We start from the raw sequence: 115,343 nt of genomic DNA, 5'->3' as shown, positions 1-115,343 counted from the left end.
CATCCGCCAGTTGATGGTTTCGCCGGCGTTCAGCGGCACCACTTCCTGTTCGCCGAACGGCAGCGACTGCGGCAGCGTCCATTCTTCGCGGTTCAGCGTGATCGTGCCCTCGTTCGGCGGCAGGCCATAGAAGGCCGGGCCGTTCAGGCTGGCGAAGGCTTCCAGCTTGTCCAGCGCGCCGGCGCGTTCGAAGGCCTCGGTGTACAGCTCCATCGCGTGCAGCGCGGTATAGCAGCCGGCGCAGCCGCAGGCCGCTTCCTTGGCGCCCTGCGCGTGCGGTGCCGAGTCGGTGCCGAGGAAGAAGCGTTCGTCGCCGCTGGTGGCGGCCGTGACGAGCGCCAGGCGGTGCTCTTCGCGCTTGAGCACGGGCAGGCAATAGTAATGGGGCCGGATGCCGCCCTTGAAGATCTCGTTGCGGTTGTACAGCAGGTGGTGCGCGGTGATCGTGGCGGCGATCGGACCTTCGGCCTCGGCCACGTATTGCGCGGCATCCTTGGTGGTGATGTGCTCGAACACCACGTTCAGCGCCGGGAAGCTCTTGCGCAGCGGGCGCATGACGCGCTCGATGAACACGGCTTCGCGGTCGAACAGGTCGATGTCGCCATCCGTCACTTCGCCATGCACGAGGAATGGCAGGCCGGTTTCCTGCATCACTTCCAGCACCTTGTAGCAGTTGGCCAGGTCCGTGACGCCGGCATCGGAATTGGTGGTGGCACCGGCCGGGTACAGTTTCACCGCATGCACGAAATCGGACTCCGCGGCGCGGCGGATCTCATCCGGCGACGTGTTGTTGGTGAGGTACAGCGTCATCAGCGGCTCGAACGACAGCTCGGCCGGCAGCGCCGCCAGGATGCGGTCGCGGTAGGCGGCTGCCTGGGCAACGGTGGTGACGGGCGGCTTCAGGTTCGGCATCACGATGGCGCGGCCGAACTGGCGCGCGCTGTGCGGCAGCACGCTGGCCATGGTGGCGCCGTCGCGCAGGTGAAGGTGCCAGTCGTCCGGGCGGATGATGGTCAGGGAAGATGGGGGGGCGAAGGTGGTGGACATGACTAGCCTGGAAGTGCGGTCTCGAAATGCGGTCCGGGGAAGCGATCGCAAAAAATGGAACAGGAATGCGCCATTTTACCTTCTTGCACGCTGCAAGCGCCGCACCAGGGCCGACAAGGCACAGCACATCACGAAGTAGACCACCGCGACGAAGCTGTACATTTCCACCAGCCGCCCGTCGCGCTGGGCGACGCGGGCCGCGGCGCCGACGAAATCGGGCACCGACAGCACGTACACCAGCGACACGTCCTGGAACAGCACGATGGTCTGCGTCAGCAGCACCGGCAGCATGTTGCGCAGGGCCTGCGGCAGCACCACGTAGCCCATGCACTGCCAGTAGCGCATGCCCAGCGCCTGCGCGGCATGGACCTGGCCGCGCGAGATGGCACCGATGCCGCCGCGCATGATCTCGCAGTAGTAGGCTGCCTGGAACAGGGTGAACGTGATCAGCGCGGACCAGAACGCGCCCACGCGCACGGGTTCGTCGGCACCGATCACCCAGGCGGCCAGGTACGGCACGAGAAAATAAAACCAGAAGATCACCAGCACCAGCGGCACCGCGCGGATCAGGTTGACGTAGCCGGCGGCCAGCAGCGCCAGGGGGCGAAAGCCGGACAGCCGGGCCAGCGCCAGCAGCGTGCCGAGCACCACGCCGCCGGCCATGGCCAATACCGTCAGCCGCAGGGTGAAGGTCATGCCGGTCAGCAGCACGTCCGCCCAGGACCGCCGGATCACGTCGAAGTCGAACTCCATCAGCGCGCTCCCAGCGAACCGGGCAAGGCCAGCCGGCGCTCGAGGACGTTCATGCCGGCGGTGACGGCCAGGTTCACCGCCACGTACAGCACGGTGGCCGCCGCATAGGCTTCGAACACCTGGAACGAGAATTCCTGGATCGCGCGGGCGCTGGCCGTCAGCTCCACCAGGCCGATGGTCAGCGCCACCGAACTGTTCTTGATGATGTTGAGGAATTCGCTCGCCAGCGGGGGAAGAACGATCCGGACTGCCAGCGGCAGCAGCACGTACCGGTACGCTTGCGGACGCGTGAGCCCCAGGGCCAGGGCGGCCTGGGCCTGGCCGCCCGCCAGCGCGTCGATGCCGGCGGCGACCTGCACGGCCACCCGCGCGGACGTGAAAAAACCCAGGCAGATCACGGCGGTGACGAATGGCGCCTGCGGCAGCGCCTTCAGCCAGTCGCCCGCGGCGCGCGGCAGCAGCTCGGGCACCACGAAGAACCACAGGAACATCTGCACCAGCAGCGGCACGTTGCGGAACAGTTCGATATAGGCGCCGGCCGCCATGCGCAGCGGGCGCTGCGGCAGGGTGCGGGCAATGCCGGCCAGCGCGCCCAGCGCCAGCGCCATCACCCAGCCGGCCAGCGAGGTGGCCAGCGTCCAGCCCAGGCCGGACAGCAGCATCTGCCAGTAGGTGTTCACGCCATCCGGCGACAGCTCGCCGAATATCGCCCAGTTCCAGTGATAGTCCATCGGACGCCGCGGGGTCAGCCGGTCAGCCGCTCAGCCACTGGCCGGTCAGCGATAGGCGGCGGGGTCGGACGAATCGGTGGGATTGGCCAGCACCTTCTGCAGCTGCGGCGAGATCGGCACGTTCAGGTTGATGCCTTTCGGCGGGACCGGGCTGGTGAACCATTTCGCATACAGGCGCGGAAAATCGGGCGACGCGAAGGCGGCACGCAGTGCCGCATCCACGGCTTCCTTGAACGGTGCGTCGCCGCGGCGCAGCATGATGGCGTACGGCTCGAGCGACAGCGCCTCGGTGCCGATCGCGTAGTCGGCCGGCTGCTTCGAGCCGGCCACCTGGGCCGCCAGCAGGATATCGTCGTTCGCCTCGGCATTGGCGCGATTCGTTTCCAGCATCAGGAAGGACTCGGGATGATCCTTGCCGACCACGATGCGCATGCCGAGGTTGCGCTCGCGGTTCAGCGCCGTCATCTGCTTCAGCGTGGTGGTGCCGGCGGTGGCCACCAGCGTCTTGCCCTTCATGTCCGCCAGCGTGCGGATATTGGCCGTCTTGCGCGTCAACAGCCGGTTGGCGATCACGAAGATGGTGGGCGAGAAGGCCACCTGCCGCGCGCGCTCGGCATTGTTGGTGGTGGAGCCGCATTCGAGGTCGATGGTGCCGTTCGCCATCAGCGGGATGCGGTTGCTGGCGGATACCGGCGTCATCTTCACTTCCACCGGCTTGTTCAGGCGCTTCTTCACTTCGTCGACGATCTTCATGCACAGGTCGACCGAGTAGCCGATGAAGCGGCCCTTGTCGTCCAGGTAGGAGAACGGCACCGACCCTTCGCGCACGCCCAGCGTGATGTAGCCATCGCGCGCGATCTTGGCCAGCGTGCCGTTACGCGGTGGCTCCGCCTGCTGCGCGTGCAGCAAGCCCGGTAACGCCAGGAGCAGCAGGACAAACAGCCGGATCGATGCCATGATTTCCTCCCTGGAGAAATACACGTCGCAAAAGAACCAACAGCAAGACCGAAGACAGACTGAAGACAGACCGAAAACAGATCGAAAACTTGAAACTGGCAGGCAGGGCTGACGGCTGCCGCCGCATTACCGGGCCGGGCCTCAGTGGATAATCCGGGCCAGGAAATCGCGCGCGCGCTCCGAGCGGGGCGCGCCGAAGAATTCTTCCTTGCCGCAATCCTCGACGATGCGGCCCGCATCCATGAACACCACGCGGTTGGCCACGCGGCGCGCGAAACCCATTTCATGGGTGACGACCATCATCGTCATGCCATCCTGCGCCAGGCCGACCATTACGTCCAGCACTTCATTGATCATTTCCGGATCCAGCGCGGAGGTGGGTTCATCGAACAACATCGCGATGGGGTCCATCGACAGCGCACGGGCGATCGCCACGCGCTGCTGCTGGCCGCCGGACAACTGGGCCGGGTATTTGTCCTGCTGCGACAGCAGGCCGACGCGATCGAGGTATTTCAGGCCCCGTTCATCGGCTTCGTCGCGCGTTCGCTTGAGCACCTTGACCTGGCCAAGCGCCAGGTTTTCGCGCACCGACAGGTGGGGGAACAGTTCGAAATTCTGGAACACCATGCCGATCCTGGCGCGCAATCGCGGCAGGCTGGTGTCGGGCGCCGTCACGGACGTGCCGTCGACGACGATCTCGCCCCGCTGTATGGGTTCGAGGCCGTTGACGGTCTTGATCAGGGTGGACTTTCCGGAGCCGGAAGGGCCGCAGATCACCATCACGTCGCCCCTATCCACCCGCGTAGTGCAATCGGTGAGCACCTGGAATTGCCCATACCACTTACTGATGTTCTGGATTTCTATCATCGCCATTCGTGCGCTCACAGCCTGCTTGACAGTGTCGGAAGCCCCAAGGATACTGCGCGAAACTTTTCAATTAAATGCCTGATAATTAATCATTTTACGGCAAACCCCGGCCACGGCGCGCACCCCGCGCCGCCAGGCCCAGCATGGAGAGACACAGCTCATGGAGAAAAAGAACCGCCTGACCACCTGGATCCTGGTGGCGCTGGCCCTGGGGATCGTGGCCGGCTACATCCTGAATTCAACGATGGCGACGCCGACGTCGTATTCCGAAGCGATGTCGCTGATCACGACCATGTTCCTCCGCCTGATCAAGATGATCATCGCGCCGCTGGTGTTCTCCACGCTGGTGGTGGGCATCGCGCGCATGGGCGATGCCAGTGAAGTCGGCCGCGTGGGCCTGAAGTCGCTGGCGTGGTTCTTCGGCGCCTCGGTGGTGTCGCTGGCGCTGGGCCTCGTGCTGGTCAACATCTTCCGCCCGGGCGATGCGCTGGCGGGCACGCTGGCCAGTACAGCCGCATCGACCGCCAACCTGGCTACCAGCAGCCTGACGCTGAAGGACTTCATCACCCACCTGATCCCCGTGTCGATCGTGGATGGCATGGCGAAGAACGAGATCCTGCAGATCGTGGTGTTCTCGCTGTTCTTCGGCCTGGGCGCCGCCGCCGTGGGCAAGAAGGCCGAACCGATGGTCGATGCGATCGACGGCGTGGCCCACGTGATGCTGAAGGTCACGGGCTACGTGATGCAGTTCGCGCCGCTCGCCGTGTTCGCGGCCGTCTCCGGCATCATCGCCAAGGAAGGCCTGGTGGTGCTGAAGACCTACGGCGTGTTCATGGCCGAGTTCTATTTCGGCATCGCCTTGCTGTGGGGCCTGCTGATGTTCGCCGGCTTCCTCTTCCTCGGCAAGCGCATCTTCGACCTGATGAGGGAAGTGCGCGGCCCGACGATCCTGGCATTTTCCTGCGCTTCGTCGGAAGCGGCGTTCCCGAAGACGCTGGAAGGGCTGGAACGCTTCGGCGTGCGCAACCGGATCGCCGCGTTCGTGCTGCCGATCGGCTACTCGTTCAACCTCGATGGCTCGATGATGTATTGCACGTTCGCCGCGGTGTTCATCGCCCAGGCTTACGGCATCGAACTGTCGCTGGGCACGCAGATGGCGATGATGGCCGTGCTGATGCTGACCTCGAAAGGCATGGCCGGCGTGCCGCGCGCCTCGCTGGTGGTGATCGCCGCCACGCTGTCGCAATTCAATATCCCGGAAGCGGGCCTGGTGCTGCTGCTGTCGATCGACCACTTCCTGGACATGGCCCGCTCGGCCACCAACGTGATCGGCAACAGCATCGCCACCGCCGTGGTGGCCAAGTGGGAAGGCGAATTGACCCATCCTTCGAAGGACAAGGATCCGGCGCTGGAGCCGCTGACCTGATTCGCGGCGACCTGATTCGCGGCGAGATGAACAAGGCCGGGCTCGACAGCCCGGCTTTTTTTTGCCTGGTTTTTCTTGCTTCGTGCATCACCGACGCGTGCGAAGAATACCTTTACAGCCGGGGCAAGACCCGGCGTCGTGCAGCCGGGCTTGCCTTGCCGCTCATGGCAGCCTCCGTTGCAGCAGGGATTCGCTATCGCCCAGGCGCGACCAGCGCACGGCCCAGGCACCCGGCACCATCATCAGCAGGCCACAGGCCAGCATCAGCACGGATACCGGTTCCGGCACCGGCATCGGCGCGGCGGCCATGACGGCGGGCGGCGGGGATTCGGCAGGCAGCGGCAGGTCGGTCAGTACGGCGCTCCATGCCAGGTCCGCCCAATCCTCGGCGGGGATGTAGCGGACCGGTTGCGCGGACAGGTGGTGCGGGAAATACTGAGGGAAATACGGTGTGGAGCGAGGCGGGGAATAAGCGGAGGAATAAGTGGAGAAATACGCGGAGAAATAAGCGGGAAGGTAGGCTGTGAAATACGCCGGCTGGTGCGCGGGTACCTGTCCGGGTGGCTGGCCCGGCGCCTGCGCGGTGGCCTGGAGATCGATCAGTTCCACCGCCCGCCCCGGCTGGCAAGCCAGCAGCACCGCAAGCGCAACTACAGTCAGCGCAACGACAGAATGCGCAACTACGGGTCTGGATCGCATGGCGCCTCTCCCATCGGGCCGCGCGCGGTGCGGCCCCGTCCATGCCGAGGCAAGTTATGGGCCAAGCAAATAAAGCCCCCGTAAATCAGCCACTTGCTGCGGAGTCATCGATATGTCCCGCAAGGCTGTCAATAGCGCCGACAGTTCATGCCGCGGCATCGGCCGGAGCGTCGGCGCGGGCTTGCTGGCGCGCCCACATCTGCGCATACAGCCCGCCAGCGGCCAGCAAGGCGGGATGGTTGCCGCGTTCGACGATACGGCCATGGTCCAGCACCAGGATCTGGTGCGCATCGGCCACGGTGGACAGGCGGTGGGCGATCACCATCGTCGTGCGGTTTTTCGCGATCTCCTTCAGCTGGGCCTGGATCGCCTGCTCCGCCTTGGAATCAAGCGCGGAGGTGGCTTCGTCGAAGATCAAAATCGCCGGGTTCTTCAGCAGCGTGCGGGCGATGGCCACGCGCTGCTTTTCGCCGCCGGACAGTTTCAGCCCCCGTTCGCCCACCATCGTGCGGTAGCCGTCGGGCAGACTGTCGATGAAGTCGTGGATCGATGCCGCCCGGGCCGCGGCCACGATCTCGTCATGCGTGGCGCCCGGCTTGCCGTAGGCGATGTTGTATTCGATCGTGTCGTTGAACAGCACGGTATCCTGCGGCACGATGCCGATCGCGTGGCGCAGCGAATCCTGGGTGACCGCACGGATATCCTGGCCGTCGATCGTGATCGCGCCGCCGCCGACTTCGTAGAAGCGGAACAGCAGGCGCGACAGCGTGGACTTGCCGGAACCGCTATGGCCGACGACGGCGGTGGTGGTGCCCGCCTGGATCGTGAAGTCGACGTCGAACAGGATCTGCCGCTTGGCTTCGTAGCTGAAGTCGACATGCGAGAATTTCACCTGGGCGCCGTGCGTGACCAGGGGCCGGGCATCCTTCGCATCGGCCACTTCGCGGTTCTCGTCGAGCAGCGAGAACAGGCGTTCCATGTCGGCCAGGCTCTGCTTGATCTCGCGGTAGATCACGCCCAGGAAATTGAGCGGGATGTACAGCTGGATCATGAAGGCGTTGACCAGCACCAGGTCGCCCAGGGTCATCGTGCCGTCGACGACGCCGACCGTGGCGCGCCACAGGATCAGCGTGACGGCGGTGGCGATGATCGCCGACTGGCCCGTGTTGAGGAAGGACAGCGAGGTTTGCGAGCGCACCGCCGCCGCCTCGTAGTGCTTCAATCCTTCGTCATAGCGCTTGGCTTCGTATTCCTCGTTGCCGAAATACTTGACGGTTTCATAATTGAGCAGCGAATCGATGGCCTTCGTGTTGGCCTTCGAATCCAGGTCGTTCATGGTGCGGCGGAAATGCGTGCGCCAGTTGGTGACGATCACCGTGAAGGCGATGTACAGCACCAGCGCACTGAACGTGATCACCGAAAACCATACGTCGTAGTGCGTGACGAGGTAGGCCAGCACCAGCGTGATCTCGACCAGCGTGGGCAGGATGTTGAACAGCGTGTACGAGATCAGCGAGCCGACGCCGCGCGTGCCCCGCTCGATGTCGCGCGTCATGCCGCCGGTCTGCCGGTTCAGGTGGAAGCGCAGCGACAGCGCGTGCAGGTGGCGGAACACCTGCAGTGCGATGGTGCGTACGGCACGCTGCGTGACGCGGGCGAACAGGAACTCGCGCAGCTCGGTAAACACGGTGGTGGACAGCCGCAGCGCGCCATAGGCGAGCAGCAGCCCGACCGGCAGGATCAGCAGCGCGCGGGGATCGCCGGGCTTCAGCGTCATCGCGTCGACCAGGTGTTTCAGCACGACCGGCACGCCGACATTGGCCAGCTTGGCGCCCACCAGCGCCAGCAGGGCCAGCAGCACGCGCCATTTGTAGACCAGCAGGTAAGGCAGCAGGGTTTTCAGGGTGGCAAGATCGCTGCGGCCTGGGCGGGCGGGCGGAGGTGGCTCGGAGGAGTAGGCGGAACGGCGCATGACTGGCGGACGGGCTGGTTTACAATCGGAACCCATTGTATCCCCCAACGAGTTTTCATGATGACCACGCCCGACGCCGCTCCTGCTCCTGTCCCTGCTCCTGCTCCCGCCGCCACCTCCGCGCCAAACTGCCTGCCTGTTGGCAAGATGCCGGAACTGCGGGTCATGCCCGCCCCTTCCGATGCGAATGTCTATGGCGACGTGTTCGGCGGCTGGATCATGGCCCAGGTGGACATCGCCGGTTCGCTGCCCGCCACCCGCCGCGCCAACGGCCGCGTGGCGACCATCGCCGTCAATTCCTTTGTATTCAAGAATCCCGTGTTCGTCGGCGACCTGCTGTCGTTCTACGCCGATATCGTGCGGGTCGGCACCACGTCGATCACGGTCAATGTCGAGGTCTACGCGGAACGCAACCGCCTGCAGGCGGACATCGTCAAGGTGACGGAAGCCACGCTCACCTACGTGGCCACCGGCCCGGACCGCAAGCCGCGTCCGGTACCGCCGATCGAATCGCTGATGCACAAGTAAGCGTGGAGCACAGCCGCCGGCAATTGCTGCTGACGGGTGCGCGCGTGGCCGGCCTGGCCGCGCTCGGCCCGGCGCTCGCTTGCGCGGCGGCACCGCGCAACGCGCCCTATCCGTTCACGCTGGGTGTCGCCTCGGGTGCGCCGCTGCCCGACAGCGTTGTGCTGTGGACCCGCATCCTGTTCGACCCGCTCGATGCCCGCAGCACGCCGCCGGTGGCATTCGCGGTGCGCTGGGAAATCGCCGAGGACGAAGGGTTCCGCCGCATTGCCGCCAGCGGCAGCGCCACCGCCAGCCCGGCGCTGGCGCACAGCGTGCACGTGGACGTGAAAGGCCTGCGGCCGGACCGCTGGTACTGGTACCGCTTCATGCTGGACGGAGCCGTGAGCCCCGTTGCGCGCACCCGCACGGCGCCGGCGCCCGGTACCCTGCCCCGCTCGCTGAAGGTGGCCGTGGCCTCGTGCCAGCACTGGGAATTCGGCCACTACGCGGCGCTGCGCCACCTGGCGCAAGCCGCGCCGGATCTGGTCGCCTTCCTGGGCGACTATATCTACGAATGGGGCCAATACAGGCTCGAGCATCCAGACCGGGCCGTGCGCCGCGACGAAAGCTTCACGCTGGACCAGTACCGCGCCCGCTATGCGCAGTACAAGAGCGACCGCGACCTGCAGGCCGCGCACCACGCGGCGCCATGGATCATGACGTGGGACGACCATGAAGTGGCCAACGACTACGGCGCGCTGCGCGATGAATTGCTGACGCCCGATTTCGCGGCACGCCGCGCCGCCGCCTACCAGGCCTACTGCGAACACCAGCCGCTGCGCTTCACCGCCAGCGGCTTCCGTAACGTGCGGATGTACCAGCGCTACGACTGGGGCGCGCTGGCACGCTTCCACGTGCTGGACAACCGCCAGTACCGCTCGCCGCAGGCCTGTGCGCGGCCGAACCGCGGCGGGTCCAATTCCGTCTACCGCAATGCCTGCGCGATGCTGGCCGATGGCGGGCGCACGATGCTGGGTTCCGCGCAGGAAAACTGGCTCCAGGATGGACTGAAGAGCTCCAGGGCACGCTGGAACGTGCTGGCCCAGCAAACCCTGATGGCGCAGTCGTCGCAGGTGGAGATCCGCCGCGCCAGCGACGGCCGCTTCTGGACCGATGGCTGGGATGGCTACCCGGCGGCGCGCCAGCGGCTGCTGGACTCCGTGCGCGCCAGCGGCGCCGCCAATCCGCTGGTGCTGTCCGGCGACGTGCACACCTTCTATGCGGCCGAGCTGCGGCGCGACCCGACCCGGCCCCGTTCCTCGGGCAACCCGGTGGTGGCGACGGAATTCTGCGGCACGTCGGTCACGTCGAGCTCGCGGCCGCAGGCGCGCACCGCGCAGTACGTGGCGATGAACCCGCACATCAAGTACGGGCGCAGCGACCGGCGCGGCTACATGCTGATGGAGATCACGCCGGAACGGACGTCCGTGCTGTTCGAGGGGCTCGACGATGTGCGGAACAAGGCCAGCGGAGTGCAGACGCTGGCCCGGTTCGCGGTGGAGGGTGGCAAGGCGGGGGTGGTGGCAACCTGAGACAGGTTGCAGGCTATTTACCCCGGAGGCGTAACCCCGGGGTCATCAAGCCTGCCAATGCGCGTGCCTGTACTCAGGCGGCCTTCTTCTCGTCCCGCAACTGCCGCCGCAGGATCTTGCCCACGTTAGTCTTCGGCAGGTCGTCGCGGAACTCGATGTACTTCGGCTTCTTGTACGCCGTCAGCTCGTGCTTGCAGAATTCCATCAGCGATTCGGCCGTCAGGTTCGGGTCCTTGCGCACCACGAACAGCTTGACGGCTTCGCCGGAATTCTTGTCCGGCACGCCGATGCAGGCGCATTCCAGCACGCCGGGGTGCGCGGCCACCACGCCTTCGACTTCGTTCGGATACACGTTGAAGCCCGAGACGATGATCATGTCCTTCTTGCGGTCGACGATCTTCGTGTAGCCCCGCTCGTCCATGATGCCCACGTCGCCGGTCTTGAAGAAGCCGCTGGCCGTCATCGAGCGGGCCGTTTCATCGGGGCGCTGCCAGTAGCCGGCCATCACCTGCGGGCCGCGGATGGCGATTTCGCCGGCCGTGCCGAGCGGCACTTCATTGCCGTCGTCGTCCAGGATGGCCACTTCGGTGGACGGGATCGGCAGGCCGATCGTGCCGGTGAATTCCTTGATGTCGACCCGGTTGGCGGTGGCCACCGGCGACGTTTCGGACAGGCCGTAGCCCTCGATGATCGGCGTGCCGGTCAGCTTCAGCCACTTGTCGGCCACGGCCTTCTGCACGGCCATGCCGCCGCCGTTGCACACCTTGTAGCTGGAAAAGTCGAGTTTCGCGAAATCGGGATTGTTCAGCAGCGCGTTGTACAGCGTGTTCACGGCCGGCAGCACCGTGACGCGGTACTTCGCCAGTTCCTTGACGAAGCCGGGAATGTCGCGCGGATTCGGGATCAGCACGTTCAGGCCGCCCAGGCGCATGCCCATGAAGGCGGAAATCGTCAGCGAATAGATGTGGTACAGCGGCAGCGCGCACACGAAGACCACCTGCTCCTGCTGCGGCCCCATGTGCAGCCACGCCTCGTTCTGCAGCACGTTGGCGACCACGTTACGGTGCAGCAGCACGGCGCCCTTCGAGACGCCGGTGGTGCCGCCGGTGTACTGCAGGAAGGCGATGTCCTCGTGGCCGATCCGGGCCGGATGCAGCGTCATGCGGCCGCCCTCGGCCAGCACCTGCTTGAAGGTCACGGCGCGCGGCAGCGAGAAGGCCGGCACCATCTTCTTCACGCGGCGCACCACGAAGTTGACGATGGCGCCCTTCACGGTACCCAGCAGATCGCCCATGGTCGCCACGATCACGTGCTGCACCGGGGTTTCATGCAGCACCTGCTGCACCGTGTTGGCGAAGTTCTCCAGCACGATGATCGCTTCGGCGCCGGAATCCTTCAGCTGGTGCGCCAGCTCGCGCGGCGTGTACAGCGGGTTGACGTTGACCACCGTGTAGCCGGCGCGCAGGATGCCGGCCATCGCCACCGGGTATTGCAGCACGTTGGGCAGCATGATCGCCACGCGGGCACCCTTCTGCAGCCCCTTGCCCTGCAGCCAGGCGCCGAACTTGCGGGACATCTGGTCGACCTGCGCATAGGTGAGGAACTTGTCCATGCAGACGTAGGCCTTGTCATCGGCATACTTGCGGAACGACTCCTCCAGCAGATGCGTCACCGAGGTGTACTGCGAGACGTCGATCTCGGCGGGTACGCCTTCGGGATAGGATTTCAACCAGATTTTTTCCATGCAATGCCTCTTTCGTGTTATTCGGGAACCCCTGATGGGCATTCCTCATGCAGCTTCCTTGGAGCCGGCCAGGACTTCGTCGCGCAGTACGCGCCGCAGGATCTTGCCGACATTGGACTTCGGGAGTTCGTCGCGGAACTCGATGTATTTCGGCTTCTTGTAGCCGGTCAGGTTTTCCTTGCAGTAGGCCATCAGGACGTCGGCGGTCAGCGCCGGATCCTTGCGCACCACGTACAGCTTGACCGCCTCGCCGGAGTGCGCGTCCGGCACGCCGATGCAGGCCACTTCGAGCACGCCGGGATGCGCCGCCACCACCGCTTCCAGTTCGTTCGGATAGACGTTGAAGCCGGAGACGAGGATCATGTCCTTCTTGCGGTCGACAATTTTTACATAACCGCGCTCGTCCATGATGCCCACGTCGCCGGTCTTGAAGTAGCCGTCGGCTGTCATCACCTTGGCGGTCTCCTCCGGCCGGTTCCAGTAGCCAGCCATCACCTGCGGGCCGCGGATGGCGATCTCGCCGGGCTGGCCCAGCGGCACTTCATTGCCGTCGTCATCGAGGATGGTCACCTCCGTCGACGGGATGGGCAAGCCGATCGTGCCGGAAAACGCCGTGCTGTCGGAGCGGTTGCAGGTGGCCACGGGCGCCGTCTCGGACAGGCCGTAGCCTTCGATGATCGCCACGCCGGTGGCCTTCAGCCACTTGTCGTTGACGGCCTGCTGCACCGCCATGCCGCCGCCGTTGGCGATCTTCAGGCCGGAAAAATCGAGGTGGTGGAAATCGGGGTGATTGACCAGCGCGTTGTACAGCGTGTTTACCGCCGGCAGCATGTTGAACTTGTACTTGGCCAGTTCCTTGATGAAGCCGCCGATGTCGCGCGGGTTCGGGATCAGGATGTTCAGCGCGCCCATGCGCATGCCCCACATCGCGCATGCCGTCAGCGCGAAGATGTGATACAGCGGCAGCGCGCACACGATCGACAGTTCCGCGACGCGCGGTTCCTTGGCCAGGCCCGGCTGGGACCAGGCTTCCACCTGCAGCACGTTGGCGATCACGTTCTTGTGCGTCAGCGTGGCGCCTTTCGAGACCCCGGTGGTGCCGCCGGTGTACTGCAGGAAGGCGGCATCGTCGTGCGCGATGTCGACCGGCGTCAGCTTCATGCCGGACGCGTGCGACAGCGCTTCCTTGAAGCGCACCGCGTTCGGCAGCGAATACGCCGGCACCATCTTCTTCACGCTGCGCACCACGAAGTCGACGACCAGGCCCTTGGCCATGCCCAGCATCTCGCCCATGCTGGCCACGATGATGTGCTTCACGGCCGTGCGGCCCAGCACCTGCTCGAGCGTGTGGGCGAAGTTTTCCAGGATGATGATCGCTTCCGCGCCCGAATCGGCCAGCTGGTGTTCCAGCTCGCGCGGCGTGTACAGCGGATTGACGTTGACCACCGTGTAGCCGGCGCGCAGCACGGCGGCCAGCGCGACCGGATATTGCAGCACGTTCGGCATCATCAGCGCCACCCGCGCGCCCGGCTTCATGCCGCGGCTTTGCAGCCACGCGCCGATGCGTTTCGAATACGTGTCGAGTTCACCGTAGGTGATGAACTTGTCCATGCACACGAAGGCCTTGCGGTCCGCGTATTTCTGGAACGATTCCTCCAGCAGGTGTACCAGCGAGCGGTACTGGTTCGCATCGATGTCGGCGGGAACGTCGGATGGGTACGACTTCAACCAGATCTTGTCCATGCTGTGCCTCTTGTCTCCGTTTTATTGCAGGGCGACCGTGGAACGCCCCGCTGTCATGGGCCGCCGGTTGCACAGGGCCGGCGGGCTGTCGCGGTGTCGACTTCCAGAAAAAAACGAACGCTCGTACTATCTGCGAGCTAAGATGCTATCGACAGGCTGGGCCGTATGCAAGCGCTTTTTGCGCCTCGCCGTGGCGGATAACCAGCACCGTGCAGCGAACCAGCCTGTGGCGGCGCAGCATCGCAAGGCGGTCCGCCACGCGAGGCTGGCGTCAATGACCGCCGGCCGTTTCAGCCTTTTTCTCTGCCACGACAGTCACGGCGGCTGCGGGCGCCGCGGAGCGCGCAAGCTCGGCCAGCCGTTCGCTGCGTTCGACGGACGGCAGGTTGCTCATGCGTTGCACCGCAGCATAAAAACGCGGGAACGTCTTTTCCTTGGCCAGCAACGCCTTGAAGCCAGGCAGGAGATCATTATAGGTGGCGACGGCTGCCAGGTGTGCGTTGGTGAGCTTCTCGGCGAAGAAGCGGTCATAGCCGGCATAGCCGCCCCAGCTTTCCTTCAGCACGGCATATTCCTGGTGCAGCGATGCGAAGATGCGTGCCTTGCCCTCGCGCTTTTTCTTCACGCTGGCCTTGCTGGCATACAGCTCGGCGAGCATCTGGCGATGCTTGACCAGCAGCGCCAGGAACTCCTTGCGGCGCATGCTGTAGCGGACATACGCTTCGCGCATGGCTTCGTTGCCATACAACTCCAGCCAGCGGTCGACGCCCGCTTCCTCGACGGCCGAGGCGAAGGCTTCATTGAAGCGCGAATCGCCGGGAACGTAGACCACCTGGTGGGCCAGTTCATGGAACACCATGCGGGCCAGTTCGGCGTCCGAATAATTGATGAAGGTGGACAGCAGCGGATCGCTGAACCAGCCCAGCGTGGAATAGGCAGGCACGCCGCCGACCTGCACGTCGTCGCCTTCCTTGCGCAGTTCTTCCGCATACGCCTGCGCGTCGTCCTTGCTGTAATAGCCGCGGTACGCCACGCAGCCGGCGATCGGGAAACACCACTGGATGGGACGCAGGGAAAGTTCCGGTGTCGCGACCACGTTCCACACCACGAAGGGGCGGTTCAGGGCCGCGTATTGCTTGTAGCTGGCGTTGTCGGGCAAGCCCAGTTCGCGCACGGCGAACTTGCGGATCGTGACAGCCTTTTCCAGCCGTGCACGCAGTTTCGGTTCGGTGTTGGGATCGCCCAGCCAGTCATCGATGGGGCGCGAATCGGACCAGAGCGAATACTGGCCTTGCGCCGCCTGGAAGTAATACTTGACCTGGGCGCAACCGGCCAGCAAGGCGGCGCACGAAAGCCCTGCCACGAGGTACCTGGCACGTATGTTTAAACGGGCAATCTTGCGCATGCTTCCTACTCATGAGACACGTTCGACTTGAACCAGTGTATCGTAAAAAGTCGGCGCGCGGCCCATGTCGGTCAGGCGCTGGCTGGTCACCTCATTGGCATTCTTGCCATCGCGCGCAAGCTTTTTCCACCAGATTGACAGGCCCACCACGAGCCCCTTGCGGGCCTTTTCCGTGACCCGGGCCTTGCATACGAACGAGCCACGATCGTTGAAGATGCGCACCATATCGCCGTGGTTGATGGCACGTGTTATCGCATCGTCAGGATGGATGTCGAGCTGCGGCTCGCCTTCCGTCGCACGCAGGCTTTGCACATTGACAAAGGTGGAGTTCAGGAAGTTGCGTGCCGGCGGAGATATCATCGCCAGCGGGTATTTTGCTGCAAGATCGGGGGTAGATGCCGCCGATTCATAGTTTTCGATGTAGGTCGGCAGGGGCTCCAGGCCATCCGCCTGCATCGCTGCCGAAAAGAATTCGCATTTGCCCGAAGGTGTGGGGAATTTGCCATAGGCAAATGGCGCATCCGGCATGGCCAGCTTTTGCCAGCCCTTCTTCTTCAACGCATCCCAGTCGAAATGAATGGCTCTTGCATCATCCTTGCGGAAGGCATTGGATGCCAGTTCATCATCCGTCTCCGCGAAGCACGGATTGGTAAAGCCCATGCGGGCAGCCAGCAGCCGGAAGATTTCCGTGTTCGGTTTTGCTTCGCCCAGCGGCGCGATGGCCGGATTGTTGGCCATCATGTACAGGTGGCCGTAAGCCAGGTGCGCATCGGCGTGCTCCAGCTGCGTGGTGGCCGGCAGCACGATGTCGGCGTAGTCGACGGTATCGGTCTGGAACTGTTCCAGCACCACCGTGAACAGGTCTTCGCGCGCGAATCCCGCCTGCACTTTCGACGAGTCCGGCGCCACCGCCACCGGGTTCGAGTTGTAGACGATGACGGCGTCCACGCGCGGGCCGAACGCCGGCGACGCGGGGCGCAGCAGGTCGTCCCCGATGGTCGTCATGTTGATCGTGCGGGGCAGCTTCTTCAGCAGGTCCGGGCGCTGCAGCGCGGGCTTGTTGGTGGGGAACGATCCGGACGTCGACAGCTGGATGCCGCCCGCGGCGTGCCGCCACGCGCCCACCAGGGCTGGCAGGCAGGCGATGTTCCGTACCGCCATGCCACCGCCGCGCACGCGCTGCACGCCATAGTTGACGCGGATCGCCACGGGCTCGCCGGCCTTTGCAGTCTGGCCGTACAGGCGCGCCAGCTCCAGCACCTGTTCTTCCGGAATGCCGCAGGTGGCGGCCGTGCGCGCCGGCGTCCACTCGGCGGCGCGCTCCTTCAGTTGCTCGTAGCCCAGCGTGTACTGCGTGATGTAGTCGTCGTCGACCAGGTTTTCGGCGACCAGCACGTGCATCATGCCCAGCGCCAGCGCGGCATCCGTGCCCGGCATCGGCGCGATGTGCAGGTGGCACTTCTCGGCCGTCAGCGAGCGGTAGGGATCGATCGCCACCAGCTTCGCGCCGCGCCGCTTGGCTTCCTGCGCGCGCATCCAGAAGTGCAGGTTCGAGGCGATCGGGTTGCCGCCCCAGATCAGGATCAGCCTGGCATCCTGGAAGTGTTCGAGATCGGTGCCGATCGAACCGCCGATCGTGTACTTGTAGCCGGTGGCCCCGGCCATCGCGCAGATCGTGCGGTCCAGCAGCGAGGCACCCAGCTGGTGGAAGAAGCGCGACGACATGGATTCGCCCTGCAGCAGGCCCATCGTGCCGCAGTAGCTGTACGGCAGGATGGCTTCCGGCGCGCTGTCCGCCAGCGGCTTCAGGCGCGCGGCGATCTCGTCGAGCGCGGTATCCCAGCTGATGCGCTCGAACTTGCCCTCGCCCTTTTTGCCGACACGGCGCAGCGGGTACAGCAGGCGGTCCGGCGAGTAGGTGCGCTCGGCATAGCGGGACACCTTGGTGCACAGCACGCCGGCCGTGGTCGGGTGATCGGGATCGCCCTTGATCTCGGTGGCGACGCCGTTTTCGACGGTGACGAGGATGGCGCAGGTATCGGGGCAGTCGTGCGGGCAGGCTGCGCGCACTTGGGTGGCGGTCATGGCGGCGATGAAACGGAGAGGAACAATCCGCTATCGTAAACCATCCGGGCGCTCTTGCGGGCCCGCCGCGCGGGTGGCCGCGAAGCCGTTACAAAGGCTACAATGTTCCTTCGCTCATTGGCATGTTACCGGCGTGTTTGGCGTACGCGCCCCTATCCGGGGCGGCAGAGAATAACTGGAGAGCCAGATGAAACTTGTAGAACCGATCATTGCATTTCAGTCCGAGCTGCAGGACATCCGCCGCGACCTGCATGCCCATCCCGAACTCTCCTACGAGGAAGTGCGCACCGCCGACGTGGTGGCCGCGAAACTGGGCGAATGGGGCATTCCCGTGGTGCGGGGCCTTGGCGTGACGGGCCTGGTGGGCATCATCAAGAACGGCACCTCCGACCGCGCGATCGGCCTGCGCGCCGACATGGATGCGTTGCCGATGCAGGAAGTGAACACCTTCCCGCACGCCTCGCGCCACCCCGGCAAGATGCACGCCTGCGGCCATGACGGCCACACGGCGATGCTGCTGGGCGCGGCCTACCACCTGGCGCGGCAGCGCGATTTCGACGGCACGGTGTATCTCGTGTTCCAGCCGGCCGAGGAAGGCGGCGCCGGCGCCCGCAAGATGATCGAGGATGGCCTGTTCGAACGCTTCCCGATGGAAGCCATCTACGGCATGCACAACTGGCCCGGCTATGCGGCCGGCACGATGAATGTGTGCACGGGGCCGATGATGGCGTCGTCGAACGAATTCCACGTGACGGTGCGCGGCAAGGGCGCGCACGCGGCCCAGCCGCACAAGGGCATCGACCCGGTGATGATCGCCGTGCAGATCGCCCAGGCATGGCAGACCATCATCACGCGCAACAAGAGTCCGCTGGATACGGCCGTGCTGTCGATCACGCAGATCCATGCCGGCAGCGCCACCAACGTGATTCCCGACACGGCGCAGCTGGTGGGCACCGTGCGCACCTTCACCACGCCGGTGCTGGACCTGGTCGAGCAACGCATGCGCACGCTGGCCGAGGGCATTGCCGGCGCATTCGAGGCGGAAGTGGATTTCGCGTTCAAGCGCAACTATCCGCCGCTGGTGAACCACGAGAAGGAAACCGCCTTCGCCGTCGAGGTGATGAAGGCCGTGGTGGGCGAACAGAACGTGGATGCCGATGCCGAGCCGACGATGGGTGCCGAGGACTTCGCCTTCTTCCTGCAGGAAAAGCCCGGCTGCTACATTTTCATCGGCAACGGCGACGGCGATCACCGCACCGGCGGCCACGGCCTGGGGCCATGCGTGCTGCACAACGGCAGCTACGACTTCAACGACAACCTGCTGCCAGTTGGTGCCAGCTTCTGGGTGCGGCTGGTGGAAACGGCGTTACCGCTGCGCTAGTAACCGGGCTCAGGCCGGCAACTGGTCCGGCGCGTCGCCCACGCGCTGGCCCGGATTCAGGCGCTCCAGCGCCAGCAGCGCGGCCGCATGGTCCGCTTGCGGATACTCGTCCCCGATCGATTCGTAGCGCTCCGTCACCAGGCTGGTGACCGGCAGCGCGATGCCGGCCGCCGCCGCCGCGGCCAGGATGTTGTGCTGGTCTTTCAGTTGCGTGGCGACCTGGCCGCCCGGCAGGAAATTACGGTCCAGCATGCGCTGGCCATGCACTTCCAGGATGCGGCTTTCGGCGAAGCCGCCCCGGATTGCCGCGCGCACGGCGGCGGGATCGGCGCCCGCCGCCTGGGCCAGCAATAACGCTTCCGCGACGATATTGATCGTGCCGCCCACTATCAGCTGGTTGCACAGCTTCGAGACCTGGCCCGCGCCGGCCGGGCCGACCCGGGTGACACGGCCCATCGCTTCGAAGACCGGACGGGCGTATTCGATGTCCGCCTCGGCGCCGCCGGCCATGATCGCCAGCGTTCCCGCCTGGGCTCCGCCGACGCCGCCTGATACGGGCGCATCGACGAAGCGGCAGCCGGCCGCCACCAGGCGGGCATGGAATTGCTGCGCTTCGGACTGGCGGGTGGAACTCATGTCGATCCACAGCGTGCCCTGGCGCAGTGCGGCCAATGCGTCATCGATGACGGTACCGACCACCGGGCCGGCTTCCAGCATGGAAATGACGATATCCGCGTCGCGCACGGCATCGGCCAGGTGCGGCACGGCCATGGCGCCCTCCGGTGCGAGGCGTTCTGCCTTGCTGAAGGTACGATTCCACGCGCTGACGGGTAAGCCGGCGTGCAGCAACCGGCGGACCATCGGCTCTCCCATCAAGCCGATACCAAGAAAAGTTATTTTCGTAAAGAATGCCACTTTATTATCGCTCCATGTCGTTGCGTATTTATCTAGCAAGATGGCGTCGATTCTACCCTTTAGGTGCCCTTCAGCTTAAATCCGCCGAGCCCGCTACAATATTTGGATTGCCGTATCGCTACGGATACAGCATGTCACTTGAGAGAACAGGCACATGAAAAAAACAATCGCGGCCGTGGCCGCACTGATGGCGGCCCATGCCGCCTTCGCGGCCGATGGCCAACTGATCGACGGCGTGTATGGCGAAGCCGCCACCGCTTCGAAAATCCGCATGGCACGCGTGGGCGTGACCAAGGACTGGAACCCGAACTGGAGCTGGTTCGACTCCGGCAACACGCACCTGACCGGCTACTGGGATGCCAGCGCCGGTTACTGGCAAGGCCGCCAGTACAAGAACGTCCCGGGCGACAAGCAGCACATCGTCGATATCGGCTTCACGCCGGTATTCCGCTTCGAGAACAAGAACAAGCTGGGCTTCTATGCCGAAATCGGCATCGGCGCGCACTTGATGTCCGAAACCTATAACAACAACGATGACCGCCTGTCGACGGCATTCCAGTTCGGCGACCACATCGGCATCGGCTATGTGTTCAACAAGAACTGGGAAGTTGCGGTGAAGATGCAGCACTTCTCGAACGGCAGCATCAAGAAGCCGAACAGCGGCGTCGATTACGGCGTGGTGAAGCTGGCTTACCGGTTCTGATCCGGAACCGCCCGGAAGAAGCCCGCCTCGGCGGGCTTTATTTTTGGCGCAGGCGTTGCAGGAACCCTGGCAGCAGGTTGAACAGCCTGACCTGCAGGTGCAGCTGCCACGGGAAGACGCAGCATGCCTCGCGCCGCGCGATGGCCGCCACGATGCGCCGCACGGCTTGCGCTTCGGTTTGCAGGAACGGCTTGCGGCGAGCGTCGCCGCCGTTCAGTTCGCGCAGGCGGGCGGTGTCGACATAACCGGGCACGATGACGGTGACGGCGATGCCGAACGGTTCCAGCGCCTTGCGGAAGGTATCGCAGATCGCGATCGCGGCGCGCTTGCTGGCGCTGTACAGCGAGGCACCCGGATAGTCCTGCAACAGGCCGGCGATGGAGGCAACGGCGGCCAGGTGCCCATGGCCTTGACGCCGCATGTGCCGGGCGGCGATGTCGAACGCATCGTACAGGCCGCCGACGTTGGTGGCGAGCACCGGCAGCGTGGCTTCCGGATCGGCGGCGATGCCTGCCGCGTCGGTGTACTGGCCGGCGGTAACGACCAGCAGGTCGACCGGGTTGAAAGCGCCGATGGCGCGTTCGAGCGCCGCGCGGTCGGTGATGTCCACGGCCTCGATCCGCACTTGCGGATGACCTGCAAGCGGGTGCCCGTCCAGGCGCGAGGTATCGCGTCCGCACAGGGCCAGCGTGGCGCCCTGCCCGGCATAGTGTTCGGCCAGCGCCAGGCCGATGCCGCGCGTGCCGCCGATGATCATGATCCTTTTCATGGCAGCTGCCGCCCCGTGTAGGCCGCGTGCCCTTTCCGGTAGCCGTACTGCCACTGGGCTTCGACCTGGGCGCGGTAATCGTCGTAGCTGGCGGGCGCGATCAGGCGGAAGCGGTTCTCCCGCCAGCGGACCCGCTTCTTCAAGCCGTGGCCGCGCAGCGCTTGCGCCATGTCCTGCGTATCGATCCACACGTCCGCGGCCTGCCCGTGCACCGCGCGCAGCCGCGCATCGCCATCGATGCCCAGCACCGCCCGCCATGCCGGCGCCACCAGCCAGGGATCCGGCCGGCCCTTGCGTTCCATCGCCACGCTGGCGGCCAGGCGCCGCGCCAGCTCGATCGGGAACAGGTCGATCACGCCGCCGGTGTAGTGGCTGGCCCCATGCTGGTGGCAGCGGAAGTAAAACATGTCCGACAGCGAGGTGCGGACCGCGTCCTCCAGCGGCATCGCGCTGTCCACTTGCAGGACGGGTGCGATGGCGCCGTCGCTCCAGCGCGGGTCGGCCGCGGCGGCGGGAGTGCCGCTGGCCAAGGCGGCCACGCGGGCATCGCCGAACACGGTTTCCGCGAACAGCGCGCGGCCGCCGCGCGGCTGGCCCACCTCTTCACGGTTGAACAGCAGCTTGCCGCCGACGATCGCCACCGCGGGCGCCGCCTGCCCGGATGCGGGGGGCAAGGGCAAGCCGGCAGGCAGCTCGAACAGGTAGTCGTCGAACAGGTCGGGGATGAGCGGCACGGAAGACCGGCGCATCCAGCGCCGCGCCGCGCCGGCCAGCATCGGCAACGGTGCCGCGCGCGCGGTCGATTGCAGGCTAGCGAGGAATGCGTGCACTTGCCGCGACGCCAGCCATTCCTTGCGCGCCGCCGCATCGGGCAGGCGCGCGATGGTGGCCGCCGCCACGGCGCCTCCGCACGTTGCCAGCAGCAGGTCCGGCGCATGGCCGGTGTCCTCGGCTGCCGCGTGGATGCCGAGGTAATAGCCGAAGCGGAAACCGCCACCGGCCAGGACCAGGCAACGCGCGTATTGATGCGTTTTCTCCATGCCCTGCATAATGCCCAAATGCGATTACCACGACAAGGCAAGGCGCCATCGGCGCGGGCACGCGCCGTCCACCTGCTGGGCAACTGGCTGGTGTTCGGCCTGTGCTACCCGCTCAGCCATACGATTGCCGCGCGCCTGCCGGCGCAGCACAGCGTGGCGCTGCCGCTCGATGCCGCCGTGCCGTTCTGGCCGTGGATGATCGTTCCCTATGCCAGTTCCTCGCTGTTTTTCGTGCTGGTCTTCCTGCTCGTGCGCAGCGCGGAGGAACTGCGCGTGGCGAGCCGGCGCATGCTGCTGGCAACGGTGACGGCGGCACTGGTGTTCGCTGTCTATCCGGCCCGCTTTACTTCGGCACGCCCTGCCCTCGACAACCCGTTCCTGGCCGCGGCCTACGGGTTTCTCGATATCGTGGACCAGCCCTACAACCAGCTGCCTTCGCTGCACGTGGCTTACTGCCTGCTGTTCTGGCTGGCGTTGCGGCCGCTGGCGGGGGGCTGGCGGCGCCTCGCGCTGGCGGCGTGGCTGATGCTGGTGGCCGCGAGCACGCTGTTCACCTGGCAGCACCATGCGGCCGACGTGCTGGGGGGACTGGCGCTGGGCGCGGCCGTGGCCTGGCTCGTGCGCCCCGGCGCGACCCGTCGTTCGACGGTCGCCTTTTACTACACGATCGCGGCCGGCATCACGCTGCATGCCGGCTGGTTCGTGCTGGGCAGCTGGCTCGCCCTGTATGCCGCCGCTTGCCTGCTGCTGGTGGCGCTGGCATACGCCCGGCGCGACGCGCGCTTTCTCCGCAAGGACGGTGGGCGCCATGCGCTGGCCGCTTGGCTGCTGTACTGGCCTTACCTGGCCGGGTATCTGCTCACATGGGCGCTGGTTCGCTACCGCGAGCGCGGCCGCGCCGCGTTCATCGAGCTGGCGCCAGGCCTGTTCGTCGGGCGGCGCCTGTCCGCCGCGGAAGCGCGGCGCCTGCCGGAAGGTTGCAGCGTGATCGACCTGTCGCCGGAGCTGCCGGAAGCCGCGGCCTTGCGCGGCGCGTGCTATCACCATGCGCCGCTGCTCGACCTGCATGCGCCGCGCCCGTCGCAGGTGCGCGCCGTGCTGGCATTGCTGGCCGAGCAGCACCGGCCCGGCCGCGCAGTGTTCCTTCACTGCGCAATGGGTTACAGTCGCAGCCGTTTCATCGCCCGTCTCTATGCAAGGAAAAACCACCGATGGCTTTCTCGATCTACCAGTTGAAACCGCGCTTCCAGCAATTGCTGCGGCCATTGCTGTCGTCGCTCGCCCGCATCGGCGTGACGCCGAACCAGGTAACGCTGGCGGCGATGTTCCTCTCCTGCGCCTATGGCGCGGCGCTTGCCGCCGCCCCGGATAGCGCGGCCCTGTGGTATGGCTTGCCGGCCTTCCTGCTGTTCCGGATGGCGCTGAACGCCATCGATGGCATGCTCGCCACCGCGACCGGCAACAAGACCAGCCTGGGCGCGGTGCTCAACGAGATGGGTGACCAGGTGTCCGACGCCGCCCTGTATCTGCCGTTCGCGCTGGCGGCCGGGATATCGGCCCCGCTGGTGGTCGGGGTGGTGGTGGCGGCGCTGCTTGCCGAATTTGCCGGCGTGCTGGCGCAGGGCATCGGCGTGGCGCGCCGTTTCGACGGGCCGATGGGCAAGAGCGACCGCGCCTTTGCCCTGGGCGTGATCGCGCTGCTGATCGGCTCAGGCGTGACGCCCGCCTGGAGCAATGGCCTGCTGTGCGTGGTCCTGCTGCTGTGTGTGCTGACGATCGTCAACCGGCTGCGCCAGGCGCTGCGGCTTTGCGTGCCACCGACACGGTGAAGATGCCCTCCACGCCGATCAGCGTGGCGATCTTCTCGCCACCGGCCACGCGCACCAGGGCATCCATTTCCGCCTGGGGGCGGGGTCGCATGCGCCACGCTTCGCCACGGTGGTTCGTCAGCGTGCCGGCGATCATTTCCAGCTGCGGGTGCCACGGCTGCGCGGTATAGATCAGGTGCCCTCCCGGACGCAGGCTGGCGAAGACGCCTTCCAGCGAGCGCAGCACCATGGCATTGTCGCTGAACAGTTCATACAGGCCGGATACCACGGCAATGTCGTAAGTGCCCTCTTCGCCCGCATAGCTGGCGCTGTCGAACGCATCGCGCCGGCGGCAATCCACTTTCGCCTGCAGCTGCAGGCTCGCGGCCAGCGCGCGTGCGCGGTCGACGTTGTGCTGCGCATAGTCGCACAGCGTGACTTCGATAGGGCGGTCCTGGAATCGCTTGACGGTTTCCAGCACATAGCGCGCGGAACCGGACGCGATGTCGAGGATACGCAGCGGAGGTTGGGCGGGGTTCACGGCCGGGTGGGCGGCGATGCGCTGTGCCAGCAGGTGCTGCAGCTGCACCTTGCGCACGCGGATACCGCGCCAGCCCACCGCGTCGAGATAGCCACGGTCCATCACCGCGCCGAACATCAACTTCCCGCCAGCCTGGTTGCGATACACATAGTCCAGCGACTCGCCGGAATCGAAGCCGTGCGTGAGCCCCACGCGCATGCCGTCGCTCAGTGGTCCGAGCGCCTTGAGCATTCGGCGCTGCAGGGCATACGACGCACGGGTGAGCGGATTGCCGTATTCATTGCGTTGCAGTGCCGCGTAGGCCCGGGCGCTGGCGCTCGCGCTGTCCGCCTGGAGGTAGTGCGTGGGCGGCAGCGGCTCGCGTGCGTAGCATGCGGCGATGAACTCGCGGCATGCGGCCAGGGCCGCCGACATGTCGCGCTCATAGAGCACGGCGTGATAGCAGTCGCGCAGCTGGACATAGCGTTTCAGCGGCGAGGACAGCCGCTCGAAGAATGCCTTTTGCGGCCCCTCATGGACAACGTAATCCTTATCCGCCGCCAGCATCAGGACGGGAGTGTCGATCGCGGCCGCGTCTTTCACGATGCGCTCCGCGGTATCGGCGAGCTCCAGCAGGATCTGGGCGGAGATGCTCTTGGCGATCAGGGGATCGGCCGCGTAGGCATCGGCTTCCTGCTTCGAATGGGTGAGCATCCCCGGGCGGATATAGCTGGTGACGAACAGGTCGGGCTTGAAGCGGCGCGCGAACCGGAGCGCCGGCTTGGCCAGCGGCACGTACAGCTTGATCTTGAACGCGGCGGCGGCCATGACCAGCCCGCGGATGCGCGGCGCATAGTCATGCAGCCACGTGGCCGCCACTACCGCACCGACGCTGTTCGCGACGACCAGCATGTCTTCGCGCGCGATGCCGTAGCGCTGCGCAATGTGGGCGACGAAAGCATCGAGGTCATCGACCAGCGTGGCGAATCCGGGCGCCGCACCCCGTTCTCCCGGCGAATGGCCATGGCCACGCGCGTCGTAGGCGAAAGCCCAGTCATCCCCATAACCGAACTGTTCGACCAGGGGCGCGATCCGGCCCGAATGCTCGTGGCCCCGGTGCAGGAACACGAGGGCGCGCTGCGGGCCGTCGTTGCGCGGCGCTTTCGGTTGCCACGCGCGGTAAAACAGCCGGGTGCCATCGCTGGCATCGAAGCCGGCTTCGGAAGTGGTCCACGCTGCCGGATGTTCGCTTTTCATGAGGTTGTGCCTTCCATGGTAATGACCAGAATGTACAGCAGTGGCGCGGTGACGACGAGGCTGTCGATCCGGTCGAGAATGCCGCCGTGCCCGGGGATCAGTTGTGAAAAATCCTTGATGCCGAGATAGCGCTTCGCGGCGGAGAACATCAGGTCGCCGGCGAAGCCCCCAACGGACAGGAGCAAGGCGTACGCGGCCATCCTGGCGGGTGAGCCAAGCTGGAGGTAGCTGCCCAGGACCAGGGTCAGCAATTGCGAAACGGCCACGCCGCCGGCAAGGCCCTGCCATGTCTTGTTCGGGCTGATAGTGGGCGCGATCCTGTGGCTGCCGAACAGTTTGCCGCCGATGAACTGGCCGATATCGTTGAGGGCGGTAACGATGAACAGGTAAAAGAGCCATGCCAGGCTGGCAGCGGGGCCGGCCGGGATGTCGATGAACCGCACGATCGACCACGCTGCCGCGATCGTCAGCCACAATAAAAGATAGACGAGTGACGGTTTGACTGCCCGGGCGCGAAAGAACAGGAATTGCGCAACGATGAGCGTCGGCAGGGCGACCGGCAGCACCGCGGGCACGAGCAGGTGAAGGGTGGTCGCCGCGCCGACTGCGAGCGCGGCATTGCGGCGGAAATGCGACGACGGGTCATCGGCATACGGCGCCAGTTCACGCACCGCCAGCAGGCAGATCAGTCCTGCCAGCAACCACGGGCCAAGCGGGTACAGCAGCAATGCGATCGTGACGACCGGGAAGATGCGCCACCATGCGTTGACCTGGTTGCGCAAGCTGCCGGTGGGAGCGGCCAGCCGCTGCACCAGCAGCGAAGTAATGCCGAGCAAGCCATACAGGGCGGTCATGGCGATGCCGATTTGTGAACCGGACGAAAGGAACGGGAGCATGGCGACGCTTATGGGATGACAACCCTTCATTATAGTAAGCGTACGCGTGAGACCGGTTGTCGGCAATCAGGAGCGAGGCCGGGCACTGCCCGGCGGAGGAATCAGCGGCGTACCCCGGACTTCGAAGAGCATTAAAACCGGTGACAGTGAACTGAACCCTAAAAGTTGGACACCAACTTTTGGGGTTTTTCATGGCGAAATACAGTGTGCAGTTCAAGCAAGAGGTGGTCGATCGATATCGGGCCGGCCCGTTAGGATGCGTTCGTCTGGGCAACGAGATGGGCGTGGATCCTAGCCTGGTCTATTTGTGGGTCAGGCTATACGACGCTCATGGCGTGGGGGGCCTGGAGAAGAAGCAACATAGGCACAGCGCTGAGGGCAAGCTGTCGATATTGCAGCACATGTGGAAACATGAGTTGTCATGTTTCGAGACGGCCGTGATTTTCAACGTGCGCCACACCGGCAGCATCGGCCAGTGGGAGCGCTGCTATCATAGCGGCGGTATAGATGCGCTCAGTCCCCGACCGCGCCAGAGACCGAAGAAAATGCCCACATCCCAGCCGCCCGCGCCGCAAACGCCTCTCGATGAAGAGGCCAAGACCCTTGAAGAGCTTCTCAAAGAAGTGAACTACTTGCGGATGGAGAACGCCTACCTAAAAAAGCTGGATGCCTTGGTTCAGGAAGAGAAGCAGCAGCGTGCGATAGCGCGCAAAAAGCGAAAGTAATCACTGAACTGAGGCAGCGTTTCCCTTTGGATGGCTTGCTGGAAGTAGCAGGCCTGGCGCGCAGCACTTACTACTATCAGCAGCAAGTGGCCAAGCTAGGCGATCGTGACGAGGCCTTAAAAAATCGTGTTCAGGGCGTCTTCGACGGCAACCACGGGCGCTATGGCTATCGCCGTGTGGCCGCTGAGATCCGCAAGGACGGGCATAAGGTTAACCACAAACGTGTACAGCGTTTGATGAGCGAGCTCGGCTTGAAATCGCTGGTGCGGCCGAAGAAGTATCGTTCTTACAAAGGCGAAGTGGGCGAAGCTGCAGATAACCTCTTGGACCGCGATTTTGAAGCTGCGGCCATGCACGAGAAGTGGGTAACTGATGTCACGGAGTTCAATGTCGCTGGCAAAAAACTGTATCTCTCGCCGGTGATGGATCTGTGCAACGGCGAGATCATCGCCTTCGAGACGAACACCCGGCCAGTGCTGAGCTTGGTTACCAACATGGTTAAAAAAGCCCTGCGAAAGCTCGGCAAAGACGACAAGCCAATCCTTCACTCAGACCAGGGATGGCACTATCGGAAGCCCGCTTACCGGAAGGCGCTGGAGGATAAAAATGTCGTGCAGAGCATGTCTCGCAAAGGAAATTGCCTCGATAACGCTGCCATGGAGAGCTTCTTCGCCGTACTCAAGACTGAGTACTTCCATCTGCAGAAATTTGCCAGTATCGAGGAGCTGAAGAAAGGCCTGGTGAAGTACATCCGCTACTACAATCACAAGCGCATCAAGCTTAGGTTGAACGGGCTGAGTCCTGTGCAGTACAGAACTCAGCTCCAAGTAGCATAGCTAACAAACCGTCCAACTTCCTGGGGTCACTTCACAGGCTCCGATTTTCTTCGAAAGCTTCCTGGAAACCGGTGACAGGCTCCGATTATGTTCGAAAGGTTCTCGAAATCGGAACCTGTCACCGGTTTCATTGCAGGTTTCGCGACGAAATCGGAGCCTGTCCCCGGTTTCGTTGGTACTTCCGCGGCGAAATCGGAGCCTGTCCCCGGCTTTCGGCAACGAGAAATATGTTCCGGAAAAGCAAAAAACCCCCGCCAGATCACTGGACGGGGGTTTTTCTATATAACAGCCTGACGATAACCTACTTTCACACTGGTTGCAGCACTATCATCGGCGCAAAGTCGTTTCACGGTCCTGTTCGGGATGGGAAGGGGTGGGACCGACTTGCTATGGTCATCAGGCATGACTTGTACGCAGTGCCGTCCCCTGTGGGGCAACGTCACTGCTCAATCCGGAAGAAGTAAAGCGAGGGTAACTCTCATCAAAGAGTAAATGCGAGGAATCATCATTGATTCATAACCGTCAAGGTTATAGGGACAAGCCGTACGGGCAATTAGTATCAGTTAGCTTAATGCATTACTGCACTTCCACACCTGACCTATCAACGTCCTGGTCTCGAACGACCCTTCAAGGAGCTCAAGGCTCCGGGAAATCTCATCTCAAGGCAAGTTTCCCGCTTAGATGCTTTCAGCGGTTATCTCTTCCGAACTTAGCTACCCGGCAATGCCACTGGCGTGACAACCGGTACACCAGAGGTTCGTCCACTCCGGTCCTCTCGTACTAGGAGCAGCCCCCTTCAAATTTCCAACGCCCACGGCAGATAGGGACCAAACTGTCTCACGACGTTTTAAACCCAGCTCACGTACCACTTTAAATGGCGAACAGCCATACCCTTGGGACCGGCTACAGCCCCAGGATGTGATGAGCCGACATCGAGGTGCCAAACTCCCCCGTCGATATGAACTCTTGGGAGGAATCAGCCTGTTATCCCCAGAGTACCTTTTATCCGTTGAGCGATGGCCCTTCCATACAGAACCACCGGATCACTATGTCCTACTTTCGTACCTGCTCGACTTGTCGGTCTCGCAGTTAAGCACGCTTATGCCATTGCACTATTAGCACGATGTCCGACCGTACCTAGCGTACCTTCGAACTCCTCCGTTACACTTTAGGAGGAGACCGCCCCAGTCAAACTGCCTACCATGCACTGTCCCCGATCCGGATAACGGACCAAGGTTAGAACCTCAAACAAACCAGGGTGGTATTTCAAGGTTGGCTCCACGAGAACTGGCGTCCCCGCTTCAAAGCCTCCCACCTATCCTACACAGATTGGTTCAAAGTCCAATGCAAAGCTACAGTAAAGGTTCATGGGGTCTTTCCGTCTAGCCGCGGGTAGATTGCATCATCACAAACACTTCAACTTCGCTGAGTCTCGGGAGGAGACAGTGTGGCCATCGTTACGCCATTCGTGCAGGTCGGAACTTACCCGACAAGGAATTTCGCTACCTTAGGACCGTTATAGTTACGGCCGCCGTTTACTGGGACTTCAATCAAGAGCTTGCACCCCATCATTTAATCTTCCAGCACCGGGCAGGCGTCACACCCTATACGTCCACTTTCGTGTTTGCAGAGTGCTGTGTTTTTATTAAACAGTCGCAGCCACCATTTTATTGCAACCCTGTCACCCTTCCACAGTAAAGTGGTCAAGCTACTGGGGCGTACCTTTTCCCGAAGTTACGGTACCAATTTGCCGAGTTCCTTCTCCCGAGTTCTCTCAAGCGCCTTAGAATACTCATCTCGCCCACCTGTGTCGGTTTGCGGTACGGTCTCGTATGACTGAAGCTTAGAGGCTTTTCTTGGAACCACTTCCGATTGCTTCGCGCCACATGGGCGCTCGTCCCAGTCCCTTGAATTACGTGCCCGGATTTGCCTAAGCACCTTCTATGAACCAGAAACTGACTATTCCAACAGTCAGACAACCTTCCGCGATCCGTCCCCCCATCGCATCATACGACGGTGCAGGAATATTAACCTGCTTCCCATCAGCTACGCATCTCTGCCTCGCCTTAGGGGCCGACTCACCCTGCTCCGATGAACGTTGAACAGGAAACCTTGGGCTTACGGCGTGCGGGCTTTTCACCCGCATTATCGCTACTCATGTCAGCATTCGCACTTCTGATACCTCCAGCATCCTTTACAAGACACCTTCGCAGGCTTACAGAACGCTCTCCTACCATATAGATCAAGTAATAAATTACGAGAAATATATCCGCAGCTTCGGTGACTGGCTTAGCCCCGTTACATCTTCCGCGCAGGACGACTCGATCAGTGAGCTATTACGCTTTCTTTAAATGATGGCTGCTTCTAAGCCAACATCCTGACTGTTTTAGCCTTCCCACTTCGTTTTCCACTTAGCCAATCTTTGGGACCTTAGCTGGCGGTCTGGGTTGTTTCCCTCTTGACACCGGACGTTAGCACCCGATGTCTGTCTCCCAAGCTCGCACTCATCGGTATTCGGAGTTTGCAATGGTTTGGTAAGTCGCGATGACCCCCTAGCCATAACAGTGCTCTACCCCCGATGGTGATACTTGAGGCACTACCTAAATAGTTTTCGGAGAGAACCAGCTATTTCCAAGTTTGTTTAGCCTTTCACCCCTATCCACAGCTCATCCCCTAATTTTTCAACATTAGTGGGTTCGGTCCTCCAGTGCGTGTTACCGCACCTTCAACCTGGCCATGGATAGATCACTTGGTTTCGGGTCTACACCCAGCAACTAACGCCCTGTTCGGACTCGATTTCTCTGCGGCTCCCCTATTCGGTTAACCTCGCTACTGAATGTAAGTCGCTGACCCATTATACAAAAGGTACGCCGTCACGGAACAAGTCCGCTCCGACTGTTTGTATGCACACGGTTTCAGGATCTATTTCACTCCCCTCCCGGGGTTCTTTTCGCCTTTCCCTCACGGTACTGGTTCACTATCGGTCGATTACGAGTATTTAGCCTTGGAGGATGGTCCCCCCATATTCAGACAGGATTTCTCGTGTCCCGCCCTACTTGTCGCATACTTAGTACCACCGGTCTGATTTCGCGTACGGGGCTATCACCCACTATGGCGCCTATTTCCAGAGGCTTCCACTACCAGTCCGACTATCATATGCAGGCTCTTCCCATTTCGCTCGCCACTACTTTGGGAATCTCGGTTGATTTCTTTTCCTGCAGCTACTTAGATGTTTCAGTTCGCCGCGTTCGCTTCACACACCTATGTATTCAGTGAGTGATGACCTATAAGGCCGGGTTTCCCCATTCGGAAATCTTCGGATCAATGCTCGTTTGTCAGCTCCCCGAAGCTTATCGCAGACTTCTACGTCCTTCATCGCCTGTAATCGCCAAGGCATCCACCATGTGCACTTATTCACTTGTCCCTATAACCTTGACGGCTATAGCACAAGCATTTACTACTGTGTTTGATGAGTTTTTGTATGCGTTCCTTTCGGAACACTACCCTAAGTGTATTCATTGCTGAATACGCTTAATAAAACTTTACTTCTTCCAGATTGTTAAAGAACGAAACAGCAGTAGTCTCTAAAAGACTAAACATAAAAGTGAACTCGTCACGCTTATGTTTAATATCTCGAGTAATGCGTGGTGGAGGATGACGGGATCGAACCGACGACCCCCTGCTTGCAAAGCAGGTGCTCTCCCAGCTGAGCTAATCCCCCAGGGAATTACGTGTGCTTGATACATGGTGGGTCTGGTTGGGCTCGAACCAACGACCCCCGCGTTATCAACACGGTGCTCTAACCAGCTGAGCTACAGACCCGCGTCGTTGATACCTGCGTATCTAGCGGTGCTACTGTTTCTTCTTCATTCGACAGCCGATAAGTGTGAGCGTTTGATGCACGATCTTGACGATCAGTGCCGACTCTAGAAAGGAGGTGATCCAGCCGCACCTTCCGATACGGCTACCTTGTTACGACTTCACCCCAGTCACGAATCCTACCGTGGTAAGCGCCCTCCTTGCGGTTAAGCTACCTACTTCTGGTAAAACCCGCTCCCATGGTGTGACGGGCGGTGTGTACAAGACCCGGGAACGTATTCACCGCGACATGCTGATCCGCGATTACTAGCGATTCCAACTTCATGCAGTCGAGTTGCAGACTACAATCCGGACTACGATACACTTTCTGGGATTAGCTCCCCCTCGCGGGTTGGCGGCCCTCTGTATGTACCATTGTATGACGTGTGAAGCCCTACCCATAAGGGCCATGAGGACTTGACGTCATCCCCACCTTCCTCCGGTTTGTCACCGGCAGTCTCATTAGAGTGCCCTTTCGTAGCAACTAATGACAAGGGTTGCGCTCGTTGCGGGACTTAACCCAACATCTCACGACACGAGCTGACGACAGCCATGCAGCACCTGTGTTCAGGTTCCCTTTCGGGCACTCCCAGATCTCTCCAGGATTCCTGACATGTCAAGGGTAGGTAAGGTTTTTCGCGTTGCATCGAATTAATCCACATCATCCACCGCTTGTGCGGGTCCCCGTCAATTCCTTTGAGTTTTAATCTTGCGACCGTACTCCCCAGGCGGTCTACTTCACGCGTTAGCTGCGTTACTAAGTCAATTAAGACCCAACAACTAGTAGACATCGTTTAGGGCGTGGACTACCAGGGTATCTAATCCTGTTTGCTCCCCACGCTTTCGTGCATGAGCGTCAGTCTTGACCCAGGGGGCTGCCTTCGCCATCGGTGTTCCTCCACATCTCTACGCATTTCACTGCTACACGTGGAATTCTACCCCCCTCTGCCAAACTCTAGCCTTGCAGTCTCCATCGCCATTCCCAGGTTAAGCCCGGGGATTTCACGACAGACTTACAAAACCGCCTGCGCACGCTTTACGCCCAGTAATTCCGATTAACGCTTGCACCCTACGTATTACCGCGGCTGCTGGCACGTAGTTAGCCGGTGCTTATTCTTCAGGTACCGTCATGAGGCACGGATATTAGCCGTACCCTTTTCTTCCCTGACAAAAGAGCTTTACAACCCGAAGGCCTTCTTCACTCACGCGGCATTGCTGGATCAGGGTTGCCCCCATTGTCCAAAATTCCCCACTGCTGCCTCCCGTAGGAGTCTGGACCGTGTCTCAGTTCCAGTGTGGCTGGTCGTCCTCTCAGACCAGCTACTGATCGTCGCCTTGGTGAGCCTTTACCTCACCAACTAGCTAATCAGATATCGGCCGCTCCAGGAGCACAAGGCCTTGCGGTCCCCTGCTTTCATCCTTGGATCGTATGCGGTATTAGCGTAACTTTCGCTACGTTATCCCCCACTCTTGGGCACGTTCCGATATATTACTCACCCGTTCGCCACTCGCCGCCAGGCCGAAGCCCGCGCTGCCGTTCGACTTGCATGTGTAAAGCATGCCGCCAGCGTTCAATCTGAGCCAGGATCAAACTCTTCAGTTTAATCTCTGTTTTTCCGATACTGCTATCGGAGGTCACTTACTCAAGAATACTGACGAACCATCCGAAGATGATTACGTTTATTTCTTGTGTAAGCGTTTGATGCTATATATTTTGAGCTTCAGGACCGAAGTCCTGGGCACATCACATCAAACGCCCACACTTATCGACTGTTGATTGTTAAAGAATTCTGCCCTTGAAGGCCTTGCCGCGTTGTCGACGAATCGTTGTGTTTGTCAGCAGCAGAGAGATGAGATTATGCGGTGTTTCGTGCAACTCGTCAACCCCTCAGTTTGTATCGCAATGTTGCGCTAGCGATTCAAACCATTCTGTCGCAGCGTTTCGTTTTCACGTCTGCGTTGCGGCAGGGACGGAACTATAGCAAACAGGGAATCTCTTCGCAAGCCCAGCGACGCGATTTTTATCGGCGCGGTATAGTGCTCGACAATCAATGCGAGCCCATCCATGCGACCACCTTCCCTACTGAAGCTTACCGCCGCGTTGTGCGCGGCCTATTCCGCAACCGCTACGGCGACTGAACCATTGGCCGACGTGGTCGTCATTACCGCCAGCCGGATCGAACATGCCAGCTTCGAATTGCCGGCGGCGATCGACGTCATCGATACCAGCCGTATCCGCGATGCTCAACTGCGGGTCAACGCGTCGGAATCTCTGGTAGCGGTACCTGGCCTGGTGGTGCAAAACCGCCAGAACTATGCACAGGACCTGCAAATCTCCTCGCGCGGCTTCGGTGCCCGCTCGGCCTTCGGTGTACGCGGTGTACGCCTGATTGCGGACGGCATTCCCGCCACCATGCCGGATGGCCAGGGCCAGGCCGCCACCTTCAACCTGGATCGTGCCCAACGCATCGAAGTACTGCGCGGGCCGTTTTCCGTCCTGTACGGAAACCATTCCGGCGGCGTGGTGCAACTCTTCACGGAAGATGGCAGGGAGCCGGCTTCGGCCGAGATGTCGGTCATGGCCGGCAGCGACGGCCAGCGCAAGGTCGACGTGAGCGCACAGGGGCGCGACGGCAAGATCGGCTATGTTGTCGACGCCTCCCGCTTCGAGACCGACGGCTATCGCGATCACAGCGCGGCACGGCGCGACCAGCAATTCGCCAAGCTGACCGTGACTCCCGACTCCCGCAGCAAGCTGACACTGGTGGCCAGCAGCCTTCGCCAGAAAGATACGGAAGATCCGCTGGGCGTGCAGTGGGCAACCTACCAGCGCGATCCGCGTGCCGGCGAGATCGATCCCACCGATACCGAGACGCCGAAACGCACCTACGCGGACCGCTACAACACCCGCAAGAGCATCGACCACCAGCAGGCCGGCGCCAGCTACGATATCTATTTCGGCGAGAACCGCCTGCACCTGATGGCATACGGCGGCAATCGCGAGGTGGTGCAGTACCAATCCTTCTCGCGCGGCTTCCAGGCGCCGGCAACGCATTCCGGCGGCGTGATCGATTTCGACCGCAACTTCCACGGCGCGGCCATCAACTGGACGGACGTCCGGCGCTTCGACCAGGGCGTGCTGCGCACCACCGTCGGCCTTGACTACGACCGCTCGACGGATGACCGCAAGGGCTATGAAAACTTCGCCGGCACGCAGCTCGGCGTGAAGGGCGCGTTGCGCCGCGACGAGGAAGATGAGGTCTCGAACGTCGACCCCTATCTGCAGGCTGAATGGCAGAGCGGCCCGTGGCGCCTTACCGCCGGCGTACGGCACAGCCGCGTAAAGGTGGAAGTCGACGACCGCTTCCTCGACAATGGCAATGACAGCGGCGATCTCACGTTCACCCGCACGACGCCGGTGCTGGGTGCGCTGTACAAGCTCACGTCCGACCTCAACGTCTACGTCAGCGCGGCGCGCGGCTTTGAAACGCCGACACTGAACGAGTTGTTCTACTCCGGCACCGGCGACGGGTTCAACTACCAGCTGCGCCCGGCGCGCAGCACCCACCTGGAAGCGGGTACCAAGATCCGGGTGACGGAGAACACCCGCGTGGACGCGGCGCTGTTCGAAGTCCGCACACGCGATGAAGTGGTGGTGGACGCCTCCAGCGGCGGCCGCACGAGCTACCGCAACGCCAGCAAGACGCTGCGCCAGGGCATCGAGGTATCGGTCGACTCATCCTGGACTGGTGGATTCTCTGCCCGCGCCGCGCTCACCGGCCTGCGTGCCGTCTACGACCAGGCATTCGGCAACGTGGCCGAGGGCAGCCGGCTGCCAGGTGTCGCGCGCACCACCGCTTACGGCGAACTGGCATGGAAGGAAGCCCGCGGCCGTTACGGCGCGGCGCTCGAAGCGCTTGCCAACGGCAAGGTCTATGCCGAGGACACGAACCGGGAAAAAGCCGCGCCGGGTTACGGCCTGCTGAACCTGCGCTTCACGGCCACGCAACCGGTCGGCGGCTGGCGACTGAAGGAATTCGTCCGCCTGAACAACCTGCTCGACAAGGACTACGTGGGGTCGGTCATCGTCGGGGACACGAACAAGCGCTATTACGAGGCAGCACCCGGTCGCAACTGGCAGGCCGGCTTCAGCGCGCAGTATCTGTTCTGACACCGGGCCCAGTGCCGGTAGCGGCACCGCGTCAAGCGCGCCGCTCCACCGTGCAGACGGCGTGGCGGTCGCGCTGTTCGAACCTGAACGTCACCGGCAGGAACAGGCTGATGATGTCCGCGTTGGTACGCGCATGCTGGGAAACGCGCTCGACACTGAAGCTGCCGCCGCCGGCCAGGGCCATCGGCAGCATCAGCTGATCGCCCAGGTATTCCCCCACGGCGGCGCCTGAAGCCAGGTAGCGGCGCGCTTCCTGCACCGCGCGCTTGGCCACCGCCTCGGCGCGCAGCATCTTTTCGCCGAAAGCGGTAAACACCTCGGTGACATGGTCATGTTCCACGGTCAGCAGCAATACGTTGCCCGGGCCGTGGCTGTCGGGCAGGGCCACGGGCTTCATCTGCTCTTCGGTCCAGCCCATCGCCGTACGCACGCATTCCAGCTCCCGCGTCAGCACACTCTGGTGCACGCCGGCGATCACGCTTTCCGCGTAACCGCCCTTGCGATCGCCCCGCTCCAGCAGATCGACAGGCCGCCAGGCCTCGACCGGGCTTACCCGCGCTTCCACCATACCGCCACCTGCCGGATAGAAGCCATGCCGCAGCAAGTCGATGGCGAAGTTCGCCCCCATCCTTTCCAGCAAGGGTCGATAGGCTCGCTGCAGGAATTCCACCGGCGGTGCCATCGGATTGTGCGTGCCGCCGGTAATCCTGATGCTCGACGGTTCCCTGGCGTGCAGCAGGGCTGGCAGCAGCGTCTGCAGCACGAGCGAACTGCTGCCCGCGCTGCCGATCGCGAATTCATAATCGCCGCCGCGAAGCGTGCGCGGCACGAAGCACAGCTCGTTCCCTCCGACCGCGACCGGGCCGGTTTCAGCGGCGGCCACCCTGGCGGCGGCGTTCACGGCCGCCACGTGCTGCCGCATCAGGCCGGGCCTGGGCCGCCCGGCGCGAATGTTCCTGATCCGGAACGGCTGGCCCGTCACCATCGACAACGTCAGCGCACTGCGCACGATCTGGCCGCCGCCCTCGCCCAGCGAGCCATCTATCTCGATCATCGCTTCATCCTTTCAACCATTAACTCAGCGCTCAACCCTCGGCCTCAGCTCTCGGCATTTAGCCCTTCACGCATACGACTTGCTTCAGCGTGTGCACCACTTCGACCAGTTCATCCTGGGCCCGCATCACGGCGTCGATATCCTTGTAGGCCATCGGGATCTCATCGATCACACCGCTATCCTTGCGGCATTCGACGCCCTCGGTGGCGCGCTCCTGGTCCGCCAGCGTGAAACGCCGCTTCGCTTCGTTGCGGCTCATCGTGCGGCCGGCGCCATGGCTGCAGCTGTGGAAGCTCTCCGCATTCCCCTTGCCCCGCACGATGAAGCTGCGCGCGCCCATCGAGCCCGGGATGATACCCAGTTCGCCCGCGCGTGCCGACACCGCACCCTTGCGGGTGACCAGTACCTCCTTGCCGAAGTGCGTTTCTTTCTGCACGTAGTTGTGGTGGCAGTTGACCGCTTCCACGTGCGTTTCAAACGGCTTCGCGATCACGGTGCGCACCGCGGCGATCAGGTTGCGCATCATGACCTCGCGGTTCATGCGGGCGAATTTTTGCGCCCAGCCCACCGCTTCCACGTAATCGTCGTAGTGGCTCGTGCCCTCGCGCAGATAGGCCAGGTCGCTGTCGGGCAGGTTCGCCATGTGCGTGCGCATCTCCCGCTGCGCCAGCTCGATGAAGTGCGTGCCGATGGCATTGCCTACGCCACGCGAACCGGAGTGCAGCATGAACCATACGGCACCTTCCTCGTCCAGGCATACCTCGATGAAGTGATTGCCGCCGCCCAGCGTGCCGAGGTGGCGGTGATTGTTCGTGTTCTTCAGCTTCGGCGTTTTCTCGCAGATCGCGTCGAATTCATCCTTCAGCTGCATCCAGGCGGCATCGACCGTCGATGGCGCATCGTGCCAGGATCCCACGTCGCGTCCGCGGTAGCCACGCGTCTTCGGCGACATGCCGTGCGGGATGGCCTTTTCGATCGCGCTGCGCAGCGGTGCCAGATTGTCCGGCAGGTCGCGCGCGTTCAGCGTGGTCTTCGCGGCCATCATCCCGCAACCAATGTCGACCCCGACGGCTGCCGGGATGATCGCACCCAGCGTGGGAATCACGCTCCCGATCGTCGATCCCTTGCCCAGGTGGACGTCCGGCATCACCGCGATGTGCTTGTAGATGAACGGCATCCTTGCGGTATTAGCGAGCTGCTCGCGCGCCGCCTGCTCGACCGGCACGCCCTGCGTCCACATCTTCACAGGGCTGCCGCCCTCAACGTCCATCATGTCGTACTGTCCGGTTTTCATTGCTTCTCCTTGGTCGGTGCGGGGTTCGATGCGCACAGCTCGGCAAGAACCTGCCGTGCCACGCTGGCCTGCCAGCGCGGGGCGTGCACATGGAAGCGCCATGCGCCACCGTTGGTGCCCCGGCCGACTACCGTCAGCCCGGGCGATTGCCGATCCGGCCCCATGCCGGTCACACTGATCACCCAATCCATGAAATTCCCCTGTCGTGGCCAGCCACGTCGGCCAGCCTTCCTCCATCTCTTCTGCAATTGGCGTGCCACGATCAGTGAAATTCGCAAGTGATTGATTTGCCACGTTTTAAAACTGGCAACGAAAACAGCCAACCGTTAGAATTTATCTTTTCGTATAACGATTTATAAAATGAAGAAGAAGGTCATCATCGGTTTCCTGGGCACCCAGCTGGACGGCGGCAAGGGCAGCGCACGCTGGGAAAAGTGGCGGCCCAGCGTGGCCCTGGCCCAGCATGAAGACCTGGTCGTCGACCGCTTCGAGCTGCTTTACAGCGCGCCCGCCCAGGCGCTCGCCAGGCAGTTGAAGGAAGACATCGGTGCGGTGTCGCCGGAGACTGTCGTGCAGGCGCACGAACTGCCGCTACGCGACGCCTGGGATTTCGAAGACGTCTATGGCTGCCTGTTCGACTTTGCCCGCAGCTATCCTTTCGACACCGACAAGGAGGACTACTGGATCCATATCACCACCGGCACGCACGTGGTCCAGATCTGCCTGTTCCTGATGACCGAAGCACGCTATTTTCCCGGCTGCCTGCTGCAATCCTCGCCACCGCGCCGCCATGGCCTCGGCAGCCCTGGGGACTACACGCTGATCGACCTGGACCTGTCGCGTTATGACCTGATCGCGCAACGCTTTTCCCATGCCCGCACGGAAGGGGTGGAGCTGCTGAAATCCGGCATCGCCACGCGCAATGCCCGCTTCAATCGCATGATCGACGAGATCGAGCACGTGGCGGTCCGCTCGCGCGCACCCATGCTGCTGATGGGTCCCACCGGGGCCGGCAAGTCCTTCCTGGCACGCCGGATTTTCGAGCTGAAGAAAATTCGCCACCAGCTGAACGGCCGCTTCGTGGAAATCAACTGTGCCACCCTGCATGGCGATGGCGCCGCGTCGACGCTGTTCGGCCATGTGAAGGGTGCATTCACCGGGGCCGCGACCGAGCGGCCCGGCTTGCTGCGCACGGCGCACAAGGGCCTGCTGTTCCTCGATGAAATCGGCGAGCTGGGTTTAGACGAGCAAGCCATGCTGCTCAAGGCGGTGGAGGAAAAGCGCTTCCTGCCGGTAGGCGGCGATCTCGAAGTGCAAAGCGATTTCCAGCTCATCGCCGGTACCAACCGCAACCTGGCGCACGAGGTGGCGGCTGGCCGTTTTCGCGAAGACCTGTTCGCCCGCATCAACCTGTGGACCTACTCGCTGCCCAGCCTGGCCGAGCGCCCGGAAGACATCGAACCCAACCTGGATTACCTGCTGGAGCAAGCCGGTGTCGAGATCGGCCAGGTGGCCCGTTTCAACAAGGAGTCGCGTGCCGCGTTCCTGCGCTTCGCTACCTCACCCGGCGCGCGGTGGACAGGGAATTTCCGTGACCTGTATGCATCGGTGACGCGCATGGCCACGCTGGCCGAGGGTGGCCGCATCACGACATCGGTGGCCGATGCCGAGATCGGCCGCCTGCGTCATGCCTGGCGTGAGCCGGAAGCGCCGGAACGCGGCGCCATCGACCTGGAGACACTGCTCGGCCGCGAGCGGGTCGCGGCGCTGGACCTGTTCGACAAGCTGCAGCTTGAGGCGGTGGTAGCAGTCTGCGCGGATTGCGCAAGCCTGTCCGATGCCGGCCGCAAGCTGTTTGGCGTGTCGCGCATGGACAAGGCCAAGCCGAACGATGCCGACCGGTTGAAGAAGTACCTGGCACGCCATGGGCTGGCGTGGGACGATGTGCGCGGCCTGCGTGGGCTGCGTTAGGCCGCCAATGCCATCAGGCCGCCCTTGGCGCTATCGTGCATGTGCTGTACCGCTCCCCGGCTTCGAATGTCACGTGCACCGGCAGGAATTGCGCGATCACTTCCGCATTCGTGATCGCATGCTGCGACACGTGATCCAGCGTGTAGCTGCCGCCGCCGGCCAGCGCGAGCGGCAGCATCAGCTGGTCGCCCAGGTGTTCGCCCACCGCGGCACCGGAGATCAGGTAACGCCGCGCCTCGAGCACCGCGTCGCCGGCCACGTCCTCGGCGCGCCGGCGCTTCTCGCCCACCGACGAGAACACTTCCGTCACGTGTTCGCTCTCCAGCACGATCACGATCGCATTGCCCGGCCCCTGGTCGTTGGACAGCGGATGCGCGGACAACTGGTCGTCCCGCCAGTGCAGCGCTTTGCCGATGCATTCGAGTTCGCGTTGCGCGACCGAGAGCGGGATCGCCGCCACGTAGGCTTCCGCACGTCCCTGATGCAGCGTGCCCCGCTCGGGCAGGTGCAGCTGGCGTAGTTGCGCGCATGGCCAGATGGCGGCGCAGACTTCGCCACCGCCATTGGGATAAAAGCCGAAGCGCTTCAACTCGAAGTCGACCTGGGCGCCCATGGCCTGCAACAGGCGCACGTATGCGCGTTCGATGAAGTGCGCCGGTGGCGCTTTCGGGTTGTGGGTGCCGCCGCTGACCTTCACAACCGAAGGTACATCCGCATGCAGCAGGGCGGGAATCAGTGTCTGCATGACCAGCGTGGCACTGCCGGCGGTACCGATGGCGAATTCGTAGACGCCGCCCTTGATGCAGCGCGGCGTGAATGCCAGTTCGGTGGAGCCCACCTCCGCCTGGCTGACGTCCGCGTTGCATACGGCGGCGGCAGCCCGCACCGCCATCAGGTGTTGCCGCATCAAGCCGGGTTTCGGCCGATTGGCGCGGATGTTCCTGATCCGGAACGGCTGCCCCGTGATCATCGACAGCGTCAGCGACGAACGCAGGATTTGTCCGCCGCCCTCTCCTGTTGAGCCATCCAGCTCGATCATCGCATCAGCCCTTCACACAGACGACCTGCTTCAATGTATGCACCACCTCGACGAGGTCGCGCTGGGCGTGCATCACGGCGTCGATATCCTTGTAGGCCATCGGGATCTCGTCCACCACGCCTTCGTCCTTGCGGCATTCCACACCCTCGGTCGCGCGCGCCTGGTCTTCGCGGGTGAAGCGGCGCTTGGCCTCGCTGCGGCTCATGGTGCGGCCAGCGCCGTGGCTGCAACTGGTGAAGCTGTCTTCATTCCCTTTGCCGCGCACGATGTAGCTGCGCGCGCCCATCGAACCCGGGATGATACCCAGCTCCCCGGCCTTGGCCGACACGGCACCCTTGCGCGTCACCAGCACATCCTGGCCGAAGTGGCGCTCTTTCTGCACGTAGTTGTGGTGGCAGTTGACGGCTTCCACGTGCGTTTCAAACGGTTTCCTGATGACGCTGCGGACAGCCTTGACCAGGTTCTGCATCATGACCTCGCGGTTCATGCGGGCGAATTTCTGCGCCCAGCCCACCGCTTCCACGTAATCGTCGTAATGCTGCGTGCCTTCCTTCAGGTATGCGAGATCGCGGTCCGGCAGGTTGGCCAGGTGGGTGCGCATGTCCTGCTGCGCCAGTTCGATGAAATGCGTGCCGATGGCATTGCCCACGCCGCGCGAACCGGAGTGCAGCATCAGCCAGACGGCGCCTTCCTCGTCGAGGCAGACTTCGATGAAGTGGTTGCCGGTGCCGAGCGTGCCGAGGTGCTTGTAGTTGTTGGTATGCCGCAGCTTCGGCGTCTTGGCGCAGATGAGATCGAACTCGTCCTTCAACTGCGACCATGCGATATCGACGGCGGACGGCGGATTCTGCCATGAGCCTTCGTCGCGCCCCTTGAAGCCGCGCGTCTTCGGCGACAGGCCGTGCGGAATCGCCTTTTCGATCGCGCTGCGCAGCGGCCCCAGGTTATCGGGCAGGTCGCTGGCCGTCAGTGTGGTCTTGGCGGCCATCATGCCGCAGCCGATGTCGACGCCTACCGCGGCCGGAATGACAGCGCCCAGCGTGGGAATCACGCTGCCGATCGTCGATCCCTTGCCCAGGTGGACGTCGGGCATCACGGCGATGTGCTTGTAAATGAAGGGCATCTTCGCCGTGTTCGCCAGTTGCTCCTTCGCCTCCGGCTCCACAGGCACGCCGTGCGTCCACATCTTGACGGGACGGCCGCCCTTCACCTCCATGGTGTCGTAATCTGCGCTCATGCTGGTCTCCTGCCGGCATTATGTGCGATCCGGCAGGAGCGGCGCACACGATCAGTAACTGCTGAGCGGCTTGCCGAATTTGAGGAGCCACAGCCGGCTCGGCCGTTCCAGATCGGTGCCGCGCGCCACGTGGATCGTATTCGCGGCGTTGCAGCCAGGCGCACTGGCGGTGGCGATCGTGCCGGCGGCATCGACATTGCACTTGGTGACATCGGCATCCGCCACCGCTTCGCCGGACGGGGCAAAGACCCGGGTTTTCAGGCCGAAGTCGTTGTCGTTGACGATCGCCAGCGTATTGCCGTCGACGACGGCAAGGCCTTCGGCCTTCTCGGCCAGCCAGCCGAGCGCATTCAGGTCGAGCAACTGCGTTTTTTTCAGCGGCACCACCTTCGACCAGTCGGCGCCATTGACGGCGGCGCCGGCCATCGAGCTCTTTTCGAGATCCGACGTATCGGCGTTGAACGCGGCGGCGGCGATATCGGTCGCATTGCCGATTTCAACCAGCATCAGTTTATTGAATACTTTGCCTGACGGATCAGCGCCCTGCTCGATGACGATGAACTTGCCATTGCCCAGCGCGGCCACGTCGCCCAGCTTGGCGTTGCCGGTACGGCCATCCTGGTAATCGGCGGCCGCGATCGGGTAGGCGTACATCTTCGTTGCCGCGCCGGTTTTCGGATCGAATTCCACCCACCGGGTGAAGCGCGCGAAGCGCTCGACCTGCTCGTTCTTGCCGGTCACGGCATACATGGCGCTGCCGTCGCTCAGCGGGCTTTGCAGGAAACCATGCAACTTGTCCGTGCCGCTGTCCAGCGTCAGGCCTTCCATGCCGCGGTTGGCGCGGCGCCTGGCGAAGATCTTCGGCAAGCCGGTGCCCGGGGCATATTTCGCCAGGATGATGCCGCTGCCTGCGTCGACCTTAACGATGAAGGGGCCGTATTCGTCGGAAATCCACAGCGCATTGCGGGCCTTGTCGAACACCACGGCTTCGCTGTCGATACCGTTCACGTCGAATTTCGCCTTGCCGGCGGCGTCGAACTTCATCGTGTCCATGACCGGGATTTCCGCTGAGTTGCCGAGCGAGCCTTCCGGAATCGGCAGGCCGCTGGTGTTCATCGCAGCGGAAGCCTTGAGCGGCATGGACGAGTTCAGCACCGCGCCGGACTTGCCGACGGTGACCAGACCGATCGAGGGCGTGAACGACGGCGACGGGAAGATCTTGCTGCCCATCGTTCCCGAACCGCTGAGAGACGGCACGTTAGGCCCATCGCCATTGGGGCCGCGGTCGGTCAGGCCATAGAACTCCAGGTCGCCGTTGGCGTTAGCGCCCTTGAAAGCCAGCGCGGAACCATACGAGGGCAGGAAACCCAGCGGGAAGTCCTGCTTCACCTTGCCGTTGCCGCCTTCATAGGGAATATGGAACTTGCTGTCGGCCTGGATCTGGTAGCGGGTGACGCTGACGTCGACCGTGCCTTGCGTAAATTTTTCGACGACCGGCGCGTTCAGCTTCGATGCCAGCGTATCCTCGAAGTGCTCGCGCACCAGCATGCGGCGGGCGTCGTCGATGGTGCGGGAGGCGTATTTCGTTCCGGCGGAGGCCAGCAGCGCGGCGAGTGCCTTGTCGAAGACCGCGGGCGCGGCGGTGAAGTCGAGGCTCTTGCCTGCCAGCGCGGTCCGGGCGTCGGCCGTGATCCTGATGCCATTGGCGGGATCGCCATCGTCGTCCAGCAGTTGCAGTGCGAGCAGGCGGTTGGTGACCTTGCTGTCCTTGACGTCGTTGCCGCCGGCCAGCTGCAGCGGGGTGATCGTTGCGGCGCATGATGCGCTGCCAAGTGCAACGCCCCCAAGCGTGAAGGCGACCGTGTCGCCTTCGGCGCAAGTGAACTCCCCCTTGCTGCCCGTCGTCGCCCGCGCCGCTGTCCCCGCCACGTATTCCGCTCCCTCGACCGCTCCATCGAGGAATACACCACTGATCTGGGGTTTGACCGGCGCGGCGGCAGGCGGCGAATCGTTATCGCCACCACAGGCGGCCAGGATGACAGCGAGCGATAACAGGGAAAGACGGGGGAGCTTCATGCGGGCCTCTTCGAATGAAAAGGCGCAGTCTATAAGGATGACGTGACCTGGCGATGACAGGCAGTGCTCCCCAATCGGCGGCGTGCCAGGACTTCGGGAGCATCAAAACCGGTGACAGTGAACTGAACCCTAAAAGTTGGACACCAACTTTTGGGGTTTTTCATGGCGAAATACAGTGTGCAGTTCAAGCAAGAGGTGGTCGATCGATATCGGGCCGGCCCGTTAGGATGCGTTCGTCTGGGCAACGAGATGGGCGTGGATCCTAGCCTGGTCTATTTGTGGGTCAGGCTATACGACGCTCATGGCGTGGGGGGCCTGGAGAAGAAGCAACATAGGCACAGCGCTGAGGGCAAGCTGTCGATATTGCAGCACATGTGGAAACATGAGTTGTCATGTTTCGAGACGGCCGTGATTTTCAACGTGCGCCACACCGGCAGCATCGGCCAGTGGGAGCGCTGCTATCATAGCGGCGGTATAGATGCGCTCAGTCCCCGACCGCGCCAGAGACCGAAGAAAATGCCCACATCCCAGCCGCCCGCGCCGCAAACGCCTCTCGATGAAGAGGCCAAGACCCTTGAAGAGCTTCTCAAAGAAGTGAACTACTTGCGGATGGAGAACGCCTACCTAAAAAAGCTGGATGCCTTGGTTCAGGAAGAGAAGCAGCAGCGTGCGATAGCGCGCAAAAAGCGAAAGTAATCACTGAACTGAGGCAGCGTTTCCCTTTGGATGGCTTGCTGGAAGTAGCAGGCCTGGCGCGCAGCACTTACTACTATCAGCAGCAAGTGGCCAAGCTAGGCGATCGTGACGAGGCCTTAAAAAATCGTGTTCAGGGCGTCTTCGACGGCAACCACGGGCGCTATGGCTATCGCCGTGTGGCCGCTGAGATCCGCAAGGACGGGCATAAGGTTAACCACAAACGTGTACAGCGTTTGATGAGCGAGCTCGGCTTGAAATCGCTGGTGCGGCCGAAGAAGTATCGTTCTTACAAAGGCGAAGTGGGCGAAGCTGCAGATAACCTCTTGGACCGCGATTTTGAAGCTGCGGCCATGCACGAGAAGTGGGTAACTGATGTCACGGAGTTCAATGTCGCTGGCAAAAAACTGTATCTCTCGCCGGTGATGGATCTGTGCAACGGCGAGATCATCGCCTTCGAGACGAACACCCGGCCAGTGCTGAGCTTGGTTACCAACATGGTTAAAAAAGCCCTGCGAAAGCTCGGCAAAGACGACAAGCCAATCCTTCACTCAGACCAGGGATGGCACTATCGGAAGCCCGCTTACCGGAAGGCGCTGGAGGATAAAAATGTCGTGCAGAGCATGTCTCGCAAAGGAAATTGCCTCGATAACGCTGCCATGGAGAGCTTCTTCGCCGTACTCAAGACTGAGTACTTCCATCTGCAGAAATTTGCCAGTATCGAGGAGCTGAAGAAAGGCCTGGTGAAGTACATCCGCTACTACAATCACAAGCGCATCAAGCTTAGGTTGAACGGGCTGAGTCCTGTGCAGTACAGAACTCAGCTCCAAGTAGCATAGCTAACAAACCGTCCAACTTCCTGGGGTCACTTCACAGGCTCCGATTATGTTCGAAAGCTTCCTGAAAACGAGTGACAGGCTCCGATTGTTTTCGAAAGGTTTCTGAAAACCGGGGACAGGCTCCGATTGTTTTCGAAAGGTTTCCCGAAATCGGAGCCTGTCACTGGTTTTGCTATAGGTTTCCAGACGAAATCGGAGCCTGTCCCCGGTTTTGCTACAGGTTTCGCGGCGAAATCGGAGCCTGTCCCCGGTTTTTTCGGTAACAATTGGGGTGGCCAAAAGCAAAAAACCCCGCCAGCACACGCTAGCGGGGTTTTTCTATGTAACAGCCTGACGATAACCTACTTTCACACTGGTTGCAGTAGCGACGTCGGGCAGTGCCCGGCGGAGCAATCGGCGCATTCGACAGCTTGAAGCGGAGCCCGACAGCATGCTGCAATCCATAAGCACAAATGAAAAAAGCCCACCAGATCACTGGTGGGCTTTTCTCGGTATAACAGCCTGACGATAACCTACTTTCACACTGGTTGCAGCACTATCATCGGCGCAAAGTCGTTTCACGGTCCTGTTCGGGATGGGAAGGGGTGGGACCGACTTGCTATGGTCATCAGGCATGACTTGTACGCAGTGCCGTCCCCTGTGGGGCGACGTCACTGCTCAATCCGGAAGAAGTAAAGCGAGGGTAACTCTCATCAAAGAGTAAATGCGAGGAATCATCATTGATTCATAACCGTCAAGGTTATAGGGACAAGCCGTACGGGCAATTAGTATCAGTTAGCTTAATGCATTACTGCACTTCCACACCTGACCTATCAACGTCCTGGTCTCGAACGACCCTTCAAGGAGCTCAAGGCTCCGGGAAATCTCATCTCAAGGCAAGTTTCCCGCTTAGATGCTTTCAGCGGTTATCTCTTCCGAACTTAGCTACCCGGCAATGCCACTGGCGTGACAACCGGTACACCAGAGGTTCGTCCACTCCGGTCCTCTCGTACTAGGAGCAGCCCCCTTCAAATTTCCAACGCCCACGGCAGATAGGGACCAAACTGTCTCACGACGTTTTAAACCCAGCTCACGTACCACTTTAAATGGCGAACAGCCATACCCTTGGGACCGGCTACAGCCCCAGGATGTGATGAGCCGACATCGAGGTGCCAAACTCCCCCGTCGATATGAACTCTTGGGAGGAATCAGCCTGTTATCCCCAGAGTACCTTTTATCCGTTGAGCGATGGCCCTTCCATACAGAACCACCGGATCACTATGTCCTACTTTCGTACCTGCTCGACTTGTCGGTCTCGCAGTTAAGCACGCTTATGCCATTGCACTATTAGCACGATGTCCGACCGTACCTAGCGTACCTTCGAACTCCTCCGTTACACTTTAGGAGGAGACCGCCCCAGTCAAACTGCCTACCATGCACTGTCCCCGATCCGGATAACGGACCAAGGTTAGAACCTCAAACAAACCAGGGTGGTATTTCAAGGTTGGCTCCACGAGAACTGGCGTCCCCGCTTCAAAGCCTCCCACCTATCCTACACAGATTGGTTCAAAGTCCAATGCAAAGCTACAGTAAAGGTTCATGGGGTCTTTCCGTCTAGCCGCGGGTAGATTGCATCATCACAAACACTTCAACTTCGCTGAGTCTCGGGAGGAGACAGTGTGGCCATCGTTACGCCATTCGTGCAGGTCGGAACTTACCCGACAAGGAATTTCGCTACCTTAGGACCGTTATAGTTACGGCCGCCGTTTACTGGGACTTCAATCAAGAGCTTGCACCCCATCATTTAATCTTCCAGCACCGGGCAGGCGTCACACCCTATACGTCCACTTTCGTGTTTGCAGAGTGCTGTGTTTTTATTAAACAGTCGCAGCCACCATTTTATTGCAACCCTGTCACCCTTCTGCAGTAAAGCAGTCAAGCTACTGGGGCGTACCTTTTCCCGAAGTTACGGTACCAATTTGCCGAGTTCCTTCTCCCGAGTTCTCTCAAGCGCCTTAGAATACTCATCTCGCCCACCTGTGTCGGTTTGCGGTACGGTCTCGTATGACTGAAGCTTAGAGGCTTTTCTTGGAACCACTTCCGATTGCTTCGCGCCACATGGGCGCTCGTCCCAGTCCCTTGAATTATGTGCCCGGATTTGCCTAAGCACCTTCTATGAACCAGAAACTGACTATTCCAACAGTCAGACAACCTTCCGCGATCCGTCCCCCCATCGCATCATACGACGGTGCAGGAATATTAACCTGCTTCCCATCAGCTACGCATCTCTGCCTCGCCTTAGGGGCCGACTCACCCTGCTCCGATGAACGTTGAACAGGAAACCTTGGGCTTACGGCGTGCGGGCTTTTCACCCGCATTATCGCTACTCATGTCAGCATTCGCACTTCTGATACCTCCAGCATCCTTTACAAGACACCTTCGCAGGCTTACAGAACGCTCTCCTACCATATCCTTGCGGATATCCGCAGCTTCGGTGACTGGCTTAGCCCCGTTACATCTTCCGCGCAGGACGACTCGATCAGTGAGCTATTACGCTTTCTTTAAATGATGGCTGCTTCTAAGCCAACATCCTGACTGTTTTAGCCTTCCCACTTCGTTTTCCACTTAGCCAATCTTTGGGACCTTAGCTGGCGGTCTGGGTTGTTTCCCTCTTGACACCGGACGTTAGCACCCGATGTCTGTCTCCCAAGCTCGCACTCATCGGTATTCGGAGTTTGCAATGGTTTGGTAAGTCGCGATGACCCCCTAGCCATAACAGTGCTCTACCCCCGATGGTGATACTTGAGGCACTACCTAAATAGTTTTCGGAGAGAACCAGCTATTTCCAAGTTTGTTTAGCCTTTCACCCCTATCCACAGCTCATCCCCTAATTTTTCAACATTAGTGGGTTCGGTCCTCCAGTGCGTGTTACCGCACCTTCAACCTGGCCATGGATAGATCACTTGGTTTCGGGTCTACACCCAGCAACTAGCGCCCTGTTCGGACTCGATTTCTCTGCGGCTCCCCTATTCGGTTAACCTCGCTACTGAATGTAAGTCGCTGACCCATTATACAAAAGGTACGCCGTCACGGAACAAGTCCGCTCCGACTGTTTGTATGCACACGGTTTCAGGATCTATTTCACTCCCCTCCCGGGGTTCTTTTCGCCTTTCCCTCACGGTACTGGTTCACTATCGGTCGATTACGAGTATTTAGCCTTGGAGGATGGTCCCCCCATATTCAGACAGGATTTCTCGTGTCCCGCCCTACTTGTCGCATACTTAGTACCACCGGTCTGATTTCGCGTACGGGGCTATCACCCACTATGGCGCCTATTTCCAGAGGCTTCCACTACCAGTCCGACTATCATATGCAGGCTCTTCCCATTTCGCTCGCCACTACTTTGGGAATCTCGGTTGATTTCTTTTCCTGCAGCTACTTAGATGTTTCAGTTCGCCGCGTTCGCTTCACACACCTATGTATTCAGTGAGTGATGACCTATAAGGCCGGGTTTCCCCATTCGGAAATCTTCGGATCAATGCTCGTTTGTCAGCTCCCCGAAGCTTATCGCAGACTTCTACGTCCTTCATCGCCTGTAATCGCCAAGGCATCCACCATGTGCACTTATTCACTTGTCCCTATAACCTTGACGGCTATAGCGCAAGCATTTACTACTGTGTTTGATGAGTTTTTGTATGCGTTCCTTTCGGAACACTACCCTAAGTGTATTCATTGCTGAATACGCTTAATAAAACTTTACTTCTTCCAGATTGTTAAAGAGCGAAACAGCAGTGATCTCTAAAAGATCAAATTTAAACCGCAGGGCTTAGATTTGATTTCTTAACAGAAGCGATGGTGGAGGATGACGGGATCGAACCGACGACCCCCTGCTTGCAAAGCAGGTGCTCTCCCAGCTGAGCTAATCCCCCGTGTTCGTGGTGGGTCTGGTTGGGCTCGAACCAACGACCCCCGCGTTATCAACACGGTGCTCTAACCAGCTGAGCTACAGACCCGCGCGCTTCTACTGTTTCTCTAACAACAGCCGATAAGTGTGAGCGTTTGATGCACGATCTTGCGATCAGTGCCGACTCTAGAAAGGAGGTGATCCAGCCGCACCTTCCGATACGGCTACCTTGTTACGACTTCACCCCAGTCACGAATCCTACCGTGGTAAGCGCCCTCCTTGCGGTTAAGCTACCTACTTCTGGTAAAACCCGCTCCCATGGTGTGACGGGCGGTGTGTACAAGACCCGGGAACGTATTCACCGCGACATGCTGATCCGCGATTACTAGCGATTCCAACTTCATGCAGTCGAGTTGCAGACTACAATCCGGACTACGATACACTTTCTGGGATTAGCTCCCCCTCGCGGGTTGGCGGCCCTCTGTATGTACCATTGTATGACGTGTGAAGCCCTACCCATAAGGGCCATGAGGACTTGACGTCATCCCCACCTTCCTCCGGTTTGTCACCGGCAGTCTCATTAGAGTGCCCTTTCGTAGCAACTAATGACAAGGGTTGCGCTCGTTGCGGGACTTAACCCAACATCTCACGACACGAGCTGACGACAGCCATGCAGCACCTGTGTTCAGGTTCCCTTTCGGGCACTCCCAGATCTCTCCAGGATTCCTGACATGTCAAGGGTAGGTAAGGTTTTTCGCGTTGCATCGAATTAATCCACATCATCCACCGCTTGTGCGGGTCCCCGTCAATTCCTTTGAGTTTTAATCTTGCGACCGTACTCCCCAGGCGGTCTACTTCACGCGTTAGCTGCGTTACTAAGTCAATTAAGACCCAACAACTAGTAGACATCGTTTAGGGCGTGGACTACCAGGGTATCTAATCCTGTTTGCTCCCCACGCTTTCGTGCATGAGCGTCAGTCTTGACCCAGGGGGCTGCCTTCGCCATCGGTGTTCCTCCACATCTCTACGCATTTCACTGCTACACGTGGAATTCTACCCCCCTCTGCCAAACTCTAGCCTTGCAGTCTCCATCGCCATTCCCAGGTTAAGCCCGGGGATTTCACGACAGACTTACAAAACCGCCTGCGCACGCTTTACGCCCAGTAATTCCGATTAACGCTTGCACCCTACGTATTACCGCGGCTGCTGGCACGTAGTTAGCCGGTGCTTATTCTTCAGGTACCGTCATGAGGCACGGATATTAGCCGTACCCTTTTCTTCCCTGACAAAAGAGCTTTACAACCCGAAGGCCTTCTTCACTCACGCGGCATTGCTGGATCAGGGTTGCCCCCATTGTCCAAAATTCCCCACTGCTGCCTCCCGTAGGAGTCTGGACCGTGTCTCAGTTCCAGTGTGGCTGGTCGTCCTCTCAGACCAGCTACTGATCGTCGCCTTGGTGAGCCTTTACCTCACCAACTAGCTAATCAGATATCGGCCGCTCCAGGAGCACAAGGCCTTGCGGTCCCCTGCTTTCATCCTTGGATCGTATGCGGTATTAGCGTAACTTTCGCTACGTTATCCCCCACTCTTGGGCACGTTCCGATATATTACTCACCCGTTCGCCACTCGCCGCCAGGCCGAAGCCCGCGCTGCCGTTCGACTTGCATGTGTAAAGCATGCCGCCAGCGTTCAATCTGAGCCAGGATCAAACTCTTCAGTTTAATCTCTGTTGTCCGACATTTCTGTCGGGGTCACTTACTCAAGAATACTGACGAATCATCCGAAGATGATCACGTTTATTTCTTGTGTAAGCGTTTGATGCTATATATTTTGAGCTTCAGGACCGAAGTCCTGGGCACATCACATCAAACGCCCACACTTATCGACTGTTGATTGTTAAAGAATTCTGCCCAAGTATTTCAACTTCGGGCTTGCTGCGGATCTCGTTGAACTTTCGTTCGACCCGGCGACAAATCGTTGTGTTTGTCAGCAGCAGAGAGATGAGATTATGCGGTGTTTCGTGCAGCTCGTCAACCCCCTCAGTTTGCAGCCTCAGTATCCATCACTGCGCTTTCAACACCTCGCTGCGTCGTTGTTCGCTGCGAGGGACAGAACTATAACGAAACGCCTGCCGCCGCGCAAGGGGTAAAATGCGCAATTCCGCGATCGCCCCCCCGAGAAGTTCATGTCCATCCTGCTTTCCACCCTCAATGCCCGCTATACCCACGCATCGCTGGGCCTGCGTTATCTGCTCGCCAATATGGGAGAGCTCAAGAATGAAACGCGCATCCAGGAGTTCGTCATCGGCGCGAAGACAACAGAGATGGTGGAGCGCATCCTGGCATACGCTCCCAGGATCGTGGGATTCGGCGTCTATATATGGAACGTGGAAGAAACCACCAAACTCGTGGCCATGCTGAAACGGGTGGCCCCACACATTGTCGTCGTCCTGGGTGGCCCCGAGGTCTCGCATGAGACGAACGAACAGCCCATCGCGCAACTCGCGGACTATGTCGTTACCGGGTGGGGCGACGTCACGTTCCCGAAACTGTGCGGCGAAATCCTGCACGGGCCGAAGCCGCTCATGAAAGTGCACGCCGGCGTACAGCCGCCGATGGCCGACATCGCCCTGCCCTACGCCCTGTACAGCGACGACGATATCGCCCACCGCACGCTGTACGTGGAAGCGTCGCGCGGCTGCCCGTTCAAGTGCGAGTTCTGCCTGTCCGCCCTCGATAAAACCGCCTGGCCATTCGATATCGACACCTTCCTGGCCGAGATGGAGGCGCTGCATGCGCGCGGCGCCCGCGTGTTCAAGTTCGTCGACCGCACGTTCAACCTGAATATCAAGACCAGCCTGAAGATCATGCAGTTCTTCCTCGACAAGCTGGCCGCGAACCCGGAAGACCCGGTGTACGCCCACTTCGAACTGGTGCCCGATCACCTGCCGGATGCGCTGAAGGAAGGCATCGCCAAATTCCCGCCCGGCGCGTTGCAGTTCGAGATCGGCATCCAGAGCTTCAATCCAACGGTACAGGCGAACATCTCCCGCAAGCAGGATAACGGCAAGGCCGCGGCGAACATCCGCTGGCTGTGCGAGCACTCGCATGTGCACATGCACGTCGACCTGATCGCCGGCCTGCCCGGCGAGACGGTGGAGAGCTTCGCCGAGGGGTTCGACAAGCTGTGGGCCCTCGGCCCGCATGAAATCCAGTTCGGCATATTGAAGCGCCTGCGCGGTACGCCGATCATCCGGCACACGGAAGCCTTCGGCCTCGTGTTCGATCCGCATCCGCCGTACACGATCCTGGCGAACCGGGATATCGACTTCCCCACCATGCAGCGCCTGGTGCGCTTCGCCCGCTACTGGGACCTGGTGGCGAATTCCGGCCGATTCACCCACGTCACGCCGGTGCTGCTGGGCGAACGCCCGTTCGCCAGCTTCATGGCCTTCTCCGACTGGCTGTATGCGAACACCGATGCCACCCATCGCATCGCGCTGGATCGCCTGGCGGCGCTCACCGGCAAGTACCTGCGCCAGTTGGGTATCGAAGGCGTCGACGCCCTGCTGGCGAGCGATGGCCACGGTGTGAAGCAGAAAGCCGCGGCACCGGTACCATCGCTGGCCGCCCCGCAGCGCCAGGCGCGCCACCTGGCCGCCTGAGCACCCGAGCGCACGTAAGCGCGCTCCGACACACGGTAGAGCCGGGGGCTGTAGCGAACGAAACGAATCTCACTTACACTGGCGACATGCCCATTGCACAAGAGCCAACCTTAACTTTTGACCCCGGCGGCACGGCGGGAGCGACGGTGACCGCCGATGGCACATGGCAGGTCCACGCGCTGGCTCACCGCAAGACAATGAAGGCGATTTCCACGCAACTGGGCCGTGCTGGCCCCGATGCGCAATGGGACCTCTCCGCGATCGACAGCCTGGATCACATCGGCGCGCAGCTGTTCTGGCAGGCCTGGGAGTACAAGCGGCCCGCCAGCCTGAAGCTGGCGCCCGGGCAGGAGGAATTCTTCAAGCGGCTGGAGGCCACGGGCAAGCTGGAACTGCCCCGCCAGCGCGGCCTGCACATGAACTGGATCACCACGCTGGGCAGTGGCGTGCTGCATTTCGGCGAACACCTGCAAGGCTTTGTGCGGCTGATCGGCCAGGTGGTGCAAGACCTGTGGCGCTTCGTCGCCGCGCCGCAGCGCGGACCGTGGAAGGAAATCTCCGCCAACATCTTCCACGCAGGCTTCCAGGCCCTCGGCATCACCGCGCTGGTGGGCTTCCTGATCGGGGTGGTGCTGTCCTACCTGTCCGCGCAGCAGCTGCGCAACTTCGGCGGCGACATCTACCTCGTCAACCTGCTCGGCATGAGCATCATCCGCGAACTCGGCCCGCTGCTGGCCGCGATCCTGGTCGCCGGCCGCTCCGGTTCGTCGATCACCGCGCAGCTGGGCGTGATGCGGGTTACCGAAGAACTCGATGCGATGCTGGTGATGGGCATCTCGCACGGCTTCCGCCTGGTGATGCCGAAAGTGGTGGCCCTGGCGATTTCGATGCCGCTGCTGGTGATCTGGACCGATACGATGGCCCTGATCGGCGGCATGGTATCGGCCAAGCTGGAACTGAACCTGTCGGCCCGCTACTTCATCCAGAAGCTGCCCGATGCGGTACCGCTGGCGAACTACATGATCGGGCTGGGCAAGGGCGCGGTCTTCGGCATGCTGATCGCGCTGGTGTCCTGCCATTTCGGGCTGCGCATCCAGCCGAACACCGAAAGCCTGGGCCGCGGCACCACCACTTCCGTCGTGACCGCGATCACCGTGGTGATCCTGGCCGACGCCGTGTTCGCGATCGTCTTCAACGGCGTGGGGTTCTGATGGCAACGGATGAGGACCTCGACCGCAGCTGCCCGGCAGGGCCCAGCGAACTGACGCTGGACGGCAGCGTCCCTGTCGTGGAGATCACCGGCCTGCAGACCAGGTTCGGCAAGACCATCATCCACAATGACCTGAACCTGACGATCGAGGATGGCGAGATCATGTCGATCGTCGGCGGGTCCGGCACCGGCAAGACGGTGCTGCTGCGCCAGATGCTGGGCCTGGAGCGGCCATCGCAGGGCTGCGTGCGCATCTTCGGCGAAGACATCACGCAGGCCAAGCCCGCCCAGCTGCAACTGCTGCGCAATCACTGGGGCATGCTGTTCCAGGAAGGCGCGCTGTATTCGGCCCTCACGGTATTCGAGAACATCGCGCAGCCCATGCGCGAGCTGCGCGTGCTGCCCGATGCGCTGGTGCGCGATGCGGTGCTGCTGAAGATGAACATGGTGGGCCTGGGGCCGGAGCATGCCAACAAGATGCCGTCCGACCTTTCCGGCGGCATGGTCAAGCGCGTGGCGCTCGCCCGCGCGCTGGCACTGGAGCCGAAGCTGCTGTTCCTCGACGAGCCGACGGCGGGCCTGGATCCGGACCGCTCGGAAAGCTTCGTCTCGCTGATCAAGTCGCTGCACCGCGAGCTGGGCCTGACGGTGGTGATGGTGACGCACGACCTGGATACGCTGTTCGCGCTGTCCACCCGCATCGCGGTCCTCGCCGAAAAGCACGTGATCGCGGTGGGGCCGACGCGCGACGTGATCGGCGTGGACCACCCGTTCATCAAGGAGTTCTTCCTCGGCGACCGGGGCAAGCGCGCACTCGAAGCGCTGCAGTAGCCCGCCCGAGAGCAGACAACAAGCAGACAAGGAGTACACATGGAAAACCGATCGCATGCCTTCATGACCGGCATCTTCACGCTGGCACTGCTCACGGCTGCCGTCCTGTTCGGCATCTGGTTCAACCGCGACCGCGTGGAATACGATCCGTACCTGCTGGCGACCACGCTGGCGGTGCCCGGCCTGAACCCGCAGGCGGCGGTGCGCTACCGCGGGCTGGAAGTGGGCAAGGTGGACGCCATCGACTTCGATCCGAAGATGGCCGGGCAGATCCTGATCCACCTGGCAATCGATCCGGCCACGCCGATCACGCGCACCACCTACGCCACGCTGGGCTACCAGGGCGTGACCGGCATCGCGTATATCCAGCTGGACGATGAATCGGTGGGTTCGCAGCGCCTGGCCACCAATGAGCAGAATCCCGCCCGCATCCCGCTGCGCCCCGGCCTGCTGGACCAGCTGGAAAAGCGCGGCACGGCGATCCTGTCGCAAGCGGAGCAGGTGACGGTGAAACTCAACGACCTGCTCAGCGATGAAAACCGCAAGACGATCCTGGCCGCGTTCTCCGACGTGAGCGAGACCGTCAACCGCTACAAGGCGCTGCCCGGCCAGCTGGAGCCGACCTTCGAGCGGCTGCCCGCCCTGGCCGCGAAGGCGGAGACCGCGATCGATTCCGTCAATACGCTCGCGCAGGACGTGACGGCGCTGTCGCAAAGCCTGCACGGACCGGAAGGCACGCTGACACGCATCGGCGACTCGGTCGACCGCGCCGTCAATGGCGTGGAAGCGGTAACCACCGGCGCGCAGCTGGAAACGCTGCCGAGCATCACGGCGCTGACCGATGAAACCCGCTCGTCGATGCGCTCGGTGCGCCGCACGATGAATACCCTGAACGACCGCCCGCAGAGCATCCTGTTCGGCGCGCCGGATGTGGCGCCAGGCCCCGGCGAACCGGGCTTCGCGGCGCCTGCCAAGTGACGATGGAGTGAAAACCACGCGATGAACGACCACACCATGAAACAGTTTCGCTTCCGCCACCGTCTGTGCAGGAACGCCGCCATCGTGCTGGCGGCGGCCCTGCTGGCCGGCTGCGCCTCGACCAAGGGTCCGGCCCCCACCAGCTTCGATTTCGGCCCGGTGGCTGCTCCCGTGACGCCGACGCCGGCCGCGGCCAGCTATCCCGCACTGATCGTGGCGGACGTGAGCGGCCCGGCCACGCTCGATACGGACCGCATGTTCTATCGCCTCGCATACGCCAATGCGCAGCAGGCCCTGCCCTATGCGTATAACCGCTGGGCCGCCACGCCGCTGCAGCTGCTGTCGCAGCGGCTGAAGGCACGCATCGCGCAGGGCGGCGTCAAGGTACTGTCGATCAGCGACGCCACCGGCGGCCTGCCGGTACTGCGTCTGGAGATGGACGAGTTCTCGCAGAACTTCGCCAGCGCCACGGAAAGCACCGCCCACATTTCGCTGCGCGCCTCGCTGTTCCGCGGCCACCAGCTGGTGGACCAGCGCACGTTCACCCGCTCGGCTCCGGCGCCCAGCGCGGACGCGGCCGGTGGCGCCAGCGCGCTGGCCGCCACGTCGGACGCGATCGCGGCCGATCTCCTCGCCTGGCTGGCCACGCTGCCGCCGCGCTGAGCATGACCGGGGACGAACGCGCCGGCACGGCGGCGGGCACGCCACCCGCGCCACCGCCTCCGCCAGCACCGGGACCGGGCGGGCCGCCTGCGGACGCGCGGCCGAAGCGCGGTTCGCCGGTGTCCCGCGCCAGCCTGCTCGCCTACCTCCTGCTGATCATCTACGCCAGCTGGTACCCATTCTCCGGCTGGCACAACCAGGGCCTGTCGCCGCTCATCTTCCTCGAGCACACGTCGATGCCGCGCTACTGGACGAAGTTCGATGCCACGGTCAACGTGATCGGCTACATCCCGTTCGGCATGCTGATCGCCTATGCGCTGCACCCCGCGCTGCGCGGCATCCTGGCATTTCTCGCCGCGGCCCTGCTCGGCGCGTTCGTTTCCGGGTTGATGGAAGCGGTGCAGACCTTCCTGCCCAGCCGCGTATCGTCGAACCTCGACTTCTATACCAATACGGCAGGCTGCGCGATCGGTGGCCTGATCGGCGTGCTCACGGCCCGCAAGCTGCTCGATACCAGCCACCTGTACCGCCTGCGGCAGCGCTGGTTCGCGCTGCACGCCAGCCAGGGCCTGGTGCTGGTGGCCCTGTGGCCGCTGGCGCAGATCTACCCCACCTCGTTCCTGTTCGGCCAGGGCCAGGTGCTGCCAACGCTGTCCGGCTGGCTGAGCGACCTGCTGGAAATGGATATCGACCTGCTGGCCTACGTGCGCCCCGATCCGGAGCTGACGGTGGAGCAGTACTGGCTGTCCGAAACGATGATCACCGCGTGCGGCATGGTCGGCGGCGCTCTCACCTTGCTGTGCCTGATGCGCCGCCCCGCGCCGCGCGTGCTGCTGGCGGCCGTGCTGCTGGCCATGGCCGTGCTGACGAAAACGCTGGCCTCGGCGCTGCTGTTCACGCCCGACAACGCGTTCGCCTGGGTCACGCCCGGCGCCCAGGGCGGCTTCCTGATCGGCGGCATCATGGTGGCGGGCCTGGCGTTCGCGCCGATGGTGGCGCAACGGCGGCTGGCGATCGCCACCATCCTGCTCGGCATCGTGGTCGTCAACAGCACCCCAGTGAATCCCTACTTCAGCGCCACCATGCAGGCATGGGTGCAGGGGAAATTCCTGAACTTCAACGGCGCAGCCCAGTTCCTGTCCCTGCTGTGGCCCTTCTGCGCACTGTGGTTCCTGTGGCTGCCATCCCATAAACTCAATAAATCCTGATCGCGGGTATCATTACGGCCTGGCTTCCAGCAAGGCACACAGGAAGCAAACCGAAGCACATTCGACGCAATTTCTCCTCGCATTCGCGGCACAGGCGCAGCAACAGCGCAACAACAGCGCCGCAGATGCGAGGCAATCACGAGGCAAGCATGAGCGAGACTCCCTATTTCAAGCACCACGTGTTCTTCTGCATGAACACGCGGGAAGACGGCCGCGAAAGCTGCGGCCCGCGCGGCGCGGAGCAGGCGCAGAAGCACGCGAAAAAGCGCTGCAAGCAGCTCGACATCAATGGCGCGGGCGGCGTGCGCATCAACCAGGCCGGCTGCCTGGACCGCTGCGAGCACGGTCCCGTGCTGGTCGTCTATCCCGAGGGCACGTGGTACACCTACGTGGACACTTCCGACATCGACGAAATCATCGACAGCCACCTGGTCGGTGGCCAACCGGTGGAAAGGCTGAAGATCAAGTAATGATGAACAAGAACACCAAGCATTTCACGATGCAGGGCAACGCCGGCCTGATGGAAGGCCTGCTCGACCTGCCGCTGGACGGCAAGAAGCCGCGCGGGATCGCCCTGGTGGCGCACCCGCACCCGCTGTATGGCGGCACGATGGAAAACAAGGTCGCGCAAACGCTGGCGCGCGCCTTCGTGGCGCTCGACTACGCGGTGGCACGCATCAACTTCCGCGGCGTGGGCCAGTCAGAGGGCGAGCATGACCGCGGCCATGGCGAAACGGACGACATGGAACTGCTGTACCACCACATGGTCGAGAAGTTTCCCGGCCTGCCGGTGGCATTGACCGGCTTCTCGTTCGGCACCTATGTGCAATCGCAGCTGGCGCAGCGCCTGGCCACCGCCGGTACGCCGGTCGAGGGCCTGGTGCTGGTGGGCGCGGCCGCCGGAAAGTGGCAGATGGCCGATATCGCGCCGAACACGATCCTCATCCACGGCGAAAACGACGACACGATTCCCCTGCAGGCCGTGCTCGACTGGGCACGCCCGCAGGATGTGCCGGTGCTGGTGATCCCGGGCGCGGACCACTTCTTCCACCGCAAGCTCAATCACATCAAGAGCTGGGTGATCGCCTTGTGGCTGGGCCGGGAACAGCAAAAGGACGACCCCGAAGACGCGTGAGCGCCTATAATGTCCGGGCCATTTTTTCACTGAGCAAAATGGCCCCCTGCTTCACGCTTTCTTAGGCGCTCCACATAGAGATTCCAGATCCATGAAAAAACTGCTCGCGGCACTGGCTTCCAGTGTCCTGTTACTTTCGTCCGCCGTCGCACAAACCATTCCTGCCCCGACCATCGCCGCCAAGTCCTGGCTGCTGCTCGATGCCACCAGCGGCCAGCTGATCGCCGCGCAGGACCCGAACATGCGCGTCGAGCCGGCATCGCTGACCAAGATCATGACCGCGTACCTCACCTTCGAGGCACTGCGCGACAAGAAGCTCGACATCAACCAGAAGGTCAATGTCTCCGTGCGTGCCTGGAAGGTCGATTCCTCCAGCTCGAAGATGTTCATCGACCCGGCAGTTCCCGTATCGATCGACGACCTGCTGCACGGCCTGATGGTCCAGTCGGGCAACGACGCCGCCGTGGCGCTGGCCGAAGCGGTGGCTGGCGATGAAGCCACGTTCGTCACGCTGATGAACCGCGAGGCAAAACGCCTCGGCATGACCAATACGCGTTTCGCCAACCCGCACGGCCTGCCCAGCCCGGACAACTTCACGACCGCGCGCGACCTGTCGATCCTGGCCAAGCACGTGATCCAGGAATTCCCGCAGTACTACAAGATCGACTCGGTCAAGAGCTTCACCTACAACAAGATCACGCAGCAGAACCGCAACCGCCTGCTGTGGCTCGACCCGACCGTCGACGGCATGAAGACCGGCCACACCGAATCGGCCGGCTATTGCATGGTGGCCTCGGCCAAGCGCCCGAACGGCAACATCGAGCGCCGCCTGATCTCGGTGGTGATGGGCACCAATTCGGATGCGACGCGGACGGCCGAAAGCCAGAAGCTGCTGAACTGGGGCTTCCAGAATTTCGATACCGTGAAGCTGTATGCCAAGGGCCAGGCGGTCGACACGCCGCAGATCTGGAAGGGTTCGCAGAACACCATGAAGATCGGCTTCCGCCAGGATGTGATGGTGACCGTGCCGAAGGGCGTGGCTGCCAAGATGAAGCCTGTGCTGGAACGCAAGGACCCGCTGGTGGCGCCGGTGCCGGCGGGCGCCAACGTGGGCAAGCTGAAGATGATGGTGGACGGCAAACCGCTGCTGGAACTGCCGGTGGTGGCGCTGGAAACGGTGGAACAGGCGTCGATCTTCGGCCGCGCATGGGATTCCATGCGCCTGTGGCTGAAATAAGCTGGCCATGCTCCGCAAAAAGCCCGCCGCCCGGCGGGCTTTTTGCATCTGCACGGCCCTATAATCGTTGTTCCAATCAATCTGAAAGAAGGCCGCCATGACTCCCTGCCCCGCTGTCCGCACTTCCGAAACTGGTCTCGCGCTGTCGCGCATCGTTGCCGGCATGTGGCGCATGGGGGAATGGAACATGTCGCCGCAGCAGCGGCTGGCATTGATCGAGGGCTGCGTCGAACTGGGCGTGACCAGCTTCGACCATGCCGACATCTACGGGCAATACGCAGTGGAGGAACTGTTCGGCGAGGCACTCGCCCTGCGGCCGGCACTGCGCGAGCGCATCCAGCTCGTCAGCAAGTGCGGCATCCAGCTGGTGTCGCCGGCGCGCCCGGCCCACAAGATCAAGCAGTACGACACGTCGGCGGCGCACATCATCGCCTCGGTGGACAACTCGCTGAAGGCGCTGCGCACCGATTTCCTCGACCTGCTGCTGATCCACCGCCCGGATCCGCTGATGGACTTCGACGAGATCGCCGAAACCTTCGAAGGCCTGCGCGCCGCGGGCAAGGTGAAGCACTTCGGCGTGTCCAATTTCAGCCGCCACCAGTTCGAAAGCCTGCATCGCCGCCTTCCGCTGTCCACCAACCAGGTGGAGTTCTCGCCGCTGCACACGGCGCCGATGTACGATGAAACGTTCGACGGCCTGCAGGACCTGGGCGTGGCGCCGATGATCTGGTCGCCACTGGCCGGCGGCCGCCTGTTCCGCGACGATCCGGCCACCGAAGCGCTGCGCGGCACGATCGCCCGCATCGCCGCCGACATCGAGCAGCCGTTCGGCAGCGTCGTTCTTGCATGGATCATGCAGCTGCCATCGAGGCCGATCCCCCTGACCGGAAGCGGCCGCATCGAAGCGATCGAGGAAGCGGTATGGGCCACGCGGATCAAGCTTTCGCGCAGCCAGTGGTTCGAGATCCTGCGCGCCGCGCAGGGGCACGAGGTGCCCTGAACGGTCAGTCCACCTCTTCCTTGTAGACCAGCGGCGGCGGGATGCCTTTCCAGCCGCGCTTCCAGGAGAAGTTGAGCGCCAGTGTGAAGGCAATGTAGACCACGAAGAACAGCACGAAGTAATAGAAGCGCAGCCAGACGAGCAGGCCCAGGTTCACCAGCAGCAGCACCAGTGCGGCCGCGCTTTTCTTCTGCTTGGAGCTGGGGAAGCGGATCGTGGACACCATCAGGCCGCCCACGGCGAACAGCAGTACCACCACCAGCCAGCCGTGCAGGCTGGTCTCCGGCGGGAATGGCCAGGCCACCACCACCGATGCCACGCAGGCGGCGCCCGCCGTGATCGGCATGCCCACAAAGTACTTCGGATCGGTGCGGCCCACGCTCACGTTGAAGCGGGCCAGCCGCAATGCGCCGCAGGCAACGAAGAAGAATGCCGCCAGGCCGCCGGCGCGCAGCAGAACGGGATCGGCGGGCCCGATCTGCACGAAGGCGTAGCAATACAGGAGGATCGCCGGGCCCACGCCGAAGTTCATCACGTCGGCAATCGAATCGAGCTGCACGCCGAATTCAGAGCTGGTGCCGGTGGCGCGCGCAACGAAGCCATCGAGCGCATCGAAGATGCCGGCCAGGACCAGCAGTGCGGCCGCCAGCCGGTAATCCTGCGGGAAGCCGATGTGCGCGTTGTCCACCGAAATCACGATGCTGCCGAAGCCACAGGCGATCGACAGCAGCGTGACGAAGCTGGGCAAGGCGAATTTGGCGCGTTGCATGCGCCGGGTGCGCGTGTTGTTCAATTGGGCTGGCCTGTGTTGGATGGACCTTATTGTAACGCCGGCACCGGGCAGGCCGCGCCGTATCGTTCAATGGTAACAAGCGTAACGGCGGGGCCGGCATCGGCCCCGCCAGGGCCGAATTGGCATAAAATCGCCCAATGGCCGGGCTGACCGGGATGAAACGGGGAGCTGATCATGCGCTGGACGGAGAGATGTAACAGGCGGTCGAATGCGGCATTGGCCGCCGTGGCGACGGCGGCGGCGCTGGCCGCCTGCGGTGGCAGTGGCGGTGCAGACACCACCGCGACGGTTTCAAACGTCGATACCGCCTCACCGGCTACTCCCTCCGGACAGCCTGGCGCGCCGGTCGCCACCGGCGACACCGCGGCGGATGGCTTCGCATGGTTCAACTACCGGCGCAGCCAGATCGGGCTGGCCCCCCTTGCACGCAATGCGCAGATCGACGTGGCCGCCGCGGGCCATTCGAACTACCTGCGCCTTAACAATACCGTCTCGCACGACCAGGTCAGCGGCAACCCCGGCTTCACCGGCGTCGCGGTGGGGAACCGGCTTTCCGCCGCGGGCTATGCGCTGACCAGGCCATCGGCCTATGGCGAAGTGATTTCGGCCGCCCGCGGCAGTTCCGGCTTCTTCCATGCGGAAGAACTGATCACGGCGATCTACCATCGCTTCCTGGTGTTCGAGCCGGTGTTCCGCGAAATGGGCGTGGGCGCCGCCACGGCCAGCAACTACACGTACTTCACGACCGATTTCGCCACCAGCAACGGCTATGGCGCCGGCGTGGCACGCGGCAGCGTGGCGGTTTATCCGGCCAGCGGGCAAACCATGGTGCCCGTGAACTTCATGAGCGACAGCGAATCGCCCGACCCGGTGCCGAGCCTGAACGAGGTTGGCTACCCGATCAGCGTGCATGCGAATATTTCGTCCGTGCTGAAAGTGACCAGCTTCACGGTCAGGCCGCGCGGCGGGTCGGATTTGGCCGTGCGCCTGCTCGCCAGCGACGTGGATACGCACACGCGGCAATCCGCGGCCGCCATCATTCCCCTCTCGCGGCTTACTTCCGGCACCACGTACGATGTCGCCTTCGCGGGCACCGTGGACAGCGTGGCCGTGACCCGCAGCTGGTCGTTCACTACGCAATGACGGTGCAGGCTGGAATGGCCGTGCCGGTGCTCGACATCGAGCGCGGCATCGCACGGCTGATGGGCAACAGCGGCATTTATTTCAGTGCACTGAAGCGCTTCGCCACGCATATGGAAGCCGCGCGTGCCGTCGCGGCGCAGCTGGCGCAAGGCGATCATGCGGGCGCATGCCGCGCCATCCACACGCTAAGGGGAGCGGCCGGGCTGCTGTGCGCCGGCGAAGTGCACGCGGTGGCGGGCGAACTGGAAACCGCGCTGGCGCACGGCCACGCGGCGCATGCGCTGCTGGACGAACTGGACGTGGCATTGCGGCGCGTGCAGGCATGCATCGCGGTCGCCGTGCCGAAGGATTCCGCCGCGCCGGCGCCGCCGGTGCCGCAAGCGACGATGCGCAATGTCCCCGAACTGCTCGACCGCCTGGGCGTGCTGCTCGACGAGGGCAACAGCGCGGCGCTCGATATGCTGGAAAAGTATGGAACGGTGCTGGAAAAGGTGCTGGACAGCGCCGCCTGGGAGACCATCATGGCGGCGGCGCAGGAGTATGACTTCGAACGCGCATTCGCTGCGCTGCAGGCGGCGCGCTCGGCAGGCATCGGCTGATCGCAGGTTGCGCTGGCGGCCGCGGCGGACCAGGCGCGCCAGCCACCGCAGTATCAGCCACCGCAGTATCGGCGGCTGTAGTAATTAGCCCCTGTAGTTCAGCCCGTATATTGCGTTTCTTCGTCGAACGACGAGGCGCAATCCCGGCCGCAGAAGCGTTTCACGCTATCGAGCGGCTTCTCGCAATACCAGCACGACCCCTTCGGCGGCAACGTCTGTCGGGGCCGCGGCGCTTCAGCCATGGCCGGCATCATCGCCGGCATCATGGCTGGCATTATCGATATCGCGCTGTCCGGTACGGCTTGTTCGGTCGTTTCCATGATCTTCCCCTCTCCATACACATCAACTGCTAGCAAGATAACGTCGGTGGAAGGATGCGGAAGTGACGAAAATCAACACCGTAAAACTTCTCGCCCGCCGCGTCGGACTCTGTTGCTCAAATCAATCATAGCAGCATTAAATCAGGCCAACAGGCGGGGTTACGTGCGCCAGCACACGTAACGAAGGCAATCATGGTGTGGTTGCTGCAAAGAGAAGAGTGACTGAAAATTTTTCTATGGAAACGAAGCGCGCGATAGTTCAACAGCGGTTTGCAAGGAGCACTGCTCACGCCGGCGTAGCGAAGATGGCCTGGGGCCATCGCTCCCCCAGCCGTCATTCCCGGAACCACGGCAGCACCCGCGCGCTATTTCCCGATACAGAACCGGCTGAAGATCACCCCCAGCAGGTCGTCCGACGAAAACGCCCCGGTGATGGTGGACAACTGCACCTGGGCCAGCCGCAATTCCTCGGCAAACAGGTCGAGCGACTGGTCGGTCTGCGCGGCATGCTCTTCGGCGCGGTCCAGGTGGCGGGCCGCCGATTTCAGGGCGATCAGGTGCCGCTCGCGGGCCAGGTACAGCGATTCGCCGGTCTGCTGCCAGCCGGCGATGCGCAGCAACTCCTTGCGCAACAGGTCGATACCCGTGTGATCGTGTGCCGACAGGTAGATATGGGTGGCATCGTCGCTGGCATCGATCGACGGCTTGTGGCCGGAAAGGTCGATCTTGTTCCAGATGCGCAGCACCGGCACGCCCGCCGGGAAGCCGGACAGGATCGATTCGTCGGCGCGGGTCGGACCGTGGTTCGCATCGAGCATGTGCAGGATCACGTCCGCCTTGCCTATTTCACCCCAGGTGCGTTCGATGCCGATGCGCTCGACGATGTCCACCGCCTCGTCATGGCTGCGGATGCCGGCCGTGTCGATGATATTCAGCGGAATGCCTTCGATCTGGATGGTTTCGCTGACCTTGTCGCGCGTGGTGCCGGCGATCGGGGTGACGATGGCCACGTCCGCACCCGCCAGTGCGTTGAGGAGTGAAGACTTACCAACGTTCGGCTGCCCGACCAGTACCACGTTCAGGCCTTCGCGCAGCAGCGCGCCCTGCGAGGCCTGCCGGAATACCTGGTCGAGCGCCGCCACGATGCCGCGCAACTGGCCGCGCGCGTCGGATTTTTCCAGGAAGTCGATTTCCTCTTCCGGGAAGTCCAGGGTGGCCTCGACCAGCATGCGCAGGTGTGTGACACGCTCGACCAGCGCGTGGATCGCCTGCGAAAACGCGCCGGACAGCGACTGCGAAGCCGATTTTGCCGCCGCTTCGGTGGAAGCGTCGATCAGGTCGGCCACCGCTTCGGCCTGCGCCAGGTCGAGCTTGTCGTTCATGTAGGCACGGCGCGTGAATTCGCCCGGTTCGGCCAGGCGCAGGCCGACATCGTGGCCCGCCTCGAGCACCCGCTGCAGCAGCATCTGCAGCACCACGGGGCCGCCATGGCCCTGCAGCTCCAGCACATCCTCGCCGGTGTACGAATGCGGCCCCTTGAAATAGATGGCGATGCCCTGGTCGATCAGCGTTCCATCCGCCTGGGTGAAGGGAATATAGGTGGCGTGGCGGGCTTTCAGCTCCACGTTGAACAGGGCCTGCGCCAGCGGCCGCAGGTTCTTGCCGGACGCGCGCACGACGCCGATGCCGCCGCGGCCCGGGGCGGTGGCAATGGCGGCGATGGGGAAGGTATCGAGATTCATGGGCAAATTCTAATGGAACGAAAAAAAACCCGTGTCGCGCACGGGTTTCGATTTTTTACTGCCGGGTCCGTGTCCAGCGGGCTGGGCACGGACCGGTTAGCGCTTACTTCGCGTCCGGCATCATCTTTTTCGTGATTACCCACTGCTGGGCAATCGAGAACAGGTTGTTGACCACCCAGTACAGCACCAGGCCGGACGGGAAGAACAGGAACATCACCGAGAACGCCAGCGGCATGAACAGCATCATCTTCGCCTGCATCGGGTCGGCCGGCTGCGGGTTCAGCTTCATCGTCACGTACATCGAGATCGCGTACAGCACCGGCAGGATGAAGAACGGATCCGGCTTGGTCAGGTCGGTGATCCAGCCCAGCCACGGCGCGCCGCGCATTTCCACCGACGAGTTCAGCACCCAGTACAGGGCGATGAACACCGGCATCTGCACCACGATCGGCAGGCAGCCGCCCAGCGGATTGATCTTCTCGGTCTTGTACAGCTCCATCATCGCCTGGTTCATCTTTTGCGGATCGCCTTTGTAGCGCTCGCGGATCGACGTCATCTTCGGCGTGACCACCTTCATCTTGGCCATGCTGCGATAGCTCGCGGCGGACAGCGGGAAGAAGATCAGCTTGATCAGGATGGTGAAGGCAATGATGGTCCAGCCCCAGTTATGCAGGACGCTGTTGATGTTCTCCATCACCCACCACATCGGCTTGGCGATGATCGTCAGCATGCCGTAGTCCTTCACCAGCTCCAGGCCCGGCGACACGCGCTCCAGCGCCGCTTCTTCCTGCGGGCCGGAATACAGCTTGGCGGTGTTCGACACGGTGGCGCCCGGCGCCAGGGCGCCCAGCGGCTGCACCACGCCGATCGAGTAGGTGTTGTGGCCGACCTTGCGCGTGAAGATGTCGTGCATCTGCTTCGCCTGCGGCACCAGCGCGGACACGAAGAAGTGCTGCGAGACCGCGACCCAGCCGTTGTCCGCCTTCACCGGGTGATCCGGCACGAAGTTCGGGTTTTCACGCTTCGAAACGTCTTCCTTCTCCACCTTCTCGAACGTGAGCTTCACGTACTTGTCGGCGTCGGTATACAGCGTGGGGCCCGTGAAGCTCGGATTGAACCACGAGGAACCTTCCGGCTTGTTGCCGTCGTGGACCAGTTGCAGGTACAGCTCCGGATTGACCGGCGCCGCGCCGGTGTTGGTCACGTCGTGGCGCACGTCGATCACGTAGTCGCCGCGCTTGAACGTGAACGTCTTGGTCAGGCGCACGCCGCCCTGTTCCGCATCCATCACCAGTTGCACCTGGTTGCCGTTGGCAAGCACGCGCGGGCCCGGGCGAACCGTGAAGCCGGTGTTATGGTTCGGCAGGTTGGCCGCGCCCACCAGGCCGGTCTGCGCCAGGTACACGCGGTCGCCGGTCTGCTGGAACAGCTGCTGGTTCCTGGTCGGGTCGAAGCCATCCTTGAACTTCAGCAGTTCCAGGCGCTTGATCTGGCCGCCCAGCGTGTCGATATCCACCTTGAACACGTCGGTCGTGATGGTCACGACCTGGCTCTGGAACGGTGCCGCGGCACCGGGCACCGCGGCGACGCCGGCGGTAGTGGAGCCGACAGCGGCGGGAACGCCGGCCGGGGTGCTCTTGGCATCTGCCGGCGCGGTCTTCGGCGGCGGCGCGAACATGGACGGCCGGCCGGTGTAGATCATCCACTCGTTCCACAGGGCGACCAGTGAAACAGCGAAGACGATCCACAGGATTGTGCGTTTATTGAGATCCATTGGGTCAAATCAGGAGTGGTTGCAACCGCAAGCGGTTGAGGAATGCTTTGGCGGAACGGGATCGAATCCGCCCGCGTTCCACGGGTGGCAGCGGCAGACGCGGCGCACGGCCAGCCAGCTGCCCTTCGCCGCGCCATGCTCGCGCAGCGCTTCGAGCGCGTAATTCGAGCAGCTTGGGTAGAAACGGCAGCTGGGCGGCATCAGCGGGCTGATGGCGATCTGGTAGCCACGCAGGAGAAGTGCGAGCAACTTCATCGCGGCGCTTTCGACTGCGCCGCGAACAGGCGCGCCAGCTCGACGCGCAGCATGGCTTTCAGCTTTGCATTGGTGGCTGGATCGGCCTTCGTGTTGACCGCCCTGGACAGGCGCACGACACAGTCGATGGCCGGCAAGCCGGTGGTGCGGAACAGTTCGCGCGTCAGGCGCTTGATGGTATTGCGCGTGACCGCGCGAGGTGCGAGGCGTTTGGCAACGACAACGCCCAGCCGCGCATGAGGCAGCTGATTCTGGCGGGTATAAAGCACGAAGTGCGCGCTTTTCTGGGCTGGGCGCAAACGAAAAACGGATGAAAATTCATCCGTTTTAACGATGCGCCGAGCGCGCGCGAAGTCGTGGGAACCTTCGCCTGTCGAGCCGTTGGAACTGCTGTCCACGCTCAGCGAACAAGCGATGGCTTATACAGCCAGGCGCTTGCGGCCCTTGGCACGGCGTGCGTTCAGAACCTGACGGCCACCACGGGTAGCCATACGTGCACGGAAACCGTGGGTACGCTTGCGGCGCACGACGGAAGGTTGGTAAGTACGTTTCATGTTGGTCTCGCTAAAGAAGCAAAAAAATGCAAAATCGGGCTGCCGCACCGCTGACGAGTCAGGTCGGGCGCCAGGTTATCCCTTCAGTTATTGGTGCCAATGACATTTCGCGCACTTATGCCAACACGTCCGGCACAAGCTGGCCAATCTCATCGCCCGCAAGGATCCGCGCTGATCGTAAACTGAAAAAACACGGAGTACGGGCGGGGAACCCTGAATTATCAGCATTCAGGCATGCCTTGTCAACAGCCGAACCGGATTGCCAGGCCCCTTGCGGGCCGTTTTTTCCGCGATTTCCGGCACAACCCTGTGGATAACTTGTGGGATTCGGAGTTAGAATAGCGTGTTACGTGTGGCGCATATGGGCTTCGCTTCGTGCGAACCATGGTGAGATTGTAATTTCGTGCAAATTCGCAGTTCATTGCGGATTCGTTGCGGATTCGTTGCAGATTCGTCGGCATAGTTGCCGGCGAGTCCGTTATTGAGTCCGTTAACGAACCCGCCTGCGAACCATTGGCAGATCCGCCGGCAAGTCGCCGGGGCATCGCCAGCCGATCGCAATCCGCCGGCCCATGCTGCCCTCCCACAGCTTTTGCAGATAGACGATTCATGGAAAATTTCTGGCAGACCTGTTCCGCCCAACTGGAACTGGAGCTGACGCCGCAACAATTCAGCGCGTGGATCAAACCACTGGTGCCGCTCGATTACGAGAACGGCAAGCTGCGTATCGCGGCGCCCAACCGCTTCAAGCTCGACTGGGTGAAGTCCCAGTTCGCCAGCCGCATCACTGCCCTTGCATCGCAATACTGGGAAGCGCCGATCGAGGTGCAGTTCGTGCTGAACCCGAGCCTGAACCCGCCGCGCGCCCGGCCCACCGAGAGCACCAGCGCGGCTGCCAGCGTGCCGAACGGCGCAGGTGCGCCCGCCATGCATCCGGCGGACGTGCGCACCGGCGACCCGGTCACCCCGCCGGCCGGCAACGAATACGCCAACCAGCGTGGCCGCGAGCAAAGCCGCATCAATACCGATCTCACGTTTGAAAGCTTCGTGACCGGCAAGGCGAACCAGCTGGCGCGCGCCGCGGCGATCCAGGTCGCCAACAATCCGGGCGTGTCGTACAACCCGCTGTTCTTCTACGGCGGCGTGGGCCTGGGTAAGACCCACCTGATCCACGCGATCGGCAACCAGGTGATGGCCGACCAGCCGGGCGCGCGCATCCGCTACATCCACGCCGAGCAGTACGTGCGCGACGTGGTGACCGCCTATCAGCGCAAGGGCTTCGACGACTTCAAGCATTACTACCACTCGCTGGACATGCTGCTGATCGACGATATTCAATTCTTCGGCGGCAAGAGCCGCACGCAGGAAGAATTCTTCTATGCGTTCGAGGCGCTGATCGCCGCGAAGAAGCAGATCATCATCACGTCGGACACGTATCCGAAAGAGATCACGGGCATGGACGACCGCCTGATCTCGCGCTTCGATTCCGGCCTGACGGTGGCGATCGAGCCGCCCGAACTGGAAATGCGCGTGGCGATCCTGCTGAAGAAGGCCAAGTCGGAAGGCGTGACGCTGTCCGACGACGTGGCCTTCTTCGTGGCCAAGCACCTGCGCTCGAACGTGCGCGAGCTGGAAGGCGCGCTGCGCAAGATCCTGGCCTACTCCCGCTTCCACGGCAAGGACATCTCGATCGATATCGTGAAGGAAGCGCTGAAGGACCTGCTCTCCGTGCAGAACCGCCAGATCAGCGTGGAGAACATCCAGAAGACCGTGGCCGATTTCTTCAATATCAAGGTCGCGGACATGTATTCGAAGCGCCGCCCCGCGAACATCGCGCGGCCGCGCCAGATCGCGATGTACCTGGCCAAGGAACTGACGCAGAAGAGCCTTCCGGAGATCGGCGAACTGTTCGGCGGGCGCGACCACACCACGGTGCTGCACGCCGTGCGCAAGATCGCGCAGGACCGCACCAAGAACCCGGAGTGCAACCATGAGTTGCACGTGCTGGAGCAGACGCTCAAGGGGTGACATTGACTTTCGGCGAATGGTCGACTCTGGATTTGCCCCCAACGGCAGATGCTGGGGTCAGACCCGCCGGGTCTGACCCCAGGTTTCGCGTCCGGGGTTCAAGAACGCTATGCCTTATCATTCAGAACACTCAGCAATAAACTGACCCTTTAATTTTTTATCGAGGATATCCATGCAACTGGTCAAAACCACCCGAGATACGCTACTCCGGCCACTGCAGATCGTGAGCGGTATTGTCGAGCGTCGGCACACCATGCCGATTCTGGCCAATATCCTCATCCGCAAGGAAGGCGAAGCCGTCTCGTTCCTGTCCACCGATACGGAAGTGCAGATCACCACGAACGCGAACATCGGTTCCGGCGCCGAGGTGACCGGCACCACCGTGGCCGCGCGCAAGCTGCTCGACATCCTGCGCGCGCTGCCGGAATCGGGCGACGTGTCGCTGACGCTGGTGAACAAGCGCCTGACGGTCCAGAGCGGCAAATCGCGCTTCGCGCTGCAAACGCTGGCCGCCGAGGAATTCCCCACCGTGCAGGAAGCGGAAACCTTCAACGCCTCGTTCACGCTGCCGCAAAAAACGCTGAAGCACCTGTTCAACATGGTGCACTTCGCGATGGCCCAACAAGACATCCGCTACTACCTGAACGGCCTGCTGCTGGTGCTCGATGGCGAGAACGTGATCGCCGTCGCCACCGACGGCCACCGCCTCGCGTTCTGCCAGGTGAAGACCGAACAGGCCTTCGAGCGCCAGGAAGTGATCATTCCGCGCAAGACCATCATCGAGCTGCAGCGCCTGCTGGAAGAAAACGATGAACCGGTGCAGCTGGACATCGCCGCCAACCAGGTCAAGCTGGGCTTCACGGACATCGAACTGATCTCCAAGCTGGTCGAAGGCAAGTTCCCCGACTACACGCGCGTGATCCCGAAGGGCTACAAGAACGACTTCACGATCAGCCGCGACGAACTGCTGCGCTCCCTGCAGCGCGCCGCGATCATGACCAGCGATAAGTTCAAGGGCGTACGCTGCATCATCAGCCCCGGCTCGCTGAAGATCTCGTCCACCAACGCGGACCAGGAAGAAGCGGTCGAGGAACTGGAAATCGACTACGGCGGCGACAGCCTCGACATCGGCTTCAACGTCACCTACCTGCTGGATGTGCTGAACAACCTGAAGTGCGACCAGGTCAACGTGGCACTGGGCGATTCGAATTCGTCCGCCCTGATCTCGATTCCGGACAATCCCGACTTCAAGTATGTCGTGATGCCGATGCGGATCTGATCGCCCCCGTTCGCACGCAGTTTGAAATCGACAGTAATACGTTTTTTGAGAAAGTAGTCCATGTCCGAACGCCAAAACCTAGTACCAGTGCAGGTCAACTCCGAGGATTACGGCGCCTCCTCGATCCAGATCCTGGAAGGCCTGGAAGCAGTCCGCAAGCGCCCCGGCATGTATATCGGTGACACCTCGGACGGCACCGGTCTGCACCACCTGGTCTTCGAAGTGCTGGACAACTCGATCGACGAATCGCTGGCCGGCTACTGCACCGAGATCCACGTGACGATCCACTCGGACAACTCGATCTCGATTACCGACAATGGCCGCGGCATTCCCGTCGGCCTGAAGATGGACGACAAGCACGAACCGAAGCGCTCCGCCGCCGAAATCGTGCTGACCGAGCTGCACGCCGGCGGCAAGTTCGACCAGAACTCGTACAAGGTCTCCGGCGGCCTGCACGGCGTGGGCGTTTCCTGCGTCAACGCGCTGTCGAAACTGCTGCGCGTGACGGTGCGCCGCGACGGCAAGGTGCACCAGATGGAATTCGTGCGCGGCGTGCCGCAGAACCGCGAGATCGAGATCCGCGACGGTGTCGCCGTCTCCCCGATCAAGGTGATCGGCGAAACCGACAAGCGCGGTACCGACGTGCACTTCTGGGCCGACGAGGAAATCTTCACCCACGTGGAGTTCCACTACGAGATCCTGGCCAAGCGTATCCGCGAACTCTCGTTCCTGAACAACGGCGTGAACATCAAGCTGTCCGACCAGCGCACCGGCAAGGACGAGATCTTCGCGTTCGAAGGCGGCACGCGCGGCTTCGTCGAATACATCAACAAGGCCAAGACGGTGCTGCACCCGACCGTGTTCCAGGCCACCGGCGACCGCATGTCCGACCAGAACACGAACATTTCCGTGGACGTGTCGATGCAGTGGAACGATGCCTTCAATGAACAGGTACTCTGCTTCACCAACAACATCCCGCAGCGCGACGGCGGTACCCACCTGACCGGCCTGCGCGCGGCGATGACCCGCGTGATCAACAAGTACATCGACGAGCACGAATTCGCCAAGAAGGCGAAAGTCGAAATCTCCGGCGACGACATGCGCGAAGGCCTGACCTGCGTGCTGTCGGTCAAGGTGCCGGAACCGAAGTTCTCGTCGCAGACCAAGGACAAGCTGGTGTCGTCCGAAGTGCGGGGCCCGGTCGAGGAGATCGTGGCGAAAACGCTGACCGACTTCCTGCAGGAGAAGCCGCACGACGCCAAGATCATCTGCGGCAAGATCGTCGAAGCCGCGCGCGCCCGCGAAGCAGCCCGCAAGGCCCGCGACCTGACGCGCCGGAAAGGCGTGATGGATGGCCTGGGCCTGTCGTCGAAACTGGCCGACTGCCAGGAACGCGACCCGGCGCTGGCCGAACTGTACATCGTCGAGGGTGACTCCGCAGGCGGCTCGGCCAAGCAGGGCCGCGACCGAAAATTCCAGGCGATCCTGCCGCTGCGCGGCAAGGTGCTGAACGTGGAAAAGGCGCGCTTCGAGAAGATGCTGTCCTCCGAGCAGATCACCACGCTGATCGCCACGCTGGGCACCTCGATCGGCCCGGACGAATTCAACGCCGACAAGCTGCGCTACCACCGCATCATCATCATGACCGACGCGGACGTCGACGGCGCCCACATCCGCACCCTGCTGCTGACGCTGTTCTACCGCCAGATGCCGCAGCTGGTGGAACGCGGCCACATCTACATTGCCCAGCCACCGCTGTACAAGGTAAAGGCCGGCCGCGACGAGCGTTACCTGAAGGACGACACGGAAGAAGCCAGCTACATGATGACGGTGGCACTGAACACCGCCGTGCTGACGCCGCGCGACGGCGCCGACCCGATCACCGGCGAGCCGCTGACCGAGCTGGCGCGCCAGTACAACCTGGCCAACGCCGTGATGCTGCGCCTGACCCGCGTGATCGACCGCGCCGCGCTGACCGCCATCATGACGGGCGTGACGCTGGACCTGTCGACCATCGACGCCGCCCGCGCTTCCGCCCAGGCACTGGCCGACAACGTCAACGATCCGGCCGTCACCGTCTCGGTGCGCTCGGACGATCTGTCGGACAAGCACCTGCTGTGGATCGAACGCCTGCATCACGGTAACGTGAAGGTTTCCACGATCGACGCGGACTTCGTCAGCGGCGCCGATTACGGCGTTTTGTCCACCGCCGCTGCAACCTTCACCGGTTTGATCGGTGAGGGTGCCATTATTCGCCGTGGTGAAGGCGAGCGCACCAAGGAATTCGCCGTGCGGGACTTCCACGAAGCGATGCAGTGGCTGCGCGATGAAGCGGAACGTACCGTGTCGAAGCAGCGCTACAAGGGTCTGGGCGAGATGAATCCCGAGCAGCTGTGGGAAACCACGATGGACCCGACCGTGCGCCGTTTGCTCAAGGTGCAGATTGAAGACGCCATCGCGGCGGACCAGATCTTCACCACCCTGATGGGCGACGACGTGGAGCCGCGCCGGAACTTCATCGAGACGAATGCGCTGCGGGCCGGGAATATCGACGTTTGATGGTTTTCAGCGGTTTTTTAGACGCTGATGAAAAGGGGCCTTGCGGCCCCTTTTTCTATTGTGGCTCGATTTCTTGCTAGATCGATGAGATCAGCCTTGCCCCGCACGTCGTTCTGTCGCCCTCATAGGCCACGATCTTCCCGTGATGCTCGCGATCCTCCTTTATCGGCGTGATCAAAAAAACGCCCTTGCATTGTGGACAGCGGACTTTGTCGCCTTCTACGGCGACTCGCTTGCCGTAGACCTTGAAGTCGGGCTGTGCGGTGATGACTCTTCCGCCGTGATCGGTTGTGTCACCGAGCCGGATAATGCCTCGATCTTTGCTGTCTTTCATGTTTCTTCTCCATCGCTCATCATATTGCGAGACTCAGAGCGGATGTGCGCAATAAACTTGTCTTCGGCCCATTGCTGAGCATTCCTTTTTCCATCAGTCTCCCCTATCCAATCGTCAATTTTCTTCTGGTCGCCCGCCGGGTAAGCACCTGCAAATATCGCTAAATTGGTTGCATACCATCCCACTGGAGTGCCAGCTCGTGGCTCATCAAAAGGGTCATCTGGATCAACTCTACAATTTTCCTCTACATAAGCGGGCCACTTTGGTAATACGCAAGTAAAAATTGCAAACGCGCGAAAGAATGTAAGCATAAGCACAACGGGCATTGCAGCGACTCGGAACGTTACGCTTTCCTGGAAACCCATTTCATAGAGGCAATATAGAAACGATTCTCTTAGCTTTTCATCTTTAGCTAAATATAAGCATGGCTTAGGTAGGTCAGCAGGCCCACGACTCATATACCAACACCAGTAATTCCACTGCGCAATAAGCTCCTCGATACCATCGTCGCCCTCCCAATCCCTGCCAATTGCAACTACTTTCTGGACCAGCCCACTAGCATCAACTTTATAGTAACGTATCCAATAGTGAACTCCGTCCTGATCCGCACGATGGATACAAAAAACCGACTGATCGCTCCACTCGATTTCTTCCATAAAATTACTTTCGTTATTGCTTGCATTATCCGATAGTGCACGGACCAGCGCATAAACTTTCTTGGTTCTACGATTAAAACGTAGTGGATAGATTTTTCTGGCAAAAAATTCTTTGCATCCAAAGTGGCACGCAATCGCACCAAACCCAAGAAAGCCCAATATAGGGATCATTAAAGAAAACAATCCGCCTATTGGCCATCCCTTTTCTGAAACTATCCGCAATGCGCCAACCATTAGCATTGCCATTCCAGTAGTCATCAGCACTGCAACCACAATTCCTCCAGCAAACCATTGCCGAATCATATGGGACTGTTCGGTTACCTCCATGAATGTCGAGTTGATTTGGAAGATCGTCGCACTATCTTTGCAGTCAGGCCCTACCCAACCAGAAATAGGAAGACGATGTGCGTTATCCCATTCTGGAATCGGCTTTCCAAGCTTGGCACTAAATATACGATCATCCATATTACCCCCTAGCTGCGTCGTTAAAAGCTTCTAACTCTTCATCGAGAGCAGCGTATCGCTTCGCTTTATCAGCTAAAATTTGACTTGAGAAGTAGCAGCGGCTTATCCATTTTTTCAAGGGCGGTGGGCGTAAGTGGCCTATGATTAATCCCAGAACGAAAGCTAAAGCAAACAAATACCAGAACATAGCCGACCCCATTGAAAACCCAGCATATGCCAAGCCTCCGCATACGATCGCGCTTGTGGTATAGGCTGATGCCAACAGTAAATCACCGTCCTGCCATGCACCCCACGCACTCCAAATGTCTATTCCCGCATTGATAACACCAGCAAATGCGCCGACACCTTTCGCTAGCCTTAGCCTACCGCTGACTTTACCGCCACCGAGGGCCCATTGGCCGAGTAAAGTTTTTGACAGTGGATGCTCTGGCTTTTTTTCTAGAGTAGACGTCACGCACTCTACAAGAGTAGCACTTAACGAAACAGTTGCAACAGCAAGCTTTGCATCAAACTTTGCCTTATCAAATCTATCGCTCCTACTTACGTCTTCGCTGGCGAAATACAATGCGACAATTTGCAATATTACGCCTACAACGCCGGTGTTAAACTCAGCTGAGGAACCGAGCCATTTTTTGATTAGCTCTTTCGTGGGAATCCCAACAGTCTTTAGGGCGCCGGGCTGAATACGCCCCTCGCTTTCCAATCCTTTGATATCTAGCTCAAAAGCACATACGACCGGCCCCATCCGATATTTTGGCAGCACGCGTTTAGCTTCCTTTCTTGCAGATGCATAGAGCGCCGCAAAATCGTTTTTAGTCGCTGCACCTTTATCTAACGCAGTAGCAACAATCCAATCCGAGAGGTTCTTTCTAGTTAATTCAGTTGCAGAGATAAATGTCCTGGCTTGGAGGGAAAGGCTTGCTAGTGCCAAGTTCCTCATTATCGTATTATTTGCTTGCCCTAGTGCGCGAGCAAGAAAGTTCGCAGTGGTTAAAGCTAACCTATCGACAAGCTTTTCGGCTTGATTCTTTGCAACACGACCTAAAGCTCCCTTATAGATGCTCAAAATATATTTCGGTTTAAAATCAGAACCACGGATATCGGTCTCCGCCGCCTCCAGAATATCTTTCTGATTAAACAGCAGAGCGCGGGCATATAGATTTTTCGTATCTGACAATTTTCCGCTAGTCATCCAGCGCTCTAGGGTTAGTTGGCACTGGTTGGTACCAACAGCCTTGCCGATACACTGAGCTAACGATTCCCTATATGCATAACCGCTCCGAATATCCGCTTCGTCATGCGTGCCTTCCATCCAACCACTTAATTGCCCACTTGCAAGCCATGCGCGATGCAAATCAGCCAACTTCGCCCCCGTAGGCTCATACTCATTAATTGACTTAATATACTCAGATGGAAATGCGGCCATACGCGCAGAATCGAGCAGCCTATTCCCCTCCCCGTCAGTCGTAATTTCGCTCCAGGCTCGGTCCTGCGCGGATGATATCCGCCCCTCTTTAGTATTCCCATACTTTTTTATATCCGATTTCTGTTGTTCAATATACTTTGTCAATCCGCCTGCTTTAACCATCTTCCATATTTTTCCGATAGCATCTCCTTGCGCCACCTCCGGATTGATTTCCGCCGCTAGCTCTAAAAGCATTTCTCCTTCGACAGTCGCTCGTGCCTCATGACGGACTCCATATTCAATAGATTTAATCAGATTAGTACAGATCATTCCACGATACATATTCTCATCGAAGCCAGCGTGCTCGGTGGGACACGTCAATTCGCTTAGGTCATTTGTAATCCCAACAGGATCGTTTAGCGCGGCAATAAAACCACCGTAGGGACATCTATCTTCCAGAACACTCTTTATGCTTTCACCCTTCCTACCAATCATGGCATCACGACTTGCGGGCACATTACTGAAATCAAATGCCTTCTCCAAAGCTGAATCGGGTTTCGAAAAATGTGGAATCTCATTAAAAGTACTTTTAAGCTTAGCAGCATGAGGGGCGACACCATTTATCATCGCTTGCCCATCTATGCATTGCATATGTTTTTTTCGCCAAAACGCATCAGACACACGTTGAAGGCTATCTTTCGTCCACAAAACATTCGACCATCCAAGCCAGATATTCCCCATCATTTCACATGGAAGAGGCTCGATATCTATGCAGTAAGAAAGCGCCACACTGACTCTTTCCAAACAACAGGTATTCATGAGTTCTGGATTAACAGTTGGCAGGTACTCGACCGGAAACTCCCAAAGAGCTCCATTATTAAGAACTATGTAGCCTTTAATCCGATTCAGCTTTTCCTCATAAGTATAAAGATAGCCTGGGCGTAAGGCCCTGAGTGTATATTTCGCTGGCGCTATTTCAGCCGGCGCATCAACAATCTTGAAATTTCCAGACAGCCCGGGCACATCATCTTTACCGTTTGGACAAGCGACGGCGTATCTTACTGGATGTACAAGAATTCCTTTTCGCCCACAGTAGCTACATGACATAACTGTCATACAAACCTCCCGACCTTCTTAATCCTATCTTCCATTAAGTCAAGTATCTCTGGATCGATACTTTCAAGCATTTGTTGTAATGTAATTTCTCTCCTTCGTAGCCGCCCCCATTTCTCTATCAGCTCGTGCTGCGTCCGAAAAACTTCTCTATATCGTGTAGATAGAAGCACATATTTTGCACGTTGCTCATCGCTCTCCATATGCAGAAAATGTGAAGACTCTTGAAATGCCATAATGGAATAACCAAGGTCGTCAATGCATTGGGCGGGCGATAAATTCTCCTGATAAAGACGTGCATGAACTTGGTAAAATGATCTGCTTTTAGTCAATAGGTCCCACTGTGAAGTGTCGGGCCACCCAACGTCCAGGTCATCAGGTGACGGTACAAAGGGCCGACTTTGTTGGACGTGCCACCATCGCCTACGCCACGGAAAAGTCCAGCGATCAACCTCTCCTAAGAGTGCATACCCTTGTGCATCTGTGAAAAGCTTTGCCGTTAGAATGAATACGCGAGGATCGTAATAGCGCCAGATTACCTGCCCGCCATCTTTCGCATAGCCCGTGACAAGCCTAGCTACGTTATCTGCTAGCTCTTCAATACCGATACTGCTTTGCAACCACGCGCAAACCACTGGAGAAAATTGCTCAGTTAGCTCTTGTTCTAGAATCTGAAATACGAGTTCTTTTTCCTCGAGCGTAAGGTCGTCGAGCTTTAGTAACAGAGGCATAGACGCCTCTGCTGCCCATAAAAATTGAGGTACACAAGGGTGCATTTGGGGGACCATACCCTGCAATTCAGTCGGCAAATTAGACGGCTCAAGTAATAGATAACCGCGGTCTGTAGAGATTAAAGGCGCTTCGGCGGGAGTGATGAGCATATTTATTTTCCCTTCACAGGAATAGTTGCCGCACCATTTGCAGCAGCCCCTTTAGCCTGCATCGCACAAGTATCGGCCCCTGGAAAATTGACCTTCCTCTCCTGCCCCTTCCAAGTCTGATGATCCGCCGCATACATTTCGCTAATGCCGCTGGTATAACCCTGTATGCCCGCTGCACTTAACACCAGTTCGCTACCGCCACCATTGATACGTACTCCCTTCCTGGCTTTGAGATTAATCCAGTCAGTCGCACTGATGATCTCAATGACCTTCCGAGCAAGTATTTCGAGCTCAGCGTTCTGTGCCTGAATCTGGACTTTCCCTCCAGTGGCAATCACTTTGACTCCGCCTTGGTTGGCGTGTGCGCTGATGCCTTCGGCGGCTCGGATACTTGTGCTTCCGGCAGCGGAGAGCCGCATCTCTTCACTGCTTACAAGATCAATATCGATCGCAGCACCAATCGCCAATGACTGACCACTCGTTGCGAGAACGCCATCCGGGCCGTTTATCGCGATCACTCGACCTTTGACTTCATCGAATCTCGCCACTTTGTCGACTAGTGCACTTAACTCCTTGCCAATTGGCTCGTCCTTTGCGAATCGCTCCGCAAGCCTTGCAAGCTGCCCCGCCAATTTCCCTATTCCGGTTGCAACCTTGATCAAGCCAGTCCGATCCAACTGTTTGCCTTCCGGTCCACCACCTTGCTCCGCCGTTACAAGGACCCCTTCGACACCCCGCACAGCGACGGCAAGTTGACTGACGAGCTCGGCACCTTCGCCCCGTCTGTCGGCATGGCCATCGGCGCGCGGATGCGTCAGAAACCCCAAATTCAACTGCGACTCCCCATGATCACTGGCCAACTGCGCACTGATCTCCGCATTCGTATCGTCGAACTGCAGTTGGTTGCCTCTTCCACCTTCCTTGATCTCCTTGCTCCGAATTCCGGATAAATACCGGTTCCCCGGCAAGCCGCCACGGCTGCTGAGTGCTGGCGGCGTGGCACGCTGGTTGTACATCTGCCCCACGATCACAGGCTTGTCGGGATCACCGCCAAGAAAAGCCACTAGCACCTCACTGCCCACGCGCGGCAGGAATACCCCGCCACACTGGTCGTACCCCGGTCCATCACCAGCCCAACTGCTCGCCACGCGAACCCAGGCCGAATCGCGATCCGTGTTGGTGGTGCCGTTACCGGCCGCATGCGCATGGTCCGGCCCCCGCGTAGTGGGGAAGCGGATCTTCACGCGCCCCTTGTCGTCGCAATGCACCTCTTCCTTTTCCGGCCCGACTACCATCGCGCTTTGCATGTGTACCGGCGGCAGGTCGACGCCCGGGTCGTAGGCAGGCACGATCGGAACGCCGCGCCGCACGGCCGTGAAGCGCATCTTGACCGGGCGTGTGCCCAGGTCGTCGATGGTCCAGCCGCTGCGGGCGAACAGCCTGGCGACGCGGTCGGCAAGGTCGCGCGGCAGGTTGTTCTGTACGGCGAGGTGCAAATCGGTGATGACGAATTCCCGGTCGATCCCCTGGTGGCGGTCGATTTCCGGATGCCCGGTCAATGCGAAATATTCCCCTGCGCGGAAGTCCCGCACCGCGCCTTCGCCCATGAAGCACTTGGTATCGAAGTCGTGCCGGTTCATGGCCAGCTCGCCCAGCGCCTTGAAGTCCTCGCTATCGTCGCCAGCGTGCGGCGCCCATACCTGATAGTCATCCAGCGTGGCGCGCAGGCTATTGCCCACCGGGCCTTGCTCCATCTGGGTCAGCGATTCCGTCTGCATCAGGTTCCACCCGCGCGGGGTCTTGTAATCCCAGCTGTGCCGCGTTGCGCACATGGGCTGCAGCGTGCGCACGGCGGTCCAGGCGGTAATGCTGTCGCGCTCTTCCGTGGGCGCGTCGCGGTGGTAGCGCACCGTGCCAGCGGCGTTTTCCCCCACGCTTTCGTAGCGGTTCAACAGGCGCATCCGATGGGCCGGATAAGGCTTGCTCTTGTCGGGTTCGAAAACCCACGAGATGCCGCGCCGGCGCAGGATGCGCCTGATGAAGGCGGCGTCCGATTCGTTGTGCTGCATCGTGAACTCACGCTTCGGATAACGCATGTCATCGAAGATGTTGTCCGTGATGACACCGAAGGATGGTCCGAGCACCGGATTGTTCTGCTGCCATTCCTCGCACATCGTTTGCAGGATTTGCACCTCATCCCGCTGCCGGAATACACGGGTATTGATGCGTTTTTCCATCACCGCCAGCATGTCGCGGATGACAAGCTGATAACTGGCCAGGCCGCCATCGCTGTCACCCGCCCGGGCTTCGGTGACCACGCCGCATACGGTCCGCAGCTTGCCGAAGTCGTTCACGATGTCGATCGCGGCGGGCAGTGCGATGAATTCCTTCAGCGGCAGCCGGGCATCCAGCGCCACGCAAAGCACCCGGTATTCAAATCCGCCGCACAGCGATTCGTGGCCTTCCACGCGCTGTGGCAGCAACACGTCTTCCATCATCATGCTCGGATGATCGAGGCGCAGCCGTACCGGCCGATTCGCGGTCACGAGGTCGCGGTGGGCGACCAGGAAATTGACGAATGCGTTCAAGAGTTCCATGGGGTCTCCTAAGCGGGGGATTGACCGCCCGGGCGCTGGTCACAGCACACCAGTTCCCGGCCATCCTTTGCCTGCACGATCAGGCGGGTGAAGTTTCCGCGCGGTGTGTAATAACCGAAGACGCGATCCATTACCTCTGCAAAGGCATGAATGCTGCGATGGGTGAATGCCGCCTCGTCGATCGTCAGGCATATCTGGTATCCATATGCCAGCGAGGCACCGTAGTCATTCGGCAGCCATTCGTTCCTCTCGCGCCGCTCCAGCCCGACAATGCCGGCAATCTGGCGTTCCGTTATCGCGCATTCGGGCCGCGCGTGCATCCGCAACAGCTCCTGCAAGACGGACAAGTCCCACTGGGCCACGCTCCGGTGATTCGCGCTGATGACGGCGACTACGTCGAAATGAGAATCTGGCTGGTCTGCCAGTACAAGCGGCCTTGTCGGCGTATCCAGCAGGCGAATCCGGTAGCCGGCAGCCAGCTTGTCTCCGCGCAGGTCGCCCTCAGCCGCACCGGCAGGCAGTTTCGACGGCAACTCGCCATTCGTGCAGGTGAGCTGCGCTTTTACCGTTCCTTCCAGCAGTTCAAGCGGACGATGCCGGTCGTCGACGAATGACACCTCAGCTTCTGTTCCACCGGTAGGGTCAGCCAGCTTGAAAAGCCAGCAGTGTTTTTCCAACGCGGATGATCGGCGCAGGGAGGGTGCCATGTCGATCGCCGCACTGCCTTCCTGCCCGGTGCGCAGTAGTTTCATGCCGTCCACACCATAGATAATGCAAGGCGCATCTTTCATCGGCGGCAAGCTGATTCGATACGCTATGTGACCGGCCTGCACGCGGATAGGATCTGCCATCCGCGTGAACATGTTGATAATGGGTGTACAGCCGAGCCGCAGTGCGGTTGCCGGCAAGGAGCGCAGCAGACGCGGCGTCGACGTCTGGTGCAAGTCCTGGGTCAGCAGGTGCAGCACCACCCGCTGTACATTCGGCCGGCATTTGGCGAGCACCGGGTCCAAGTCGATATCGAAGAATTCGAATTTTTCCGGGCAGGCGAAATACTCGGTCAGCAAACGCAGGCTGTCGTCCTGTCGCTGCGGTGTCGGCAGCAACGCTTCCCTGTCATGAAAGCCCACTGAAGCCAACGGCACGTCCGGCAGCTTGTGCCATTGCTGCTCTGCCTCCACGCAGGCGCACACGGTGCGTGCAAACAGCGTGTCGTACAGCGCTGCACGTGTGACCGCATCGGTATCGATACATACGCGCACCGAACCGGTTACCGCTTCCGCCAGGGATATGCCTTGATCGGCGCTGTCGATCGTGATTTTGATCGCGCCGCCCGCATTGGCTGGCAGGCCAAGCGAAAGCGGGGCTTCGATATGAGCCGTATAGCTGGCGGTAAGCGTCACCGCCGGACTATCGACATCGTAGACGGTGCGGAACCGGCATGTGGGACCTGTCATTGTGCTCAGTTCCGTGCCCCGCGGGATGGTGGGGATACCACGCTTCTCCGCAGGTTCCACGTGGACGACAGAACATGACGGCACAGGACTGAGGTAGTACGGTCCCAGAATGGCCAGGAGATCGTTCGTCAACCGTGTGTGGTAATAGTCGAGCTTGCGTGAAATCTGCGCGCTCAGCAAAGCGGTGCCTTGCATGATCCGCTCGTGGCCGGGATCGGCGCCAAGCTCACCCGCAAGCCCTATCCTGGCGGCTGTTGCGGGGTCGCGCCGAACCAGGTCGTCCATGTGATGACGCAGGATGCCTATCTCCCGCTCGAAGTAAGGAACAAGTTTGTCCATGATCCACCGTAAAAAATGACTTCGTAAGATGCCTTGCCGACCGGTCAAACCGGCAGCACACCACCCGCCCGTGCCGCACACCGCACCAGCTCCCGCCCGGCCAGGTCCACCACCACCAGCCGCGTAAAACCCTCCTCCCCCGCATAGCCGGCAAACAACCACTCCATCACCTGCGCGAACACGAACACGCTGCTCCGGTCGAAAGCCGCCACGTCGACCGCCAGCCTCACCTCGGTGCCGTGCATGTACGCGGCGCCCTGCGGAAACCGCAGCCAGGCTTTCACGGCGCGCTGATCAAGGCTTACGATGCCGGCCAGTTGCCGCTGCACGGCGGCGCTGTCGGCGGGCGCGTGGAGCCGCAGCAGGGCCAGCAGCGCCGGCAACGCAGCCTGCGTAGATGCGCCATCTCCCGAAGCGTGGGCAGCAGAGTGACGCCACGCGCGGCCATGCTGGCTCGCAGGCGAGGATGACGTGGAAGGCCGCCGCAGGAATCGCGCCGGATAGCGACCGGCGGCACCACTCCCGGTCAGGTCGCCGTCGGGACGCCCGATCGGCAGGCTCGCGGGCGCGTCGCCATTCGTGCAGGTCAGCTGCACGGCCACGGTGCCGCCGCGCAGCGCCAGCGGGCGCTGTTCGCTGTCGACGAACGAGATCGTGGCTTCCGGTCCGCCGGCGGTGCCGGCATGCCGCACCAGCCAGTACCGGTCGGCCTGGACGCGGCGCAGTGCTACGAAGCGGGGCAGTTCAATGGCCAGGCCAGCGTCGCCGGCGGCTTGCAGCAGCGTGACGGCATCCACGCTGTACAACGATGCATCCGCCTCCGCCAGCGGGAAGGCCCGCAGCGGATACGTGTTGCGCTGCGCCGCGATCGGCAGCGGCTCGGCGGCGCGGGAAAACAGGTTGACGACCGGTGTACAGCCGAGCCGCAACATCGATGGCGCCAGCGATTGCAGCGAGCCGGCACTGGGCAACGCGGGCAGGAGTACGTGAAGCACCAGTCGGAGCGTGCCGGCCGGGCAGCGCGCCAGCGCGGGTGCCAGATCGATATCGAAGAAGTCGAATTTTTCGGGAAACGCGAAGTACTCCGCCAGCAGGCGCAGGCCATGGCGCTCGCGTGGCGAAGGGCCGACTGGCTGCCGGTCGGCCGCTGCAGGCAGCAGTGCCTCGTCAGCGGCACAGCCCACCGGCGCGAACGGCAGCGCTGCCAGCTGGGTCCACTGGCGGCCCGCCTGCACGCAGGTGCACAGCGTGCGCGTGAACAGCGCATCGTGCAGCGCCGCGCGGGTGGCCGGGTCGGCATCGATGAACAGCCGTATCGGGCCGGCCGCGGCGTCATCGAGCGCGATGGCGGGATCGGTGCTTTCGATGGCGATGACGATCGCACACGCCGCGCCGGCAGGCACGCCCAGCGTGGGAGGCATGTCCACGCACGGCACGAAGCGGGCGGTGGCAATCGCGAGGGGTGCGACCGCCACGTCGTAGATGGTGCGGAAGCGGCACGCCGGCTGCGCCTTCGTGGTCAGCTCGGTGCCACGCGGGATCGTGACGAGGGGGCGATTGCCGGCACTTTCCACCTGCACCACGGAGCAGGATGGCAGTGCGGGCGGTGGACTGTGCCGCAACGCGCCCGGTAGCCAGGCGTCGGCATTGCGGAACGATGCCGCTTGCATCGGCCGGCCGGCTACCGGGTCCGGCATCGGTGCCAGTGTGTCAGCCAGGCCGGGGCGCTGCTGAAGAAGCCTGTCCATGTTTGCCTCCCGTTAATAACGAGAAGCAATATTTACACAGCAGTTCCTGACGCTCATTGACGCCAGGCAACATGAAGAAGGGTATCAGGCGCTTGCCGCCGCCCTTTGCCGCACCATCCGCGCAATGGTGACCAGGTTGACCACGGCGATCACCACTTCCAGCGCCGTGCCCCCGATCGAGCCGGAAATCACGTTATTGGCGATCCAGAAGATGGTCCCGACCAGCATCACCAGCCGCATCGGAATGCCCTCCAGCAGGAACAGCGCCAGCGTACCCAGGCACGAAGCGCCCAGTGGCAGCCAGTCGCTGGGCTGCTTCGCGAAATACAGGCCGAGACAGATATTGATCGCCACCACCGCCAGGGCGACCCACACGGAGCGGGTGCGCAGTGCCAGCAGGGACCGCAATAGCGACATCGTCGAACTGGCCACGGCGGTCGGGTTGCCGAGCAGCGTGAAGTGGACCACGTAGGCCAGGCATTCGCCGGCCATGAACAACTTGAAGCGGCGGTCGTCGGTCTGCAGGAAGGAGCCGACGCCGAGCACGAACGCAACGTAGCCGACGCATTGCGCCGGAGAGAACCAGTCGATGGACATTGAAACAGGAAGTGAAAAGCGGCTGGCGATTATACCCAAGCCACACCGCGCCTGCCGCCGGTCACCCCAGCGTGTCGGCCCAGATAGTGGCGGCCCAGCTCTCGGCATACGCGCCCTCCAGCGCGTTCGCTTCTTTCGACAGGCCGCCGGATCCCGGCACCACCAGCAGCGTCTTCTTCGCCGCATCCCAGGCATGGACCGACGCGACATGGATCACGTCCCGGTCCGACACGAAGCTGTAGCAGGTGTTGGTCAGCACCGGCGCGGGATTCGGCGCGCGGCCGGCCAGCAAGTCCACCACCGCGGCGGCGCAGACCTTGGCGTGCTGGTTTGTCATGTGGGCCGACTTGGGCATCAGCGGCGCGGTCTGGATCGCGTCGCCGATCACGTGCACGTTGGGCGCCCGCGCCGATTCGAACGTGAGAAAATCGACTTCGCACCAGCGCCCGTTCACGTTGGCGAGGCCGGCACCCGAGGCGATCGCGCCGGCGCGATGCGGTGGAATCACGTTCAGCACATCCGCCTGCACCTTTTCACCCAGTTCCGAGATGGCGGTTCTGCCGGCCGCATCGATTTCCACCGTGCGAAAGCCGGGCCGGTACTCGACGATGCCGCCATACCGTTCCTTCCAGATTTTCTTGAACAGCGGCCCTTTCGACACCACGTCCTCGTTCGCGTCGAGCAGCAGGACTTTCGCGCGCGGCTTGTGGCGGCTGAAGTAATGCGCCACCTGGCATGCCCGTTCATAGGGGCCGGGCGGGCAGCGGTAGGGCGCTGGCGGCACGGTCAGCGCGTACACGCCGCCGTCCGGCATGGCTTCCAGCCGGGCGCGCAGCGCGACGGTCTGCGCCCCCGCCTTCCACGCATGCAGGATCGGGCCGTCGGCCGTCATCCCCGGCAGCTCGCCGAACAGGAACTCGATGCCGGGCGCAACGATCAGGCGGTCGTAGGCCAGCCGGTCGCCGCTGGCCAGTGTCACCGTGCGCTTGTCGATGTCGATGCCGGTGGCGCTGTCGCGCACGATGCGGATACCGTGGCGCGACTCCAGCGCGCCGTAGCCATGCGTCAGGTCGCCGATGCGGCGCGAGCCGCCCAGCACCAGGTTCGACAGCGGACACGAGATGAAGGCCGGATTCGGCTCCACCAGCGTCACGTCCACTTCGCCGCCGCTCCACAGCCGCACGTAGCGCGCCGCGGCCGCGCCGCCGTAGCCGCCACCGATGACGACCACGCGCGCCCTGGCACGCGGCGCCACGCCGGCGCAGCCGGCCAGCACGACCGCCGCGCCGGCCGCCTGCAGCAGGTCGCGGCGCTTCATGGACGGTCTCCCTTCTGTACCGCGAACCACGCGGCCACCTGCTCGAGCTGTTCATCCGTGTAACCCCTGGCCAGCTGGGTCATGATGGTGGCGGGGCGGCTGCCTTCCTTGAAGGCCTTCAGGCTGGCCAGCAGCGTTTCCTTCGGCTGGCCAGCCAGCGGTGGCAAGTTTGCGCCAATGGTGTTGCGCGTGGCGTGGCACGCGGTGCAGGTGGCGGCCAGCCGCTCGCCGGCGCTCACCGGCCCGGCCGCGATGGCCGGCGCGCACAGCGGCGCCAGCACCATCGCCGGCACGAGCACAAGCAACTTCGCTCTCAGGTTCTTCATGGTCGTACTCCCGGGGATTCCATCGTCATGCCTTCCGCGCGCAAGGCCAGCCATGCTTCCAGGTCCACCAGGTCTTGCGCATCGGGCGGCGGCACGGCGGCCCGCACGCCCGTCATGCAATTGCGCAGCCGCCGCTGCAGGCTGCCCATGCCCTGCCATTCGAGCCGGTAGATCGGATAGGCGTTGGCATGGCCTTGCGGGATCGTGGCGCCGGCCAGCTTGCGGCCCCAGTTGGCGTCGTGGCACTGCGCGCAGGACATGTTCAGCTGGCCGATGCGCTGGTTGAACAGTTGCCTGCCCCGTTCAGCCGAAGCCCGCGTCCCGGCATCGCGCGGCGGCGCGACAGGCATGCCGCGCGATTGCAGCGCGATGTACGACTGCAGCGCCAGCAATTCGTCCGCATCGGGTTTCGATGCCGGCAAGCCCTGCTTGCCGACCCGGCACTGTTCGATACGCTGGCCCAGCGTGATCACGCGCCCCGCCGCCTTGTCGAACGCGGGAAAGCGCGCCGCCACGCCGCGCATGCTGGCCTTCGCTTCGCCGTGGCACGAGGCGCAGCTGTTTTTCGCGCCCGCATTCCAGGCTGCCTCCCCGTTCGCTACCCATAGCATCGCGGGATTTTGCGTATCGTCGCGCTGCATCGCGCGGGTGGACTCGCCCATGAACTCGGAGCCGGACTTGCGCAGGTCTGGTGCAAACGCCTGTGCCGATGCGGCCAGCGCCGCCAGTGTCATCACAAGCAGCGCGGCCGCCGCGGGCTTCATCGCCTTCATGGCCCTCATGGCGTGACGGCGAGCGCCATGCGCTCGGTCTGCGAAAAGCCGTTGTCGCCGCTCCAGGTGAACTCCAGCGTCCCGCTCACCGTCGCCACCGTGAAAAACGCGATGTACGGATTGGCGGCGATCGCCGGATGCAGCTCGGCGGCGAACACCTGCTCGCCCTCGTACTTGCAGGTGAACTGGCGGATGATGTCCTGCGGTACCGCCTTGCCATCGGCCCCCGGACGATAGCCCGACTCCATCGGATGCGAGATCAGCGCGCGAATCTCGATCACCTCGCCCGCCCGCGCCGTCTTCGGCATGTGGATCAGCGCCCTGGCCATTACGTCGCCTCCCCTTCGATGCAGGCCGCCAGCGTGACGATCACGTCCACCGTTTGCTGCCAGCAGCTGCCGTCGCTCATCTTCGCCACGGCCACCAGTTTCTGCGATGTGGCCAGGCGAATGCGGGTCGATACCTGCGCCTTGCCCGCACGCGGTCCCAGCGTAAACTTCACCACGTCGGTTTCCGGATTCTTTTCGTTGAAGATGGCGATGCCGGTCACGTGATCCTGCGGCGTGAGCGGGCTGTCGACGCGGACCGTGACCGGCACCGCATTGCCGTTGTCGATCAGCTGGGCGATCTCGAACGTCACGCGGCCGGTTTGCGGCAGCTTGTTGCCCGTGTAAGCCGAAATCGCGGAAGCCATCTGTTGCGGCGTGGCGGCCGCCGGGCGCACCAATACCAGCAGCGTGCCGGCGGCCAGCAACTGGCGGCGATAGAGGTCTGGCGGCTGGTTCATGGCGTGTCCTTCAGCGTGGACAGGTAGGCTACGACATCCTCGATTTGCTGGGCGCTCAGGATCGTCTTGCCCGCATGGGCAGGCGCCACGCGTGCCAGCCCTTCGGTGCGGAAGTAGGAGGGCATGATCGTTTGCGGATTCAGGCGCGAGGAGTCCGCGATGCGCAGGCGCAGTTGCGGGACTGTCCAGCGCGCGCCGGCGCCGGCCAGGCTCGGCGCCAGGTCGCCCTGGAAGCGCTCCTCGGGTATCGGCGCCGAGTGGCACAGCAGGCAGAGGCCCACATGGCGGTCGGCCACGATGGCGCGGCCGCGCTGGGGATCGCCTGCCGTGGCGCCGGGCAGCGGGTTCGGGATGCCGTCGAGCGCTTGGGCATGGGATGCCAGCGCCAACAACACCGGGGACAGACCCCTGGCCACCGTTGCCAGCCACGGGGAAGCGGCAACAGTATCGGGGTCAGTCCCCTCGGTCATTGCCGTCATGCTCCCCCTGGCCTCAGGCCATCGCACGCTATGCTTTCTTGAGGCTGTGGTTCTTCAGCGGCAGGTCGCGGATCCGCTTGCCGGTGGCGGCGAAGATCGCGTTCAGCACGGCCGGTGCCGCCACGGCGATCGTCGGTTCGCCCACGCCGCCCCAGAAACCGCCGGAAGGCAGGATGATGGTCTCCACCGCCGGCATCTCGTCCATCTTCATCACCTGGTAGGTGTCGAAGTTGGCCTGTTCCATCTGCCCATCCTTCACCGTGCACTCGCCGTACAGCGCGGCCGACAGGCCGTACACGAACGAGCCTTCCACCTGCGCTTCGATCTGCTGCGGGTTCACGGCGTGGCCCGGGTCCGTGGCCGCCACGATGCGGTGGATCTTCAGCTTGCCGTCCTTGTCCACCGAGACTTCGGCGCAGGCGGCCACGTAGCTGCCGAAGCCATGGGTTTGCGCCAGCCCGCGGTAGACGCCTTTCTTCGGTTTCTTTTGCCAGCCGATCCGCTCGGCCACCGCGTTCAGCACGGCCAGGTGCTTCGGGCTGTCCTTCATCAGCTTCCGGCGCAATGCCAGCGGGTCCTGCTTCGTGGCGTGCGCGATCTCGTCGATGAAGCATTCCAGGTAGATGGCGTTCTGGTTCAGGTTGACGCCGCGCCAGAAGCCCGGCGGCACCGGCGGGTTGCGCATCGCATGGTCGACCAGCAGGTTCGGCACCGTGTAGCCGATCGACGCGTCCGTGCCCGGCGCATTCAGCCCCTGGAACACGGCGCCATCCTTGCCGTTCTTCACATTGCCGGGGAACAGGGCCGCCACGATCGACTGGCCCGAGATGCGCATGTGCAGCGCCGTGAGGTTGCCCTGCTTGTCCAGCCCGGCCGTCAGCTTGCACTGCGTGACCGGGTGGTAGCGGCCGTGCAGCATGTCTTCCTCGCGGGTCCAGATCAGCTTGACCGGCGTACCGGGCATCTCCCTGGCGATCTGCACCGTCTGGCGCACCCAGTCATGCACCGCGCCGCGCCGGCCGAAGCCGCCGCCCAGGTGGATCTTGTAAACGTCGCACTTGTCCTGCGGCAGGCCGGCCGCTTCGGATGCGGCAGCCAGCGCCGCTTCGCCGTTCTGCGTGGGCGTCCACACCTCGCAGCGCTCCGGCGTCCAGCGCGCGGTGGCATTCATGGTCTCCATCGTTGCGTGGTTCTGGTGCGGATACGAATACACGGCCTCGATGCGCCGCGCCGCGCCGGCCAGCGCCGCCTTCGCATCGCCGTTCGCATTGCCCACCGCCGCTTCCGGCGCATCCAGCCCGGCCTTCAGCGTGGCCGCCACGTCCTTGCTGGACAGGCTGGCGTTGGGGCCCTTGTCCCACTCGATCGGCAGCGCGTCGAGCGCGGTCTTGGCACGCCACCAGGTATCGGCCACCACGGCCACGGCGGAGTCGCCCACCTGCAGCACCTTCTTCACGCCCGGCTTGTCCTTGATCGCATCGGCATTGAAGCTTTTCACCTTGCCGCCGAATACCGGGCAATCCTTGATCGCCGCGTTCAGCATGCCGGGCATCGTCAAATCCATGCCGTAGACCTGCTTGCCGGTGGTCTTGTCGACCGTGTCCAGGCGCGCGAGGCGCTTGCCGGCGATCTTCCAGTCTTTCGGGTCCTTGACCGCGATGTCCTTGGGCGCTTCCAGCTTGCCGGCCGCCTCGGCCACCTTGCCGTACGTGACGGTGCGGCCGCTCGGTGCATGCGTGATCACGCTGCTTGCGGCGCTGCACTCGCTGGCCGGCACGCCCCACTGCGCGGCCGCCGCCTGCACCAGCATCATGCGCGCGGCGGCGCCGCCCTTGCGCACGTACTCATGCGAGCCGCGCACGCCATTGCTGCCCCCGGTCGAGAAGCTGCCCCATACGCGCTGGCGGGCCAGGTTCGCTCCCGGTGTCGGGTATTCCGTGGTGACCTTGCTCCAGTCGGCGTCCAGCTCTTCGGCCACCAGTTGCGCCAGGCCGGTCAGGGTGCCCTGCCCCATCTCGGAGCGGGCGATGCGGATGATGATCGTGTCGTCCGGTTTCACGACCACCCAGGCGTTGACTTCCGGCGACTGCGCGGCCCGTGCCTGCGCGGCGAACGGGATGTGGAAGGCGACGACGAGGCCGGCGGACTGGCCCAGGAAGCGGCGGCGCGCCGGGCTGGCAGGGCTGGCGAGGCGGGTGTCGATGGCGCTCATGCCTTGCTCCCTTCGCGGTGTTCGATGGCCAGGCCGGCGCTCTTCGGATCGCCGCCGCGCGCCACCACGTGGATCGCCTTGCGCACCCGGTTATAGGTGCCGCAGCGGCAGATGTTGGTCATCGCCATGTCGATGTCGGCATCGGTGGGCCTGGGTTTTTCCTTCAGCAGCGCGGTGGCGGCCATGATCATGCCGCTCTGGCAAAAGCCGCATTGCGGCACGTCCAGCGCGGCCCAGGCTTTCTGCACCGGGTGCGAGCCATCCGGCGACAGGCCTTCGATGGTGACGATCTTCATCTGCTCCGTCACGGTGGACACGGGCCGCACGCAGCTGCGCATCGCTTCGCCATCGATGTGCACGGTGCAGGCGCCGCACTGGGCAATGCCGCAGCCGTACTTGGTGCCGGTCAGGCCGAGCTGCTCGCGCAGCACCCACAACAGCGGTGTATCGTCTTCCGCCTGGAATTCGCGGACCTGTCCGTTGACGTTCAGCTTCATGTCTGTTCTCCTGAAGAGGTTGGGTGCGCAGCGGAAATATATTACTTGGTTTTTACCTATCTGTATTCGTTCCGGCAATTTTGACTTGTATCAAAGTTTTTACAGATGAGCTTCCCTACACTGGCGCCGCCATCACAGTGAAAACAAAGAGGAAGCATCATGAAAAAAGCCATTCTCGGCATCATCGCCATCACGGCCGCCATGCTCGCCAGCCCGGCCATCGCCCAATCGCGGGACACGTCGGCAAACTGGCTGGTGCGCGCCCGCGCCGTGCACATCGATCCGTCCGACAAATCCAGCCCGGTTGCCGGCAGCGGCGCGGCCGATCGCATCGGTGTCGAAAGCAGGACAATTCCCGAACTCGACATTGCCTACTTTTTCACGCCGCACTTCGCGGCCGAACTGGTGCTCACCTGGCCGCAGAAGCACGAGGTGTATCTCGACGGGCAGGCCATCGGCACCTTCAGGCACCTGCCGCCCACGCTGCTGGCGCAGTACCACTTCACCCCGGATAGCACCGTGAGCCCCTATGTGGGCCTGGGCCTCAACTGGACCACCTTCTCGAAGAACAGGCTGCTGGACGGCCAGGGCAGCCTGGAGCACGACAGCATCGGCCTGGCGGCGCAGGCCGGCATCGACTTCAAGCTCGACCGGAACTGGTCGCTGAACGTGGATGTGAAGAAGGTGCGGCTGCGCAGCGATGTGCTGATCGGCGGCGTGAAAGCCAGCAAGGTCAAGGTCGACCCGGTGCTGTTCGGCGCCGGCATCGGCTACCGCTTCTGAGAAGGCGCTGAGGAGGCGAATACAGCGTTTCAACCTGGCGTATCTCCAAGCCTTTGCCTGCCCCCGGTTCGCCAGCGGCAGGTTTTTTTACAGATATCTGGGACGAAAATCGAGTTTCCTCAAACCGGGGTCAGACCCCGGTTTTTGGCAATAATTTCCTGAAAACGGGGTCTGACCCCGGTTGTGGGAAATACGGGGTCAGGGATGCTTATTGCGCGAGCTGTTCGCGCAATTCCCGCGCCAGCGCGCGCCGCGCTTCCTCGGGCAGCCAGGTGCCGACGTCGACGGTAACGCCGCGCGCGACGAGCCGGATCGGGTCGCGCCGCCGTTGCGGCGCTTCGATGCGCACCCAGCAGGGGTCGAGCTGGATGGTGGAGGCGCGGCCGCCGCGCACCTTTTCCACGAACAGCATGTCATGCTCGTGGACGATGCGGTCGCAATCGGTGGCATGCCGGCTGTAGACGATAAAGGCGGCGGTGACGGCGATCATTTCCAGCACGGAAAATACCAGCACGTACCAGGCGCCCTGCAGCGTGAAGAACAGGCCCACGCCCAGCGACAGCCCGAGCAGCGCGGCCCACACGGCCACGGTCTGGCGCGGCGTCAGCGAACAGTTGCGCCGTACCAGCCATTCCCGCCTGTCGCCATCGATGGGCCAATCGCGTTTCACCGTGCGCCCTCCTTCGCCATGCATTGTACGAAAGGCGGTAAAAGGCGTCAGCACGAAAGAACCGGCGGCGCGGTCGCCTCGGGAAATCGTTCAGGCCGGCCGTTCCTCGCGCGGCAGCACCAGCGTGAACACGGAGCCCTCGCCCGGCCGGCTGGCCACCGTCAGCGTGCCGTGGTGCGCCTCGGCGAGTTGCCGCGAGATGTACAGCCCCAGGCCCAGGCCGGACGGCACGCCATTGCCGGCGCCCCGCTCGTAGGGCAGGAAGATACGGGCCTGCATCGCCTCGTCGATGCCGGCACCCTGGTCGATCACGTCGATGCGGGCCTCGGTTTCGGTGGCCGAGAGGCGGATGCGCACCGGCTTGCCACCGCCGTAGCGCAGCCCGTTGGTCAGCAGGTTGACGATCACCTGCTCGATGCGGAACTCGTCCCACCAGCCGCTCACGGTGTCGGGCGCGTCCAGCTCGAACGTGGTGCCGGCGTCCTGCGCCTGGCGCGCCAGGTCGCCCGTGAGCCGGCGCAGCATGGCCTGCAGCTCGGTCCAGGCGGGGCGGATCGACAGCACGCCGCTGCGGATGCGCGATACGTCCAGCATGTCGTCGATCAGGCGGATCATCGCCTGGATCTGGCGGCCGTCGCCCTCCACCATCTTTTCCAGCGCTTCCTTGCCGAACGCTTCGAGGTTGCCCCGTTCGAGCTGCATCTTGCGCATCTGCGTACCCAGGAACAGCGTGTTCAGCGGCGTCCTCAGTTCGTGCGCCACCATCGACATGAATTCGTCGCGCATGCGCAGCGCGTAGCGCAGTTCTTCCTGGGCGGCGCGCAGTTCGTTCATCGTGGCATGCTGTTCCTCGACGCGGCGGCGGATCTCCATCCGCTGGCAATGCAGGTCGACGAACACGTTGACCTTGCTGCGCACGGCGTCCGGATCGAGCGGCTTGTAGAGGAAATCGACGGCGCCCGTTTCATAGCCCTTGAACGCGTAATTGAGTTCCTTGCCGGCCGCGCTGACGAACACGATCGGGATATGGCGGGTCTTGTCCGTGCCGCGCATCAGTTCGGCCAGCTCGAAGCCATCCATGCCCGGCATCTGCACGTCCAGGATGGCCAGCGCGAAGTCGTGTTCGAGCAGCAGCGCCAGCGCCTCTTCGCCGGACATGGCCTGGTACACGGCGCGGTTGTCGGCCCGGATGATGGCGTTCAGGGCCCGCAGGTTCTCCGGCAAGTCGTCGACGATCAGGAGCTTCGTCACGCTACCGGTGCCCCTCTCCGCGGGGATTCCAACCGAGCTGCTCATCAATCCCATGCTGCACTCCTTGTTGGGCACACTATTCATTGCTCTTTCTCCATCGACAGTTGCAGCAGCCTGCGGATATCGCGTAGCGGCAGCACCAGGTCCGGCGTGCGCAGCCGGATCGCTTCGTTCGGCATCACGCTCACTTGCGCTTCCGCCGGGTCCTGCACCACCGTCAGCCCGCCCGCCGCGCCGATCGCGGCCAGGCCCGCGGCGCCATCCTGGTTGGCGCCGGTGAGCAGGATGCCCATCAACCGCGGGCCGTACACGTCGGCCGCCGTTTCCATCGTGATGTCGATCGCTGGCCGGGCAAAATGCACCGGCGGTTCGAGGCTCAGCGAGAACACCCGGTCGGCCTCGATCGACAGGTGGTAATCGGCCGGCGCGAAATACAGCGTACCGGCCTTCGGTTCCCCCTTGTCCGCCGCTTCTTCCACCCGCATGGCCAGGCGCTGGCTGAACACTTCCACCAGCTGGTTCGGGCGCGCCCGCATCACGTGCAGCACCGTCAGCACCGGGTAGGGAAACTCGCGTGGCAGCCCGGGCAGGATCTCGATCAGCGCATTGACGCCGCCGGCGGAAGCGCCGATGACGATCGCTTCGAAGCGGCGTCCCGCCAGTGCCAGCGCGAGGACATCATCAGCCATTGCTGCCGTCATCCATTGGTTCCGTCAACCATTCGTGCCGTCATCCATTCTGGGCGCCGTCCATTACAGTTTCCTGAACAGCCGCTCGCGCTTGACGACCGGTTCGAACAGCGGACCATAGGCGGAAAAGTCGATGCTTTCCTTGCTGCCCAGGCCCAGGAAGCCGCGCCGGCACAGCGACTCGTGGAACAGGCCCAGCGCGCGCTCCTGCAGCTTCTTCTTAAAGTAGATCATCACGTTGCGGCAACTGATGAACTGCGTTTCCGCGAACACCGCGTCGGTGGCCAGGCTATGGTCCGCGAACGTCACGTTCTCCGCCAGCGAACGGTCGAACAAGGCGGCATTGTACGCCGCCGTGTAGTAATCCGAAAAGGCGCGCCGCCCGCCGGCGGCCTGGTAGTTTTCCGTGTAGGCGCGCATGTTCTCCAGCGGGAAAACCCCTTTCTTGGCCTTTTCCAGCGACTGCGGATTGATGTCGGTGGCGTAGATGATACTGCGTTCCAGCAGGCCTTCTTCCTTCAGCAGGATCGCCAGCGAAAACACTTCCTCGCCGGTGCTGCAGCCGGCCACCCAGATCTTCAGCGACGGATAGGTGGACAGCACCGGCATCACGTGCTCGCGCAGCGCGGCGAAGTAGGTGGGGTCGCGGAACATCTCCGTGACCGGGATCGTGAGGTACTGCAGCAGCTCGGAAAACGCGGCCGGCTCATGCAGCACGCGCGATTGCAGCTGCGAGATCGTGGCGCAGTTCATCTCGCGCATCGCATGGAGCACGCGCCGCTTCTGCGATGCCCCGGTGTAGTCGCGGAAGTCGTAGCTGTACTTCAGGTAGATCGTCTCCATCAGCATTTTCAGCTCGATGTCGGTATCGCTCTGAGGTGGGCGGACTGGCTGCATCGGCGTCATCCTCAGATGCGGTCCAGCGCAGGCATCCACACCCGCAGCAGCGAGTACAGGCGCGACAGGTCGATCGGCTTGGCCAGGTAATCGTTGGCGCCGGCGGCCAGGCACTGCTCCTGGTCATCCTTCATCGCCTTGGCCGTGATGGCGATGATCGGCAGGCGGTTCCAGCGGCCATCGGCGCGGATGCGGCGGGTGGCTTCCAGCCCGTCCATGCCCGGCATCATCACGTCCATCAGCACCAGGTCGATGTCCTGCACCTGGTCGAGTTTTTCCAGCGCCTCGAAGCCGTTGCGGCCGATCTCCACGATCGCGCCCTTGTGCTCCAGCGCCGAGGTGAGCGCGAAGATGTTGCGCACGTCGTCATCCACCAGCAGGATGCGGCGGCCTTCGAACACCCGGTCGCGCGAGCGCACCGTCTTCAGCATGGTCTGGCGCTCGGACGACAGCTCGGACTCCACCTTGTGCAGGAACAGCGTCACCTCGTCCAGCAGGCGCTCCGGCGAGCGGGCGCCCTTGATGATGATCGAGCGCGAATACTTGTGCAGGTCCGCTTCCTCGGCGCGCGTGAGGTTGCGGCCGGTGTACACGATCACCGGCGGGAACGAGGCGATCTCCTCGCGCGACATGCGCTGCAGCAGTTCGTTGCCCTGCATGTCCGGCAGCTTCAGGTCGATGATCATGCAGTCGAACACCGTCTTCTCCAGCAGCGCGAGCGCTTCCTCGCCGGAGGCCACCGCTTCGATCTCGATATCCTCGTCGGAAATCAGCTGCACCACGCTGTCGCGCTGGCGCGCGTCGTCCTCGACGAGCAGGATGCGCTTGATCTTCTGGGTGAATTTCTGCTCCAGGCGTGCAAACACTTCGCGCAATTCCTCGCGCGTGGTGGGTTTCAGCGCGAAGCCCACCGCGCCCATGTGCAGCGCCGCCTCGCCGGCATCGGAGGCCGATACCACGTGCACCGGGATATGGCGGGTGCGCGGGTTATCCTTCAGCAGCTGCAGCACGGAGAGGCCGGAACGGTCCGGCAGGCGGATATCGAGCAGGATCGCGGTCGGCTGGTATTGCTCGGCCATCTGCAAGCCTTCGTCCGCCGCGAATGCCACCAGGCAGCGGTAATCCATTTCGTGGGCCAGGTCGTACAGGATGCGCGCGAACGCCGGCTCGTCCTCGATCACCAGCAGCCTGCGCTCCGGCGGCGCTTCCCGGTCGCGGTCGTCCTCGAACGCCCGCTGCACCGGTGCCGGCGCCGGGGACGGCACGCCGGCGGGCGGGGAAGCCAGGGGCATGGCCGGCGGCGCCACCGGCAGCGTGGCCGGCGCCGCGGCCGGCGACAGCGACGACGATACCCGGTGCGGCGGTGCCGACCACTGCATCGGCAGCGTCAGCGTGAAGGTACTGCCCTGGCCCACCGTGCTGTCCAGCGTGATCGTGCCGCCCAGCAGCGTGGCCAGGTCGCGCGAGATCGACAGGCCCAGGCCCGTGCCGCCGTACTTGCGGCTGGTGGTGCCATCGGCCTGCTGGAAGGCGCCGAAGATCGTTTCGTGCTGGTCTTCGCGGATGCCGATACCGGTATCCGTGACCGCGAAGCGCACCTGGCCATTCGGCCCCGGTTCCACGCGCAGCGTGACGGCGCCCTGGTCGGTGAATTTCAGCGCGTTGGACAGCAGGTTCTTCAAGATCTGTTCGAGGCGCTGGCAATCGGTGTACACGGTGTCCGGCAGGCCAGGCTGCAGCTCCAGCGCAAAGCCGAGACCCTTTTGCCGGGCCAGCGGTTCGAAGGTGCGGCGCAAGCCTTCCATCACCTGCTGCAGGCGCAGCTCTTCCGGATTGAGCTCCAGCTTGCCCGCCTCGACCTTGGAAATGTCGAGGATGTCGTTGATCAGGTTCAGCAGGTCGTTGCCGGCCGAGTAGATGGTTTGCGCGAAACGCACCTGTTCCTCGTCCAGGTTGCCCTGGGAATTGTCGGCCAGCAGCTTGGCCAGGATCAGCGAGCTGTTCAGCGGTGTGCGCAGCTCGTGCGACATATTGGCCAGGAACTGCGACTTGTACTGGCTGGCGCGCTCCAGGTCGCGCGCCCGTTCTTCCAGCTGGGTCTGGGCATCGTTCAGCGCGGTGTTCTTCTGGTCCAGCGCCACGGCCTGCTCGGCCAGCTGCTCGTTGGTCTGCTCCAGTTCCGCCTTCTGGTTTTCCAGGCTGGCCTGCGATTCTTCCAGCACGCGCGACTGCTCTTCCAGCTCTTCGTTGGCGGTGCGCAATTCTTCCTGCTGCACCTGCAGTTCCTCGTTCAGCTGCTGGGTTTCCACCAGCAATTCCTGCATCCGCTGGCGTGCCAGCGTGGCTTCGATGGCGGTGCCGATATTGTCCGCCACCAGGTTGAGGAATTCGGTTTCCTTTTCGCCCACGGGGTGCAGGAAGCCCAGCTCGATCACGCCGTTGACGCGGCCATCGCTGGTCACCGGCAGCACCAGCACCTGGGTGGGCGTGGCGCTGCCCAGTGCGGAGGACAGCTTCAGGTAATCGGGCGGCAGGTTTTCCAGGTGAATCAGGCGGCGCATCTGCGCGGCCTGGCCGACCACGCCTTCGTCCGGCGCCAGAAGGCGGCCGCGTTCCTCGTCCTCGGCCGAGAAACCGAACGCGGCGGTGCGGCGCAGCAAGCCATCCGGCTCGCGCACGTACATCGCGCCTACCACCACGTCCAGGTAGCGCGCCAGGAAATGCAGCATCGCCGTCGACAATGCCGGCGTCGACATCTGGCCGATGCCCTGCTCCGCCATCTGGCTCTGGCCCGAGCGCATCCACGACTGCCGCTGCACGCGTTCGGCATGCTTGCCCTGCTCCTTCAGCGCCTCGTTATACGCATCGGACAGGCGCATCAGCTCCTTGCGGCCGAACCAGGCCAGGAAGCCGCTGAGCACCAGGCTGATGGTGAGAAAGCCCACCACCGTGATGTAGGTGACGCTCTTGGCATCGCGGTTGCGCTCGGACCGCAGCCGGTCTTCGTCGGCAATGAAGGCGATGAACAGCGAGCGCAATTCATCGAATTCGATCTTGCCCCGCTGCGCCCGCACCGTCGACAGGTAGTCGCCGCCATTCTTTCGCAGGTCGATCATTTCCTGCGCCGCGCGTTCCCATTGGGCCTGCTGGGCGCGGATATTGCGCAGCCGGTCGACCTGGGCGGGATTGTCGGCCACCAGCTCCATCAGCGTTTTCAATGACGTGTCGAACTTCGGCCGGGCCAGTTTATAGGGCGCCAGGAACGATTCCTCGCCGGTCAGCAGGTAGCCGCGCATGCCGGTTTCCATGTCGACAGCCAGCTTGCGCATTTCCTGGGCATTGCCGACCACCCGTTCGGAATGCTCGACCAGGGTCAGCGCATTCAGCAGATAGGCGAAGACGGCGATGAAAACGGCGGCGCTGACGATGCCGGCACCCAGCGGCAGCGTGATGTTGCGGAACAGGATACGGCGAAAACTCTGGTCGTCGATGCGGGTGTGGGGCATATGCGCGAACTGGACGGGAAAAGGGCAAGTTTATCCTAAGTGCAACGAATGCTGCCCGGTTGGGCAATTGTGCGCGCATGGCTATAATCGGCCGGACAACCACCCCGCCAGGACTACTCCGATGCGCAAGCTGATTCTGCTGACCCCGCTGCTGCTGGCCGGCTGCTACAACGATTCCGCCACCTATTACGCGGACAGCACCCAGGAACACACATTGACGGTGCGCCGCCAGCAAGACCATTTCTGGAGCGAGGAAGGCCGCTTCGTGCTGATGGCCACGCGGCTGCCCGAGTGCCAGCGGCGCATCGACCTGGCCGAACTGCCGCTGGAAGACACGACCGTGGAACTGTTCAGCGAGGGCGACAACCAGTGGGCGCTACGCGCCGGCAGCCAGGTATGGCACGTGGAAACGCAAACGTGTTCGCTGGTCTCCACGGAAGGGCCGGCAACGGGCACGAAAGTGGGAGATTTCCGGGCGGAAATCGACGAGATCACTTTCAACGAAGCGGGCGAGAAATAGTTGGCAAGAAAATGCGTTGCCGAGAAAATGGGGACGTACCCGAATGCCGCCCACCCCAAGTGCAAGTTCCGGGGTCAGGGAGGAGTACTCGCTCGCAGGCCAGTACCGCTACGTCGGCAAGGAGCGATGCTCCTTGAAACCCCGACTACGCCCCGCCGGGGTGAAGCAGGGGTTTCGCGAAGCATGCTTCGCGCCTGCGGAACGGTGCTGGCATGCAGGCCAGCACTCCCTCCTGACCCCAGCCCTTCGCTGTTGGGGGTGAATGTATGCGCCTCCAAGGCGCCGGGTAACGCTTAACTAAGCGCATCAGACAGACCTGCTTTTACGAAAATTCCCTAAGAAACAAGGTCCGTCCCGGTCTTCAGTCCCGCGCCAGCGCCAGGAACTCGGTGCGCAAGGCCAGGTTCGGCTGCAGTTCACCCAGCATGGCCGACGTGATGGTTTCCTCGCCGGGGGTGCGGATGCCGCGGCTTTCCATGCACATGTGGCGGCATTTCACCACCACGCCCACGGCCTTCGGTTCCAGCACTTCCATCAGCGTATTGGCGATCTGCACCGTCATGCGCTCCTGCACCTGCAACCGCTTGGCGAAGCAGTCGACCAGGCGGGTCAGTTTCGACAGGCCGACGATCTTGCCGTTCGGCAGATAGCCGACGGTGGCCTTGCCGAAGAATGGCGCCAGGTGGTGTTCGCAATGGCTGTACACGGGAATGTTGCGCACGACGATCAGCTCGTTGTATTCCTCCGCGCCATCTTCGAACGCCTTCAGCAGTTCGACCGGATCCTGGTCGTAGCCGGAGGTCCAGTGCTTCCAGGCCTTGGCCACGCGGTGCGGGGTTTCCGCCAGGCCCGGACGGTCCGGATTCTCGCCCAGCGAGGTCAGGAATCGGCGCCAGTCATGGTCGGAAAAAGAGTCTTTGGACATGATGAATGCTGCTCAAATGAAAGGGTATCCGCCAGTATACATAAAATAGCCGCTCTTCACCGGCCATCCTTGCCGGGGCGGTGGGCCGCCAGCAGCGCGCTGGCGATCGAGACACCGGGCGGCGTGTCGGGCCATGCGTCGTCCGGCCCGAACCAGCGCGCATCCTCGATCTCGGCCGGGTCGACGCGGATGTCGCCGTCGAGGTAATCCGCGGTAAACGCGATCATCAGCGAGTTCGGGAACGGCCACGACTGGCTGTCGAAGTACCGCAGGTTGTGCACGCGGAGTCCCACTTCCTCGTACACCTCGCGGTGCACCGCCTCCTCGATCGATTCGCCGGCCTCGAGGAAACCAGCGAGCGCCGTGTAGCGGCGCACCGGCGAGTTCGTATGCAGCGCCAGCAGCACCTGCTCGCCCTTGCGGATCAGCACCATCATGGCGGGACAGATCTGCGGATAGGCGGTGTATCCGCAGGCGCCACACTTGTACGCGCGCTCGCCCGTGGCACGCGCCATCGGCGTCGCGCACACGCCGCAGTAACGGTGCGTGCGCGCCCACTCGGCGATCTGGCTGGCCCGCCCCGCCAGGCCGATGAAGCCGTCGTCGGCGATGCCGAACAGCGTGCGCAGGCCATGCCAGGCGTAGCCGTCGCCGGGCAGCGCATCGTCGTCCACCCAGGCGGCCTGGCAATAGCGCCCGCGCCACAGGCCGACGGCGTGCAGCCGGTCGGGCGGAAGGTCCAGCAGCCTGGCCGGATCGGCAGGCAGCGCCAGCTCGGGGGTAGCGCCGGGTTCCGTGCCGCGCAACAGCAGCTTGCCGCGATGGTAAATGAACGTCAGCGGTGCGTCGGCGTGCCGCGATGTGCTGGCTGGCGGATCGATCAGGGGCGTGAAATCGGGTGGGGTGTGGAGCATGGCGATATCGGTATGCGTCGGGGTACCTCATCTTACCGAGTTCGGCGGAGCCGCGCCGCAGGACGGCGAAGTTGCCAAAACACCACGAAATCCACGCTGGCGCCACCGTCTCCCGAGTACGATTACGCTTCACTTACCGCCGACTCGAGAGACACCACCACAGATGAGCGTAGCCGCGACTCCCGAAGCATTGTTCCGCCAGGCCGAACGGGGCGTGCTGCCGCTCGGGGAACTGTTCCAGGGGGCGCAAACGCTGATCGATGAAGGGGCGCCGCACGCGGCGATCCGGCTGTACGAGGCATGGCTGGAGCATACCCGTTCGCCGCTGGCCTATGCCGTGTGGTTCAACCTGGCGATCGCCTACAGCGGCGTGGGCAACGACACCAGCGCCGAGCGCGCCTATATCAAGGCGATCTCCGCGAATCCCCGCTTCATCGAGGCGCGCCTGAACCTGGGCACGCTGTACGAACGCCTCGGCCGGCCGGACGACGCGCTGGCCGCCTGGCAGGCCATCCTGGCCGATGGGCCGAACCTGGCTGCCCAGCCGAAGCTGCACCTGCAGGCACTGAACAACCTGGGCCGCCTGCTGGAAATCCTCAGGCGCCTGCCCGAGGCCGAGGACATCCTCACGCGCAGCCTGGAACTGGACCCGGACCAGCCGAACGTCATCACGCACTGGGTGCACCTGCGCCAGAAGCTGTGCCGCTGGCCCGTGTACCAGCCGTTCGGCGGCGTCTCGCTGGACATGATGCGGCGCCACACCTCCGCGCTGGCCATGCTGGGCGCGTCGGGCGATCCGGCCGGTCAGCTGGCGGCGTCGCGCCACTTCATCGCCGAGAAAGTGGCCGAAGCCGGCGCCGCGCTGGCACCGCCGGAAGGCTATCCGCACAAGCGCGTCCGCATCGGCTACCTGTCGTCCGACCTGTGCTCGCACGCGGTGTCGATCCTCACCGCCGAACTGTACGAACTGCACGACCGCTCGCGCGTCGAGGTCTACGCCTTTTCCTGGAGCCGCGAGGACAATTCGCCGCTGCGTGCCCGCGTGGTGGGGGCGATGGACCATTACATCCGCATCGACCGCATGAGCGACGAGGAAGCCGCGCGCTGCATCCGCTCGCACGAGATCGACGTGCTGGTCGACCTGCATGGCCTGACCCTGGGCGCGCGGCCGGAAATCCTCGGCTGGCGTCCGGCGCCGGTGCAGCTGACCTGGCTGGGGTTTCCCGGCCCGACGGCGATTCCCGGCGTCGACCACGTGGTGGCCGATGCCTTCGTGCTGCCGCCCGAACTCGAGCCGCACTTCACCGAACAGCCGCTGCGCATGCCGCACACGTTCCAGGTCAACGACCGCCAGCGCGCCATCGGCGCCACGGTCGACCGCGCGGCCAGCGGCCTGCCGCCGGACCGCTTCGTGTTCTGTTCGTTCAACAGCAACTTCAAGATCACCCCCGAGGTGTTCGGCGCCTGGATGCGCATCCTGCAGCGGGTGCCGGACAGCGTGCTGTGGATCGTGGCCGACTCCGACGCCACGCGCGCCAACCTGCTGCGCGAGGCACAGACACGCGGTGTCGACAGCGACCGGCTGCTGTTCGCCAGCCGCGTGGCGCCGGCCGACTACCTGGCGCGCTTCCGGCTGGCCGACCTGTTCCTCGACACGCATCCCTTCAACGGCGGCACCACGGCCAGCGACGCGCTGTGGGCGGGCCTGCCCGTGCTGACCTGGGCCGGCCAGACCTTCTGTTCGCGCATGGCGGGCAGCCTGCTGCATGCGGTGGGCCTGCCGGAACTGGTCACGCATGCGCTGGCGGACTACGAGGAAACCGCCGTGGCACTGGCTACCGACCCGGCGCGCATGGCCGGCCTGCGTGCCCGCCTGGCCGCCAACCGCGATGCCAGCCCGCTGTTCGACACGCCCCGCTTCGTGCGCGACTACGAAGACCTGCTGGCCACGGTGGTGAAGCGCCCGGCCGGCGTGCCGCTGTCGGACGAACCGGATCCGATCCGCGCGCACGCGGTGCCGGAACCGTCGCCGGGCCAGCTCAGCGTGCAGCAGAACAGCATGCTGGCGCTGATGCGGCCGGGCATGCACAGCGTCGTCGAGGTCGGCGGTGCCACGCTGGCCCAGGCATGGCGCGCGCGCGAACCGCACTCGCATTTCACCGCGATCGCCGGCGATGCCGCGGCAGATGGCTGGGAGACGGCGCGCATCGTTGCCGACCCCGAAGCGATGGCCGACGAGCACTGGCGGCAGGCCGCGCCCGCCCAGTGCTGGCTGTTCCCGGAAACGCTGGAACGGCTGCGCGATCCCTGGGCTTTCCTGCACCAGCTGCGCCGCCAGGCGCTGGGCCGGGTCGAAGTGATCGCCTGCGTGAACAATGCGCAGAACTGGCTGTTGCAGTCGCTGCTCGCTTCCGGCAATTTCCACTACCAGGCCGGCGGCGTGCCGGAGCGCCGCAGCCTGCACCTGTTCACGCGCGCCTCGGTGGCCGCGCTGCTGCGCGAATGCGGCTTTGCCGTGGTGGAGATGACGGCGGTGCACGCGCACCAGCCCACGCCGGCCGTGCTTGCCGCGATCGGCCAACTGGCCGCCGTGGCCGGCACCGATCCGGCACTGGCCCAGCAGGATGCGCTGCCCTACCAGTACATGGTGCGGGCGGTAGCGGCCTGAAAGGAAGTTCGCACCGGTGCGACTAGCGTGCTCGGCAGGCGGTATGAGGGGTGAATCCCCTTTTGTGCGCTGTTTTGTGCGGTATCAAAGCGGCGTATAGTGGAATGACCGTACAGGCAGGGCCGGCCGAGCCGCCAGGTGACTGTTTGCCAGGTGACTGTTTATTCGCCTGGTGATGTTGCCAGTGCCATCGCCCGGCGTTTTGTAGCCCAATGCAATCGCCAGTGTATTGCCCAGTGTATTGCCCAGTGTTATCGCTTAGAATACTTGCCACAAGAAAACTAATCAGCGGTACCGGCCGTGTGCCCTACTCCGCGTCGAAAGAGCCCCATGATCCTGCCGCCATTCACGCCCATCGAACATCCCGAACGCGTCCTCAACTTCATGGTCCGCACGGTATGGGGCCTCACCGATCCCCAGCGCTTCTATGCCCTGATGCAGGAAGCGCAGGCACTGTGCGTGCCCGGCACCTACCTGGGCGATAACCTGTTCACCTGGGGCAAGAGCAATTCGCCGTTCGAGGACAAGCGCTTCGTCGCCGCCTGGGAAAACAACTGCCAGAACGATGCCGACCGCGCGATCGCCTGGCGCCGCTACATCCTTGCCTGCGCAGCCTTCCATTGCGCCCAGATCGACGGCGATTTCGTCGAGTGCGGGGTGTACCGCGGCACCAGCATCAAGACCATCGTCGACTACTTCGGCAAGGAAAACTTCGACAAGACCTTCTGGGGCTACGACACGTTCGACTACAACCCCGTCGAGCACCATGCCTTCGAAGGGCAGACTACCGGCCTGTACCAGGAGATCCAGCAGCGCTTCGCCGGCTACGACAATGTGCGCCTGGTGCAGGGCCTGCTGCCGCAATCGCTGGAAGGCAATTCGCCGGAACGCATCGCCCTGCTGCATATCGACCTGAACAGCGCCGAATTCGAGATCGCCGTGCTCGATGCCCTGTTCGACCGGGTGGTTCCGGGCGGCATGATCATTCTCGACGACTATGAATGGAGTGGCCAGTATCGCCTGCAGAAGATTGCCGAGGATGCCTGGTTCGCCGAGCGCAACTACCGCACCTTCCCACTGCCGACCGGCCAGGGAATCGTCCTCAAGCGCTGACCAGGCAGGCAGATGGATCACGTCGTCATCGTACTCAATTCGCTGGACATTCCCGGCGCCGTCAACACCGTGGGCCGCCTGGGTTCCGGCTGCCGCGTCGCCTGCTTCGATCCCTCCCTGCTCGACGAGCTGAAAGTGGCCGGCCTGGCGCAGGCCGAATACATCGACTTTCCGCGTGCGCCCACCTTCCCCGACCTGCACAACGGCAGCCGCGAACAGGCACTGGCGATCGAGGCCGACCTGTTCCAGCTGTTCGGCCCGATCCTGCCGGGCGTGCGCAGCTTCGCCTGGCTGCACCTGAACTGGTATTACCTGCTGGTCGCCCTGCGCTGGTACACGGCGCTGGGCGAGCATATCGCCGCCCGCTACGCCAGCCTGTTCGGCACGAGCAAGGCCATGGTGCTGGTGAACGACAACCCGGCCAATTTCTTCTGGCCGTCGTTCGTGCCGGCCCTGTGCGTGCTGGAAGCGCTGTCGCGCGCCGGCATCGCGCTGGAAGCCTTTTCCTACGAACCCCGCGCCGATGAAACCGATGCGCTGCCCGGGCTGCTGGCGCTGGGCGATCGCAGCGAGCGCTGGGACCTGCTGACCCACCTGCCCACCTGCATGCACGACGTGCCCATGCTGGAACAGGAACTGGCGGCCAGCGGCCGGAGCATCATCAATATCCGCGCCAAGTACTGGGATACACCGGTGCCGGCCGCCCACCACGTAGGGCTGGGCCGCAAGCAGGACCTGCTGCGCATCGTGCCGGAAAACGTGCGCAATACCCTCAACCTGCTGCTGCCGCATGTGCAGGCGCGCATCGACGCCGTGCTGGCGCCGTACATCCGGGTCGCCACCTACCGCGAACGGCAGGCAGTGCAGCTGACCAGCCTGTACGAATCCCAGCTGCTCACCTACCTGCTGCTGCACGACTTCTTTGCCGGCCGCAAGCCGCGCAAGATGCTGCTGTGCGACCACGACGCCGGTTTCCACGGCCCGCTGATCGCCTATGCCGATGCGGAAGGCATCCCCGTGCTGTTCTTCCCCCATTCGAAGACGATCGCCGATATCCAGTTCAGCGCCGACAATGTCAGCTGCCTGGTCCATCCGGTGCAGGGGGCCAGCCTGAACGACGGCGCCGGCCGCCGCGTGGCCCAATACAAGGTGGCCTTCCCGGAAACGCTGTCGGCCGCCACGGTGCTGCCGCACGGGCTGCGCACCGTGGGCCTGCTGCTGAACGCGCTGACCCTGAACGGCGCGCTGGTGGGCGCGTGGCAGCCGTTCATGGACGGTATCCGCCTGGTGGCGGACTGGTGCCGCCGCCATGGCGTGGCGCTGGAAGTGCGCAGCCGGCCCGGCCACTCGATGTACGAGATGGTGGCCGAAGCCACCGGCATCCCGGCCGACACGCTGGCCGCGAACATGCGCAAGCCGCTGTCGCAGTTCGCCGCCGAGATCGACCTGTGCCTGATGTACGACGCGCCCACCACGGCGGAGCTGGAATTCCTGCGCAATAACGTGCCGATCCTGAACCCGATCCCGGAAGCGCTGGCCAAGTACGAGGCAGTGATCGCCAACACCGACATCATCCCCCGTGGCGCCGTCGAGGAAATCCTGTTCCGCATGGAGGGCTTCGCCAGCGACCCGGCCAACCTGCATGCGTTCAAGCTGCAGCAATTCGCCGCCTATGCCGGCGCCTTCCGCGATGCGGCACCGCTGCGCGCCTATCTTTGAGAGCAGCCAACATGAAAGCAGTCATCCTTGCCGGCGGCCTGGGCACCCGGCTCAGCGAAGAAACCAGTGTCCGTCCGAAGCCCATGGTGGAAATCGGCGGCAAGCCGATCCTGTGGCACATCATGAAGAGCTACTCGGCGCACGGCATCAACGATTTCGTCATCTGCTGCGGCTACAAGGGCTACGTGATCAAGGAATTCTTCGCCAACTACTTCCTGCACACCTCCGACGTCACCTTCGACATGCAGGCCAACAGCGTGGAAGTGCATACCCGCAATGCCGAGCCGTGGCGGGTCACGGTGGTCGACACGGGCGACGACAGCATGACGGGCGGCCGCCTGAAGCGCATCAAGAAATTCGTCGAGCACGAGGAAGCGTTCTGCTTCACCTATGGCGACGGCGTGTCGGACGTCGACGTGGCCGCCTCGATCGCCTTCCACCGCAGCCACGGCAAGCTGGCGACGATGACGGCCGTGCAGCCACCCGGCCGCTTCGGCGCCATCGAGATCGACGGCAGCCGCATCGTGCGCTTCAAGGAAAAACCGCAGGGCGACGGCAACTGGATCAACGGCGGCTTCTTCGTGCTGTCGCCGAAGGCGATCGACTATGTCGACGCCGATGCCACGATCTGGGAAAAGGAACCGATGGAGGGACTGGCGCGCGATGGCCAGATCGACGCCTTCTTCCACGCCGGCTTCTGGCAGCCGATGGATACGCTGCGCGACAAGATCCACCTGGAAGAGCTGTGGCAAAGCGGCCGGGCGCCGTGGAAGCGGTGGCCATGAATCCCGGTTTCTGGCGCGGCAAGCGCGTCTTCCTCACCGGCCACACGGGCTTCAAGGGGAGCTGGCTGAGCCTCTGGCTGCAATCGCTCGGCGCGCACGTCACCGGCTTCGCGCTGGCCCCGCCCAGCCAGCCCAGCCTGTTCGACGTGGCGGGCGTGGCGGCCGGCATGGAATCCCTGGCGGGCGATATCCGCGATGCCGAGGCGCTGCGCGGCGCGCTGGCGGCGGCCCGGCCCGACATCGTGATCCACATGGCGGCGCAGGCGCTGGTGCGCTACTCGTATGCGCACCCGGTGGAAACCTATGCGACCAACGTGATGGGCCTGGTGCACCTGTTCGAGGCGGTGCGCGCCACGCCGGGCGTGCGCGCCGTGGTCAATGTCACCAGCGACAAATGCTATGAGAACCGCGAGTGGCCGTGGGGCTATCGCGAAAACGAGGCGATGGGCGGCTATGACCCGTACAGCAACAGCAAGGGCTGCGCCGAACTCGTCACCAGCGCCTACCGCTCCTCGTTCTTCAACCCGGAGCGCTACAAGGAACACGGCGTGGCGCTCGGCTCCGGCCGCGCCGGCAACGTGATCGGCGGCGGCGACTGGGCCGAAGACCGGCTGATCCCGGACATGGTGCGCGCCATCGCCGCCGGCCGGCCGGTACGCATCCGCAGCCCGCATGCGATCCGGCCATGGCAGCACGTGCTTGAGCCGTTGTCCGGCTACCTGGCGCTGGCCGAGCGGCTGTACCAGGATGGACCGGCCTGCGCCGAAGGCTTCAATTTCGGCCCGCAGGATGTCGACGCGCAGCCGGTGCAGTGGATCGTCGAGCGCCTGTGCGGCAGCTGGGGCGCCGGCGCCGCCTGGGAGCTGGACAGCGCGCCCCAGCCGCACGAGGCGCATTACCTGAAGCTCGACTGCTCCAAGGCGCGCAGCCGCCTGGGCTGGCAACCGCGCTGGACGCTGGGCCAGGCCATCGACCGGATCGTGGCGTGGCACAAGGCCCATGCCGCCGGGCAGGACATGCGTGGCTTCACGCTGGCGCAGATCGCCGCGTATCAGGACGCTTTGCAGGACACTTTGCAGGACGCTTCTCAAAACACCTCGCAGCACACTTCGCAAGACACTTCGCATAACCAAGAGAACAACCATGAGTGACCCACAGAACAAGGAACAACTGCGCGAGCAGATCATCGCGCTGGTGGCGCAGTACGGCGCCCTGGCCAGCCAGCCGAAGCCGTTCGAACCGGGGGTGACAGTGATCCCGCCGGCCGGCAAGGTGGTCGGCGCGCCGGAAATGGAACTGATGGTGGAAGCGTCGCTGGATGCCTGGCTGACCACGGGCCGCTTCAACGACCTGTTCGAGGCCAGGCTGGCCAAGCTGATCGGCGTGCAGCACCTGATCACCGTCAATTCCGGCTCGTCGGCCAACTTGGTGGCGTTCAACACGCTCACGTCGCCGAAGCTGGGCGAGCGCGCGATCCGCCAGGGCGACGAAGTGATCGGCGTGGCGGCGGGGTTCCCCACCACCGTCAACCCGATCATCCAGTTCGGCGCCGTGCCGGTGTTCGTCGACGTGGAACTGGGCACCTACAACATCGACGTGACGCAGCTGGAAGCGGCGATCTCGCCGAAGACCAAGGCGATCATGCTGGCCCACACGCTGGGCAATCCGTACAACCTGGACGTCATCACGGCGCTGTGCAAGAAGTACAAGCTGTGGCTGATCGAGGATTGCTGCGACGCGCTCGGCTCGACCTACCATGGCAAGATGGTGGGCACCTTCGGCGACATCGGCACCATGTCGTTCTACCCGGCGCACCACATCACGATGGGCGAAGGCGGAGCCGTGTTCACCGACAACTACGAGCTGAAGCAGATCGCCGAGTCGTTCCGCGACTGGGGCCGCGATTGCTACTGCCCGCCCGGCAAGGACAACACCTGCGGCAAGCGCTTCTGCTGGAAGCTGGGCACGCTGCCGGAAGGGTACGACCACAAGTACACCTACAGCCACCTGGGCTACAACCTGAAGATCACCGACATGCAGGCGGCCTGCGGCCTGGCCCAGATCGACCGCGCGGCCGGCTTCATCCAGGCCCGCAAGGACAACTTCGCCTACCTGAAGGAGCGGCTGCAGTCGTGCAGCGAATTCCTGATCCTGCCGGAAGCGACCGAGCACTCCGATCCTTCCTGGTTCGGCTTCCCGATGACGCTGAAGCCGGAAGCGAATACGTCCCGGGTGGACCTGCTCACCTACCTGGACCAGCACAAGATCGGCACGCGGCTGCTGTTCGCCGGCAACCTGACGCGCCAGCCCTACATGACCGGGCGCACCTACCGCGTATCGGGCGAGCTGGCCAATACCGACCGCGTGATGAACGACACCTTCTGGGTCGGCGTCTACCCGGGCCTGACGCGCGAGATGCTCGACTACGTGGTCGAGAAGCTGGAAGCCTATTTCGGCGTGAACTTCTGATGAGCATGCCGCCGTTCTACTGCATCGCCCACCAGCCGTTCGGCTGGCAGCTGCCGGACTTCATGACGATGATCGGTACCGGCGACTACGTGCCGGAACGCGGCATCGCCCTCAGCGTCAGCCATCCGGACCTGGCATTCAAGAACCAGTACCTGGGCGAGTACGTTGCCCTGTACCTGATCCGCGACCAGCTGCGCGCCGCCGGCGGTACCGGCTTCGTCGGCTTTTGCCATTACCGCCGCTTTGCGCTGGCCGCGCCGGTGGGCGAACTGCGCGGCTTCAACTACTACGCGCCGCCGTCGATCGTGCCGCAGCTGACAGCGCAGCATTTCATCGGCGATGGCCAGACCCCGATCATCGGCGCGCCGTTCGATTTCCGCCGCAGCCTGCTGGTGCAATACGCGTCGAATGGCAACGGCAACGTGCGCGACCTGCTGATCTTCTTCGGCCTGGCGGTCGAGATGGGCTACGTGGGCAGCGAAGAAGCGGCCCACTACCTGAGCGGCACTGTCTTCATCCCGGCACCCACCGTGAGCTTCATCCCGGCCGCCTGGTTCATCGAAATCACCGATGCGCTCGAAGCGGTGGCCGAACGCTTCCATCGCGAGCATTTCATTCCACGCGAAGGCTACCTGGAACGCAGCCTGGCCTTCTGCTGCGAGCGGCTGCAGGCATTGATGCTGGCCCGCTTTGCACGCAACGCCGAGCGGGTGATCGCCCATCCGCAGGTGCTGCTGGCCGACCAGCTGCCCTACTGAACCGGCTCCCTACACGACATGGATATCCTGCCCACCTCTATCCCCGGCTGCTTCGAGCTGCGCCCGATCGTGCGGCGCGACGAGCGCGGCAGCTTTACCAAGGTCTTCCATGAAGACGTGTTCCGCGATGCCGGGCTGCGCACCGATTTCGCCGAAGAGTACTACTCGATCTCGCAGCAGGGCGTGCTGCGCGGCCTGCACTTCCAGGTGCCGCCGCACGATCACGCCAAGCTGGTGTACTGCCCGCAGGGCCGCGTGCTGGACGCCGCGCTGGACTTGCGGCGCGGCTCGCCCACCTACGGCCGGCACCTGGCCCTGGAGCTGAGCGGCGAGGCCGGCAACATGCTGTACCTGCCGGCCGGGCTGGCCCATGGCTTCTATACGCTGAGCGAACAGGCGCTGATGGTGTACAAGGTGACGTCCACGTATGCCCCGGCGCACGATGGCGGCGTGCTGTGGAATTCGGCCGGCATCGACTGGCCGGACAGCGCCCCGCTGCTGTCGCCGCGCGACCGCACCTTCCCCACGCTGGCGGACTTCGACAGTCCCTTCGCCGCATGAGCACCGCCCTCGTCACCGGCGCCAGCGGTTTCATCGGCGGCCACCTGGTGCGCCGGCTGCTGGCCGATGGCTGGCAGGTGCATGTCGTGCTGCGGCCGGACTCGGTGCCGCCCGCGGATGACGCGGGCGCCCTGCACGTGCACCGGCACGACGGCAGTACCGAAGACCTGATCCGCATCCTGCGTGCCGTCGCGCCGGATACCGTGTTTCATCTCGCCTCGCTGTTCCTGGCCCAGCACACCCCCGCCGACGTGGAACCGCTGGTGCGCGCCAACGTGCTGTTCTCGACCCAGCTGGCCGAAGCGATGGCCCAGGCCGGCGTGCGCCACCTCGTCAATACCGGCACCTCGTGGCAGCACTACGAAGACCAGCCCTACAGCCCGGTGTGCCTGTACGCGGCGCTCAAGCAGGCCTTCGACGCCGTGCTGCGCTTCTATGCGGAAGCGCTGGACATGCGCGTGATCACGCTGAAGCTGTTCGATACCTATGGCCCCGGCGACCGGCGGCCGAAGCTCCTGCACCTGTTCAAGCGCATCGGCGCTTCCGGCGAGGCGCTGGCGATGTCGCCCGGCCAGCAGCGGATCGACCTGGTCCATATCGATGACGTGATCGACGCCTTCGTGCTGGCCGCCGGGCGCCTGGCCTCCGGCGCCGTGGCCGGCATCGAAGAGTACGCGGTCTCGTCGGGCGCCCCGCTGCCCTTGCAGGAGCTGGCCCGCGTCTACGAACAGGCCAGTGGCCAGGCCCTGAACATCGACTGGGGAGGCCGCCCGTACCGCCCCCGCGAAGTGATGGAACCGTGGCACAGCTACCGGCTGCTGCCCGGCTGGCAACCCCGGGTCGGCCTGGCCGACGGCATCCGCGCCACGCTGGCGGCCGAGGCGGCGCCATGAACCGGTACCTGATCCTTGGCGACAGCCACCTGGTGGCATTGCTGGATGCCGCGCGCGAACTGGGCACGGCGCGCCAGGTGCCTTCGGAAGATGGGCTGTTCAGCGTGCACGAGTTCGTGCTCGAGGCGCAGCAGGCGCACCTGGTGTTCGTGATGCCGCTGGCCGGCGCGCCGTCGCTGGTGATGAAATACGACCGCGAAGGCTTTTCGATGAGCCCGGCGTATGCGGCCCAGCTGCGCGCCGCCCTTGCCTTGCTGGGCGCGGGGCCGGTGACGATCTGCTCGGTCTTCTTCGGCAACGAGCACTCGGCCTTCTCGATCGCGGACCACCCGGTACCGTTCGACTTCCTGCGCACGCCGGACGATGCGCCCTGCCCCGCGCCGGTGCCGCGCCAGATCGTGCCGCTGGCCGTCATCGAACGCAAGATGGCCGACCTGGCCTGGCGCCCGGAGGTGTATTGCCGCGTGCTGAAACTGGCGTTTGCCGGCCAGCGCGTGCTGCACATCCTGCCACCGCCGCCGATCGAGGACGAAGCACAGGTGAAGGGCGATCCGGAAATCTTCGGCCCGCTGTTCGAGCGCTATCCGGTGGCGCCCGCGCTGCTGCGGCTGAAGGTGTATTCGGTCTATTGCCGCGTGGTGGAAGAGCGCCTGCGCGCGGTGGGCGTCGACATCATCGGCGCGCCGGCCGCGGCATGCGACAACGGCTACCTGGCCAGGCCGTACTGGCGCGAGGCAACCCATGCCAACGGCCCGTACGGCACCTTGATCCTG

General features: G+C 62.7%; 90 protein-coding genes, 4 tRNA genes and 6 rRNA genes (2 of these 100 running past the window's edge). 38 read left to right on the top strand and 62 right to left on the bottom strand.

The genetic code is table 11. The features are described from left to right. The 5 genes from pyrC to EYF70_RS30800 all read right to left on the bottom strand — a co-directional run. A protein-coding gene (gene pyrC, locus EYF70_RS30820; protein ID WP_131148784.1) for a dihydroorotase crosses the window boundary here: on the bottom strand, positions 1 to 1,047 show its 5' portion. The gene continues 6 nt to the left of window position 1, outside the view; the window shows 1,047 of its 1,053 coding nt (coding positions 1-1,047); the start codon lies at positions 1,045 to 1,047; its stop codon lies beyond the left edge, outside the window. A 75-nt stretch (positions 1,048 to 1,122) separates the two neighbouring features. Then, positions 1,123 to 1,800 carry an amino acid ABC transporter permease gene (locus tag EYF70_RS30815; protein WP_131148783.1) on the bottom strand — a complete coding sequence of 226 codons (678 nt, stop codon included), beginning with the start codon at positions 1,798 to 1,800 and terminating at the stop codon, positions 1,123 to 1,125. Beyond that, positions 1,800 to 2,531: an amino acid ABC transporter permease gene (locus EYF70_RS30810; RefSeq protein ID WP_131148782.1), complete on the bottom strand. Its 732-nt coding sequence runs from the start codon at positions 2,529 to 2,531 to the stop codon at positions 1,800 to 1,802. The genes EYF70_RS30815 and EYF70_RS30810 overlap by 1 nt, the downstream gene beginning before the upstream one ends. Before the next feature lie 45 nt (positions 2,532 to 2,576). After that, a complete protein-coding gene (locus EYF70_RS30805; RefSeq protein ID WP_131148781.1) occupies positions 2,577 to 3,488 on the bottom strand; it encodes an amino acid ABC transporter substrate-binding protein in 912 nt (303 codons plus the stop codon). A 141-nt stretch (positions 3,489 to 3,629) separates the two neighbouring features. Beyond that, positions 3,630 to 4,355 (bottom strand): amino acid ABC transporter ATP-binding protein, encoded by a 726-nt coding sequence (locus tag EYF70_RS30800; RefSeq protein ID WP_131149440.1) that lies wholly within the window; start codon positions 4,353 to 4,355, stop codon positions 3,630 to 3,632. A 160-nt stretch (positions 4,356 to 4,515) separates the two neighbouring features. On the opposite strand from EYF70_RS30800, the gene EYF70_RS30795 reads away from it, so the two are divergent. Beyond that, on the top strand, positions 4,516 to 5,781 hold the full coding sequence (locus EYF70_RS30795; RefSeq protein ID WP_131148780.1) for a dicarboxylate/amino acid:cation symporter: 1,266 nt from the start codon (positions 4,516 to 4,518) through the stop codon (positions 5,779 to 5,781). A 162-nt stretch (positions 5,782 to 5,943) separates the two neighbouring features. Here EYF70_RS30795 and EYF70_RS30790 read toward each other — a convergent pair whose 3' ends face one another. Together EYF70_RS30790 and EYF70_RS30785 are read right to left on the bottom strand one after the other, a co-directional pair. Then, positions 5,944 to 6,390, bottom strand: a complete 447-nt coding sequence (locus EYF70_RS30790) for a hypothetical protein (RefSeq protein WP_131148779.1) — start codon at positions 6,388 to 6,390, stop codon at positions 5,944 to 5,946. A 235-nt stretch (positions 6,391 to 6,625) separates the two neighbouring features. Then, the gene (locus EYF70_RS30785) at positions 6,626 to 8,452 is read right to left on the bottom strand and encodes an ABCB family ABC transporter ATP-binding protein/permease (protein ID WP_131148778.1); all 1,827 of its coding nucleotides are present in this window, start codon (positions 8,450 to 8,452) and stop codon (positions 6,626 to 6,628) included. Positions 8,453 to 8,599: 147 nt separating this feature from the next. On the opposite strand from EYF70_RS30785, the gene EYF70_RS30780 reads away from it, so the two are divergent. Beyond that, a complete protein-coding gene (locus EYF70_RS30780; protein WP_174800467.1) occupies positions 8,600 to 8,980 on the top strand; it encodes an acyl-CoA thioesterase in 381 nt (126 codons plus the stop codon). A gap of 2 nt (positions 8,981 to 8,982) precedes the next feature. Then, a complete protein-coding gene (locus EYF70_RS30775; protein WP_131148777.1) occupies positions 8,983 to 10,551 on the top strand; it encodes an alkaline phosphatase D family protein in 1,569 nt (522 codons plus the stop codon). Positions 10,552 to 10,624: 73 nt separating this feature from the next. On the opposite strand, the gene EYF70_RS30770 is transcribed toward EYF70_RS30775, so the two are convergent. The 4 genes from EYF70_RS30770 to EYF70_RS30755 form a co-directional block, all read right to left on the bottom strand. Further along, positions 10,625 to 12,295, bottom strand: a complete 1,671-nt coding sequence (locus tag EYF70_RS30770) for a long-chain fatty acid--CoA ligase (RefSeq protein ID WP_131148776.1) — start codon at positions 12,293 to 12,295, stop codon at positions 10,625 to 10,627. 45 nt (positions 12,296 to 12,340) lie between these two features. Further along, a complete protein-coding gene (locus tag EYF70_RS30765) occupies positions 12,341 to 14,038 on the bottom strand; it encodes a long-chain fatty acid--CoA ligase (RefSeq protein ID WP_131148775.1) in 1,698 nt (565 codons plus the stop codon). Positions 14,039 to 14,309: 271 nt separating this feature from the next. After that, entirely contained in the window at positions 14,310 to 15,443 is a 1,134-nt protein-coding gene (locus tag EYF70_RS30760) for an aminopeptidase (RefSeq protein WP_131148774.1), read from the bottom strand. Between the two features lie 9 nt (positions 15,444 to 15,452). Continuing rightward, positions 15,453 to 17,528 (bottom strand): molybdopterin-containing oxidoreductase family protein, encoded by a 2,076-nt coding sequence (locus EYF70_RS30755; RefSeq protein ID WP_131148773.1) that lies wholly within the window; start codon positions 17,526 to 17,528, stop codon positions 15,453 to 15,455. Between the two features lie 187 nt (positions 17,529 to 17,715). Between EYF70_RS30755 and EYF70_RS30750 the strand changes: the two genes are divergently transcribed. Then, positions 17,716 to 18,909: a M20 aminoacylase family protein gene (locus tag EYF70_RS30750; protein ID WP_131148772.1), complete on the top strand. Its 1,194-nt coding sequence runs from the start codon at positions 17,716 to 17,718 to the stop codon at positions 18,907 to 18,909. Positions 18,910 to 18,918: 9 nt separating this feature from the next. Here EYF70_RS30750 and EYF70_RS30745 read toward each other — a convergent pair whose 3' ends face one another. Further along, a complete protein-coding gene (locus EYF70_RS30745) occupies positions 18,919 to 19,770 on the bottom strand; it encodes an NAD(P)-dependent oxidoreductase (RefSeq protein WP_229420634.1) in 852 nt (283 codons plus the stop codon). A 208-nt stretch (positions 19,771 to 19,978) separates the two neighbouring features. On the opposite strand from EYF70_RS30745, the gene EYF70_RS30740 reads away from it, so the two are divergent. After that, complete coding sequence (locus tag EYF70_RS30740; RefSeq protein ID WP_131148770.1) at positions 19,979 to 20,527, top strand: acyloxyacyl hydrolase; 549 nt, start codon at positions 19,979 to 19,981, stop codon at positions 20,525 to 20,527. 37 nt (positions 20,528 to 20,564) lie between these two features. On the opposite strand, the gene EYF70_RS30735 is transcribed toward EYF70_RS30740, so the two are convergent. Continuing rightward, positions 20,565 to 21,296 (bottom strand): SDR family NAD(P)-dependent oxidoreductase, encoded by a 732-nt coding sequence (locus tag EYF70_RS30735; RefSeq protein ID WP_165497831.1) that lies wholly within the window; start codon positions 21,294 to 21,296, stop codon positions 20,565 to 20,567. Beyond that, on the bottom strand, positions 21,293 to 22,336 hold the full coding sequence (locus EYF70_RS30730) for a patatin-like phospholipase family protein (protein WP_165497830.1): 1,044 nt from the start codon (positions 22,334 to 22,336) through the stop codon (positions 21,293 to 21,295). The genes EYF70_RS30735 and EYF70_RS30730 overlap by 4 nt, the downstream gene beginning before the upstream one ends. An 18-nt stretch (positions 22,337 to 22,354) precedes the next feature. On the opposite strand from EYF70_RS30730, the gene EYF70_RS30725 reads away from it, so the two are divergent. Both EYF70_RS30725 and EYF70_RS30720 read left to right on the top strand, forming a co-directional pair. Beyond that, entirely contained in the window at positions 22,355 to 23,572 is a 1,218-nt protein-coding gene (locus EYF70_RS30725) for a phosphatase PAP2 family protein (RefSeq protein WP_165497829.1), read from the top strand. Then, positions 23,548 to 24,165, top strand: coding sequence for a CDP-alcohol phosphatidyltransferase family protein (locus EYF70_RS30720; RefSeq protein WP_131148766.1), 618 nt, complete (start codon positions 23,548 to 23,550; stop codon positions 24,163 to 24,165). The genes EYF70_RS30725 and EYF70_RS30720 overlap by 25 nt, the downstream gene beginning before the upstream one ends. Here the strand turns inward: EYF70_RS30720 and EYF70_RS30715 are convergent. Both EYF70_RS30715 and EYF70_RS30710 read right to left on the bottom strand, forming a co-directional pair. After that, positions 24,116 to 25,921, bottom strand: a complete 1,806-nt coding sequence (locus EYF70_RS30715; RefSeq protein WP_131148765.1) for a bifunctional alpha/beta hydrolase/class I SAM-dependent methyltransferase — start codon at positions 25,919 to 25,921, stop codon at positions 24,116 to 24,118. The genes EYF70_RS30720 and EYF70_RS30715 overlap by 50 nt on opposite strands. Continuing rightward, entirely contained in the window at positions 25,918 to 26,817 is a 900-nt protein-coding gene (locus EYF70_RS30710; RefSeq protein ID WP_165497828.1) for a phosphatidate cytidylyltransferase, read from the bottom strand. Before EYF70_RS30710 ends, EYF70_RS30715 begins: the two co-directional genes overlap by 4 nt. 191 nt (positions 26,818 to 27,008) lie before the next feature. Between EYF70_RS30710 and EYF70_RS30705 the strand changes: the two genes are divergently transcribed. Then, positions 27,009 to 28,378, top strand: a protein-coding gene (locus tag EYF70_RS30705) for an IS3 family transposase (protein ID WP_131144256.1) whose coding sequence is annotated in 2 segments (ribosomal slippage) — positions 27,009 to 27,480 and positions 27,480 to 28,378 — 1,371 coding nt in all. Because the reading frame shifts where the segments join, the coding sequence is not laid out codon by codon here. A gap of 288 nt (positions 28,379 to 28,666) precedes the next feature. Here the strand turns inward: EYF70_RS30705 and rrf (EYF70_RS30700) are convergent. The 5 genes from rrf (EYF70_RS30700) to EYF70_RS30680 form a co-directional block, all read right to left on the bottom strand. Then, positions 28,667 to 28,779: ribosomal RNA gene (gene rrf / locus EYF70_RS30700) — 5S ribosomal RNA — on the bottom strand. Between the two features lie 131 nt (positions 28,780 to 28,910). Next, a 23S ribosomal RNA gene (locus tag EYF70_RS30695) occupies positions 28,911 to 31,802 on the bottom strand. A 221-nt stretch (positions 31,803 to 32,023) separates the two neighbouring features. Further along, positions 32,024 to 32,099, bottom strand: a tRNA-Ala gene (locus EYF70_RS30690). A gap of 24 nt (positions 32,100 to 32,123) precedes the next feature. Further along, positions 32,124 to 32,200, bottom strand: a tRNA-Ile gene (locus EYF70_RS30685). Positions 32,201 to 32,308: 108 nt separating this feature from the next. Next, positions 32,309 to 33,839, bottom strand: a 16S ribosomal RNA gene (locus EYF70_RS30680). Together the 16S, 23S and 5S rRNA genes with 2 tRNA genes alongside form the textbook arrangement of a ribosomal RNA operon. A gap of 462 nt (positions 33,840 to 34,301) precedes the next feature. Between EYF70_RS30680 and EYF70_RS30675 the strand changes: the two genes are divergently transcribed. After that, a complete protein-coding gene (locus EYF70_RS30675; RefSeq protein ID WP_131148763.1) occupies positions 34,302 to 36,407 on the top strand; it encodes a TonB-dependent receptor family protein in 2,106 nt (701 codons plus the stop codon). A 31-nt stretch (positions 36,408 to 36,438) separates the two neighbouring features. On the opposite strand, the gene rtcA (EYF70_RS30670) is transcribed toward EYF70_RS30675, so the two are convergent. From rtcA (EYF70_RS30670) to EYF70_RS30660, 3 genes are read right to left on the bottom strand one after another with little or no spacing between them, the layout of a single operon-like run. Beyond that, the gene (gene rtcA, locus EYF70_RS30670) at positions 36,439 to 37,461 is read right to left on the bottom strand and encodes an RNA 3'-terminal phosphate cyclase (RefSeq protein WP_131148762.1); all 1,023 of its coding nucleotides are present in this window, start codon (positions 37,459 to 37,461) and stop codon (positions 36,439 to 36,441) included. A 58-nt stretch (positions 37,462 to 37,519) separates the two neighbouring features. Then, entirely contained in the window at positions 37,520 to 38,755 is a 1,236-nt protein-coding gene (locus EYF70_RS30665) for an RtcB family protein (protein WP_131148761.1), read from the bottom strand. Continuing rightward, complete coding sequence (locus EYF70_RS30660) at positions 38,752 to 38,946, bottom strand: hypothetical protein (RefSeq protein ID WP_131148760.1); 195 nt, start codon at positions 38,944 to 38,946, stop codon at positions 38,752 to 38,754. Before EYF70_RS30660 ends, EYF70_RS30665 begins: the two co-directional genes overlap by 4 nt. Before the next feature lie 169 nt (positions 38,947 to 39,115). On the opposite strand from EYF70_RS30660, the gene rtcR reads away from it, so the two are divergent. Beyond that, on the top strand, positions 39,116 to 40,726 hold the full coding sequence (rtcR, locus tag EYF70_RS30655; protein WP_131148759.1) for an RNA repair transcriptional activator RtcR: 1,611 nt from the start codon (positions 39,116 to 39,118) through the stop codon (positions 40,724 to 40,726). Between the two features lie 13 nt (positions 40,727 to 40,739). On the opposite strand, the gene rtcA (EYF70_RS30650) is transcribed toward rtcR, so the two are convergent. From rtcA (EYF70_RS30650) to EYF70_RS30640, 3 genes are read right to left on the bottom strand one after another with little or no spacing between them, the layout of a single operon-like run. Then, positions 40,740 to 41,765 (bottom strand): RNA 3'-terminal phosphate cyclase, encoded by a 1,026-nt coding sequence (gene rtcA, locus EYF70_RS30650; protein WP_131148758.1) that lies wholly within the window; start codon positions 41,763 to 41,765, stop codon positions 40,740 to 40,742. Positions 41,766 to 41,769: 4 nt separating this feature from the next. Continuing rightward, positions 41,770 to 43,002 (bottom strand): RtcB family protein, encoded by a 1,233-nt coding sequence (locus EYF70_RS30645; RefSeq protein WP_131148757.1) that lies wholly within the window; start codon positions 43,000 to 43,002, stop codon positions 41,770 to 41,772. Positions 43,003 to 43,053: 51 nt separating this feature from the next. After that, the gene (locus tag EYF70_RS30640; protein ID WP_131148756.1) at positions 43,054 to 45,078 is read right to left on the bottom strand and encodes an esterase-like activity of phytase family protein; all 2,025 of its coding nucleotides are present in this window, start codon (positions 45,076 to 45,078) and stop codon (positions 43,054 to 43,056) included. Between the two features lie 162 nt (positions 45,079 to 45,240). On the opposite strand from EYF70_RS30640, the gene EYF70_RS30635 reads away from it, so the two are divergent. Then, positions 45,241 to 46,610 (top strand): IS3 family transposase gene (locus EYF70_RS30635; protein ID WP_131144256.1). Its coding sequence is split into 2 segments (ribosomal slippage): positions 45,241 to 45,712 and positions 45,712 to 46,610, totalling 1,371 coding nucleotides; the frame shifts between segments, so codons are not numbered across the junction. 499 nt (positions 46,611 to 47,109) lie between these two features. On the opposite strand, the gene rrf (EYF70_RS30630) is transcribed toward EYF70_RS30635, so the two are convergent. The 5 genes from rrf (EYF70_RS30630) to EYF70_RS30610 form a co-directional block, all read right to left on the bottom strand. Then, positions 47,110 to 47,222, bottom strand: a 5S ribosomal RNA gene (gene rrf, locus EYF70_RS30630). A gap of 131 nt (positions 47,223 to 47,353) precedes the next feature. Continuing rightward, positions 47,354 to 50,227: ribosomal RNA gene (locus EYF70_RS30625) — 23S ribosomal RNA — on the bottom strand. Positions 50,228 to 50,442: 215 nt separating this feature from the next. After that, positions 50,443 to 50,518: transfer RNA gene (locus EYF70_RS30620), tRNA-Ala, on the bottom strand. A 7-nt stretch (positions 50,519 to 50,525) separates the two neighbouring features. After that, a tRNA-Ile gene (locus tag EYF70_RS30615) sits at positions 50,526 to 50,602 on the bottom strand. Positions 50,603 to 50,683: 81 nt separating this feature from the next. Then, positions 50,684 to 52,214: ribosomal RNA gene (locus EYF70_RS30610) — 16S ribosomal RNA — on the bottom strand. A 464-nt stretch (positions 52,215 to 52,678) separates the two neighbouring features. Between EYF70_RS30610 and EYF70_RS30605 the strand changes: the two genes are divergently transcribed. From EYF70_RS30605 to EYF70_RS30560, 10 genes are all read left to right on the top strand, one after another. Beyond that, entirely contained in the window at positions 52,679 to 54,157 is a 1,479-nt protein-coding gene (locus tag EYF70_RS30605; protein ID WP_131148755.1) for a B12-binding domain-containing radical SAM protein, read from the top strand. A gap of 86 nt (positions 54,158 to 54,243) precedes the next feature. Further along, positions 54,244 to 55,368 (top strand): MlaE family ABC transporter permease, encoded by a 1,125-nt coding sequence (locus EYF70_RS30600; protein ID WP_131148754.1) that lies wholly within the window; start codon positions 54,244 to 54,246, stop codon positions 55,366 to 55,368. Continuing rightward, positions 55,368 to 56,198: an ABC transporter ATP-binding protein gene (locus EYF70_RS30595; RefSeq protein WP_131148753.1), complete on the top strand. Its 831-nt coding sequence runs from the start codon at positions 55,368 to 55,370 to the stop codon at positions 56,196 to 56,198. The genes EYF70_RS30600 and EYF70_RS30595 overlap by 1 nt, the downstream gene beginning before the upstream one ends. Positions 56,199 to 56,237: 39 nt before the next feature. After that, complete coding sequence (locus EYF70_RS30590; protein WP_131148752.1) at positions 56,238 to 57,176, top strand: MlaD family protein; 939 nt, start codon at positions 56,238 to 56,240, stop codon at positions 57,174 to 57,176. Positions 57,177 to 57,212: 36 nt separating this feature from the next. Further along, positions 57,213 to 57,839 carry an ABC-type transport auxiliary lipoprotein family protein gene (locus EYF70_RS30585; RefSeq protein WP_131148751.1) on the top strand — a complete coding sequence of 209 codons (627 nt, stop codon included), beginning with the start codon at positions 57,213 to 57,215 and terminating at the stop codon, positions 57,837 to 57,839. A gap of 2 nt (positions 57,840 to 57,841) precedes the next feature. Beyond that, positions 57,842 to 59,047 carry a VanZ family protein gene (locus EYF70_RS30580; RefSeq protein WP_131148750.1) on the top strand — a complete coding sequence of 402 codons (1,206 nt, stop codon included), beginning with the start codon at positions 57,842 to 57,844 and terminating at the stop codon, positions 59,045 to 59,047. Between the two features lie 149 nt (positions 59,048 to 59,196). Beyond that, on the top strand, positions 59,197 to 59,517 hold the full coding sequence (locus EYF70_RS30575; protein WP_131148749.1) for a (2Fe-2S) ferredoxin domain-containing protein: 321 nt from the start codon (positions 59,197 to 59,199) through the stop codon (positions 59,515 to 59,517). 2 nt (positions 59,518 to 59,519) lie between these two features. Beyond that, entirely contained in the window at positions 59,520 to 60,182 is a 663-nt protein-coding gene (locus EYF70_RS30570; RefSeq protein ID WP_131149438.1) for an alpha/beta hydrolase, read from the top strand. Between the two features lie 91 nt (positions 60,183 to 60,273). After that, positions 60,274 to 61,419, top strand: a complete 1,146-nt coding sequence (locus EYF70_RS30565; RefSeq protein WP_131148748.1) for a D-alanyl-D-alanine carboxypeptidase family protein — start codon at positions 60,274 to 60,276, stop codon at positions 61,417 to 61,419. A 97-nt stretch (positions 61,420 to 61,516) separates the two neighbouring features. After that, positions 61,517 to 62,419, top strand: a complete 903-nt coding sequence (locus EYF70_RS30560) for an aldo/keto reductase (protein ID WP_229420633.1) — start codon at positions 61,517 to 61,519, stop codon at positions 62,417 to 62,419. 4 nt (positions 62,420 to 62,423) lie between these two features. Here the strand turns inward: EYF70_RS30560 and pssA are convergent, their stop codons facing one another. Beyond that, positions 62,424 to 63,188, bottom strand: coding sequence for a CDP-diacylglycerol--serine O-phosphatidyltransferase (gene pssA / locus EYF70_RS30555; protein ID WP_131148747.1), 765 nt, complete (start codon positions 63,186 to 63,188; stop codon positions 62,424 to 62,426). Between the two features lie 249 nt (positions 63,189 to 63,437). On the opposite strand from pssA, the gene EYF70_RS30550 reads away from it, so the two are divergent. Together EYF70_RS30550 and EYF70_RS30545 are read left to right on the top strand one after the other, a co-directional pair. Then, positions 63,438 to 64,355 (top strand): CAP domain-containing protein, encoded by a 918-nt coding sequence (locus EYF70_RS30550; RefSeq protein WP_307722153.1) that lies wholly within the window; start codon positions 63,438 to 63,440, stop codon positions 64,353 to 64,355. A gap of 2 nt (positions 64,356 to 64,357) precedes the next feature. Continuing rightward, a complete protein-coding gene (locus EYF70_RS30545) occupies positions 64,358 to 64,954 on the top strand; it encodes an Hpt domain-containing protein (protein WP_165497827.1) in 597 nt (198 codons plus the stop codon). A 98-nt stretch (positions 64,955 to 65,052) separates the two neighbouring features. Here the strand turns inward: EYF70_RS30545 and EYF70_RS30540 are convergent, their stop codons facing one another. From EYF70_RS30540 to rpmH, 6 genes are all read right to left on the bottom strand, one after another. Beyond that, positions 65,053 to 65,274: a hypothetical protein gene (locus tag EYF70_RS30540; protein WP_131148744.1), complete on the bottom strand. Its 222-nt coding sequence runs from the start codon at positions 65,272 to 65,274 to the stop codon at positions 65,053 to 65,055. A gap of 365 nt (positions 65,275 to 65,639) precedes the next feature. Further along, complete coding sequence (gene mnmE, locus EYF70_RS30535; RefSeq protein ID WP_131148743.1) at positions 65,640 to 67,016, bottom strand: tRNA uridine-5-carboxymethylaminomethyl(34) synthesis GTPase MnmE; 1,377 nt, start codon at positions 67,014 to 67,016, stop codon at positions 65,640 to 65,642. 103 nt (positions 67,017 to 67,119) lie between these two features. Beyond that, a complete protein-coding gene (gene yidC, locus EYF70_RS30530) occupies positions 67,120 to 68,790 on the bottom strand; it encodes a membrane protein insertase YidC (RefSeq protein WP_131148742.1) in 1,671 nt (556 codons plus the stop codon). Positions 68,791 to 68,799: 9 nt separating this feature from the next. Beyond that, the gene (yidD, locus tag EYF70_RS30525) at positions 68,800 to 69,045 is read right to left on the bottom strand and encodes a membrane protein insertion efficiency factor YidD (protein ID WP_131148741.1); all 246 of its coding nucleotides are present in this window, start codon (positions 69,043 to 69,045) and stop codon (positions 68,800 to 68,802) included. Continuing rightward, positions 69,042 to 69,443 (bottom strand): ribonuclease P protein component, encoded by a 402-nt coding sequence (gene rnpA, locus EYF70_RS30520; protein WP_131148740.1) that lies wholly within the window; start codon positions 69,441 to 69,443, stop codon positions 69,042 to 69,044. Before rnpA ends, yidD begins: the two co-directional genes overlap by 4 nt. A 21-nt stretch (positions 69,444 to 69,464) precedes the next feature. Continuing rightward, the gene (gene rpmH, locus EYF70_RS30515) at positions 69,465 to 69,599 is read right to left on the bottom strand and encodes a 50S ribosomal protein L34 (RefSeq protein ID WP_040378179.1); all 135 of its coding nucleotides are present in this window, start codon (positions 69,597 to 69,599) and stop codon (positions 69,465 to 69,467) included. 609 nt (positions 69,600 to 70,208) lie between these two features. Between rpmH and dnaA the strand changes: the two genes are divergently transcribed. From dnaA to gyrB, 3 genes are all read left to right on the top strand, one after another. Further along, entirely contained in the window at positions 70,209 to 71,627 is a 1,419-nt protein-coding gene (gene dnaA / locus EYF70_RS30510) for a chromosomal replication initiator protein DnaA (protein WP_131148739.1), read from the top strand. Between the two features lie 172 nt (positions 71,628 to 71,799). Next, complete coding sequence (gene dnaN / locus EYF70_RS30505; RefSeq protein ID WP_131148738.1) at positions 71,800 to 72,906, top strand: DNA polymerase III subunit beta; 1,107 nt, start codon at positions 71,800 to 71,802, stop codon at positions 72,904 to 72,906. Between the two features lie 60 nt (positions 72,907 to 72,966). After that, positions 72,967 to 75,465 carry a DNA topoisomerase (ATP-hydrolyzing) subunit B gene (gene gyrB / locus EYF70_RS30500; protein ID WP_131148737.1) on the top strand — a complete coding sequence of 833 codons (2,499 nt, stop codon included), beginning with the start codon at positions 72,967 to 72,969 and terminating at the stop codon, positions 75,463 to 75,465. Positions 75,466 to 75,541: 76 nt separating this feature from the next. Here the strand turns inward: gyrB and EYF70_RS30495 are convergent, their stop codons facing one another. The 16 genes from EYF70_RS30495 to EYF70_RS30420 form a co-directional block, all read right to left on the bottom strand. Continuing rightward, positions 75,542 to 75,799, bottom strand: a complete 258-nt coding sequence (locus tag EYF70_RS30495) for a PAAR domain-containing protein (RefSeq protein ID WP_131148736.1) — start codon at positions 75,797 to 75,799, stop codon at positions 75,542 to 75,544. After that, positions 75,796 to 76,920 carry a DUF6708 domain-containing protein gene (locus EYF70_RS30490; protein ID WP_131148735.1) on the bottom strand — a complete coding sequence of 375 codons (1,125 nt, stop codon included), beginning with the start codon at positions 76,918 to 76,920 and terminating at the stop codon, positions 75,796 to 75,798. The genes EYF70_RS30495 and EYF70_RS30490 overlap by 4 nt, the downstream gene beginning before the upstream one ends. Position 76,921: 1 nt before the next feature. After that, positions 76,922 to 79,441 carry a T6SS effector BTH_I2691 family protein gene (locus EYF70_RS30485; protein WP_131148734.1) on the bottom strand — a complete coding sequence of 840 codons (2,520 nt, stop codon included), beginning with the start codon at positions 79,439 to 79,441 and terminating at the stop codon, positions 76,922 to 76,924. Next, the gene (locus EYF70_RS30480) at positions 79,438 to 80,319 is read right to left on the bottom strand and encodes a DUF4123 domain-containing protein (protein WP_131148733.1); all 882 of its coding nucleotides are present in this window, start codon (positions 80,317 to 80,319) and stop codon (positions 79,438 to 79,440) included. The genes EYF70_RS30485 and EYF70_RS30480 overlap by 4 nt, the downstream gene beginning before the upstream one ends. A 2-nt stretch (positions 80,320 to 80,321) precedes the next feature. Further along, positions 80,322 to 82,916: a type VI secretion system Vgr family protein gene (locus EYF70_RS30475; protein ID WP_131148732.1), complete on the bottom strand. Its 2,595-nt coding sequence runs from the start codon at positions 82,914 to 82,916 to the stop codon at positions 80,322 to 80,324. A gap of 8 nt (positions 82,917 to 82,924) precedes the next feature. Then, positions 82,925 to 84,712 (bottom strand): type VI secretion system baseplate subunit TssF, encoded by a 1,788-nt coding sequence (gene tssF, locus EYF70_RS30470; RefSeq protein WP_131148731.1) that lies wholly within the window; start codon positions 84,710 to 84,712, stop codon positions 82,925 to 82,927. A gap of 44 nt (positions 84,713 to 84,756) precedes the next feature. Next, complete coding sequence (tssF, locus tag EYF70_RS30465) at positions 84,757 to 86,460, bottom strand: type VI secretion system baseplate subunit TssF (protein WP_131148730.1); 1,704 nt, start codon at positions 86,458 to 86,460, stop codon at positions 84,757 to 84,759. Between the two features lie 84 nt (positions 86,461 to 86,544). Continuing rightward, the gene (locus EYF70_RS30460; RefSeq protein WP_218943742.1) at positions 86,545 to 87,057 is read right to left on the bottom strand and encodes a YgjV family protein; all 513 of its coding nucleotides are present in this window, start codon (positions 87,055 to 87,057) and stop codon (positions 86,545 to 86,547) included. 61 nt (positions 87,058 to 87,118) lie between these two features. Further along, positions 87,119 to 88,375, bottom strand: coding sequence for an NAD(P)/FAD-dependent oxidoreductase (locus tag EYF70_RS30455; protein ID WP_131148729.1), 1,257 nt, complete (start codon positions 88,373 to 88,375; stop codon positions 87,119 to 87,121). After that, positions 88,372 to 88,701: a c-type cytochrome gene (locus EYF70_RS30450; RefSeq protein WP_131148728.1), complete on the bottom strand. Its 330-nt coding sequence runs from the start codon at positions 88,699 to 88,701 to the stop codon at positions 88,372 to 88,374. The genes EYF70_RS30455 and EYF70_RS30450 overlap by 4 nt, the downstream gene beginning before the upstream one ends. Then, on the bottom strand, positions 88,698 to 89,474 hold the full coding sequence (gene soxA, locus EYF70_RS30445) for a sulfur oxidation c-type cytochrome SoxA (protein ID WP_131148727.1): 777 nt from the start codon (positions 89,472 to 89,474) through the stop codon (positions 88,698 to 88,700). Before soxA ends, EYF70_RS30450 begins: the two co-directional genes overlap by 4 nt. A gap of 5 nt (positions 89,475 to 89,479) precedes the next feature. Then, on the bottom strand, positions 89,480 to 89,803 hold the full coding sequence (gene soxZ / locus EYF70_RS30440) for a thiosulfate oxidation carrier complex protein SoxZ (protein WP_131148726.1): 324 nt from the start codon (positions 89,801 to 89,803) through the stop codon (positions 89,480 to 89,482). Further along, the gene (locus EYF70_RS30435) at positions 89,803 to 90,261 is read right to left on the bottom strand and encodes a SoxY-related AACIE arm protein (protein ID WP_131148725.1); all 459 of its coding nucleotides are present in this window, start codon (positions 90,259 to 90,261) and stop codon (positions 89,803 to 89,805) included. Before EYF70_RS30435 ends, soxZ begins: the two co-directional genes overlap by 1 nt. Further along, positions 90,258 to 90,740, bottom strand: a complete 483-nt coding sequence (soxX, locus tag EYF70_RS30430) for a sulfur oxidation c-type cytochrome SoxX (RefSeq protein WP_229420631.1) — start codon at positions 90,738 to 90,740, stop codon at positions 90,258 to 90,260. Before soxX ends, EYF70_RS30435 begins: the two co-directional genes overlap by 4 nt. 28 nt (positions 90,741 to 90,768) lie before the next feature. Continuing rightward, positions 90,769 to 92,952, bottom strand: coding sequence for a xanthine dehydrogenase family protein molybdopterin-binding subunit (locus EYF70_RS30425; RefSeq protein WP_131148724.1), 2,184 nt, complete (start codon positions 92,950 to 92,952; stop codon positions 90,769 to 90,771). After that, on the bottom strand, positions 92,949 to 93,449 hold the full coding sequence (locus EYF70_RS30420) for a (2Fe-2S)-binding protein (RefSeq protein WP_131148723.1): 501 nt from the start codon (positions 93,447 to 93,449) through the stop codon (positions 92,949 to 92,951). The genes EYF70_RS30425 and EYF70_RS30420 overlap by 4 nt, the downstream gene beginning before the upstream one ends. 159 nt (positions 93,450 to 93,608) lie before the next feature. On the opposite strand from EYF70_RS30420, the gene EYF70_RS30415 reads away from it, so the two are divergent. Next, entirely contained in the window at positions 93,609 to 94,232 is a 624-nt protein-coding gene (locus tag EYF70_RS30415; RefSeq protein ID WP_131148722.1) for an OmpW/AlkL family protein, read from the top strand. A gap of 208 nt (positions 94,233 to 94,440) precedes the next feature. On the opposite strand, the gene EYF70_RS30410 is transcribed toward EYF70_RS30415, so the two are convergent. The 5 genes from EYF70_RS30410 to EYF70_RS30390 all read right to left on the bottom strand — a co-directional run bounded on the left by EYF70_RS30410 (position 94,441) and on the right by EYF70_RS30390 (position 101,245). Then, positions 94,441 to 94,902: a DUF2244 domain-containing protein gene (locus EYF70_RS30410; RefSeq protein WP_165497826.1), complete on the bottom strand. Its 462-nt coding sequence runs from the start codon at positions 94,900 to 94,902 to the stop codon at positions 94,441 to 94,443. Between the two features lie 90 nt (positions 94,903 to 94,992). Continuing rightward, complete coding sequence (locus tag EYF70_RS30405) at positions 94,993 to 96,198, bottom strand: hybrid sensor histidine kinase/response regulator (protein ID WP_131149434.1); 1,206 nt, start codon at positions 96,196 to 96,198, stop codon at positions 94,993 to 94,995. Between the two features lie 35 nt (positions 96,199 to 96,233). After that, positions 96,234 to 96,842, bottom strand: coding sequence for a chemotaxis protein CheB (locus EYF70_RS30400; protein ID WP_229420629.1), 609 nt, complete (start codon positions 96,840 to 96,842; stop codon positions 96,234 to 96,236). A 63-nt stretch (positions 96,843 to 96,905) separates the two neighbouring features. Continuing rightward, positions 96,906 to 97,739, bottom strand: coding sequence for a CheR family methyltransferase (locus EYF70_RS30395; RefSeq protein WP_131148719.1), 834 nt, complete (start codon positions 97,737 to 97,739; stop codon positions 96,906 to 96,908). Between the two features lie 11 nt (positions 97,740 to 97,750). Next, on the bottom strand, positions 97,751 to 101,245 hold the full coding sequence (locus tag EYF70_RS30390; RefSeq protein ID WP_131148718.1) for a response regulator: 3,495 nt from the start codon (positions 101,243 to 101,245) through the stop codon (positions 97,751 to 97,753). 121 nt (positions 101,246 to 101,366) lie between these two features. Here EYF70_RS30390 and EYF70_RS30385 point away from each other — a divergent pair, with 121 nt between their 5' ends. Further along, positions 101,367 to 101,765, top strand: coding sequence for a hypothetical protein (locus EYF70_RS30385; RefSeq protein ID WP_131148717.1), 399 nt, complete (start codon positions 101,367 to 101,369; stop codon positions 101,763 to 101,765). 361 nt (positions 101,766 to 102,126) lie between these two features. On the opposite strand, the gene folE is transcribed toward EYF70_RS30385, so the two are convergent. Both folE and nudC read right to left on the bottom strand, forming a co-directional pair. After that, positions 102,127 to 102,690 carry a GTP cyclohydrolase I FolE gene (folE, locus tag EYF70_RS30380; protein ID WP_131148716.1) on the bottom strand — a complete coding sequence of 188 codons (564 nt, stop codon included), beginning with the start codon at positions 102,688 to 102,690 and terminating at the stop codon, positions 102,127 to 102,129. 56 nt (positions 102,691 to 102,746) lie between these two features. Beyond that, entirely contained in the window at positions 102,747 to 103,604 is an 858-nt protein-coding gene (gene nudC / locus EYF70_RS30375) for an NAD(+) diphosphatase (RefSeq protein WP_131148715.1), read from the bottom strand. A 163-nt stretch (positions 103,605 to 103,767) separates the two neighbouring features. Between nudC and EYF70_RS30370 the strand changes: the two genes are divergently transcribed. The 10 genes from EYF70_RS30370 to EYF70_RS30325 form a co-directional block, all read left to right on the top strand. Continuing rightward, entirely contained in the window at positions 103,768 to 106,272 is a 2,505-nt protein-coding gene (locus tag EYF70_RS30370) for an O-linked N-acetylglucosamine transferase, SPINDLY family protein (RefSeq protein ID WP_131148714.1), read from the top strand. A 330-nt stretch (positions 106,273 to 106,602) separates the two neighbouring features. Continuing rightward, on the top strand, positions 106,603 to 107,385 hold the full coding sequence (locus EYF70_RS30365) for a TylF/MycF/NovP-related O-methyltransferase (RefSeq protein ID WP_131148713.1): 783 nt from the start codon (positions 106,603 to 106,605) through the stop codon (positions 107,383 to 107,385). 12 nt (positions 107,386 to 107,397) lie between these two features. Further along, complete coding sequence (locus EYF70_RS30360) at positions 107,398 to 109,104, top strand: hypothetical protein (protein ID WP_131148712.1); 1,707 nt, start codon at positions 107,398 to 107,400, stop codon at positions 109,102 to 109,104. Positions 109,105 to 109,115: 11 nt separating this feature from the next. Beyond that, on the top strand, positions 109,116 to 109,889 hold the full coding sequence (gene rfbF / locus EYF70_RS30355) for a glucose-1-phosphate cytidylyltransferase (protein ID WP_131148711.1): 774 nt from the start codon (positions 109,116 to 109,118) through the stop codon (positions 109,887 to 109,889). Then, positions 109,886 to 111,040: a CDP-glucose 4,6-dehydratase gene (rfbG, locus tag EYF70_RS30350; RefSeq protein ID WP_174800466.1), complete on the top strand. Its 1,155-nt coding sequence runs from the start codon at positions 109,886 to 109,888 to the stop codon at positions 111,038 to 111,040. The genes rfbF and rfbG overlap by 4 nt, the downstream gene beginning before the upstream one ends. After that, the gene (gene rfbH / locus EYF70_RS30345; protein WP_131148710.1) at positions 111,033 to 112,358 is read left to right on the top strand and encodes a lipopolysaccharide biosynthesis protein RfbH; all 1,326 of its coding nucleotides are present in this window, start codon (positions 111,033 to 111,035) and stop codon (positions 112,356 to 112,358) included. Before rfbG ends, rfbH begins: the two co-directional genes overlap by 8 nt. Further along, a complete protein-coding gene (locus EYF70_RS30340) occupies positions 112,358 to 113,116 on the top strand; it encodes a hypothetical protein (RefSeq protein ID WP_131148709.1) in 759 nt (252 codons plus the stop codon). Before rfbH ends, EYF70_RS30340 begins: the two co-directional genes overlap by 1 nt. Positions 113,117 to 113,134: 18 nt before the next feature. Next, positions 113,135 to 113,677: a dTDP-4-dehydrorhamnose 3,5-epimerase gene (gene rfbC / locus EYF70_RS30335; protein ID WP_131148708.1), complete on the top strand. Its 543-nt coding sequence runs from the start codon at positions 113,135 to 113,137 to the stop codon at positions 113,675 to 113,677. Next, on the top strand, positions 113,674 to 114,570 hold the full coding sequence (locus EYF70_RS30330) for an NAD-dependent epimerase/dehydratase family protein (RefSeq protein ID WP_131148707.1): 897 nt from the start codon (positions 113,674 to 113,676) through the stop codon (positions 114,568 to 114,570). The genes rfbC and EYF70_RS30330 overlap by 4 nt, the downstream gene beginning before the upstream one ends. Beyond that, positions 114,567 to 115,343: the 5' portion of a hypothetical protein gene (locus EYF70_RS30325; protein WP_131148706.1), read on the top strand. Its footprint extends 21 nt past the window's final position; only the first 777 of its 798 coding nucleotides appear in the window; the start codon lies at positions 114,567 to 114,569; the stop codon falls past the right edge of the window. The genes EYF70_RS30330 and EYF70_RS30325 overlap by 4 nt, the downstream gene beginning before the upstream one ends.

The sequence above is a fragment of the Pseudoduganella albidiflava genome, assembly GCF_004322755.1.
Lineage (GTDB): Bacteria > Pseudomonadota > Gammaproteobacteria > Burkholderiales > Burkholderiaceae_D > Rugamonas > Rugamonas albidiflava.
Note: the sequence above shows the minus strand (reverse complement) of the source record. Positions and strands in the feature narration are given on the sequence as shown.

What these genes read in the sequence shown, in the direction of transcription:
- EYF70_RS30815 (WP_131148783.1), bottom strand. Translation starts at nt 1,800, where the DNA reads ATGGAGTTCGACTTCGACGTGATCCGGCGGTCCTGGGCGGACGTGCTG.
- EYF70_RS30810 (WP_131148782.1), bottom strand. Translation starts at nt 2,531, where the DNA reads ATGGACTATCACTGGAACTGGGCGATATTCGGCGAGCTGTCGCCGGAT.
- EYF70_RS30805 (WP_131148781.1), bottom strand. Translation starts at nt 3,488, where the DNA reads ATGGCATCGATCCGGCTGTTTGTCCTGCTGCTCCTGGCGTTACCGGGC.
- EYF70_RS30800 (WP_131149440.1), bottom strand. Translation starts at nt 4,355, where the DNA reads ATGATAGAAATCCAGAACATCAGTAAGTGGTATGGGCAATTCCAGGTG.
- EYF70_RS30795 (WP_131148780.1), top strand. Translation starts at nt 4,516, where the DNA reads ATGGAGAAAAAGAACCGCCTGACCACCTGGATCCTGGTGGCGCTGGCC.
- EYF70_RS30785 (WP_131148778.1), bottom strand. Translation starts at nt 8,452, where the DNA reads ATGCGCCGTTCCGCCTACTCCTCCGAGCCACCTCCGCCCGCCCGCCCA.
- EYF70_RS30780 (WP_174800467.1), top strand. Translation starts at nt 8,600, where the DNA reads ATGCCGGAACTGCGGGTCATGCCCGCCCCTTCCGATGCGAATGTCTAT.
- EYF70_RS30770 (WP_131148776.1), bottom strand. Translation starts at nt 12,295, where the DNA reads ATGGAAAAAATCTGGTTGAAATCCTATCCCGAAGGCGTACCCGCCGAG.
- EYF70_RS30765 (WP_131148775.1), bottom strand. Translation starts at nt 14,038, where the DNA reads ATGGACAAGATCTGGTTGAAGTCGTACCCATCCGACGTTCCCGCCGAC.
- EYF70_RS30760 (WP_131148774.1), bottom strand. Translation starts at nt 15,443, where the DNA reads ATGCGCAAGATTGCCCGTTTAAACATACGTGCCAGGTACCTCGTGGCA.
- EYF70_RS30755 (WP_131148773.1), bottom strand. Translation starts at nt 17,528, where the DNA reads ATGACCGCCACCCAAGTGCGCGCAGCCTGCCCGCACGACTGCCCCGAT.
- EYF70_RS30750 (WP_131148772.1), top strand. Translation starts at nt 17,716, where the DNA reads ATGAAACTTGTAGAACCGATCATTGCATTTCAGTCCGAGCTGCAGGAC.
- EYF70_RS30745 (WP_229420634.1), bottom strand. Translation starts at nt 19,770, where the DNA reads ATGGTCCGCCGGTTGCTGCACGCCGGCTTACCCGTCAGCGCGTGGAAT.
- EYF70_RS30740 (WP_131148770.1), top strand. Translation starts at nt 19,979, where the DNA reads ATGAAAAAAACAATCGCGGCCGTGGCCGCACTGATGGCGGCCCATGCC.
- EYF70_RS30735 (WP_165497831.1), bottom strand. Translation starts at nt 21,296, where the DNA reads ATGAAAAGGATCATGATCATCGGCGGCACGCGCGGCATCGGCCTGGCG.
- EYF70_RS30730 (WP_165497830.1), bottom strand. Translation starts at nt 22,336, where the DNA reads ATGGAGAAAACGCATCAATACGCGCGTTGCCTGGTCCTGGCCGGTGGC.
- EYF70_RS30725 (WP_165497829.1), top strand. Translation starts at nt 22,355, where the DNA reads ATGCGATTACCACGACAAGGCAAGGCGCCATCGGCGCGGGCACGCGCC.
- EYF70_RS30720 (WP_131148766.1), top strand. Translation starts at nt 23,548, where the DNA reads ATGGCTTTCTCGATCTACCAGTTGAAACCGCGCTTCCAGCAATTGCTG.
- EYF70_RS30715 (WP_131148765.1), bottom strand. Translation starts at nt 25,921, where the DNA reads ATGAAAAGCGAACATCCGGCAGCGTGGACCACTTCCGAAGCCGGCTTC.
- EYF70_RS30710 (WP_165497828.1), bottom strand. Translation starts at nt 26,817, where the DNA reads ATGCTCCCGTTCCTTTCGTCCGGTTCACAAATCGGCATCGCCATGACC.
- EYF70_RS30675 (WP_131148763.1), top strand. Translation starts at nt 34,302, where the DNA reads ATGCGACCACCTTCCCTACTGAAGCTTACCGCCGCGTTGTGCGCGGCC.
- rtcA (WP_131148762.1), bottom strand. Translation starts at nt 37,461, where the DNA reads ATGATCGAGATAGATGGCTCGCTGGGCGAGGGCGGCGGCCAGATCGTG.
- EYF70_RS30665 (WP_131148761.1), bottom strand. Translation starts at nt 38,755, where the DNA reads ATGAAAACCGGACAGTACGACATGATGGACGTTGAGGGCGGCAGCCCT.
- EYF70_RS30660 (WP_131148760.1), bottom strand. Translation starts at nt 38,946, where the DNA reads ATGGATTGGGTGATCAGTGTGACCGGCATGGGGCCGGATCGGCAATCG.
- rtcR (WP_131148759.1), top strand. Translation starts at nt 39,116, where the DNA reads ATGAAGAAGAAGGTCATCATCGGTTTCCTGGGCACCCAGCTGGACGGC.
- rtcA (WP_131148758.1), bottom strand. Translation starts at nt 41,765, where the DNA reads ATGATCGAGCTGGATGGCTCAACAGGAGAGGGCGGCGGACAAATCCTG.
- EYF70_RS30645 (WP_131148757.1), bottom strand. Translation starts at nt 43,002, where the DNA reads ATGAGCGCAGATTACGACACCATGGAGGTGAAGGGCGGCCGTCCCGTC.
- EYF70_RS30640 (WP_131148756.1), bottom strand. Translation starts at nt 45,078, where the DNA reads ATGAAGCTCCCCCGTCTTTCCCTGTTATCGCTCGCTGTCATCCTGGCC.
- EYF70_RS30605 (WP_131148755.1), top strand. Translation starts at nt 52,679, where the DNA reads ATGTCCATCCTGCTTTCCACCCTCAATGCCCGCTATACCCACGCATCG.
- EYF70_RS30600 (WP_131148754.1), top strand. Translation starts at nt 54,244, where the DNA reads ATGCCCATTGCACAAGAGCCAACCTTAACTTTTGACCCCGGCGGCACG.
- EYF70_RS30595 (WP_131148753.1), top strand. Translation starts at nt 55,368, where the DNA reads ATGGCAACGGATGAGGACCTCGACCGCAGCTGCCCGGCAGGGCCCAGC.
- EYF70_RS30590 (WP_131148752.1), top strand. Translation starts at nt 56,238, where the DNA reads ATGGAAAACCGATCGCATGCCTTCATGACCGGCATCTTCACGCTGGCA.
- EYF70_RS30585 (WP_131148751.1), top strand. Translation starts at nt 57,213, where the DNA reads ATGAAACAGTTTCGCTTCCGCCACCGTCTGTGCAGGAACGCCGCCATC.
- EYF70_RS30580 (WP_131148750.1), top strand. Translation starts at nt 57,842, where the DNA reads ATGACCGGGGACGAACGCGCCGGCACGGCGGCGGGCACGCCACCCGCG.
- EYF70_RS30575 (WP_131148749.1), top strand. Translation starts at nt 59,197, where the DNA reads ATGAGCGAGACTCCCTATTTCAAGCACCACGTGTTCTTCTGCATGAAC.
- EYF70_RS30570 (WP_131149438.1), top strand. Translation starts at nt 59,520, where the DNA reads ATGAACAAGAACACCAAGCATTTCACGATGCAGGGCAACGCCGGCCTG.
- EYF70_RS30565 (WP_131148748.1), top strand. Translation starts at nt 60,274, where the DNA reads ATGAAAAAACTGCTCGCGGCACTGGCTTCCAGTGTCCTGTTACTTTCG.
- EYF70_RS30560 (WP_229420633.1), top strand. Translation starts at nt 61,517, where the DNA reads ATGACTCCCTGCCCCGCTGTCCGCACTTCCGAAACTGGTCTCGCGCTG.
- pssA (WP_131148747.1), bottom strand. Translation starts at nt 63,188, where the DNA reads ATGCAACGCGCCAAATTCGCCTTGCCCAGCTTCGTCACGCTGCTGTCG.
- EYF70_RS30540 (WP_131148744.1), bottom strand. Translation starts at nt 65,274, where the DNA reads ATGGAAACGACCGAACAAGCCGTACCGGACAGCGCGATATCGATAATG.
- mnmE (WP_131148743.1), bottom strand. Translation starts at nt 67,016, where the DNA reads ATGAATCTCGATACCTTCCCCATCGCCGCCATTGCCACCGCCCCGGGC.
- yidC (WP_131148742.1), bottom strand. Translation starts at nt 68,790, where the DNA reads ATGGATCTCAATAAACGCACAATCCTGTGGATCGTCTTCGCTGTTTCA.
- yidD (WP_131148741.1), bottom strand. Translation starts at nt 69,045, where the DNA reads ATGAAGTTGCTCGCACTTCTCCTGCGTGGCTACCAGATCGCCATCAGC.
- rpmH (WP_040378179.1), bottom strand. Translation starts at nt 69,599, where the DNA reads ATGAAACGTACTTACCAACCTTCCGTCGTGCGCCGCAAGCGTACCCAC.
- dnaA (WP_131148739.1), top strand. Translation starts at nt 70,209, where the DNA reads ATGGAAAATTTCTGGCAGACCTGTTCCGCCCAACTGGAACTGGAGCTG.
- dnaN (WP_131148738.1), top strand. Translation starts at nt 71,800, where the DNA reads ATGCAACTGGTCAAAACCACCCGAGATACGCTACTCCGGCCACTGCAG.
- gyrB (WP_131148737.1), top strand. Translation starts at nt 72,967, where the DNA reads ATGTCCGAACGCCAAAACCTAGTACCAGTGCAGGTCAACTCCGAGGAT.
- EYF70_RS30495 (WP_131148736.1), bottom strand. Translation starts at nt 75,799, where the DNA reads ATGAAAGACAGCAAAGATCGAGGCATTATCCGGCTCGGTGACACAACC.
- EYF70_RS30490 (WP_131148735.1), bottom strand. Translation starts at nt 76,920, where the DNA reads ATGGATGATCGTATATTTAGTGCCAAGCTTGGAAAGCCGATTCCAGAA.
- EYF70_RS30485 (WP_131148734.1), bottom strand. Translation starts at nt 79,441, where the DNA reads ATGACAGTTATGTCATGTAGCTACTGTGGGCGAAAAGGAATTCTTGTA.
- EYF70_RS30480 (WP_131148733.1), bottom strand. Translation starts at nt 80,319, where the DNA reads ATGCTCATCACTCCCGCCGAAGCGCCTTTAATCTCTACAGACCGCGGT.
- EYF70_RS30475 (WP_131148732.1), bottom strand. Translation starts at nt 82,916, where the DNA reads ATGGAACTCTTGAACGCATTCGTCAATTTCCTGGTCGCCCACCGCGAC.
- tssF (WP_131148731.1), bottom strand. Translation starts at nt 84,712, where the DNA reads ATGGACAAACTTGTTCCTTACTTCGAGCGGGAGATAGGCATCCTGCGT.
- tssF (WP_131148730.1), bottom strand. Translation starts at nt 86,460, where the DNA reads ATGGACAGGCTTCTTCAGCAGCGCCCCGGCCTGGCTGACACACTGGCA.
- EYF70_RS30460 (WP_218943742.1), bottom strand. Translation starts at nt 87,057, where the DNA reads ATGTCCATCGACTGGTTCTCTCCGGCGCAATGCGTCGGCTACGTTGCG.
- EYF70_RS30455 (WP_131148729.1), bottom strand. Translation starts at nt 88,375, where the DNA reads ATGAAGCGCCGCGACCTGCTGCAGGCGGCCGGCGCGGCGGTCGTGCTG.
- EYF70_RS30450 (WP_131148728.1), bottom strand. Translation starts at nt 88,701, where the DNA reads ATGAAGAACCTGAGAGCGAAGTTGCTTGTGCTCGTGCCGGCGATGGTG.
- soxA (WP_131148727.1), bottom strand. Translation starts at nt 89,474, where the DNA reads ATGAAGGCGATGAAGCCCGCGGCGGCCGCGCTGCTTGTGATGACACTG.
- soxZ (WP_131148726.1), bottom strand. Translation starts at nt 89,803, where the DNA reads ATGGCCAGGGCGCTGATCCACATGCCGAAGACGGCGCGGGCGGGCGAG.
- EYF70_RS30435 (WP_131148725.1), bottom strand. Translation starts at nt 90,261, where the DNA reads ATGAACCAGCCGCCAGACCTCTATCGCCGCCAGTTGCTGGCCGCCGGC.
- soxX (WP_229420631.1), bottom strand. Translation starts at nt 90,740, where the DNA reads ATGACGGCAATGACCGAGGGGACTGACCCCGATACTGTTGCCGCTTCC.
- EYF70_RS30425 (WP_131148724.1), bottom strand. Translation starts at nt 92,952, where the DNA reads ATGAGCGCCATCGACACCCGCCTCGCCAGCCCTGCCAGCCCGGCGCGC.
- EYF70_RS30420 (WP_131148723.1), bottom strand. Translation starts at nt 93,449, where the DNA reads ATGAAGCTGAACGTCAACGGACAGGTCCGCGAATTCCAGGCGGAAGAC.
- EYF70_RS30415 (WP_131148722.1), top strand. Translation starts at nt 93,609, where the DNA reads ATGAAAAAAGCCATTCTCGGCATCATCGCCATCACGGCCGCCATGCTC.
- EYF70_RS30405 (WP_131149434.1), bottom strand. Translation starts at nt 96,198, where the DNA reads ATGAGCAGCTCGGTTGGAATCCCCGCGGAGAGGGGCACCGGTAGCGTG.
- EYF70_RS30400 (WP_229420629.1), bottom strand. Translation starts at nt 96,842, where the DNA reads ATGGCTGATGATGTCCTCGCGCTGGCACTGGCGGGACGCCGCTTCGAA.
- EYF70_RS30395 (WP_131148719.1), bottom strand. Translation starts at nt 97,739, where the DNA reads ATGCAGCCAGTCCGCCCACCTCAGAGCGATACCGACATCGAGCTGAAA.
- EYF70_RS30390 (WP_131148718.1), bottom strand. Translation starts at nt 101,245, where the DNA reads ATGCCCCACACCCGCATCGACGACCAGAGTTTTCGCCGTATCCTGTTC.
- EYF70_RS30385 (WP_131148717.1), top strand. Translation starts at nt 101,367, where the DNA reads ATGCGCAAGCTGATTCTGCTGACCCCGCTGCTGCTGGCCGGCTGCTAC.
- folE (WP_131148716.1), bottom strand. Translation starts at nt 102,690, where the DNA reads ATGTCCAAAGACTCTTTTTCCGACCATGACTGGCGCCGATTCCTGACC.
- nudC (WP_131148715.1), bottom strand. Translation starts at nt 103,604, where the DNA reads ATGCTCCACACCCCACCCGATTTCACGCCCCTGATCGATCCGCCAGCC.
- EYF70_RS30370 (WP_131148714.1), top strand. Translation starts at nt 103,768, where the DNA reads ATGAGCGTAGCCGCGACTCCCGAAGCATTGTTCCGCCAGGCCGAACGG.
- EYF70_RS30365 (WP_131148713.1), top strand. Translation starts at nt 106,603, where the DNA reads ATGATCCTGCCGCCATTCACGCCCATCGAACATCCCGAACGCGTCCTC.
- EYF70_RS30360 (WP_131148712.1), top strand. Translation starts at nt 107,398, where the DNA reads ATGGATCACGTCGTCATCGTACTCAATTCGCTGGACATTCCCGGCGCC.
- rfbF (WP_131148711.1), top strand. Translation starts at nt 109,116, where the DNA reads ATGAAAGCAGTCATCCTTGCCGGCGGCCTGGGCACCCGGCTCAGCGAA.
- rfbG (WP_174800466.1), top strand. Translation starts at nt 109,886, where the DNA reads ATGAATCCCGGTTTCTGGCGCGGCAAGCGCGTCTTCCTCACCGGCCAC.
- rfbH (WP_131148710.1), top strand. Translation starts at nt 111,033, where the DNA reads ATGAGTGACCCACAGAACAAGGAACAACTGCGCGAGCAGATCATCGCG.
- EYF70_RS30340 (WP_131148709.1), top strand. Translation starts at nt 112,358, where the DNA reads ATGAGCATGCCGCCGTTCTACTGCATCGCCCACCAGCCGTTCGGCTGG.
- rfbC (WP_131148708.1), top strand. Translation starts at nt 113,135, where the DNA reads ATGGATATCCTGCCCACCTCTATCCCCGGCTGCTTCGAGCTGCGCCCG.
- EYF70_RS30330 (WP_131148707.1), top strand. Translation starts at nt 113,674, where the DNA reads ATGAGCACCGCCCTCGTCACCGGCGCCAGCGGTTTCATCGGCGGCCAC.